Annotated in this window: 92 protein-coding genes and 1 tRNA gene (2 of these 93 running past the window's edge); 40 read left to right on the plus strand and 53 right to left on the minus strand. The window is 73.6% G+C overall.

Annotated elements, in window-relative coordinates; all coding sequences use genetic code 11:
- Positions 1 to 1,211, minus strand: partial view of a DUF308 domain-containing protein gene (locus WMF43_RS22825; RefSeq protein ID WP_437683239.1) — the 5' portion only. The gene continues 307 nt to the left of window position 1, outside the view; 1,211 of the gene's 1,518 nt are visible here — the first part of the coding sequence; its start codon is at positions 1,209 to 1,211; the stop codon falls past the left edge of the window.
- A 371-nt stretch (positions 1,212 to 1,582) separates the two neighbouring features.
- On the opposite strand from WMF43_RS22825, the gene WMF43_RS22830 reads away from it, so the two are divergent.
- Positions 1,583 to 2,272, plus strand: coding sequence for a hypothetical protein (locus tag WMF43_RS22830; protein WP_437683240.1), 690 nt, complete (start codon positions 1,583 to 1,585; stop codon positions 2,270 to 2,272).
- Between the two features lie 406 nt (positions 2,273 to 2,678).
- Complete coding sequence (locus WMF43_RS22835; RefSeq protein WP_437683241.1) at positions 2,679 to 3,071, plus strand: hypothetical protein; 393 nt, start codon at positions 2,679 to 2,681, stop codon at positions 3,069 to 3,071.
- Between the two features lie 153 nt (positions 3,072 to 3,224).
- Here the strand turns inward: WMF43_RS22835 and WMF43_RS22840 are convergent, their stop codons facing one another.
- Entirely contained in the window at positions 3,225 to 4,091 is an 867-nt protein-coding gene (locus tag WMF43_RS22840; protein ID WP_437683242.1) for a hypothetical protein, read from the minus strand.
- 358 nt (positions 4,092 to 4,449) lie between these two features.
- Between WMF43_RS22840 and WMF43_RS22845 the strand changes: the two genes are divergently transcribed.
- From WMF43_RS22845 to WMF43_RS22855, 3 genes are all read left to right on the plus strand, one after another.
- Entirely contained in the window at positions 4,450 to 4,692 is a 243-nt protein-coding gene (locus WMF43_RS22845; protein WP_437683243.1) for a hypothetical protein, read from the plus strand.
- A gap of 241 nt (positions 4,693 to 4,933) precedes the next feature.
- Complete coding sequence (locus tag WMF43_RS22850; protein WP_437683244.1) at positions 4,934 to 5,512, plus strand: Uma2 family endonuclease; 579 nt, start codon at positions 4,934 to 4,936, stop codon at positions 5,510 to 5,512.
- A gap of 177 nt (positions 5,513 to 5,689) precedes the next feature.
- Complete coding sequence (locus tag WMF43_RS22855) at positions 5,690 to 6,178, plus strand: type II toxin-antitoxin system RatA family toxin (protein ID WP_437683245.1); 489 nt, start codon at positions 5,690 to 5,692, stop codon at positions 6,176 to 6,178.
- A 35-nt stretch (positions 6,179 to 6,213) separates the two neighbouring features.
- On the opposite strand, the gene traA is transcribed toward WMF43_RS22855, so the two are convergent.
- Both traA and WMF43_RS22865 read right to left on the minus strand, forming a co-directional pair.
- Positions 6,214 to 7,503: an outer membrane exchange protein TraA family protein gene (gene traA / locus WMF43_RS22860; protein WP_437683246.1), complete on the minus strand. Its 1,290-nt coding sequence runs from the start codon at positions 7,501 to 7,503 to the stop codon at positions 6,214 to 6,216.
- A gap of 219 nt (positions 7,504 to 7,722) precedes the next feature.
- Positions 7,723 to 10,626 (minus strand): helix-turn-helix domain-containing protein, encoded by a 2,904-nt coding sequence (locus WMF43_RS22865; RefSeq protein ID WP_437683247.1) that lies wholly within the window; start codon positions 10,624 to 10,626, stop codon positions 7,723 to 7,725.
- Positions 10,627 to 10,790: 164 nt separating this feature from the next.
- On the opposite strand from WMF43_RS22865, the gene WMF43_RS22870 reads away from it, so the two are divergent.
- The gene (locus tag WMF43_RS22870) at positions 10,791 to 11,378 is read left to right on the plus strand and encodes a 2OG-Fe(II) oxygenase (protein WP_437683248.1); all 588 of its coding nucleotides are present in this window, start codon (positions 10,791 to 10,793) and stop codon (positions 11,376 to 11,378) included.
- A 2-nt stretch (positions 11,379 to 11,380) separates the two neighbouring features.
- On the opposite strand, the gene WMF43_RS22875 is transcribed toward WMF43_RS22870, so the two are convergent.
- Positions 11,381 to 12,256, minus strand: coding sequence for an NAD-dependent protein deacetylase (locus WMF43_RS22875; protein ID WP_437683249.1), 876 nt, complete (start codon positions 12,254 to 12,256; stop codon positions 11,381 to 11,383).
- Positions 12,257 to 12,476: 220 nt separating this feature from the next.
- On the opposite strand from WMF43_RS22875, the gene WMF43_RS22880 reads away from it, so the two are divergent.
- Positions 12,477 to 14,648, plus strand: coding sequence for an OmpA family protein (locus tag WMF43_RS22880; RefSeq protein ID WP_437683250.1), 2,172 nt, complete (start codon positions 12,477 to 12,479; stop codon positions 14,646 to 14,648).
- 54 nt (positions 14,649 to 14,702) lie between these two features.
- Here WMF43_RS22880 and WMF43_RS22885 read toward each other — a convergent pair whose 3' ends face one another.
- The 3 genes from WMF43_RS22885 to WMF43_RS22895 form a co-directional block, all read right to left on the minus strand.
- Entirely contained in the window at positions 14,703 to 15,905 is a 1,203-nt protein-coding gene (locus tag WMF43_RS22885; protein ID WP_437683251.1) for a hypothetical protein, read from the minus strand.
- 202 nt (positions 15,906 to 16,107) lie between these two features.
- Complete coding sequence (locus tag WMF43_RS22890) at positions 16,108 to 17,499, minus strand: OmpP1/FadL family transporter (protein WP_437683252.1); 1,392 nt, start codon at positions 17,497 to 17,499, stop codon at positions 16,108 to 16,110.
- Entirely contained in the window at positions 17,499 to 18,818 is a 1,320-nt protein-coding gene (locus WMF43_RS22895) for an OmpP1/FadL family transporter (protein WP_437683253.1), read from the minus strand. Before WMF43_RS22895 ends, WMF43_RS22890 begins: the two co-directional genes overlap by 1 nt.
- Before the next feature lie 50 nt (positions 18,819 to 18,868).
- Between WMF43_RS22895 and rlmN the strand changes: the two genes are divergently transcribed.
- The 3 genes from rlmN to tatC are packed head-to-tail and all read left to right on the plus strand — an operon-like array spanning position 18,869 to position 21,680.
- A complete protein-coding gene (rlmN, locus tag WMF43_RS22900; RefSeq protein WP_437683254.1) occupies positions 18,869 to 20,137 on the plus strand; it encodes a 23S rRNA (adenine(2503)-C(2))-methyltransferase RlmN in 1,269 nt (422 codons plus the stop codon).
- A gap of 44 nt (positions 20,138 to 20,181) precedes the next feature.
- Positions 20,182 to 20,793, plus strand: a complete 612-nt coding sequence (tatB, locus tag WMF43_RS22905) for a Sec-independent protein translocase protein TatB (RefSeq protein ID WP_437683255.1) — start codon at positions 20,182 to 20,184, stop codon at positions 20,791 to 20,793.
- Positions 20,790 to 21,680 carry a twin-arginine translocase subunit TatC gene (gene tatC, locus WMF43_RS22910; RefSeq protein ID WP_437683256.1) on the plus strand — a complete coding sequence of 297 codons (891 nt, stop codon included), beginning with the start codon at positions 20,790 to 20,792 and terminating at the stop codon, positions 21,678 to 21,680. The genes tatB and tatC overlap by 4 nt, the downstream gene beginning before the upstream one ends.
- Positions 21,681 to 21,892: 212 nt before the next feature.
- Here the strand turns inward: tatC and WMF43_RS22915 are convergent, their stop codons facing one another.
- The 5 genes from WMF43_RS22915 to WMF43_RS22935 all read right to left on the minus strand — a co-directional run bounded on the left by WMF43_RS22915 (position 21,893) and on the right by WMF43_RS22935 (position 25,368).
- Positions 21,893 to 22,834, minus strand: a complete 942-nt coding sequence (locus tag WMF43_RS22915; RefSeq protein WP_437683257.1) for a prolipoprotein diacylglyceryl transferase — start codon at positions 22,832 to 22,834, stop codon at positions 21,893 to 21,895.
- A gap of 1 nt (position 22,835) precedes the next feature.
- The gene (gene lspA, locus WMF43_RS22920) at positions 22,836 to 23,603 is read right to left on the minus strand and encodes a signal peptidase II (protein WP_437683258.1); all 768 of its coding nucleotides are present in this window, start codon (positions 23,601 to 23,603) and stop codon (positions 22,836 to 22,838) included.
- A gap of 130 nt (positions 23,604 to 23,733) precedes the next feature.
- Entirely contained in the window at positions 23,734 to 24,396 is a 663-nt protein-coding gene (gene lspA, locus WMF43_RS22925; protein WP_437683259.1) for a signal peptidase II, read from the minus strand.
- Positions 24,397 to 24,489: 93 nt separating this feature from the next.
- The gene (locus tag WMF43_RS22930; protein WP_437683260.1) at positions 24,490 to 24,984 is read right to left on the minus strand and encodes a DUF4398 domain-containing protein; all 495 of its coding nucleotides are present in this window, start codon (positions 24,982 to 24,984) and stop codon (positions 24,490 to 24,492) included.
- Positions 24,985 to 25,011: 27 nt separating this feature from the next.
- Positions 25,012 to 25,368: a DUF4398 domain-containing protein gene (locus tag WMF43_RS22935; RefSeq protein ID WP_437683261.1), complete on the minus strand. Its 357-nt coding sequence runs from the start codon at positions 25,366 to 25,368 to the stop codon at positions 25,012 to 25,014.
- A 496-nt stretch (positions 25,369 to 25,864) separates the two neighbouring features.
- Between WMF43_RS22935 and WMF43_RS22940 the strand changes: the two genes are divergently transcribed.
- Positions 25,865 to 28,258, plus strand: a complete 2,394-nt coding sequence (locus WMF43_RS22940; protein ID WP_437683262.1) for a DEAD/DEAH box helicase — start codon at positions 25,865 to 25,867, stop codon at positions 28,256 to 28,258.
- Positions 28,259 to 28,374: 116 nt separating this feature from the next.
- Here WMF43_RS22940 and WMF43_RS22945 read toward each other — a convergent pair whose 3' ends face one another.
- Positions 28,375 to 29,196 (minus strand): SDR family oxidoreductase, encoded by an 822-nt coding sequence (locus WMF43_RS22945; RefSeq protein ID WP_437683263.1) that lies wholly within the window; start codon positions 29,194 to 29,196, stop codon positions 28,375 to 28,377.
- A 330-nt stretch (positions 29,197 to 29,526) separates the two neighbouring features.
- On the opposite strand from WMF43_RS22945, the gene WMF43_RS22950 reads away from it, so the two are divergent.
- Both WMF43_RS22950 and WMF43_RS22955 read left to right on the plus strand, forming a co-directional pair.
- A complete protein-coding gene (locus WMF43_RS22950; RefSeq protein WP_437683264.1) occupies positions 29,527 to 31,212 on the plus strand; it encodes a serine/threonine-protein kinase in 1,686 nt (561 codons plus the stop codon).
- Positions 31,213 to 31,268: 56 nt separating this feature from the next.
- Positions 31,269 to 32,153, plus strand: a complete 885-nt coding sequence (locus WMF43_RS22955) for a class I SAM-dependent methyltransferase (protein ID WP_437683265.1) — start codon at positions 31,269 to 31,271, stop codon at positions 32,151 to 32,153.
- 130 nt (positions 32,154 to 32,283) lie between these two features.
- Here WMF43_RS22955 and WMF43_RS22960 read toward each other — a convergent pair whose 3' ends face one another.
- The gene (locus WMF43_RS22960) at positions 32,284 to 33,417 is read right to left on the minus strand and encodes a DUF1566 domain-containing protein (RefSeq protein WP_437683266.1); all 1,134 of its coding nucleotides are present in this window, start codon (positions 33,415 to 33,417) and stop codon (positions 32,284 to 32,286) included.
- A gap of 501 nt (positions 33,418 to 33,918) precedes the next feature.
- Between WMF43_RS22960 and WMF43_RS22965 the strand changes: the two genes are divergently transcribed.
- Positions 33,919 to 34,692 (plus strand): hypothetical protein, encoded by a 774-nt coding sequence (locus tag WMF43_RS22965; RefSeq protein WP_437683267.1) that lies wholly within the window; start codon positions 33,919 to 33,921, stop codon positions 34,690 to 34,692.
- Between the two features lie 79 nt (positions 34,693 to 34,771).
- Here the strand turns inward: WMF43_RS22965 and WMF43_RS22970 are convergent, their stop codons facing one another.
- Positions 34,772 to 36,076, minus strand: a complete 1,305-nt coding sequence (locus WMF43_RS22970) for a M57 family metalloprotease (protein WP_437684060.1) — start codon at positions 36,074 to 36,076, stop codon at positions 34,772 to 34,774.
- Positions 36,077 to 36,094: 18 nt separating this feature from the next.
- Between WMF43_RS22970 and WMF43_RS22975 the strand changes: the two genes are divergently transcribed.
- A complete protein-coding gene (locus WMF43_RS22975; RefSeq protein WP_437684291.1) occupies positions 36,095 to 36,406 on the plus strand; it encodes a hypothetical protein in 312 nt (103 codons plus the stop codon).
- 369 nt (positions 36,407 to 36,775) lie between these two features.
- Here the strand turns inward: WMF43_RS22975 and WMF43_RS22980 are convergent, their stop codons facing one another.
- The 3 genes from WMF43_RS22980 to WMF43_RS22990 all read right to left on the minus strand — a co-directional run bounded on the left by WMF43_RS22980 (position 36,776) and on the right by WMF43_RS22990 (position 40,534).
- On the minus strand, positions 36,776 to 38,464 hold the full coding sequence (locus WMF43_RS22980) for an acyl-CoA mutase large subunit family protein (RefSeq protein WP_437683268.1): 1,689 nt from the start codon (positions 38,462 to 38,464) through the stop codon (positions 36,776 to 36,778).
- 88 nt (positions 38,465 to 38,552) lie between these two features.
- Positions 38,553 to 40,187, minus strand: a complete 1,635-nt coding sequence (locus WMF43_RS22985) for a hypothetical protein (RefSeq protein ID WP_437683269.1) — start codon at positions 40,185 to 40,187, stop codon at positions 38,553 to 38,555.
- A 47-nt stretch (positions 40,188 to 40,234) separates the two neighbouring features.
- Positions 40,235 to 40,534 carry an FtsB family cell division protein gene (locus WMF43_RS22990; RefSeq protein ID WP_061625815.1) on the minus strand — a complete coding sequence of 100 codons (300 nt, stop codon included), beginning with the start codon at positions 40,532 to 40,534 and terminating at the stop codon, positions 40,235 to 40,237.
- A 288-nt stretch (positions 40,535 to 40,822) separates the two neighbouring features.
- On the opposite strand from WMF43_RS22990, the gene WMF43_RS22995 reads away from it, so the two are divergent.
- Positions 40,823 to 46,114 carry a protein kinase domain-containing protein gene (locus WMF43_RS22995; RefSeq protein ID WP_437683270.1) on the plus strand — a complete coding sequence of 1,764 codons (5,292 nt, stop codon included), beginning with the start codon at positions 40,823 to 40,825 and terminating at the stop codon, positions 46,112 to 46,114.
- A gap of 206 nt (positions 46,115 to 46,320) precedes the next feature.
- Here WMF43_RS22995 and WMF43_RS23000 read toward each other — a convergent pair whose 3' ends face one another.
- Together WMF43_RS23000 and WMF43_RS23005 are read right to left on the minus strand one after the other, a co-directional pair.
- The gene (locus WMF43_RS23000) at positions 46,321 to 47,214 is read right to left on the minus strand and encodes a hypothetical protein (protein WP_437683271.1); all 894 of its coding nucleotides are present in this window, start codon (positions 47,212 to 47,214) and stop codon (positions 46,321 to 46,323) included.
- Between the two features lie 81 nt (positions 47,215 to 47,295).
- Positions 47,296 to 47,436 carry a hypothetical protein gene (locus WMF43_RS23005; protein ID WP_437683272.1) on the minus strand — a complete coding sequence of 47 codons (141 nt, stop codon included), beginning with the start codon at positions 47,434 to 47,436 and terminating at the stop codon, positions 47,296 to 47,298.
- A gap of 10 nt (positions 47,437 to 47,446) precedes the next feature.
- Here WMF43_RS23005 and WMF43_RS23010 point away from each other — a divergent pair, with 10 nt between their 5' ends.
- From WMF43_RS23010 to WMF43_RS23020, 3 genes are all read left to right on the plus strand, one after another.
- Entirely contained in the window at positions 47,447 to 48,292 is an 846-nt protein-coding gene (locus tag WMF43_RS23010; protein ID WP_437683273.1) for a Fic family protein, read from the plus strand.
- A complete protein-coding gene (gene nth, locus WMF43_RS23015; protein WP_437684062.1) occupies positions 48,261 to 49,091 on the plus strand; it encodes an endonuclease III in 831 nt (276 codons plus the stop codon). The genes WMF43_RS23010 and nth overlap by 32 nt, the downstream gene beginning before the upstream one ends.
- A 138-nt stretch (positions 49,092 to 49,229) precedes the next feature.
- On the plus strand, positions 49,230 to 49,526 hold the full coding sequence (locus WMF43_RS23020; protein WP_437683274.1) for a hypothetical protein: 297 nt from the start codon (positions 49,230 to 49,232) through the stop codon (positions 49,524 to 49,526).
- Between the two features lie 118 nt (positions 49,527 to 49,644).
- Here the strand turns inward: WMF43_RS23020 and meaB are convergent, their stop codons facing one another.
- The 3 genes from meaB to WMF43_RS23035 all read right to left on the minus strand — a co-directional run bounded on the left by meaB (position 49,645) and on the right by WMF43_RS23035 (position 51,843).
- Entirely contained in the window at positions 49,645 to 50,706 is a 1,062-nt protein-coding gene (gene meaB, locus WMF43_RS23025) for a methylmalonyl Co-A mutase-associated GTPase MeaB (protein ID WP_437683275.1), read from the minus strand.
- A 62-nt stretch (positions 50,707 to 50,768) separates the two neighbouring features.
- Entirely contained in the window at positions 50,769 to 50,996 is a 228-nt protein-coding gene (locus WMF43_RS23030) for a hypothetical protein (protein WP_437683276.1), read from the minus strand.
- 49 nt (positions 50,997 to 51,045) lie between these two features.
- The gene (locus WMF43_RS23035; protein WP_437683277.1) at positions 51,046 to 51,843 is read right to left on the minus strand and encodes an arginyltransferase; all 798 of its coding nucleotides are present in this window, start codon (positions 51,841 to 51,843) and stop codon (positions 51,046 to 51,048) included.
- Positions 51,844 to 52,226: 383 nt separating this feature from the next.
- On the opposite strand from WMF43_RS23035, the gene yhbY reads away from it, so the two are divergent.
- Positions 52,227 to 52,532: a ribosome assembly RNA-binding protein YhbY gene (gene yhbY, locus WMF43_RS23040; protein ID WP_437683278.1), complete on the plus strand. Its 306-nt coding sequence runs from the start codon at positions 52,227 to 52,229 to the stop codon at positions 52,530 to 52,532.
- Positions 52,533 to 52,616: 84 nt separating this feature from the next.
- On the opposite strand, the gene WMF43_RS23045 is transcribed toward yhbY, so the two are convergent.
- From WMF43_RS23045 to WMF43_RS23065, 5 genes are all read right to left on the minus strand, one after another.
- On the minus strand, positions 52,617 to 56,462 hold the full coding sequence (locus tag WMF43_RS23045) for an FAD-dependent oxidoreductase (RefSeq protein ID WP_437683279.1): 3,846 nt from the start codon (positions 56,460 to 56,462) through the stop codon (positions 52,617 to 52,619).
- A 247-nt stretch (positions 56,463 to 56,709) separates the two neighbouring features.
- The gene (accC, locus tag WMF43_RS23050; RefSeq protein WP_437683280.1) at positions 56,710 to 58,056 is read right to left on the minus strand and encodes an acetyl-CoA carboxylase biotin carboxylase subunit; all 1,347 of its coding nucleotides are present in this window, start codon (positions 58,054 to 58,056) and stop codon (positions 56,710 to 56,712) included.
- 22 nt (positions 58,057 to 58,078) lie between these two features.
- Positions 58,079 to 58,609, minus strand: coding sequence for an acetyl-CoA carboxylase biotin carboxyl carrier protein (gene accB, locus WMF43_RS23055; RefSeq protein ID WP_437683281.1), 531 nt, complete (start codon positions 58,607 to 58,609; stop codon positions 58,079 to 58,081).
- 39 nt (positions 58,610 to 58,648) lie between these two features.
- A complete protein-coding gene (locus tag WMF43_RS23060) occupies positions 58,649 to 59,116 on the minus strand; it encodes a type II 3-dehydroquinate dehydratase (RefSeq protein ID WP_437684064.1) in 468 nt (155 codons plus the stop codon).
- Positions 59,113 to 59,460: a roadblock/LC7 domain-containing protein gene (locus WMF43_RS23065; RefSeq protein ID WP_234023930.1), complete on the minus strand. Its 348-nt coding sequence runs from the start codon at positions 59,458 to 59,460 to the stop codon at positions 59,113 to 59,115. The genes WMF43_RS23060 and WMF43_RS23065 overlap by 4 nt, the downstream gene beginning before the upstream one ends.
- Positions 59,461 to 59,970: 510 nt before the next feature.
- Here WMF43_RS23065 and WMF43_RS23070 point away from each other — a divergent pair.
- Complete coding sequence (locus WMF43_RS23070) at positions 59,971 to 61,866, plus strand: aconitase family protein (RefSeq protein ID WP_437683282.1); 1,896 nt, start codon at positions 59,971 to 59,973, stop codon at positions 61,864 to 61,866.
- On the opposite strand, the gene WMF43_RS23075 is transcribed toward WMF43_RS23070, so the two are convergent.
- Both WMF43_RS23075 and WMF43_RS23080 read right to left on the minus strand, forming a co-directional pair.
- Positions 61,867 to 63,957: a hypothetical protein gene (locus WMF43_RS23075; protein WP_437683283.1), complete on the minus strand. Its 2,091-nt coding sequence runs from the start codon at positions 63,955 to 63,957 to the stop codon at positions 61,867 to 61,869.
- A gap of 23 nt (positions 63,958 to 63,980) precedes the next feature.
- Positions 63,981 to 65,090, minus strand: a complete 1,110-nt coding sequence (locus WMF43_RS23080) for a hypothetical protein (RefSeq protein ID WP_437683284.1) — start codon at positions 65,088 to 65,090, stop codon at positions 63,981 to 63,983.
- 74 nt (positions 65,091 to 65,164) lie between these two features.
- Between WMF43_RS23080 and WMF43_RS23085 the strand changes: the two genes are divergently transcribed.
- Positions 65,165 to 66,694 (plus strand): sulfatase, encoded by a 1,530-nt coding sequence (locus tag WMF43_RS23085; protein ID WP_437683285.1) that lies wholly within the window; start codon positions 65,165 to 65,167, stop codon positions 66,692 to 66,694.
- On the opposite strand, the gene WMF43_RS23090 is transcribed toward WMF43_RS23085, so the two are convergent.
- From WMF43_RS23090 to WMF43_RS23100, 3 genes are read right to left on the minus strand one after another with little or no spacing between them, the layout of a single operon-like run.
- Positions 66,691 to 67,737 (minus strand): tetratricopeptide repeat protein, encoded by a 1,047-nt coding sequence (locus tag WMF43_RS23090; protein ID WP_437683286.1) that lies wholly within the window; start codon positions 67,735 to 67,737, stop codon positions 66,691 to 66,693. The two genes, WMF43_RS23085 and WMF43_RS23090, sit on opposite strands and share 4 nt — an antisense overlap.
- Complete coding sequence (locus WMF43_RS23095) at positions 67,734 to 68,144, minus strand: hypothetical protein (RefSeq protein ID WP_437683287.1); 411 nt, start codon at positions 68,142 to 68,144, stop codon at positions 67,734 to 67,736. The genes WMF43_RS23090 and WMF43_RS23095 overlap by 4 nt, the downstream gene beginning before the upstream one ends.
- Positions 68,141 to 68,815 carry a hypothetical protein gene (locus tag WMF43_RS23100; protein ID WP_437683288.1) on the minus strand — a complete coding sequence of 225 codons (675 nt, stop codon included), beginning with the start codon at positions 68,813 to 68,815 and terminating at the stop codon, positions 68,141 to 68,143. Before WMF43_RS23100 ends, WMF43_RS23095 begins: the two co-directional genes overlap by 4 nt.
- 242 nt (positions 68,816 to 69,057) lie before the next feature.
- On the opposite strand from WMF43_RS23100, the gene WMF43_RS23105 reads away from it, so the two are divergent.
- Positions 69,058 to 69,645, plus strand: a complete 588-nt coding sequence (locus tag WMF43_RS23105) for a hypothetical protein (protein ID WP_437683289.1) — start codon at positions 69,058 to 69,060, stop codon at positions 69,643 to 69,645.
- 91 nt (positions 69,646 to 69,736) lie between these two features.
- Here WMF43_RS23105 and WMF43_RS23110 read toward each other — a convergent pair whose 3' ends face one another.
- Positions 69,737 to 69,952: a hypothetical protein gene (locus WMF43_RS23110; protein WP_437683290.1), complete on the minus strand. Its 216-nt coding sequence runs from the start codon at positions 69,950 to 69,952 to the stop codon at positions 69,737 to 69,739.
- A 328-nt stretch (positions 69,953 to 70,280) separates the two neighbouring features.
- The gene (mutY, locus tag WMF43_RS23115; protein ID WP_437683291.1) at positions 70,281 to 71,486 is read right to left on the minus strand and encodes an A/G-specific adenine glycosylase; all 1,206 of its coding nucleotides are present in this window, start codon (positions 71,484 to 71,486) and stop codon (positions 70,281 to 70,283) included.
- A gap of 230 nt (positions 71,487 to 71,716) precedes the next feature.
- Here mutY and WMF43_RS23120 point away from each other — a divergent pair, with 230 nt between their 5' ends.
- The 4 genes from WMF43_RS23120 (at position 71,717) to WMF43_RS23135 (ending at position 74,930) form a co-directional block, all read left to right on the plus strand.
- Positions 71,717 to 72,397: a hypothetical protein gene (locus WMF43_RS23120; RefSeq protein WP_437683292.1), complete on the plus strand. Its 681-nt coding sequence runs from the start codon at positions 71,717 to 71,719 to the stop codon at positions 72,395 to 72,397.
- 242 nt (positions 72,398 to 72,639) lie between these two features.
- Positions 72,640 to 73,149, plus strand: coding sequence for a hypothetical protein (locus tag WMF43_RS23125; RefSeq protein WP_104981981.1), 510 nt, complete (start codon positions 72,640 to 72,642; stop codon positions 73,147 to 73,149).
- Positions 73,146 to 73,643, plus strand: coding sequence for a hypothetical protein (locus WMF43_RS23130; RefSeq protein WP_437683293.1), 498 nt, complete (start codon positions 73,146 to 73,148; stop codon positions 73,641 to 73,643). Before WMF43_RS23125 ends, WMF43_RS23130 begins: the two co-directional genes overlap by 4 nt.
- 147 nt (positions 73,644 to 73,790) lie before the next feature.
- Entirely contained in the window at positions 73,791 to 74,930 is a 1,140-nt protein-coding gene (locus WMF43_RS23135) for a phosphodiester glycosidase family protein (protein ID WP_437683294.1), read from the plus strand.
- Positions 74,931 to 75,039: 109 nt separating this feature from the next.
- On the opposite strand, the gene WMF43_RS23140 is transcribed toward WMF43_RS23135, so the two are convergent.
- Entirely contained in the window at positions 75,040 to 77,364 is a 2,325-nt protein-coding gene (locus WMF43_RS23140; protein ID WP_437683295.1) for an ATP-binding protein, read from the minus strand.
- Positions 77,365 to 77,368: 4 nt separating this feature from the next.
- Positions 77,369 to 79,843, minus strand: a complete 2,475-nt coding sequence (locus tag WMF43_RS23145) for a hypothetical protein (protein ID WP_437683296.1) — start codon at positions 79,841 to 79,843, stop codon at positions 77,369 to 77,371.
- Positions 79,844 to 80,112: 269 nt separating this feature from the next.
- Here WMF43_RS23145 and WMF43_RS23150 point away from each other — a divergent pair, with 269 nt between their 5' ends.
- Positions 80,113 to 81,594 (plus strand): serine/threonine-protein kinase, encoded by a 1,482-nt coding sequence (locus tag WMF43_RS23150; RefSeq protein WP_437683297.1) that lies wholly within the window; start codon positions 80,113 to 80,115, stop codon positions 81,592 to 81,594.
- A 23-nt stretch (positions 81,595 to 81,617) separates the two neighbouring features.
- Here the strand turns inward: WMF43_RS23150 and WMF43_RS23155 are convergent, their stop codons facing one another.
- The gene (locus WMF43_RS23155; RefSeq protein ID WP_437683298.1) at positions 81,618 to 82,697 is read right to left on the minus strand and encodes a hypothetical protein; all 1,080 of its coding nucleotides are present in this window, start codon (positions 82,695 to 82,697) and stop codon (positions 81,618 to 81,620) included.
- Between the two features lie 147 nt (positions 82,698 to 82,844).
- On the opposite strand from WMF43_RS23155, the gene WMF43_RS23160 reads away from it, so the two are divergent.
- Both WMF43_RS23160 and WMF43_RS23165 read left to right on the plus strand, forming a co-directional pair.
- Complete coding sequence (locus WMF43_RS23160; protein WP_437683299.1) at positions 82,845 to 84,179, plus strand: serine/threonine-protein kinase; 1,335 nt, start codon at positions 82,845 to 82,847, stop codon at positions 84,177 to 84,179.
- 305 nt (positions 84,180 to 84,484) lie between these two features.
- Positions 84,485 to 84,745 (plus strand): GlsB/YeaQ/YmgE family stress response membrane protein, encoded by a 261-nt coding sequence (locus WMF43_RS23165; RefSeq protein ID WP_437683300.1) that lies wholly within the window; start codon positions 84,485 to 84,487, stop codon positions 84,743 to 84,745.
- Here the strand turns inward: WMF43_RS23165 and WMF43_RS23170 are convergent.
- The 4 genes from WMF43_RS23170 to WMF43_RS23185 form a co-directional block, all read right to left on the minus strand.
- Positions 84,709 to 85,527, minus strand: coding sequence for a hypothetical protein (locus WMF43_RS23170; RefSeq protein WP_437683301.1), 819 nt, complete (start codon positions 85,525 to 85,527; stop codon positions 84,709 to 84,711). The two genes, WMF43_RS23165 and WMF43_RS23170, sit on opposite strands and share 37 nt — an antisense overlap.
- Positions 85,528 to 85,659: 132 nt before the next feature.
- Positions 85,660 to 87,213, minus strand: a complete 1,554-nt coding sequence (locus WMF43_RS23175) for a serine/threonine-protein kinase (RefSeq protein ID WP_437683302.1) — start codon at positions 87,211 to 87,213, stop codon at positions 85,660 to 85,662.
- A gap of 396 nt (positions 87,214 to 87,609) precedes the next feature.
- Positions 87,610 to 87,682, minus strand: a tRNA-Gly gene (locus tag WMF43_RS23180).
- Between the two features lie 129 nt (positions 87,683 to 87,811).
- Positions 87,812 to 88,354: a hypothetical protein gene (locus tag WMF43_RS23185; protein WP_437683303.1), complete on the minus strand. Its 543-nt coding sequence runs from the start codon at positions 88,352 to 88,354 to the stop codon at positions 87,812 to 87,814.
- A gap of 162 nt (positions 88,355 to 88,516) precedes the next feature.
- Here WMF43_RS23185 and WMF43_RS23190 point away from each other — a divergent pair, with 162 nt between their 5' ends.
- The gene (locus tag WMF43_RS23190; protein WP_437683304.1) at positions 88,517 to 88,828 is read left to right on the plus strand and encodes a hypothetical protein; all 312 of its coding nucleotides are present in this window, start codon (positions 88,517 to 88,519) and stop codon (positions 88,826 to 88,828) included.
- Positions 88,829 to 89,232: 404 nt separating this feature from the next.
- On the opposite strand, the gene WMF43_RS23195 is transcribed toward WMF43_RS23190, so the two are convergent.
- The 6 genes from WMF43_RS23195 to WMF43_RS23220 form a co-directional block, all read right to left on the minus strand.
- Positions 89,233 to 89,871 (minus strand): sterol desaturase family protein, encoded by a 639-nt coding sequence (locus WMF43_RS23195; RefSeq protein WP_437683305.1) that lies wholly within the window; start codon positions 89,869 to 89,871, stop codon positions 89,233 to 89,235.
- 66 nt (positions 89,872 to 89,937) lie between these two features.
- Positions 89,938 to 91,092, minus strand: a complete 1,155-nt coding sequence (locus WMF43_RS23200; RefSeq protein WP_437683306.1) for an iron-containing alcohol dehydrogenase — start codon at positions 91,090 to 91,092, stop codon at positions 89,938 to 89,940.
- Positions 91,089 to 92,450: a glutamine synthetase family protein gene (locus tag WMF43_RS23205; RefSeq protein ID WP_437683307.1), complete on the minus strand. Its 1,362-nt coding sequence runs from the start codon at positions 92,448 to 92,450 to the stop codon at positions 91,089 to 91,091. The genes WMF43_RS23200 and WMF43_RS23205 overlap by 4 nt, the downstream gene beginning before the upstream one ends.
- A gap of 105 nt (positions 92,451 to 92,555) precedes the next feature.
- Complete coding sequence (locus WMF43_RS23210; RefSeq protein ID WP_437683308.1) at positions 92,556 to 93,170, minus strand: hypothetical protein; 615 nt, start codon at positions 93,168 to 93,170, stop codon at positions 92,556 to 92,558.
- Positions 93,163 to 94,959 (minus strand): serine/threonine protein kinase, encoded by a 1,797-nt coding sequence (locus tag WMF43_RS23215; RefSeq protein WP_437683309.1) that lies wholly within the window; start codon positions 94,957 to 94,959, stop codon positions 93,163 to 93,165. The genes WMF43_RS23210 and WMF43_RS23215 overlap by 8 nt, the downstream gene beginning before the upstream one ends.
- A gap of 194 nt (positions 94,960 to 95,153) precedes the next feature.
- Positions 95,154 to 95,381 carry a hypothetical protein gene (locus WMF43_RS23220; protein ID WP_437683310.1) on the minus strand — a complete coding sequence of 76 codons (228 nt, stop codon included), beginning with the start codon at positions 95,379 to 95,381 and terminating at the stop codon, positions 95,154 to 95,156.
- Positions 95,382 to 96,655: 1,274 nt separating this feature from the next.
- On the opposite strand from WMF43_RS23220, the gene WMF43_RS23225 reads away from it, so the two are divergent.
- The 6 genes from WMF43_RS23225 to WMF43_RS23250 all read left to right on the plus strand — a co-directional run bounded on the left by WMF43_RS23225 (position 96,656) and on the right by WMF43_RS23250 (position 102,156).
- Entirely contained in the window at positions 96,656 to 96,907 is a 252-nt protein-coding gene (locus WMF43_RS23225; RefSeq protein WP_437683311.1) for a type II toxin-antitoxin system prevent-host-death family antitoxin, read from the plus strand.
- Complete coding sequence (locus WMF43_RS23230) at positions 96,904 to 97,299, plus strand: type II toxin-antitoxin system VapC family toxin (protein WP_437683312.1); 396 nt, start codon at positions 96,904 to 96,906, stop codon at positions 97,297 to 97,299. The genes WMF43_RS23225 and WMF43_RS23230 overlap by 4 nt, the downstream gene beginning before the upstream one ends.
- Positions 97,300 to 97,422: 123 nt before the next feature.
- On the plus strand, positions 97,423 to 98,358 hold the full coding sequence (locus WMF43_RS23235; RefSeq protein ID WP_437683313.1) for a tetratricopeptide repeat protein: 936 nt from the start codon (positions 97,423 to 97,425) through the stop codon (positions 98,356 to 98,358).
- Between the two features lie 99 nt (positions 98,359 to 98,457).
- Positions 98,458 to 99,642 (plus strand): alpha/beta hydrolase family esterase, encoded by a 1,185-nt coding sequence (locus WMF43_RS23240; protein WP_437683314.1) that lies wholly within the window; start codon positions 98,458 to 98,460, stop codon positions 99,640 to 99,642.
- Positions 99,643 to 99,816: 174 nt separating this feature from the next.
- Complete coding sequence (locus tag WMF43_RS23245) at positions 99,817 to 101,373, plus strand: hypothetical protein (protein ID WP_437683315.1); 1,557 nt, start codon at positions 99,817 to 99,819, stop codon at positions 101,371 to 101,373.
- Between the two features lie 45 nt (positions 101,374 to 101,418).
- Positions 101,419 to 102,156, plus strand: a complete 738-nt coding sequence (locus WMF43_RS23250) for an ABC transporter ATP-binding protein (protein WP_437683316.1) — start codon at positions 101,419 to 101,421, stop codon at positions 102,154 to 102,156.
- Positions 102,157 to 102,170: 14 nt separating this feature from the next.
- Here the strand turns inward: WMF43_RS23250 and WMF43_RS23255 are convergent, their stop codons facing one another.
- Positions 102,171 to 103,091: a lysophospholipid acyltransferase family protein gene (locus tag WMF43_RS23255; RefSeq protein ID WP_437683317.1), complete on the minus strand. Its 921-nt coding sequence runs from the start codon at positions 103,089 to 103,091 to the stop codon at positions 102,171 to 102,173.
- A gap of 205 nt (positions 103,092 to 103,296) precedes the next feature.
- On the opposite strand from WMF43_RS23255, the gene WMF43_RS23260 reads away from it, so the two are divergent.
- Entirely contained in the window at positions 103,297 to 103,935 is a 639-nt protein-coding gene (locus tag WMF43_RS23260) for a response regulator (RefSeq protein ID WP_437683318.1), read from the plus strand.
- Between the two features lie 22 nt (positions 103,936 to 103,957).
- Here WMF43_RS23260 and WMF43_RS23265 read toward each other — a convergent pair whose 3' ends face one another.
- Positions 103,958 to 104,230 carry a hypothetical protein gene (locus WMF43_RS23265; RefSeq protein ID WP_437683319.1) on the minus strand — a complete coding sequence of 91 codons (273 nt, stop codon included), beginning with the start codon at positions 104,228 to 104,230 and terminating at the stop codon, positions 103,958 to 103,960.
- Positions 104,231 to 104,380: 150 nt separating this feature from the next.
- Here WMF43_RS23265 and WMF43_RS23270 point away from each other — a divergent pair, with 150 nt between their 5' ends.
- Entirely contained in the window at positions 104,381 to 108,244 is a 3,864-nt protein-coding gene (locus tag WMF43_RS23270) for a serine/threonine-protein kinase (protein ID WP_437683320.1), read from the plus strand.
- A gap of 39 nt (positions 108,245 to 108,283) precedes the next feature.
- Here WMF43_RS23270 and WMF43_RS23275 read toward each other — a convergent pair whose 3' ends face one another.
- Positions 108,284 to 109,618 (minus strand): hypothetical protein, encoded by a 1,335-nt coding sequence (locus WMF43_RS23275; RefSeq protein ID WP_437683321.1) that lies wholly within the window; start codon positions 109,616 to 109,618, stop codon positions 108,284 to 108,286.
- Positions 109,619 to 110,318: 700 nt separating this feature from the next.
- Between WMF43_RS23275 and WMF43_RS23280 the strand changes: the two genes are divergently transcribed.
- Positions 110,319 to 110,624 carry a KGG domain-containing protein gene (locus WMF43_RS23280; RefSeq protein WP_437683322.1) on the plus strand — a complete coding sequence of 102 codons (306 nt, stop codon included), beginning with the start codon at positions 110,319 to 110,321 and terminating at the stop codon, positions 110,622 to 110,624.
- Between the two features lie 213 nt (positions 110,625 to 110,837).
- Here WMF43_RS23280 and WMF43_RS23285 read toward each other — a convergent pair whose 3' ends face one another.
- On the minus strand, positions 110,838 to 114,198 hold the 3' portion of the coding sequence (locus WMF43_RS23285) for a DEAD/DEAH box helicase (protein ID WP_437683323.1). It continues 1,604 nt past the right edge of the window; only the last 3,361 of its 4,965 coding nucleotides appear in the window; the start codon falls outside the window, past its right edge; it ends in the stop codon at positions 110,838 to 110,840.

The following is a 114,198-nucleotide window of genomic DNA, read 5'->3' on the forward strand; positions in this document are numbered from 1 at the left end:
ACGAGGCCGAGCAGGAGGCTCGCCACGCCGCGCACGAGCGAGAGGAGGCGTCGGACGGGCGGCTCGCGCGACGCGCGCGACGCGGCGAAGAGCGACAGGGAGCCGTCGAGCAGCGCGTACACAGCGAAGGCCGAGACGAGCAGCCGCCACCCCGCGGACGACCCCTGACCGACGGAGATCGTCAGCACGCCGGCGCCCACGGCGATCGCGAGGGCGCCCTGAGCGATGAGGATCCATCGGGAGCGCTCCGGCCGCGTCGGCTTCGGGAAGAGCGTCCTCGCCGCGGAGATCGCCGCGGCCACCGGGTTCTCCGGCGCCCGGGGCGCGCGGCCGGGCTCGGCGTCCGGGATCACGACGGGCATCTCGCGCTCGACGGCGCGACCGTCCTTCCACTCGAGATAGCGGACATGTCCGTCCGGAGAGATGCGAAGAAACGAGTTGAGAGGGCCGGCCCAGGAGCCGCTGTTGAAGTACCAGTCGCCGATACGACCTGCCTTGTGCGTGTGCCCGAGCACCGTCACGTCGTGCGCGCCCAGCTCGAGCTCTGCGCGGACCCCGACCACGTGTTCGCCGAGCCGATCCGGGCTCTGCGCCGGCGTCAGCGCCGAGCTGGGGCGCACCTCGCCCTTCGCCCCGCGGCGGTTCAGCGTCGCCTGGGCGCGCCTCCAGATCGTCAACATCGAGTCGCCGAATTGCTCGAGGACGTCCTCCACGCTCTCGCCGCTCCTGAGGAGCGGAGAGCCGTTCTCGTCCTCGAAGATGCCGGCGAAGATGGCGAGCATGCGGCCGAAGCCTGGGTCGTCCCCGGCGTTGAAGGGATCGGTCTCGTGCCCGTGGCAGAAGCGGAACCGCTTGCCCCCGAGCTCCCGGACGAACGGCGCGCGCATGCGGGCGAAGAAGGGGTGATGGAGGAAGTCCGTGCCGATGAAGTGCGCGAGGTCGACGTCGTGGTTGCCGGGCACGTAGGTGAGCCTCAGCGTGGCGAGCTGGTCGAGGAGCGCCCGCCGCTTCACGAGCAGCAGGCTGAGGTTCATCTGCCAGAGCTCGAAGAGGTCGCCGAGGATGAAGAGCTCGCCTCCCTCGCTGCCCACGTGGTCGAGAAACGCGCGCAGCTGCGGCGTCTTCTCGCCCGTCTCGAAGTTGTCGCGCACGCCGCCGTCACCGATGTGCAGATCGCTGATGACGAAGATGTCCCTGGATGCGCCATCCATCACGTGGCTCCCGGGTCGGGCGATCCCGCCGTGAGACGGCCGCGTCCCTCGCGCCGGATCTCACGCAAACCGTGTGCCGCGACGGCGCGCAGGGGAGCGAGCGCTGGCAGGGTACTCGCTCGCGGCTTGAAGCTCCGCGAGCTCCTTTGATCCAGGACGCGCCCGGCACCGCCGCGCAGGGGAAGCCGCCCGGGTCGAGCACGACGCCGCCGGGTGCGACCCGTGCGGGGTTCGCTGCCGTCGCGCTCATCCGCCGGACCCGACATGACGGGCAGAGACTACGTCCTTTGCATCTGAAGGAGCTGAGCGCCTCACAGGGCGAGCGGGAGCACGCCTGGACACTGCTGGCGTACGCTCCTAGGATCACGCACATGCCGACGAGCGAAGAGAAGAGCGCGCTGGCGATGAAAGCCATCTGGCCCGTCGAGATCGCGTCGGAGTACTTCGACGTGCCGGTCGACGAGGTGCGCGGCCGGACGGACGGCGCCGGAGCCGAGCTCGTCGACCGCTTCGAACTCGAGAAGCGGCTCCACCGGGAGGATCGCATCGGGCTCGACTGGCTCGCCATCTCGTTCGGCGTGCCGCGCGGCGCGCTCGAGCACGCGATGCGCACGCCGCCCACCTCCCACGGGCTCAGGCTCGCCCCTTTCCAGCTCGATGTGTACGGCTCCGGCGGTCGCTATTTGCTGCCGCGCCGCCTCGCCGAGGCGTGGGTGAAGGAGCTGCTGCCGAAGCACAAGACGTGGAGCTCGCTCGACAGCCGCGCCCGCGACCTCGCGGAGCGCCTCGACGGTGATGTCCGCGCATGCGCCGTCTCGACACGCTTCGGCGAGGTGCCGCCGGCCGTCGCTACCTGCCGCTGCATCGTGACCTGGGACGACGTCTCACGCGCGCACCAGGAGTACCTCGACAATCGCAAGAACATCTCCCTCGAGCCCGATCACGTGGGCTGGCACGCGATTGTCGACAAGAAGATCCCCCTCTCGGCGCTGTGGCGCAGCGATCTCGGCAACATGGAGCGTTACCTCGAGCAGCGGGGCTACTCGTGGAAGGCGGCTTGATCCAGGGGGCGACCGCGCGCAAGTGCTTCGATCTTCTCGAGAAGCAAGTCAGCGACTACTGGGGGCGGGCATCCCCTGGCCGCGAGGGCGATCGCTCATCACGTTCGTCGACAGCGCCCTCCGCGCCTTCGCTCCCGAGGTCTGGGGCGAGATCTACCCGAGCTTGTACCTGGAGCTCACGGAGCCTGCCGGCAGGTTCGAGCACTTCACGAAGGCTCCCCCTGGCCGTGAGGAGCACCTGGGCGCACTGCACGCCAAGGATCTGGAGAAGTTGCTCCGGGAGGGGCGCGCCTTGAGATCCCCCTCTCGGCGCTGTGGCGCAGCGATCTCGGCAACATGGAGCGTTACCTCGAGCAGCGGGGCTACTCGTGGAAGGCGGCTTGATCCAGGGGGCGACCGCGCGCAAGTGCTTCGATCTTCTCGAGAAGCAAGTCAGCGACTACTGGGGGCGGGCATCCCCTGGCCGCGAGGGCGATCGCTCATCACGTTCGTCGACAGCGCCCTCCGCGCCTTCGCTCCCGAGGTCTGGGGCGAGATCTACCCGAGCTTGTACCTGGAGCTCACGGAGCCTGCCGGCAGGTTCGAGCACTTCACGAAGGCTCCCCCTGGCCGTGAGGAGCACCTGGGCGCACTGCACGCCAAGGATCTGGAGAAGTTGCTCCGGGAGGGGCGCGCCTTGAAGTGCGACTGGTACGCCGATCTCGAGCAGTGGCGCGAGGACATCGGCGACCACTCCGAATGCGCCCCCGAGCTGTTCGACGTGTTCCTGAACAAAGACGTGCTCCAGAACCTCGACTGATCGCTCACCCCCTCGGCAGCGGCCCCGCTCCCAGGAATGGCTGGTCCCCGCATGGATCTCGCGTCCATCGAACGGGGCCCGAGCTCCTGCGCGAGAGGGCGCGTGAGGATTTCGACGACGCCCTTCATCGTCGCGTACGGCGCCGCGTCGTCCTTACGGCGCCGCGTCGTCCTCTTCGTCAGCTTCTTCCTCGGCTTCCTCTTCCTCGTCACTCGCCTCCTCCGCCTCTTCCTCCTCGGCGGCGGCGGTGCTCACGAGGCGCGACTGGAGCTTTGGCGTCGCGTCCTCGAACGCATCGCCGCGGAAGTAGTAGCCGATCTTCCGGAGATCCGCGTGGCGCCGGACCATGAGGGTCCAGAGCCGATCGCGCATCTTCTCGGCGTCGCCGCGCTGCTTCGACGCAGGGCGGCGGGCGCCGTCGGGGGTGAGGTTGTCGAGCAGCCACTCGCTCGCGGCTTGAAGCTCCGCGAACTCCTCCTCGGTGAAGGGGTGTTTACCGCGGAGCGCGCCCGCGTGCTCCGCGTAGAGGTGGGCCAGCGCCATCCCGTCGCTGGCCAGGTCGTACTTGCCGCTGCCGGCCCGGATCTCCGCGACGACGTCCCTCGGCAGGAGGCCGCGCCTCGCCAGGGTCTCCGCGAGCGAGAGCATCGGCTCGCGCAGCTCGGTCACGATCTTGAGCTTCGCGTCGATCTCGCGGGAGCTCGCCGGCCGGGCGGTGACGCGGGTCGCGGCGTAGACGAGCGCCCGGCCGAGGTCCGGCAGCGCGAGCACGTCATCGAGCGGCAGCTCGGGGAGCGCCTTCCGGACCCGCGCCGGGTCCGAGCAGACCGCCTCGATGCCCTGCTTCACGTTGGCGAAGGCGATCCGCACGTCGGCGCGACAGACCTCGATCTCGCGGTCCGGAAGTGCGAGGGCTTCGGGGGTGAAGCGCTCGTAACAAGCGCGGTAGGAGGGCTTTGCCTTGGGAGGCGACGAAGGCGCCTTCCCGGTGTCTTGTTTGTTGGTTCTGGCTTTGGCCATCCCGGGAACGTAGCTGCAGGCGAACGCAACCGTGGACCACACGGGCGTGGGATGTGTGCTCGGGGGGGCGCGGATCCGCGCGGAGAGGGCGAGGTGGCTTCGATCGGAGGCACAAGGGGTCGCCAGGATGGCGGAGTGCATGCACCTGGGGTCACCTAGTGTCACGCGAGGTCGCGTCCAGCGAGCACGTTGGGCACCCCCGAGCTCCTCCTCTTCCCGCTCGAAGTCGAGCTCGGGCGGCGCGTCGTGAGGCGAGAACGCCATGAACAGGATGCGCAGGCCGCCGGCCTCCAGCACGCGGGGCATGGCGAGATCCTGGGACCCGAGCTGCAGGCTCCCACCGCATCCACGTGGCCGGGTGCACGCGCAGCGCGCCGCGGTCGTCGCTCCGCGCGCGCACGACGAGATCGAGCCGGCGGCGCGCCCGCGCCGTGCCGCGCCGGGAAGGAACGCGGCGCTCGAACAGGAACTCACCCCTCGGCCTCATGGCTCCGTCCTGCCCGAGGACTTGCCGCCGCGTTACCTTTCCGTCGCCGAGGTCCACCTCTCGCTCTGGTGCGCGGTCCCGTGGATCAGCGAGCTCTACCAGGTGAAGCCATGAAGATGCACGACGGGTATCTCGCCTTGAAGTCATCCGGTGGAAATCGGAAGCTCAAAGCCCGTTCGCTGCTGGCCTGCGGAGACGAGGCCGCCCTGTTTCCGCGCGGCAGCAATCCCCGGCTCGCGAGCCGTTCGGGTCAGCCGCGTCGAGGGCGCCGGCGGCGCGGACATGCCGCACCAAGGGAGGCCGCATCCGGCTGCTCGTTTCGCGCGGCGGCGCCGCCGTGCCATACTGCGTGGCCATGGTGGCCCCGGCCCATCGCATTCACCACACGTACGCCGAGTACCTGGCCCTCGAGGCGTCCAGCAACGTCAAGCACGAGTACCTCGACGGCCAGATCTACGCGATGGCGGGCGGCACGCCCGAGCACGCCGCCCTCGCGGCGGCGGTCATCGGCCTCCTCTTTCCCGAGCTTCGCAGAGGTCGGTGTCGGGCTCACGACGCCGATCTCCGCGTGCGCGTGCCCGCCACCGGCCTCGCCACCTACCCCGACGTCACGGTCGTCTGCGGGCCGCTCCAGCGCGACGCCCAGGACGAGCAAGCCGTGACGAACCCCACGCTCATCGTCGAGGTGCTGAGCCGCAGCACGGAGGAGTACGACAGAGGCGATAAGTTCGAGCACTACAAACGCCTCGCCTCCTTGCGCCAGTACGTCCTCGTGTCGCACCGGGAACGCAGCGTGGAGGTCTGGACGCGAGGTATCGATGGTGGCTGGACGTCCGCCATCGCGCGCGAAGGGGACGCCGCGCACCTCGTGTCCATCGGCGTCTGGCTCGATGTCCGCGAGCTCTACGAGGCCGCCGCCGAGCCGGAGGTCTGAGATGGGACAGCGGACTCTGCCCACGTCCAGGGCTCCAGCTCACCTCCTCACTCCGCGGCGACTGCCTGGACGTCCTCGGCGATCCAGAGAGCCGGCTTCGGCTGCGTGGCGCCATCTGAACAGCCATCGCGGCGGGCTCTCGCCATCCCGATCCTCACGACCCTATCCTGCGCGCCCATGCCCACGATCCAGAGCACCGCCGAGATCGACGCCCCCGCCCGCGACCTCTTCGTGTTGTCTCAGGATTACGGTCTCCGGCTCGAGTGGGACCCGTTCGTCCGCGAGCTGCGCTACTGCGATGGCGCGGCCGAGCCCGCCGTCGGCGTGCGGGTGTGGGTGCGGGCGAAGAACGGGCTCGCCATGGTGGTCCGGTACATCACCGTGAATCCGCCAGAGCAGGTGGCCATCGCCCTGGTGGAGGGGCCGCCGGTCTTCCGCCAGTTCTCCGGCGCGTGGCTCTTCAAGGCGCTGGCGCCGCGGCGGACGCAGGTCACCTTCCGCTACCACTTCGCGGCGCGCCCGCGGATCCTCGCGCCGGTGCTGGAGCCGGTCATGAAGGCGGTGCTGCGGCGCGACATCGACGAGCGCCTCGCCGGGCTGAAGCGCAGCGCCGAGACGACGGACATCCTGCAGCGCATCCCGCGGCGCGACCCGATCACCGCCTGATCGGCGGGCGACCCGCGCCGCAGCTCAGCCACAGCTCAGCGAGAGGCTCTCCCCGTGGGCGCCCCCGACCGCGCGGACGATCGCAGCCGCCAGCGAGCGAGCGCGATCCCGAGACCCGCGAGCGCGAGGGCGACCCCGCCGTCGCGCTGGCCCGGCACGCCGGCCCGGAACACGCAGCCCCCCTGGTCGCCGTCCGCCGGGCCCGGCCCGGACGCCGGGCCTGCACCGCCCCCGCCGCCCGCGCCGGGCTCGGAGGGCGCGACGCAGGCGTGCGCCTCGGGGTCGCAGACATCGCCCTCTTTGCAGTCGGCGTCGCTCACGCACCCCACGCACTCCGGCGTCCCATCCACCTCGAGGCAGCGTGGCTTCCGTCCGTTGCAAGGGCTGCAGCTGGGCCCACAGAAGGCGTCGAGGGTGCACGGCGCGCACAGCGCGGCGCTGTTGCAGTAGGCGCCCGCAGCGCAGCCGTTGTTTCCAGCCAGGCCGACGAACGCGCGGCTGCACTGCGCGCAGGAGGCCTCGTCCGGCGTCGAGGCGCTGGCCGGCAAGGCCTGATGGAACGACGCCGGCTGGACGAGCGTGAAGCCGGACTCCGCGAGGCTCACGCTGCCGTTCTCGGTGGCGCCCAGCTCGAAATCCTCGAATTCACCGACCAGAACGGACAGCTCGAGCGCGGAATGCTCGGCGATCGCGACATAAAGGATCTCGATCGGATACAGCCCCTCCTGGGTGAACGTGACGGTGTTCGTCACGCGCCAGGTGGGTCTGCCGAGCGCCGTCGGCCGCACCACCACGGGATAGGAGGCTTGCTCGGCGTCGTAGATCACGAGGGCCACGGCGTCGTCGGCGTAGATGCCGAAGTGGAGCGGCTGATCGACGTGCTCGGGCGGCACGGCCAGGTAGCCGCGCAGGCGCATGCCGAACGGCGTGTTGGGGTCGTTCTCGACGAAGTCGCACCCCCCTGCCGGACAGCCGGCGACCGCGTCGCGAAAGTCGCCGAAGCTCAGCTGGGATCCGGCGTCGTAGTTGTTCGAGAGATCGAGCGGCGTGTCCACCACGAAGCTCACGAGGTCGGGCTGTCTATCATCGATGAACGTGTTGATCCCTTCGACGAGATCCTCTGTGTCCAAGTAGCCGAAGTCCTCCACGGCGTCGGACGACGCGTGGTACGCGCCGCACAAGCCGGAGCCCTCCGTCGTGGGGAGCGGCGCCACGGGGTCTCCGTCGATGACGACAGGCGCGGCGAGCGCGGAGCCCGGTGCTCCCAGCGCGAGCGAGAGGGCGATGATGGACGAGGTGGTGAGGGTGGAAGGTCGCCAAGACATGGACGCTCCGTACGAAGAAAGGAGTGCAGCCGACGCAACCGACGCGACCGATCGCGGAAGCTGCGCGGAGGCTGGTCGACATCACCTGATGGCGGCAGCGAAATGGTAAGCGAGCGCATCGCCTCCACGATGACGAAAGGCGGGCGAAGCACATTACCGCCCGCGCCGTTCGTCGGCGCACGGCGCGCGCCCGCGCAGCACGCAACGCGCTCTCGCCCGTCACTCGAGCAGCGCCAGCGCCTCCCGCGACGCCCCCGCCTCCGGGTGCTGCAGGCGCGCCCTCAGCGCCGCCGCCTCGGTGAGCAGCCTCCGCCCGCGCTGCGCATCCCCGCCACGCGCCGCGGCGACGCCCGCCCAGTGCAGCGCGTCCGCCCTCGCCCATGCGTCCTCGCCGGCCCACGCGACGGCCGACCCCGCGAGGGCCGCCGCGGCCGGCACATCCCGCCCGCCGTCGCCATCCCGCCCGCCGTCCGCCCCGCGCCCGCCGTCCGCCCCGAGACCGCCGTCCGCCCCGAGACCGCTGTCCGCGCCGCGACCGCCGTTCGCCCCGCGCTCGCCATCCGCGCCGCGCCCAAGCGCGCACCGCGCCGCGATCGTCGCGAGCCGCGCGCGGAACGGCCCGAACCCGCACGTCTCCGCGACGTGCATCCCCTCCTCCGCGCGCCGCCTCCCCTCGCCCATCCGCCCGCGCGCGAGCGCGATCCGCGCCGCGAGCTCGCTGCACCGGAGCGCCATCTCCACCTCGCCCGTCGCGGCCGCCCAGCGGCGCGCCTCGCCGAGGTGCTCCTCCGCCGCCGCGGCGTCGCTGTCCACGAGCGCGAGCCCGAGCAGCACGCGCGCGTGCGCCACGTGGCCCTCCCAGCCGCGCCGCCGGCACGCCTCGAGGTTCTTCAGCGTCGCCGCCCGCGCCTCCTCCCGCCGCCCTAGCGCGAGGTCGCGCTCCGCCTCCCAGAGCGCCCGGCGCGCGACCGGCTCGTCGCCCAGCCGCCGGACGCGCGCGAAGCGCTCGCCCGCCGCGTCGACCTCGCCGAGGTCGTGCAGCACCGCGCCGAGCAGCGCCGCGGCGCGCGCCGCGTGCGCCCGCTCCCCGCCGCGCTCGGCGATCTCCAGCGAGCGCTCGACGAGGCCGCGCGCCCTCCCGAGGTGGCCCCGCAGCCGCTCGGTGTACGCCAGCGTGCGCAGGCCCGTCGCGCGCTGCGCCGCGCCCGCGAGCTCCCCGGCGATCTCGTCGTGCGCCTCGTAACACACGCACGCGAACGCGAGGTCGCCGAGCGCGCCGGCGTAGAGCCCCGCCTCGTACGCGAGCGACGCGCGCAGCGGCGCGGGCAGCGAGGCCGGCATGCCCCGGGGATCGTCCCCGCCGGCGAACGCGCGCAGGATCCGGGCGCCGCGGGCCATGTCGCCGAGCTTGAGGCCGAGGTGCGCGAAGCCGCCGAGGCCGATCGCGTAGATGTCGTGCGCCTCGCGCGCGCGCCCGGCCGCGACGAGCTCCGCGATCACGGCCTCGTACGCGTCGAGCGCGCCGCGCTCCCGCGGCGCCCGGCGCGGCGCCTCGTCGAGGCGCGGCGGCGGGGCGCCGCTCCCCGCGGCGTGGATCCGGTCCGGCGGCACGCCGAGGAGCGACTTGAAGTGCTGCCGCACGAACGGGTGCGTCGAGTAGCAGCGGTCGCCCGGCCGCGCCGCGAACACGAGCCCGAGGCGCTCGAGCCGCGCGAGGCCACGCGCGAGCTCCGCGGCGCCCCACCCCGCCATGGCGCCCGCGATCTCGCCGCCGGCCCGGATCAGCTGGGAGAGCGCCTCCTCGCCCGCGCCGGCCGGGAACACGGAGAGGCGCGCGAGCAGGTCGCGCTCGCCCGCGGGCAGGGCGCGCGCGTACGCCGACAGCACCGCGCTCAGCCGGCGGGCGAGCGCGTCGTCGCGCTCGGCCTCGGCGAGGTGCGCCGCGCTCGCCGCGGAGAGCCGCCCCGCGTCGCCGCCGAGGAACGCGCCCACGTACGAGCCGAGCACCGCGACCGAGAGCGCGTGGCCGCCCGTGGTCTCGGCCAGCGCGCGCAGGGCGCCGTCGTCGCTGCGGATGCCCCAGCGCCGCATCAGCGCCGCGGCGTCGCCCTCGCAGAGCGACGCCGGCCTCACGGTGAGGACGCCGCCCTCGGCCCACGCCGCGAGATCCGCGAGCTCGAACCGCGACGTGACGAGCGCCCGCGCGCCGCCGAGCCCGGCGGCGACGGCGCAGAGCAGCCGCCGGAGGAGCGCGTCGTGCAGCTCGCCGTGCGCGCGCCCGGCGCCCCCCTCGGATTGAACGGCCTCGAGCCCGTCGAGCACGAGCAGGTGCGGCGGCCCTTGCCCGAGCGCGTCCCTCAGCCGCGCGAGCTGCTCGCCGGGCGGCGCCGGCCTCGGCGGGCTTGCGACCGCGGCGCCCGACGCGGATGCGGCGCCCGCGGCGGGCGCGAAGTACGCCGCTGCCTGGTCGAGGAACGCCTCGGTCCGCGGGTCGTCGTAGAAGCTCCAGACGAGCACCCCGCCGGGCCTGGGCGCGTCGCCGAGGCCCTGGAGGAAGCGCTCGGCGATCGCGGTCTTGCCCGCGCCGCCCACGCCGAGGAGCACGATCACCCGGGGATCCGGCGTCGAGGCGCCGGCCCACGCGGAGAGCCGCGCGAGGATGTCCGCGCGCCCGACGAAGTGCCGCGCGCGCTGGAGCGTGTGCGCGTGCAGGGGGCGCCACGCCGGGGCGGCCGTGCCCTGCGGCGCGCCGGGCGTGGCGGGCGGCGTCGTTCCGTCGGCTGCCCTGTCGGGCGCCTCTGCCGCCTCACTGGGCGCATGCGCCGGATCCGCCTCCGGCGTGTCCCCGGCGCCGTCGGCGAGCAGCTCCGCCTCGGGGATGCCCAGCTCGGCGCTGAGTCGCTCCAGGATGCGCCGCCGGGAAGGGCTCCGGACCGAGAAGCCGCCCTGCGGATCGTTGACGGCCCCCGACTCGTAGCGGCGGTAGGTCCGGACATCGACCCCGATCGACGCGGCGACCTGCTCCTGCGTGAGATCGAGCTCGATCCGCGCCCTCTGCAGGAGCGTGTGGTTGAACCGGACCGCTGGCGCCGCGCCGCGCCCCGCCCTGGGGACCTGTGCCATCGCTACGAGCGATCGATGATCGGCGATACCACGCGCCCCTGTCCACCCGCGTCCACCCCGCGCTGCGCGGCCTTGCCCGGCCTTGCGTGGCCTTACCCAGTCTTGCCCGGTCCTGCCCGGTCCCGCCCTTCCGGATCCGGTCCGCCCGGACGCACGCTCTCCGCATGATGCACACCGCAGCACGCGCCGAACGAACCGCCACCCCCGAACGGACCGCCTACGCCGAGGATCTCCGCATCTTCACGGTGTCGAACCTCCTGTCGCCCGAGGAGTGCGCGGGCTTCATCCGCCTCGCAGAGGAGCGAGGCTTCGAGCAGGCGCCGATCGGGGGGACCAGCGTCATCGACCTCGAGGTGCGCAACAACCGCCGCCTCCTCCTCGACGATCCCACCCTCGCGGCGCACCTCTGGGAGCGGCTCGCGCCGTGGACCCCGCGGAGCTGGGGCCAGCACCTCGCCGTCGGTCTGAACGAGCGCTTCCGCTGCTACCGCTACGGTGAAGGCGAGTACTTCAACTGGCACGGCGACGGGTCGTTCGTGCGATCGAGCGGCGAGCGGAGCCTGTTCACCGCGATGATCTACCTGAACGACGGCTTCGAGGGCGGCACGACCGATTTCTGGGGCAACCGGAGCATCACCCCGCGGCGCGGCATGGCGCTCGTGTTCGAGCACCGGCGGCTCCACCGGGGCGCCGCCGTGACGCGCGGGTGCAAGTACGTGCTCCGCACCGACGTGATGTACCGGCTCGGCTGACGCTACCGGACAGCGCCGGCGCAGAGCGCCTCGGCGAGGCGCGGCAGCACCTCGCCGGCTCGTGCCTCGATCTTCACGGCGCCGAGCTCCTCGCCGCGCGCCGGTCCCAGGTTGATCATCGCGATCGGGATGCCCCGCTGCGCGGCGCGCAGCACGAAGCGGTAGCCCGAGAAGACCGCCAGCGACGAGCCGACGACGAGGAGCACGTCCGCCGCGTCGACCAGGGCGAACGCCTCGTCCACGATCGGCCGCGGCACGTTCTCGCCGAAGAAGACGACGCGCGGCTTGAGCGGCCCGTCGCAGCGCAGGCACGCCGGCGCCTGGAAGCGGGCCACGTGCTCGGCGGGCAGGTCGGCGTCGCCGTCGGGGGCGAGGTCGGCCGCGAGGCGCAGCCAGCCGGGGTTCAGCGCGAGCAGCCGCGCCTGCAGGGCGGCGCGCGGCTCCACCGCGCCGCACGCGAGGCAGGCGACCTCGGAGAGCGCCCCGTGCAGCTCGATCACGCGGCGGCTGCCCGCGGCCTGGTGCAGGCCGTCGACGTTCTGCGTGATCAGGCCCTCCATCAGCCCGCCGCGCTCGATCCGCGCGAGGGCGCGGTGCGCAGGGTTGGGCTCGGCCCGGCAGAACCGCTCCCAGCCGATCACCGCGCGCGCCCAGTAGCGCTGCCGGATCTCGGCCGAGCGCGAGAACTCCCGCCCCTGGATCGGGTTCCGGGCGCGCCGCCGCGTCTCGGGCCCCCGGTAGTCCGGGATGCCGGACTCGGTGCTGCACCCCGCGCCCGTGAGGACCACGAGCCGCTTGCCACGCACGAGCGCGACGAGCGCGTCGATCGGCGGCTCAGGGTCGAGCGGCTCAGGGGGGAGCGCTTCGCCGGGCGGCATACGCCCGTTTGTGGCTCGTTTCTTCGGGCGTCGCCAGCCGCACGGCCCTCGCGGCCGGTGCGCCGGCCGCGGGCGGGGCTCCCCGGCTCCAGCCCCAGCCGGCGCGAGGCGACGGAATCCGGCTTCGGCCCACGCCCCCGCGCGCCAGGTGAGGCATCGTCGTCGCCGCGGCCGGCGCCGCCGGCCCCTTCTCCCACGCCTCCGACAGGAAAGCTCGTCCATGAAGCTCGCCTCCCTCGCGATCCTCCCGCTTGCCCTCAGCGCGTGCGCCGGGCCGCTGGCGAAAGGGCCGTCGCCCGATCTCCGCCTGCGGCACGTCGTCCTGTACCAGAACGGCCTCGGTTACTTCGAGCGCACCGGCGCCATGTCGGGCGAGCGGCTCACGCTCCGGTTCCGGGAGCGCGAGGTCGACGACGTGCTGAAGAGCATGGTGGTCGTCGAGCAGAACCTCGGGCCGAACGACACGCCCTCCACCGTGAGCGCGCTCCTACCGCGCTCCGGGCAGGCCAGCGGGCCCGAGGATCCCGCCGAGGTCGAGCTCGTCTTCTCGCCGGCCGCCAGGCGGCCCGTGTCGATCGCGTACGCGGTGCCGACCGCCGCCTGGAAGGCCACCTACCGGGTCATCCTGCCGGCCAAGGGGCAGAAGGAGAAGCGGGCGCTCCTCCAGGCGTGGGCGCTCATCAGCAACATCGGCGACGAGGACTGGAGCGAGGTCGACGTGACGCTCGCGACGGGCGCGCCGCTCTCCTACGTGTCGAACCTGCGCGCGCCGACGATGCTCGATCGGCCGGAGCTGAAGGGCGTCTACGACGGCGAGGGCGGCGCGAGCGCCCCCGTGCTCGCGGAGCGCTCGCCCGGGCTCGACGCCGACCGCGACGGCGTGCTCGACCACGACGACGCCTGCCCGCGCGAGCCCGGCTCGGAGAGCCCGTACCCCAACCAGCGCGGCTGCCCGAACGTGGTGCGCCTCGCCAGCAGCGAGATACAGATCCTGACCCAGGTGCCCTTCGACAAGGGCTCGGACGTCATCCCGCCGCGCGCGAGGCCGCTCCTCGAGGAGATCGCGCGCGCGCTCAAGAGCGTCCCGCACATCCGCACGTTCTATGTCGACGGGCACGCGTCGGCCGACGAGGCGGGCGCGGAGGATCTCGCGGCCCGGCGCGCCGCGGCCGTACGCGCGGCGCTCCTCCAGCTCGGGGTCTCGACCGAGCTCGTGACGCGCTCGAACGGCTCCAGGATGCCCCTCGCCGACGGCGGCACCGAGGACGTCCGGCAGCGCAACCGCCGCGTCTCGCTGAGCGCCGCGGAGGGCTGGCGGGCGCAGGCCCCCAGCCCGGAGCGCGGGGCGCCGGCCATCACGCCCGAGGCGATGGAGAAGGCGCCGGAGGGCGCCGCGAGCGTGGACGCCGTGGCCGGGGCCTTCCGGTACGCGATCGCGAACCCGGTGACGCTCCCGAAGAAGTCGTCGGCGCTGATCACGCTCATCAACCGCCCGGTGGCGGGCGAGGACGTCCTCCTCTTCCGCCCCGATCCCGCGGCGCCCGCGAGCGCGACCCACCCCTTCCGCGCCGCGCAGATCGAGAACAGGAGCGCGCTCGGGCTCCAGCCCGGATCCGTGTCGATCTTCTCGGGCGGGACGTTCGTGGGCGAGGGCGTGCTCACGCGCCTCTTGCCCGGAGAGAGCGCGACGATCCCGTACGCCATCGACAGCTCGACGGAGGTGCGCGCGACGAGCATGACCACGGAGGTGCCGGTGCGGATCGTGTCGCTGTCCCGCGGCGCGCTGCGCGTGGAGGATCGGTACCGGCGCGTGACGGTCTACGACGTGAGGCCCGGCCGGGACGTGCCGGAGACGTTGCTCCTCCGGCACGCGAGGGCGACGGGGTTCGAGCCGCAGGGCCTCCCCGGGTGCACGGACGCGACGCCGGACGCCTGCCTCGTCGAGAAGAAGCTCGCGCCCGGCGTCCCCCAGAAGGTCGCGGTCGAGGAGACGCGGCTGTCGCAGCGCGAGATCCCGCTCGTCGAGGCCGACAGCGAGCGGCTCTCGCTCTACCTGAAGGGCTCGAGCCTCCCGGCCGAGCTCCGCGCGAGGATGGACCGCGCGCTCGCGCTCCGGCGCGCGCTCGACGCGGCGAACGCCGAGCTCGACCCCCTGCGGCGGAGGCGCGCCGAGCTGATCGATCGCGCCGCCGAGCTGCGCGAGAGCCTGAGGACCATCGAGCGCACCCCGCAGGCCGGCAAGCTCCGCCAGACCCTGCTCGACCGGCTCGCCGACGTGGCCCGGCAGTCGGAGGAGATCGGCGCGAAGATCACCCAGCGCATCGAGGACGTGGCCATGGCGCGCGCCGAGCTCGACGAGACGCTCCGCGATCTGGTCATCGACGGTCGGTGAGCGCCGGCGGACGATCCGGGGGGATTTCGCGGCCGACGGGCAGCCCGCGCGCGCTCACGGGTCGGGCCGGGGGAGCGCGGCGTCGGCCGGCGCGACGCCCGCCGCCACCGCGGGGTACCCCTGGTCCTCGCGCGCGCCGGCCGCCTGCGTGACGAACAGCAGCGAGAACCCGGGGTGGACGACCACCGCGGGCGCGCGCGGGGCGAGCGGGGACGACGCGCCGAACACGGGCGCCGCGGCGCGCTGGAGCGGCCCGTCGTACCCCACCCGGGCGACCAGGCCGATCGCCGAGCGCCCCGCGCCGTCGCGGCCTGCGTAGTAGACGCGCAGGATCGGCCGGCCCGTGGCCGAGACGGCGAGCGCCGGGGCCGGGTCGGAGACCGCCGCGCTGTCGAACGGCTCGCCGTCGCCGTCCGGCGCGCCGGCGCCCGCGCCGGGACGCGGCGCCGGCGCGAGCGCGGCGCCGTCGCCGACGCGCTCCCAGACGACGCCGTCGTCGCTGCGCGCTTCGCCGATCGCGGACGCGCCCCCGTCGCCGGCGACCTCGTAGAACATCCGGAACGAGCCGTCGGGCAGATGGACCACGCCGGGGCTCCCCGGGATCGCGCCGCGCTCCCACCCGGCGCGGTCCGGCGCGAGCGGCGCCAGCACGGGCGCCGGCTCGCGCGCGAACGTGACGCCGTCGTCGGCGCTGCGCGCCAGCCCGACGCCGCCCGCCGCCGCGTAGTAGAGCCAGATCTCGCCGCCCACGCGCAGCGCCGACGGCGCCGCCACGGTGCCGCCCTCCCAGTCGAGCTCCGGCGCGAGGACCGTCGCCGCCGCGCGCGTGAACGAGCGGCCGTCCGCGGCGTCGTGGCGGACGATGGCGTTCGGCGGCGCGAGCGGATCCGGCGGCGCGTCCTCGGGGGCGCCTTCGGGGCGGAGCGTCGCGGCGAAGAACCCGGCGGCCGCGAGCGTCGACGGGTCGCCGTCGAGATCGACGACGGAGACGTCGCGCACGAAGTGGTCGTCATCGTCCATCACGTACGGCGCCACGCGGGCGCCGCCGAGCTCTGCCTGCGCGATCTCCCGGAACGGGCCGGCCCCGGCGTTCGGCAGGCTGCCCTCGTCGCCGTCCGAGGGCAACGTCGCGCAGGAGACGAGCGGCGAGGCGGCACAGGCAACGGCGAGCGCCCGGAGAAGCAGCGGCAGGAGCCGCTCGCGCCCCGGCCTACGGGCGGTGACCCTACGTGTGTCCCGACGTTTACAGATCTGCATGCAAAATGACCCTACGTGTGTCCCGACGTTTACAGATCTGCATGCAAAGTGACCCTACGTGTGTCCCGACGTTTACAGATCTGCATGCAAAGTGACCCTATCTAGGTCCCGACGTTTCCAGATCCGCATGCCGAGTGACACGGCGAGCGTTCCGGCGTGCACAGATCCCCATGCCCGATGACCCGGCGTGCGTCGCGACGCCTCAGAACGCCGCGGTCACCGTCGCGCCCAGGCTCACCATCGTCCCGCTCGCGCGGTAGTCGCCCACGAAATCGGCCGGATTGTCCTTCTCCACGACCACCTCCGGCAGCACGGACAGCTGCCCGTGGACGTCGATCCGGAGCGACCCCGGCAGCTCGTCCAGGGGGTGGTTCAGGACGGCGCCCGCGCCGAGGGACATCGTGTGCCGGTCCGCGTCGATGTAGTTCGTCGCGCCCCGCTGCGGCGGGACCGGCGAGCGCTCGTAGACGTAACCCGCGCGGAGCGGGACCTCGATCGCGCGCCGCTCCTCCTTCCGCCCGCCCTGCCCCGCCACCTCGCGCGGCCCCCCCGCCGCGAACGCGAGGTACTCGACGCCCAGCCTCGGCACGAGCCGGTCCTCGAACCGGAGCGGCACCACGGACGTCGGCCTTGGATCCTCGGGCAGATCGAGCGGCACCTCGGGGGGCGGCTCGGCCTCGAGGTGCGCCCGCGTCCTCGCCACGGGGCTCTCGTAGGCCGACCAGTCCACCCACGCGACGTCCAGGTTCACGCGCAGGCGCTCGATCCGCTGGAAGCTCACGCCCACGACGACCTGCTGCGGCAGGAACGCGTCGACCGTGCGCGACTCGAGCTCGTACAGGAGCGGCACCTCGATGCCCGCGAAGTCGACGATCCCCTTCAGCTGCGCGTCGATCGAGAGAGGGAGCTTCGCCTCCCCGCGGTAGGTGATCCCGACGAAGCCGAGCTCTCCGGCGCGCACCCGCGCGCCGAGCTGGGGGTAACGGATCGACGTGAGGTCGGCGTCCACCTCGTGGCGGAGCGCCGAGTCGTACGGGGACAACGCGTCGGCGCGGCCCGTGACCGAGAAGCGGCCCCGCGTCGACGCAAGGAAGGCGACGCCGCCGCCGATCTCCAGGTACGGCAGCGGCCGCACCGCGACGTTCGCGGCCAGGAACAGGATCGAGAGCCGGTCGTCGTAGAGCTCCCACCGCGGCGTCTCCTGGCGGATCGCCTTGATCCGCGACAGCCCGTCGTCCGGCAGGAACGTCGCCAGGCCGAACGCGAACGGCACGCCGAGCACCTCGCCCGGCGCGACCAGGCCGCCGGCGATCCCGTGGACGTCGCGCGCGCCGGTGTCGCGGCCGTTCGCGCGCAGGTGGTTCGACGCGTAGGAGTACCCGATCGAGAGGCCGAGGCCCGTCGCGCCGGCGAGGCCCGCCGGGTTGTAGTAGCCCGCCGAGAAATCGGTCGCGTCCGCGGCGAGCGCGCCGCCCATCGCGGCGCCCCGGGCGCCGAGCCCGTACGTGTCGGGCGCGTGCGCGCGCGCCCGGCGCGCGGCCAGGAGGCCGATCAGCAGGGCGGCGGCGGCGGCGGTGTAGAAAGGCCGGCGCATCAGAACGCCACCCCGAGCGTCGTCCCGCCCGCGACGAGGACGCCGCGCGTGTGCACGACCCCGCCGGCCGCGCCCGCCCCGGCGCCGCCGTCCTGCTTGTGGTGCGCGCGCGGCAGGAGCAGCTGCACCTCGGTGAACACGTCCAGCGTCAGCCGCGGCAGCGGCGCGGCGAGCGCGAGCCCGTAGCCGAGCGAGAGCCCGAGGCGGGCGTTGTCGTAGAGGTTCGAGGCGCCCGTCTGCTCGGGCGCCGGCGACGGCTCGAAGAAGGCGCCGCCGCGCACGTGCGCCGTGGCCCCGGGCCGCAGCGCGAGGCTGCGCTCCACGCCGGCGCGCGCCACGACGGTGTCCGAGTACCCCGGGTCCGCGGGCGCCGGCGCCGCGCACGAGCCGGCGAACGGCTCGCCCGTCTCGGGATCGACCTCGGGGCAGCGCACCGTCGCCTCGACGGGGCCGGGGTAGTCCGACCAGCGCTTGTACGTCGCGCCGACCGCCACCTTCCACGGGCCGCTCACGCGCGCCACCTCGAGCGCGATCTGCGCCGGATCGTACTGGGCGATCCCCGCGATGTGGAGCGGCGGCACGGTGAGGCCCCCGAGCTCGTCCGCGTGGATGACGACGTTGAAGCGCCCGACGAGCTCGCCGCGGAACGTGGCCCCGACGCGGTAGGCGCCGAGGTCGTAGCTCGCGCCGAGGACCGGCGCGTAGCTCGCGACGAGCGTGTCCTCGACGAGGGTGCCCACGCGGCCCGAGGCGTCGGTCGCCACCGCGACCGACCCGGACAGCGCCGCCAGCGCCGCGAAGCCGCCCCCCACCCGGACGCCGCGGCCGATCGAGGCGCCGAGCGCGGCCTGCACCGCGACCGACTGGGTGCGGTCCGCGATCGGGAACTGCGGCGTCTCCGGGTAGAGGATGCGCCCGCGGACCACCACGTCGAAGGGCGTGAAGAACCCGAGGCCGATCGTCACGCGGTCCTTGAGCGCGCCGCCGAACGGGACCGGCACCGCCGCGCCGATCACGCTGCCGCGCAGCGGCGCGTAGGAGAGCCGCCGTCCGCCGGCGCGGAGGTCGAAGATCGCGCCCGCGAGGCCCAGCGTCAGCCGGCGCTCGCGCGCGAGCGAGAGCAGCGCCGGGTTCGCGTAGACGGCCTCGTAGCCCTCCGCGACCGCGGCGCCCGTCGCGCCCATGGCGCTCGCGCGCGCGCCGAAGCCGAGCACGTCCTCCGGCGACGCGCGCGCGGCGCGCGCCGGCGCGAGGAGCGCCGCGAGCACCGCGGCGAGGGCAGCGACACCGCGCCGCGTCGAGCGGTCCGGGCGAAGCATGCGCGCGACCGTAGACTGGGCCGCGCTGGCGCGCTAGTCGGTACTCCCCCGTGGATCGCAGCACCGAAAGCACCTCGGACGAACGCCGCCCTCGCCTCGCGCTCCAGGCCGTGCTCCCGGCTGACCTCGCCGGCGCGTGCGGCATCGATCTCGCGGACGCGCGCCGCATCGTCTCGCTGGCGCACCGGCTCGGCGAGCTGCCCGCCCGCGCGCCCGCGACCGTCCGGCGCGCCGCGCTCGAGGCCGCGCGCGCGGCGGGCGAGATCCGGACGCTCGCGCTCGTCGAGCGGCGGGCGAGCGCCGAGGACCCGTTCGTGAAGTACGCCTTCGGCCTCGAGGACGGCGCCCTGGTGGAGTCGGTGCGCATCCCGCTCGAGCGGCCGGGCCGGTACTCGGCGTGCGTGAGCTCGCAGGTCGGCTGCGCGCTCGCCTGCGCCTTCTGCGCCACCGGCCGCATGGGCCTCACGCGCAACCTCGAGGCCTGGGAGATCGTCGAGCAGGTGCGGCTCATCCGCCGGGATCTCGGCGCTACGGCCGGCGGCGCGGCGCGCATCCACGGCGTGCTGTTCCAGGGCATGGGCGAGCCGCTCGCCAACGCCGACCGGGTCATCCAGGCGATCCGGGTGCTCTCGGAGCCGAGCGCGCAGGCGATCGACATGCGCAACATCACGGTCTGCACGGCGGGGCTGCCGTCCGGCATCCGGCGGCTCGCGGCCGAGGTCCCCGCGGTCCGGCTCGGCCTCTCGCTGGGCTCCGTGCGCCCCGGCAGCCGGCGAAAGCTCATGCCGATCGACGGCGCACACCCGCTCGACGAGGTGCTCGCCGCCGTGGGCGAGCACGCGCGCGCGACGGGCCACGCGCCCATGTGGGCCTACACGCTCCTCGCGGACCAGAACGACACGGACGAGGACGCCGCGTGCCTGGCCGCGCTCGCCCGCGGCTTCGCCGCGCAGCACGGGATCTCTCCTCGGCTCAGCCTGATCCCCTACAACGCCATCGGCGCGCCCGACGCTCCCCTGCCCTCGCCGCCCGGCGCCGGGGACGGCGGCGCCGCGGAAAAGGACAGCGGCGCGGGGGTGGATCCGTTCGTGCGATCGGCGCGGCTCGACGCGTTCCGCGCCGTCCTCTCCGCCGCCGGGGTCGGCTCGATCGTGCGCTACTCCGGCGGCGGCGACGTCGGCGCGGCCTGCGGGCAGCTCGCGCGGCCGCAGGCGGAGGGGCAACGGCCAGGCGGCCGCCGGGCGTCGCCCCGGGGCGGGGCGACGCCGCCGGCCGCTCTCGCCGGGCGCGAGGCCGATCCGCGGCCGCGGCCGGCGTGAGGGTCGCTATGGATCCCCGCCCCTGCGCGCGCTAGCTTGCGCTCGTGTTCGGCTTCAGCTTCGGCGAAATGGTGGTGCTCGTTATCGTCGGGCTCGTGATCGTGGGCCCGCGGCGGCTGCCCGCCATGATGCGGTCGGCGGGGAGCTGGATCGCCAAGCTGCGGCGGATGACGACCGAGCTCCGGTCGCAGAGCGGCATCGACGACCTCATCCGCCAGGAAGGCCTGGAGCGCGAGATCCGCGAGCTGCGCGCCCTGTCGCGCGTCAACGTGATCGAGACGCTGGTGAAGCCCGTGGTCGACGCCGCGTCCGTCGGCACGGTCGTCTCGGCCACGCCGCGCATCCGTCCGCCCGAGCCTGAGCCCGAGCCGATGGTGCAGCCGCTCCGCGAGCGCGAGTACCCCGTCCTCGGCTGCGACGCGTACGGCGCCGAGATCGAGGCCGAGGCGGACGGCGCGTCCAGGCCGGCGGACGCGAAGGACCCCACCGCGGAGACGGCGCCCGCGGTCGCGACGGAGGCCGCGGACGCGAAGGACCCCGCCCCCGCGACGGAGGCCGCGGTCGCGAAGGATTCGGCCGCGGCGGTGCCCGCGGTCACGGCAGAGCCGACGGCGGCGCCCCAGGGCGCGGCGGCTGCGAGCGGAGCGGCGTCATGAGCCAGGAGCAGGCGACGGCAGCAAAGAGCGGCGCCGCAGGGGCCGCGGGCAGCACCGGCGAGGCCGAGGAGGATCTCTCCGAGGACAAGCCGATGTCGTTCTGGGAGCACCTCGATGAGCTCCGCAAGCGGCTCGTCCGGAGCGTCCTGGTCTTCTTCGCGGCCTGCATGGTGGGCTGGGAGCTGCGCGAGAAGCTCCTGCACTTCCTGAGCATCCCGTACGTGCAGGCGTGGAAGGAGCAGAACCTCCCCGGCAATCCGTCGCTCCACTTCGGCGCGCCCGCGGCGGCGTTCGTCGCTTACTTCAAGCTGTCGATGATCGGCGGGGCCGCGCTGGCCTCGCCGTTCATCTTCTACCAGCTGTGGGCGTTCGTCGCGCCGGGCCTCTACGCCCGCGAGAAGCGTTACGTCATCCCCTTCGTCCTGTTCTCGACGCTCCTGTTCGTGGGCGGCGGCCTCTTCGGCTGGCGCGCGGCGTTCCCGATCTCGTTCGGCTACTTCCTCAGCATGGCCGGCACGGTCGAGGGCGGCGGGCTCACGATCACGCCGACGGTCATGATGGGCGACTACCTCGACTTCGTCGCCCAGCTCCTGCTCGGCTTCGGGATCATCTTCGAGATCCCGCTGATCGTGCTGTTCCTCTCGATCGCCGGCGTCATCAACTACCTCCAGCTCATCCTGTTCGGCCGCTGGTTCGTGTTCGTCGCGTTCGTCATCGCCGCCGTCCTGACGCCGCCGGACGTCACCAGCCAGCTCGTCATGGCCATCCCGATGTGCCTGCTCTACGTGCTCTCGATCGGCCTCGCCTACGTCTTCGGCAAGCCGCCGACCGACGCGCAGCGCGCCGCCTACAAGAAGCGCAAAGAGAAGGAAGTCTCCAAGGGCTGACGGCCCGCCGCGGCGGCTCGGGTGCCGGCGCGGCGGCCCGGGTGCCGGCGCAGCGCTCAAGCCGCAAGGCATCGCGCAGCGCTCAGGCCACAGGCACCGGCGCGGCGCTCAAGCCGCAGGCACCGGCGCGGCGCTCAAGCCGCAGGCACCGGCGCGGCGCTCAGGCCGCAGGCACCGGCGCGGCGCTCAGGCCGCAGGCACCGGCGCGGCGCTCAGGCCGCAGGCACCGGCGCGGCGGGCGGCGCCGGCTTCCGGCTCCGCGCCACGTGGATCGCGACCGCGACGCCGGCCACCGCGAGCCCGATGAGCTGCGACGTGGACAGGCCGAGGAGGCCGCCGCGATCGTCGGCGCGCACGAACTCGAGCGCGAAGCGCCCGAGCGCGTAGAGCCCCAGGAACGTGACGAAGACCTGCCCGTCGTAGCGCTTCCGCCCGTGCACGTAGAGCAGGCAGATCGCCGCGATCGCGAGCGACATCGCCGACTCGTAGATCTGCGTCGGGTGGACGGGGTGCGACGGCGCCCGCGCGCTCGCGAGCTCGTGCAGCTTGAACTGCGCCTCGCTGGCGGGGCTGTTCGGCGGGAAGGAGAGCCCGAACGGCCCGTCGGTGCGCAGGCCGAAGCAGCAGCCGGCGAGCAGGCAGCCCATGCGGCCGAACCCGAGGCCCAGCGGGACGGCGAAGCCCGCCATGTCCGCCGCCTTCCAGAACGGGAACCGGTCGCGCTTGAGCAGCCAGTACGCCGCCGCCGACGCGCCGATGAAGCCGCCGTAGTACGTGAGCCCCCCGGCCCAGAACTTCGCCCACGCGAAGCAGTCGCGCTCGGTCGGGTGGCAGACCCCCTTCGCGGCGTCCCAGACGCCGTGGTACCGCGGCGCGCAGAGCGCCTGCTCCACCTTCCAGTCGACCTGCGACGGATCCGTGCACAGGTGCACGTAATCCCAGAAGTATCCGTCGGCGACGACGTGGAGGAGCCGGCTGCCGACCACGCCCGCGAGCAGGCACGCGAGCCCGAGATCGACGATCACGTCCGGATCCTCGCCGATCCGGCGCGCCCACAGCGCGCCGACCGCGGTCGCGAAGAGGAAGCCGGCGAGCAGCAGCAGGAAGTAGGCAGGGAACGAGACGTCGAGCAGGCGAAACAGCTCGGGGCGCATGTCAGCCTGCGGAGGCCTTCGCCCCTGGCGCGCCGGAGGGCTTCTGCGGGAGCGCGGCGCGGCGCGGCGTGAACATGTCGATCGCCATGAGCCCGACGCCCACGACGATCGCGATGTCGGCGACGTTGAACGTCGGCCACACGAACGACGGGGTGAACCGGACCTGGATGAAGTCGACCACGTACCCGTAACGGATCCGGTCGACGAGGTTCCCGAGCGCGCCGCCGAGCACGAGCGGCAGCCCCCATCTGAGCGCGACCTGGGTCGGGTGGAGCTTCCGGTAGAGCGAGACGATGAAGACGATCGCGGCGAGCGAGATCAACAGGAAGAAGGGCCGGCGGACCGCCTCGCTCTCGTCGCCGAGGATCCCCCACGCCCCGCCGTGGTTCTTCGCGAAGATCATGTTCAGGTGATCCTTGATCACCTCGATCTTCCGCAGCCCGAACGGCCGCGCCCCTTCGGCGAGATCCGTGAGCGGCCGCGGCTCCAGCCGGTCCTTGGCCCACCACTTCGTGGCGAGGTCGAGGGCGAGCGTGACCGCGGAGACGGCGAGCAGGAACACGTACGATGGGCGATAGGCGGGCGCCGCCGGCGCGGCCACGTCGTCGTCTTTGCCCTCGTCCGGCGCGGCGCCGCGCGCGCCGCCCTCGCGCTCGCCCGCGGCCAGCGGCTCGCCGTCCGGTGACGGCTCGAGTGCGGAGCGCCCCAGCTCCGTGTCGGCACCTTTCGTCTCCACGGCAGGATCTCGCGGCGTCGCGTCTTCGGTCATGCGGAACGCGTTCCTCTACGACAAACCGAGCGCTCCCGCAAAGCCTTCCCTCCGCGAGCGCCGTCGCCCGCGCCCCCCGTGCGCCCGGCGCGCCGGCCAGGCGCGCGCCTCCCTTCCCCTAGGGCCGCGTTCACCCGTCTCCGGCACATGCGTCCGCCGAATCGCGCGCGTCGGGCGACGGCGCGCTGCGGGCCGAGGCGATCATGTCGATGGACATCAGGATGACCCCGGCGACGATCGCGATGTCGGCGACGTTGAACGTCGGCCAGTGGAGCTCCTGGCCGCCGCGGGTGAGGTACATGTCGATGAAGTCGATCACCCAGCCGTAGCGGATCCGATCGACCAGGTTGCCCATCGCGCCGCCGAGCGCGAGCGCGAGCCCCCATTTCATCGCGGTCTGGTCGCGGTGGAGGCGCCGGTAGATCGAGTAGATGAAGACGATCGCCGCGGCGGACACGAACAGGAAGAACGGCCGCCGCAGGCCGTCCGGGAGGCTGCGCAGGAAGCTCCAGGCGCCGCCGGGGTTCTGCGCGAAGATGAGATCCAGGTGGCCCGGGATGACCGTGAAGGTCTTCGCGCCCGCCCGCTTCGGATCGAACCCGGCGAGCCGCGCGTACGCCCACGCCTTCGTCGCCAGATCGGCGGCGCACGAGACGGACGCCACGACCGTGAGGAACACGAGAGAGGCCCGCTCGCCCCCGGGCACCTCGGCGGTCGGGCGCGCGGCGGGCGGCGCGTGAGGTCCCTGCGGCACGGGCGCCACGGGTGATGCGGGCGATGCGTCGGACGACATCTCCTCGCTTCTACGCGATGGTGTCGCGCGGAGCAAACGACCTCCGGCGCAGCGTCGCCGCGCGGTCCGTGCTCGGCGTCGCCGCGCGGCTCGTCACCGCCGGTCCAGGATCGCCGGCGGGTGCGCCGCGACGCCCCCGCGGTCCGGCGCCTTCCTTTCTCGGCCGCGCGGCGCCGCCGGTGGCCGGGGCGCCGGCTCGCCGGGCGGCCGCGGCGGGTCCGGCGCCGCGTCGCCCCGCCTGCTCAGCGCGATCTGGACCTCGCCGTACGCCTGCAGCGCCGCGCCGCGCAGCCGCTCCGCGGCCGCCGTGCTTCCGAGCGACTCGGCCAGCTGCGCCCTGCGCTCCGCGATGTAGGCGAGATCTCCCGCCTCGGCGGCGCCGAGGTCGCCGGTGAACGCGCGCTCGGCGCGATCGAGCGCCTCGCGGGCGCCGTGCAGATCGACGGGCGCGAGCTCCGCCGCGGCGCTCTGCCGGGCGCGCTCGTAGCTCTTCCTCGCGCGGAGGAGCTCCGCCGGCGGCGGCGCGCTCGCGCACCCCGCGAGCCCGCCGAGGAGCAAGATGGCCAGAATCCACCGATGGCTTCGCATGGTCCCGCGCCTCCTTCCGCGGGCCCGCTAGCGGAGCCCCTGCTGGTGGATGGCCTCGACCTCGTGGAGCGCCTCGCGCGCGAGCGCCTCGGCCCGCTCCTCGCGCGCGAACGCGAGCGCGAGCTCCGCGTCCGCCTGGGCGCGCATCACCATGAGCCGCGCTCGCTCCCGGGCGCCCTCGGCCGACAGCCGCTCCGCGCGCTGCAGCTGCTCCCGCGCCAGGCGGAGGTGGAGGTCCGCCCGCGGGATCATGTCGGCGCCGACCTCCTCGGCGGCGCGAATCGACGCCTGCGACGCGATGAGCCGCTCGTGGAAGGCGGGCGCGCGCGCGGCGCACCCCGCCGCCGACGCGCCGAGGAGCGTCAAGATCACGGTCTTTCTCATCTGCACACCTCGTGGCCTGCGCCGGGCGCGCGAGGCGCGCGGGGCAGGCGGGTCAAAGAGCGGATGGATGGCTCGACGCCGGATCTCCGTCGCCGGGCCGATCGAGCCTCAGGCAACCGGCACACCAGCGCCGCCCCCGGTCCGGCCGCGCCCTAGCCCGCCTGCGACGCGCACCGCCGGCCGTCCGTCAGCGCAGCAGCGATGGCCGGCGCGCCCCGCGCGCGCGGCGAAGGCCGTATCCGCGCTTCCCAGCGATTGCGCGGAAACGAGCCATTTGGTGCGTCGATCGGTGTGCGCGGCGGGCAGGCTCTCGGCGGCGCGCACGCGCCCCCGGGCGGCGGATCTCGTTCGCGGACACGCGAGGTCCCCTCGCCGCCGTACCCGGGGCGCGCCGCGCTGTACCCGGGGCGTGCCGCGCTCCGCTGCGCGGCGCTCGCCCATCGCGCGCCCGAACCGGTTGAGGCGGCACGGCACATCTGTTTAGTATGCGCTCGTCATGCCGTCGCCCCCCTGGAAGATCGAGACCGGCGTCGAGACGGTCATCGCGTCGTGGCTCGCCTCCGGCTACGTGCGCCCTTGTCTGACGGCCGATCGCGAGCTCCCGCCGGCCGAGGCGCGCACCAGCCCGATGCCCGAGGCCCTGTCGCCGGCGCTCCGCGGCGCGCTGGAGCGGCGCGGCATCACCCGGCTCTACGAGCACCAGGCGCGGGCGTTCGCGGCGGCGCGCTGGGGCGGCGCGGCGGAGGTGGACCGGGCCGGGCGGCACGTGGTGGTCGCGACGCCGACCGCGAGCGGCAAGAGCCTCTGCTTCCACCTCCCGGTGCTCGACGCGCTCGCCGAGGGCGCCGCCTCGGGCCAGGGCGGCAGCGCGATCTACCTCTACCCGACCAAGGCGCTCGCCCGGGACCAGGAGGCCGGCCTGCACGCGCTCATCCGCGAGGCGGGGCTCACGATCCCGGCCATCGTCTACGACGGGGACACGCCGGCCGACGCCCGGCGGGCCGCGCGCGAGCGCAGCCCCATCGTGATGACGAACCCCGACATGCTGCACGCCGGCATCCTGCCGCACCACGCGCACTGGGCGCGGACGTTCCAGCGCCTGCGCTACGTCGTGCTGGACGAGCTCCACACCTACCGCGGCGTCTTCGGGTCACACGTCGCCCACGTGATCGCCCGGCTGCGCCGCGTCGCCGCCTTCCACGGATCGAGCCCGACCTTCCTCTGCGCGACCGCGACGATCGGCAACCCCCGGGCGCACGCCGCCCGCCTGCTCGGCGTCCCCGACGACGAGATCGAGCTCATCGACCAGTCCGGGGCCCCGCGGGGGCCGCGGCGCTTCTTCCTCTACAACCCGCCCGTGGTGAACGCGGAGCTCGGCGTGCGCGCCAGCACCCTGAAGAGCGCGGTGCGCCTCGCCGGCGACCTCGCGCGCGCCCGCGTGCCGACGCTGGTGTTCGGCCAGTCGCGCAACTCGGTCGAGATCATGCTGAAGTACCTGCGCGAGGGCGTCGGCAAGGAGATCGGGGCGGAGGACGCGATCATGGCGTACCGCGGCGGCTACCTGCCCGAGACGCGCCGCCGGGTCGAGCGGGGGCTGCGCGAGGGCGAGATCCTCTGCGTGGTCGCCACGAACGCGCTCGAGCTCGGCATCGACATCGGCGAGCTCGACGCGGTGATCTGCGCCGGCTACCCCGGGTCGGTCGCCGAGACGTGGCAGCGCTTCGGCCGGGCGGGCCGGCGGGGCAAGACGAGCATCGCCGTCCTGTGCGCGCAGAGCTCGGCGCTGGATCAGTACCTCGCGAGGAACCCGGGTTACCTGCTCGAGCGCGCGGCCGAGTCGGCCCGGATCGATCCGCAGAACACCGAGATCCTGGTGCAGCACCTCAAGTGCGCGGCGTTCGAGCTGCCGTTCCTCAAGGGGGAGCCCTACGCGGCGATGCTGGCCGACGACACCCTGGCGGCGCTCCGGTTCCTCCAGGACAACGGCGTCGTGCACGAGTCGAACGATCGCTTTCACTGGGCGACCGACGCCTACCCGGCGAACCACGTGAGCCTGCGATCGGTGGGCTGGGACAACTTCGTCATCATCGACAAGGCCCTTGGCAAGACGCTCGCGGAGCTCGACTGGCGCGCCGCGCCGACGATGCTCCACGAACAGGCCATCTACCAGCACGACGGCGAGCAATACCAGGTCGAGCGGCTCGACTACGAGAACCACAAGGCCTTCGTGACCAAGGTCGTCCCCGACTACTTCACGACCGCGCTCACCCACCGCAAGGTGAGCATCCTCGACGAGGGCTCGACTGCCCCGCTCGGCCGCGCGCGGGCCTCCTTCGGCGAGGTGAGCATCGTCGAGAAGGTGGTGGGGTACAAGAAGATCAAGTTCTATACGCACGAGAACACGGGATACGGCGACGTGCGTTTGCCCGACATCCAGATGCACACCGCGTCTTTCTGGCTGACCGTGCCGGAGCCGCTCTGCGAGGAGCTCGGCCTCGGCCGCGCGACCGCCATCGACGGGCTGCGCGGCATCGCGCGGGCGCTGGAGACGGTCGCGACGCTCTCGCTGATGTGTGATCCGCGCGACATCGGCCAGACGCTCGAGGACGGGAGCGAGGCGCGGGCGCCCGACGCCGCGCCGGACGGCGAGGTGGCCGGGGTCTTCGATCCGACCCTGTTCTTGTTCGACAACGTGCCCGGCGGCGTCGGCCTCGCCGAGCGCATCTACGAGCAGCGGGAGGAGCTCCTGGCGCGGACGCGGCAGCTCATCGCCGGGTGCGGCTGCGATGAGGCCGGCTGTCCGCTGTGCGTCGGGGCCACCGAGTCCGTCGAGGGGCGCCGCAGGCGCGCCGCGCTCGGGCTCCTGGAGCTGGTGCTGCACCAGGCGTGAGCCAGGGCCCGGCGCTGTCCGGGCGTGTCATCCGGCTCGATCCGCTGCCCGGGCGTGTCGCCAGGCTCGACCCGGGAGCGGCGTCCCGAGTTCGACCGGCTGTCCCTGGGCCGAGGTCAACCTCGCTTCACGGCGAAGCCGGCGAACGCCTGCATCACGGGCATCAGCTCGATCCGGTTCACGTTGACGTGCTCCGGGAGCGTCGCGCACCAGACGACCGCCTCGGCCACGTCGTCGGCCGAGAGCGGCTTCACCCCCTGGTAGACGGCGGCGGCCCTGTCCCGGTCGCCCTTGAAGCGCACCAGCGAGAACTCCGTCTCGGCGAGGCCGGGCTCGATGTTGGTCACGCGCACCCGGCTGCCGAGCAGATCCGCGCGCAGGTTCAGCGAGAGCTGCGCCACGAACGCCTTGCACGCGCCGTAGACGTTGCTCCCCGGGTACGGCGTCTCGCCCGCCACCGAGCCGATGTTGATGATGTGCCCCCGGTCGCGCGCCACCATCCCGGGCACGATCGCCCGCGTGCAGTGGAGCAGCCCCTTGATGTTCGTGTCGACCATCTGCTCCCAGTCGTCGGGATCCGCCTCGTGCGCCGGCGACAGGCCGATCGCGCCGCCCGCGTTGTTCACGAGCACCGACACCTCGGAGAGCTCCGGCGGGAGCTCCGCGATCGCCCGGTCCACCGCGCCCCGGTCGCGGACGTCCAGCCGGAGCAGATGGACCGCCGCGGCCCGCGCGCGCCCGTCGTCGCCCGCCGATCCCGCGCCGCCGCCGGACGACAGCTCGGCCGCGAGCGCCTCCAGGCGCTCGTAACGGCGCGCCGCGAGGATCAGCCGGGCGCCCAGGCCAGCGAAGCGACGGGCGATCGCCGCGCCGAACCCGGCGGAAGCGCCGGTGATGAAGACGACCGGGGACGGATCAGAGAGAGCAGTACGCATCATGTCCTGAGCGGACTTGTATCAGACCCGCCCAGATCCAGCGACACCCTGCGCGCTCGACTGCACCGGTGCCCGTCCGACCGCAGCGCCGCCGTGGGTTCGCTCTGGACGTGCCGCGGCCGCAGCACGCGCTGGACGCAGGCCGGCAGACAGGGGACGACCGATGGAGCGATGGACACCACGAGTCGATTTCTGCACTCGGACGCGGCGGGTTCTGATGGACGAGGGCGGTCGGCCCTTTACCCCCCACCCGGTGCCCTTTAGAGTCGCCTCATCGTGGAGAGCGCGCCATCGAGGGGGGTTGTTCTGGGGCGTTACGCCGTTGGACCGCGGATGGCGCGCGGCGGGACGGGAGAGGTGTTTCGCGCGGTCGCGGTCGACCCGGATGGCGCGGAGGTCCCGGTCGCCATCAAGCGGATCGTCCCGATGCACGCCGGCAGCGACGATCTCCGGAAGCTCTTCCTCGCCGAGGCGAGCATGATGACGCGCCTCGTGCACCCCAACATCGATCAGGTGCTCGATTTCGGCATCGATGAGCAGGGCGACTTCTACGTCGTGCTCGAGCTCGTGTCCGGAACGGACCTCGGGCGGCTCTGCCGGTGGCTCTGGGCGCACGACGAGGTGGTCCCGGTGCCGGTCGCGCTCCACGTGGCGTCCGAGGTGCTCAAGGGGCTCGCGTACGCGCACGAGCGCTCGGCCGCCGAGGGGCGGCTCATGGTGCACCGCGACGTGAGCCCGGGGAACGTGCTCATCTCGACCGCCGGCGAGGTGAAGATCGTGGATTTCGGGGTGGCGATCGCCACGCGGGGCGAGGCGGGCGACGCTGCCCGGCGCGATCTGGTGGGCAAGCCGAGCTACATGCCGCCCGAGCAGTTCGACGGGGAGCAGGTCGACGCCCGCGCCGACCTGTTCGCGTTCGGGGTGGTGCTCTTCCAGATGCTCACCGGCTCGCGGCCGTTCTCCGGGACCAGCGCCACCACGCGGATGGCGGCGGCGCGCGAGGGGCAGCTGCAGCGGGCGAGCGAGCTGCGCCCCGAGGTGAGCCCGGCGCTCGAGGCGCTCCTCGCGCGCGCCCTAGCGCCCCGCCGGGAGGACCGCTTCCCCGACGCGCGCGCGATGCTCGAGGCCATCGAGGCGCTGCGCGAGGTGGGCCACGAGATCGGCGCCCCGGAGGAGCTCGCGGCGCTCGTGGCGTCGGCGCTGAAGGAGCCGCCCGAGTCGCGCCCGGCGGGCCCTCCCCCGTCGGATCTGCCCGACGACGACCTGGAAGGATGCGAGCTCACGCACGCCGGCGCGCCCGGCTCCTTCACGCTGCGCGTGACGAGGCGGACGGGCGGGCCTTCGCAGGCGCTCGACGGAGACGTCGGGCCGCTCGACGGAGACATCGGGCCGCTCGAACCGGCCAGCGCGGCGCTCCCCGAGCCGCCGAGCTCTCCCATGAGCGGCGGCTTCCACGCGGTCGCGCCGGCGTCGGGCGAGGAGGGCTCGCTCGATCCGCTCCTGGGCCCGGCCGCGAAGGTGGCGTCGGAGCGGCCGCGGGACGAGACCAGGCCGCCGCTGTCGACGTCCGGCGCCGTGATCCCTGTGGCCGGGGCGAAGCGACAGCGCCTGCTCGCGGCGGCGATCGCGTGCGCCGCGCTGGCGGGGATCGCCGTTGCGAGCGTGCGCGTCAGCCAGGGGCGGCTGAGCGGGGCGCACCCCGCGGCGGCGCTGCGCGCCTCTGCCGTGGTGCGGCCGGTGATCGGCGCCGCGGCGCGCGCGGCGATGTTGCCCTTGCAACGGTCCGCCCCCCCGGCGGGCGCTCCGCCCGCCCCGACCTGCGAGGGGGCGCTCCAGCTCGACGCGGGTGAGGCGTGGCTCGTCTCGGGCGGCCCGGCGGAGGTGCGGGCGCCGGGCCAGTACCGCTGGCCCTGCGGCAGCTTCACCCTGCGCGCGACGTCCGAGGTCGAGCCGACCCGCACCCGGCAGCTCTCGGTCACGGTGTCCGACGCCGTGCCCGCCGTCGTCCAGCTGCCCTGACCCGTTCGCCCGCCGGCTCGCTTGCGCCGCCGGGTCCGCTCGGGTAGCAGCGCTGCGTGCGACGCCCTCGAGCCCTCCTCTCCCTCGCCCTCTCCCTCGCTGCGCTCACCGGCTGCAGCGCCGCGCCGCCCGCGGCGCCGCCCGCGCCTCCCCCCGCCCCGGCCGCCCAGCCGGACGCGGCGCCGGCCGCCCCGGCGCCCCCCGCGGGCGGCGCGGGCAGCGCGGCGCCCGCGCAGGTCACCTCCGTCGAGGTGCCTGCCGCCCTCCGCGCCGTCGTCGAGGCCGCCGACCGGTCCGAGGCGGACCGCGCGCTCGACGCCGGCCGCAAACCTGCGGAGATGCTCGCCTTTTTCGGCATCCAGCCCGGCATGAAGGTCGCGGAGCTCGCGGCGGGGGGCGGCTACACGGCCGAGCTCCTGGCGAGGGCGGTGGCGCCGGGGGGCGTCGTGTACGGGCAGAACAACCGCTTCGTCCTCGAGCGCTTCGCCGAGAAGCCGTGGAGCGAGCGGCTCAAGAAGCCCGTGATGAAGGCGGTGGTCCGGGTCGACCGCGAGTTCGACGACCCCTTGCCGCCCGAGGCCCGCGACCTCGACGCGGTGTTCTTCGTCCTCTTCTACCACGACACGGTGTGGATGGAGACGGACCGCGCCGCGATGAACCGCGCGATCTTCCGCGCGCTGAAGCCCGGGGGCGTGTTCGCGCTCATCGATCACAGCGGGCGCGACGGGACGGGCGTCGGCGAGGTGAAGACGCTCCACCGCATCGAGGAGAAGGTGGTGCGCGAGGAGGTCGAGCGGGCCGGCTTCCGGCTCGCGGCCGAGGCGACGTTCCTCCGGGTGCCGGCGGACACGCGCGACTGGAACGCCTCGCCCATGGCGGCGGCCGACAAGCGCGGCACGAGCGACCGCTTCGTCCTGAAGTTCGTCAAGCCCGGGGGCTGAGCGACGCGGCGCGAGCCCGCGCGCGCCCTGGACGAGCGCGCGCGGGCGGCCTGCGCGCGCGCTCGTCCACGGCGCGCACGAGCAACGGCGCAGGTGCCGCCTGCCGGCGGCGCGCGCCGGGCGGAGAGGCTCACCTCGCGGGGGGGTCGGAGCGGACGCAGCGCACGAGCCGCGGATCGCGGACCGAGCCGCTCAGCGACGCGCCGTTCGAGAAATTGACCGTGATCGCCGCGTCCGCGCTGCCCAGGGCAGGCGTCGAGGACCAGAAGACGCCGGACGGCGCGCCCGAGAAGATCCCCTCGTCGAGCGCCGGCCCGGACCGCCGATCGTCGATGAGCGAGAGCAGCTCCTTGGCGTTGGGCAGCCGCCAGTCGTCCTTGCCGGCGAGCTCGAGCGCCTCGCAGCGCGCGAGCGCCTCGCTCCAGGCGTACCCGATGCCGGTGACGTTGCGCTGCCAGACGAGCCCGGTGGTGGTGTCGAGCACCCGCGGGTCGCCGTCGGCGGCCGACAGCTCGGGCGGCGCCATCACCTCGCCGGCGACGCACAGGGCCCGCGACATCTCCACATCGGTCTTCTCGCGATAGTAGACGTTCCCGTCGCTGGCCCGCACGCCCCAGGCGCGCTTCACGTCGTCGACCACGTCGCTCGCGGACCAGTAGAAGCCGCCCGGGAACGTGCTCGTGAAGATGTCCGGAAAGGCCGCGGAGTGGCCGAGATCCAGGATGGATACGAGCTCGCGCCGCGTCGGCAGGCGCCAGTCGGTGCGGCCCCCGCGCGCGTTCGTGGCGAGCGCCTTGCAGTGCACGTCGGCGCCCTCCAGGTTGTACGACACGTTCTCGGTGGCCTGTTCCCACACGAGCCCGGTCACCGAGTCCGCCACGACGTCGCCGTCGCGTTCTTCGTAGGAAGGGACGAGGATCTGGTAGTTCCCGTCCTGTCCGAAGAAGGGGTCTTCCGGGCCCGGGCACTCCGTCACCACGATCGTCCCGTTCGAGCAGCGCCTCGTCATCGAGTCCGGCCACGTCACCGGGACCGGCGGCGCGTTTCCTCCGTCGCCGCCGCCGCCGCCCAGGCCGCCGGCGCCGCCGCCGCCGTCGTTCGCCCCGCCGCCGCCGCTCCCGCTGCTGCTGCCGCTGGTCCCTCCCCCGGCGCCGCCGCCGATCTCGAAGGGATCTCCGACGCACCCGCCGAGCGCGGCGGACTCCGCGAGCAGCACGGCCATCAAGAAGGCGGCGGGAAGGGCGTAAGGGGTCTCGTTCGGCATGGGAAGGCGGCAGCGTCCTTAGAAGGAGCCGGGCGTGCAGCCTATCATTCGCCGGGGCGCGGGGGTCGATTTCCTCGCGGGCGCGCCGCGCCCCGCCGGTTTTTGCCGCGCCCCGCCCGCCACCGGTTCTCGCCAGCACGCCGCCCGCCGCGCGACGCAGGTCTCCGCCGCGCGACGCAGGTCGCCGCCACGCGACGCAGGTCTCCGCCGCGCGCCCGCCGCGCAACGCAGGTCTCCGCCACGCGACGCAGGTCTCCGCCGCGTGCCCGCCGCGCAACGCAGCTTTCCGCCGCTCGCGCGCGTGTTCCCGCGCAACGCAGCTTTCCGCCGCTCGCGCGCGTGTTCCCGCGCAACGCAGCTTTCCGCCGCTCGCGCGCGTGTTCCCGCACAACGCAGCTTTCCGCCGCTCGCGCGCGGGCGCCCCGCGGGCCCTCACCCGGGCCCCCGATGAAAATCGCAGCGACCATGAAATAAAAGCCGAGGCTGTGGCGAATACCGCGCATGGGTACACGCACCTCACTGTGGTTCGCGGTCGCGTTCGCGGGCAGCCTGCTCGTGGGTTGTGACGACGGCGGGACACGCTCGGCCGCGGAGCGGGTCGCCGGAGGGGCAGCCGCCTGCCTCCCGGGGAGCTCGATCGAGCGGGCCGAGACGAAGGTTTACACGTTCTACGGCGCCACCGGGGCGCAGAGCCGCGTCGAGCGCACGGTCCGGCCGGATGGGTCCGAGACGATGGCGAGCGAGACCCGGCCGACACGCGCGGGCAGCGACCCCGCGGCGGGCGCCGCGATCCCTTCGGGCGGCGTCCTCCGCGAGTACGCCGAGCTCGACGCCTCGGGTCGCCTCGTCTACGCGGACGTCTCGCTCAGCGACGCCTCCGGCGTGGTCCGGCGGATGATCCTCGATCCGCAGCACGGCGCCGCGCTGCTCCGCCGCGCCGGCGCCGCGCCGGGCTTCGTCCGGCTCCCGACCGGCGAGGCCCTCGCCTACGCGCCGGTGAGCGCGCTGGTGACGCCCGTCGCGGCGTGGATCGCGCGGCGGGCCGCCCAGGCGGCGCCGAGCGTCCGGATCTTCGACGAGGCCACCGCCTTCAGCCACGACGTCCTGAGCGACCAGCTCGTCGTTCAGGACGATCGTGAGACGTTCGTGGTGCTGGGTGACGCGGCCGTGTCGGCAGACCGCGAGTTCATCACGTCGCTCCCCCTCGGCGACGCGGCGACGACGAGGGCCGCCTGCGAGGAGGGCCAGAAGGGCGCCGCCTGGCGCTCCGGGTGAGCCCACCCGGGAGCGCCGTGGCTCCTGCGCCGCGGCCGGCGAGGGCCGGCCGCGGCGGCGAGCCGACGCGCCGCCGGCGTCAAGGGGCCGTGTAGTCGATATCGACCTTGTACGTGCTCTCCGAGTAGCCCTGCACCAGGATGTAGGCCTCGGACTCGCCGTCGGGGACCGTCACCTCGCACGTCTCGTCCGCGCCGTCGAGGAAAGGGCGGCAGTCGTAGGCGCCCAGCGTGGGCTCCGCGCCGAACCGCACGTAGAGATCGGGATCGCCGGTGCCGCTCATGACGGCGCGGAACGATGTCCCCGGAGCGACCGAGATCGGTCCGTGGGTCGCCGCGTGGCGCCGCCCGATCGTGCCCTCGAAGCTCGTCGACGTCTCGCCGCCGCCGGCGCCACCCTCGTGCCCCGGCGCGGCGTAGGTCACCTCGATGTTGTAGTTCGACGGCGTGTAGCCCTGCACCTTGATGAAGGCCCTCGTCGTGCCTTCGGGCACGTCGAGGGTGCACGTCTCGTTCGCGTCGCTGAGGTAGGGCCGGCAATCGAACGACCTCGCGGTCGGCGCGGAGTCGAACTTCACGAAGAGGTCGGGGTCGCCGGTGCCGGTCATGACCACCGTGAAGGTCGTCCCGGGCACGACCTCGAACCCGTCGGCGGGCCCCACCGCGTCGAACGCCCCTCGCGCGACACGGCCGCTGAAGTTCTCCGTGATCGGCTCCCCGCCGCCGCCGCCGCCGTCGCCGCCGCCGTCACCGCCGCCGCCGTCACCGCCGCCGCCGTCACCGCCGCCGTCGCCGCTGGCGGGACCGTAGAGCGACTGGACGCCCTCGATGTCGTCTTGCGTGAGGTTCAGCGTGCTGTCGCCGGTGCCGTTGCACTGGGGATAGTGCATGACGGACGCGCCGTCGTAGGGCGTGAGGGCGCGCCAGTTGTCGTCCTCGTAGCAAGTGCCGGCCTCAGGCCGGGTGTGCTCGTGCCGGAAGCTGAGGGTGTGGCCGAGCTCGTGGCGGAGGATGCCCGTCAGCGTGGGCCGGGTGCTGTTGAACGCCGTCCGGTCGATCAGCACGTTCCGCGTCGGGCGGGACTGGCCGGGGAAGAAGGCGCGCGCCAGGTACTGGCCGCCCGTGTTGACGGGGTTCACGTCGAACAGGACGTCGCCGTTGCTCGAGGTGCAGCTCGAGTCGGCGGACTCCACGTGGATGAAATCGACGTCGGTGACCTCCTCCCAGGCCTGCGTCGCCGCATCCATCGCGGCCACGACGGTCTCGTAGAGATCTCCGAATCTCGTGCTCACGCAGTAGGAGAGATCGCGCCGCTGCGCCGCCGTCCAGATAACGTCCCTCCCCCCTGACGTGTTGACTATCAGCGCACCGTCGCGCACATGCATCTCCCAGAACTCGCGCAGATGCTTGATATCTACGACCGGCGTATCCCCGTTCACAATATAGACGCCTGTGTCAGCCTCGCGGAAAACGGTCCGCTCGAAGTGCTCGAACCCCAGCTGATTGGTGCCGACTGCTTCGGTGTTGGCGTCGACGACGTCTGCCGAGCAACCAGCCGCAACAGCGGCAAAACCAGCGACCACCACGGCGAACTTACGGGTGACCACACTGCTCTCGTGCAGCTTTGCAGGATGCATTTGAAGCTCCTTTCGGGGGAGGCGAATCACGCTGTCCACGCGAACTCGATGGGACCCAAATGCCTTAACCCGATTTGACCCGCAGTCGGATAGCCAAATCTGACCGGCGTTCAGAAAAAGGGTTCCGGGTTGTAAAAAATTTCGAAGTGAGCGCACCGGTTTACTCTGTGGCGAGAAAATTCTTGCCACACGCGACACGGACAGATCGCCGCGGGCAGATACACTGGAAAATCACACCCCTTGAGTTCAGGCGACGCGCACTTGCACGCCGACAGGCATCGGGATCTTCCTGCCTGCGTTGCGAACCTGAAAGGCGCCGCGCGCACCTGCAACCGCGATGCGGTACGCCGGACGGCGCGCGGCGCGCGGGATCGAGCTAGGTGACCCGCGTTCAGGTGCTCGATCGAGCTGACCCGCGTTCAGATGCGCGGTCGAGCTGACCCGCGTTCAGATGGTGAGCGTTTCCTGGTGCTCGCCCCAGATGGCGCGCAGCACGTCGCTGATCTCGCCGACGGTGGCGCCGGCCTTCACGGCGTCGAGGATGGGCGGCATCAGGTTCGCCTCGCCGCGCGCCGCGGCGTCGACGCGCGCGAGCGCCTCCGATCGCGCGGGGCCCTCGTGCGCCGCGCGCCACGCGCGCGTGCGCGCGATCTGGTCGCGCTCCAGGGACGGATCGATGCGCGTGACCGGCACGGGCGGCGCGTCGGACACGAACTCGTTCTGCCCCACGACGACGCGGCGCTTCTCCTCGACGTCGAGCTGGTAGCGGTAGGCCGTCGCCTGGATCTCGCGCTGCACGTAGCCCTGCTCGATGGCCGCCACCATCCCGCCGAGGTCGTCGATGCGCCGGATGTAAGCGGACGCCGCGTCCTCGAGCCGCTTCGTGAGCGCCTCGACCGCGTAGCTGCCGCCGAGCGCGTCGACGAAGTCGGCGACGCCGGACTCGTGGGCGATCACCTGCTGGGTGCGCAGCGCCAGCGTCGCGGCCTCGGCCGTCGGCAGGCCGAGCGCCTCGTCGAAGCCGTTCGTGTGCAGCGACTGGCAGCCGCCGAGCACCGCGGCGAGCGCCTGCACCGTGACGCGCACGACGTTCACGAGCGGCTGCTGCGCCGCGAGCGTCATGCCCGCCGTCTGGCAGTGGAAGCGGAGCGCGCGCGCGCGCTCGGTCTTCGCCCCGAAGCGCTCGGCCATGATCGTGGACCACATCCGCCGCGCGGCGCGGAACTTCGCGACCTCCTCGAGGAAGTTGTTGTGGCCGTTGAAGAAGAACGAGAGCTGCGCGCCGAAGCCGTCCACGTCGAGCCCGGCGCGGACGGCGGTCTCGACGTACGCGATGCCGTCGGCGAGCGTGAACGCGATCTCCTGCGCCGCGTCGCACCCGGCCTCGCGCATGTGGTAGCCGCTGATCGAGATCGTGTTCCACTCCGGCACCTCGCGCTCGGCGAACGCGAAGACGTCGCGGATGAGCCGGAGCGACGGCGCCGGCGGGTAGATGTACGTCCCGCGCGCGACGTACTCCTTCAGGATGTCGTTCTGGATGGTGCCGCGGAGCTTCGCGCGCGGGACGCCCTGCTCCTCGGCCACGGCGATGTAGAGCGCGAGCAGGATCGCCGCCGTCGCGTTGATGGTCATCGAGGTCGAGATGCGGTCGAGCGGCAGCCCGCGGAGCAGCGCGCGCATGTCGTCCAGCGAGTCGATCGCGACGCCCACGCGGCCGACCTCGCCCTGCGCGCGCTCGTGATCCGAGTCGCGCCCCATCTGCGTCGGCAGGTCGAAGGCGACGGAGAGCCCGGTCTGGCCCTGGGAGAGCAGGTAGCGGTAGCGGGCGTTCGACTCGGCCGCCGTGCCGAACCCGGCGTACTGGCGCATCGTCCAGAGCCGCCCCCGGTACATGTTCGGCTGGACGCCGCGCGTGAACGGCGGCTGCCCCGGGAAGCCGAGGTCGCGCGCCGGATCGACGCCGAGCGCCTCGAGCGTCGCCGCGTCGTAGAGATCGTCGGCGTCGCGCCCGAGCTCGCCCGGGCCGCCGGCGAGCACGCCGGCGCGGGGCCGCGCCTTCTTCTTCGCCTCGGCGAGGCGCGCCTCGAAGCGGGCGCGCTCGTCGTCCCTCTGCTCGTGCTCGTCGTTGCGGCTCATCGCGGCGCTCAGACCTCGCTCTCCCCCCGGACCCCGGCTAGCTTGGCGGCTCGGCGGCTCGGCCGGTAGCGCGAACCGCCGCCCGCGGTCAGCCGCGCGAGGAGAGGATCCGGCTGAACGCCTCGCCGACGGCGCGCGCGAGCTCGACCATGCGCCGCGATCCGCTGGAGGTGTCGATGATCCGGTCGGCGACCAGGATCATCGCGGGCCGGCCGACGACCTGGACCGCGACGGCGGCCACGTCGAGGCTCGGGTTGACCATGACGTCGAGCAGCGGCGCGTGCGTGGGCGTGCCGGGGATCGGCCCCACGTAAAGGTGGGTCGCCACGGCGGTGGCGAGCACGCTCGGCTGGTCCATCGGGAGGGTGAGCTTGCGCAGGGCCTCCTGGTCGCCGAACTCCGCGTTGCACGCGAAGCCCCGGAACACCCCGCGGTGCGCGGCGAAGATCGCGACGCGCACGGCGAGCAGGCGCAACCCCCGCAGCGCCAGCCGGACGACGTCGTCGCGCGTGCGCGCGAGGTACAGCGCGTCGATCACGTCGCTCAGATCGACGAAGGGCTGCGGCGGCGGATCGTCGTCGAGGGAATCGGAGATCTCCGTCTCCGGCGGGGGGGGCAGGGCCGGGAGCCGCCCCGCGCGGCGGCTCGACGGCGGCCCACCGGCGTCGTGGCGCGCGGCGCCCCCGCGGCGGGACGAGGGGGGATCCGCGTCGGCGGCGCCCCGGCGCGACGTCGGCGCGAGCGCGGAGAGGGTGTCGCGCGGGAGCCGGCCGAGGCGCCGCGTCGAGGGGGCAGGCTCCCGCCCGCCGCTGTCGGGGGCGCCCTCCGGGCCGGGCGAGGTCTGCGGGAGGATCGCGGCGAGCAGCTTGAAGGCCGGGGAGATCTCCACGGGCGGCGGCGGGAAGGAGACGGCCGGAGGCTCGGCCTCGGGCTCACGCCGGGCCGCCGGACGGGCGGACGCGCGCCCGCCGGCGCGGCGGTCGGCGTCCGGCGGGCGACGGGCGCTCGCGGGGGACCCGCGCGCGCCGGGCGACGACTTGGCGTGCCGGAGCGGCAGGATCGGCTCCTCCTGGGAGGGGGGCGGGTCGGCGAGCAGGGCGGCGTGGCCGTTGGGCGCCGCCCCCCGGCGGCCGGACGGACCGCTCGGCGGCTCGTGCGGGGGCGGCTCGTCGAACGAGGGCACCGCGGCGCGCCGGATGAGCGGGATGGGCAGCTCGTAGGACGGCGGCGGCGGGATGGTCGACTGGGGCGCGCCGTGCGGGAACGCCGGGGTCGCCCGCCGCACGCGGGGCGGCGCCTGCTCGCGCTCGTCGAGATCGAGCGCGCGGATGGCCTCCTCGACGGCCGCGATCGGCGCGCGGAAGATGCGCACCGGCGCGCCGAGGTGGAAGCTGAACTCGTCGGCGACGTGGCGATCCAGCGGGTCGGCGGCCGCGACGTCGACCACGCCGGCGTCCATGCGGATCGGGACGGCGCCGAGGCGGCGGCACATCGCGCGCGGCAGGCGCGCGACGAGCTCGCGCGCGCCGACGACCTGCCGGAGCGCGAGGCCGCCGCGGCGCTCGAGCTCCTCCTCCAGGGCGCGCTCGGTGATGGCGGCGCGGTCGATGAGGGCGCGAGGGAACGAGATGCCCCGCAGCACCGCCACGAAGAGGGCGGCTTCGACCTCAGCCTTGGAGACGGCGCCAGCGGAGACGAGGAGGCGGCCCAGGTCTAGCGACACTCGCCGCACGATACCAGAAGGGCGCGGCCAGCGGAGACCCGGAGTGCTCAGCGGGAGAACTGAAACACCACCTCGCTCTGCCGCACGAGACCCAGGTTGTCGCGCGCGATCCGCTCCACCGCGGTGGGGTCGTCCCGGAGGCGCGCCACCTTGCCGCGGAGCGCCTCGATCTGCCGCCCGAGCTCGGCGTTCTCCTCCTCGACGTCGGCGAGCTCCCTCTCGAGCTCCCGCAAACGAGGGAGGCCCTGCGGCGAGAAGATCATGACCGGGGCGCCCACGACCGCGACGACCAGCACCGCGATGGGGAGCGTCCGCTCCAGGAACTGCGCTATGCGACGCACCGACATCCGCTCGCACATCGCCCGCGATCTTGTCAAATTTCCTCCAGGGTTCCTCGAACTCCGCGCTTCCACCCCACCCGCTCTCGGCGACAGGCGACGAGAGCGCGGGCGCCGCGCCGGCCGCCTCGGCGTCGCGCGCGGCGACGGGGAGCGCGGGGCGCGCGGCGCGGGAGGCGAGCGCCCGTCGGAGGTCGCATGGCGCCGCAAGCTTCGCTAGCATGGCGCACGCCCCGCCGACCGGCAGGCCCGCAGCGCGCGCGCACGCCGGCACGAGGGCTCGGCCCGAGGAGACCCATGTCCATTGATATCGTCCGAGGCGAGCTCGAGCGCCTCTTCTCGCTTGATGAAATGATGGCCCTGTCGTCCGACCTCCTCGGCATCAACCCGGCCGACATCGGCGGCAGCGCCTCCAAGGCCTCTTTCGCGCGCGCGCTCACCGACCGTTGCGTCGAGATCGACGCGGTCGAGGCGCTGCTCGATGCCGTCATCGCCACGCGCGCGGAGGTCGACGCGCGCGTCCGCGCCCTCGGCGCGCGGGGGCTCAGCCTGCCCGAGGAGCTCGCGGCCGGCGAGGTGTTCGGCGCCTACATCGTCACGAGAAAAATCGGCGAGGGGCCGCGGGGCCTCGTCTACGCGGCGACCCGCGACGGCGAGCCGCGGACGCTGAAGGTGCTCCGGCGCGAGCGGACGCGGGATGGGCGGGCGGCGCGCCGGTTCCTGACCCACGTCCGCCTGGCCGCGCAGGTGGCCCACGAGAACCTGGCGAGCGGCGTGGAGGCCGGGATCGAGGGCGGCCGGGCCTACGTGGCGTACACGCCCGTCGACGGGCAGCCCCTCTCGGCGCGCGTCGCGCGCTCCGGGCCGCTCCACATCAACGAGGCGAAGCCGCTGCTCCGCGGCGTGCTGAGCGGGCTCGCCGCGCTCCACGAGCGGCGCCTCGTCCACGGCGCGCTCAAGCTGGAGAACGTCCTCGTCGCGCGGGGCGAGGGCTCCGAGCCGCGCGCCGTCCTCATCGACATCGGCGGCGATCGGCTCGGCGCGGCGTGGGCCAGCCCGGAGCTCGTGAGGAGCGCGAGCCCCGAGCAGCTGCGCGGCGAGATCGCCGGCCCCGCGAGCGACCTCTACGCCTTCGGCGCGCTGCTCTTCGAGCTGCTCACCGGCAAGCCCGTGTTCTCGGGCGACGCCGCGGTCGACGTCGCCCTCGCGCACCTGACCCAGCCGCCGCCGGCGCCGAGCGCGATCGCGCCGCGCGGGTGGGCGGGCAAGGACGTCGACGAGCTGTGCGAGCGCCTGCTCGCGAAGTCGCCGGACGCGCGGCCGAGGGGGGCCCGCGCCGCGCTCGAGGCGATCGAGCCGCTCGGCAAGCCGCAGCAGCGCGGGGCGGCCTCGGCGGCCAGCGAGGCGCAGCTGAACGAGCTCGTCGACCGGCTCGTCGCCAGCCCGGCCGACGTGGACCTGGCGCTCGCCATCGAGGCGACCGTCGACCAGGGCGCCGATCCGGCCCGCGTCGCCGAGGCGCTCGCGGCGGCCGCCGAGCAGATCGAGGCGACCGGCGACGAGCGCGCAGCCGCCCCGGGCAAGAAGCTCCTGCTCTACCGGGCGGCCCGCATTTACGAGAAGGCGAAGCTCCACGACAAGGCGGAGGCCGTGTACGTGAGCCTGCTCGAGCTCGACCGGGACGACGACATCGCCTTCAGCGCGCTCGAGGAGCTCCGCAAGTCGCTCGGCAAGCACGAGGAGCTCGTGGAGATGCTCCTCCAGCGGAGCGAGCGGGCCGGGAGCGCGGGCGAGCGCGCCCGCGCGCTGAACGAGATCGGGCACCTCTACGTGCGGGAGCTCGACGACAAGGACCAGGGGGTGTTCGCCTTCGCCCAGGCGCTCGCCCAGGACCCCGAGCAGGACGCGTACGCCGTCGATCTGGAGCGCGCCGCCGGCAGCGACATGAAGATCTGGGCGGAGGCGCTCCAGATCCTGAGCCAGGCGAGCACCGACGAGGCGATGACCGCCGAGCCGAAGATCGCGCTCTTCAACCGGCTCGGGCCCTGGTACGCGGACAAGATCGCGCGGCCGGACCTCGGGATCCCGTGCTTCCAGTTCGTGCTCGGGCTCGATCCGGCGAACGGGAAGGCGCTCGAGGGCCTCGCGCAGGTCTACCGCCGCGCCCAGCAGTGGCAGGAGCTCAGCCAGGTGCTGCTCTCGCGCGCCGACCGGGCCGCGACGCCCGGAGAGGCGCGCGATCTGCGCGCCGCGTCGGCCGAGATCCTCGAGACCAAGCTGAGCGAGGGCGACCGCGCGCGCGACCTGTACGAGCAGATCTTCGCCGAGGACCCGGGGCACACGCGGGCGTGCGACGCGCTGCTCCGGATCTACCGGCGCGTCGAGGACCACGCCGGCTACGCCAGGATCCTCGAGCGGCGCGCCGAGGCCCTGCGGGGCGAGGAGCGGGTCGACACGATGTGCAAGCTCGCCGAGCTCTACGAGGACCGGCTCGGCGACCTGCACGAGGCGACGAGCCGCTACGAGGCGGCGCTCGAGATCGATCCGCAGAGCCTGACCGCGCTGCGCGGCCTCGATCGCATCTACAGCCGCACCGAGCGCTACAAGGAGCTGCTCCAGAACCTCGAGCGGCAGATCGAGCTGAGCGCGACGCCGCGCCAGAAGATCAACCTCTACGAGCGGCTCGCGGGCCTCCACGACGAGCAGTTCCTCGACCACGCGAGGGCGGCCGAGGCGCTGGAGGCCATCCTCAAGATCGACGGGGCCCACGAGGGCTCGCTCGCGGCGCTCGGGCGGCACTACCGCGCGCTCGAGCGGTGGGAGGACGTGGTGCAGCTCTACGAGCGGCAGCTCGGCATCGTGTCCGACGACAAGCGCCGCGAGGAGCTCTTGCTCGCGATGGGGCGCGTGCTGCTCGAGCAGATCGGCTCGCCCGAGCGCGCCCGCAAGGCCTACGAGCGGGTGCTCGCGATCGATCCGCACCACGCCGGGGCGCTCGAGTCGCTGGCGCACGTGCGGGCCGCGACGGGCGACGCGGCGGCGGCGCTCAGCGCGGTCGAGTCGCTCGCGCGGACGGCCAAGACCGCGGAGAGCAGGGCCGACCTCTGGATCCGCGCGGCGAAGATGCTGGAGGAGCGGGGCGACCGGGACGGCGCGATCGAGCGCTACAAGACGGCGCTCGACGCGCAGCCGACGAACGCGGTCGCGTCCTCGGCGCTGCGCGCGGCGTACCTCGCCCGGGGGGACGCGACGAGCGCCGTCGAGCTCATCTCGCGCGAGGCCGAGGTGGCGGAGGGCAACCGCGCCAAGGCCCGCCTCTACGGCGAGATGGCCCTCCTGCTCCGGGAGCGCCTGAAGGACGACGCGCGCGCCGCGGAGGCGGCCACGAGGGCGGTCGACCTCGACCCGACGAGCGTGCTGGGGCTCATGATCTCCGGCGATCTCGCGTTCGAGGCGGGCCGCTTCATCGAGGCGGCGAGGCACTACGAGTCGCTGGCGAACCGGGCCGACGCCTTGCCCCGGGAGCAGGGGCTCAAGGTGCTCTTCCGCTACGTGGACGCGCTCGGCAAGAGCGGATCGAGCGGCAAGGCGATCGGCACCGTGCAGACGCTGCTCGCGCTCGCGCCGGACGACCCGGCGGCGCTCTCGCGCGCCGCGAAGATCAACCTCGACGCGGGCAAGGCCCGCGAGGCCGCGGAGCTCTACGCGCGCCTCGCCGACGGCGCCGGCGCCCGCCTGCCGGACGCGGAGCGGGCGGAGGCCCTCCTCAGGCTCGGCGAGGCGCGGCTCGCGTCCGGCGACCCGGGCGGCGCGGTGGCCCCGCTGACCGAGGCCGCCGATCTCCTCCCCGAGTCCCCCGCCCCGCTCGCGCTCCTCTCCAGGGTGTTCGAGGCGAAGGGCGACTGGGAGGAGGTGGTGCGCCTCAAGCACCGGCGGCTCGACGTGGTGACCGGCGAGGAGCGGAGCGCCCTCCTGCTCGAGATCGGCGACCTCGTCGCGACGCACCTGAACGACCGGACGCGCGCCGCGAAGAGCTACGTGGCCGCGCTCGACGAGCGCCCGGACGACCGGCGGATCCTGACCAAGCTGATGCAGCTCTACAGCGAGGAGAAGGACTGGTCGAAGCTCGTCGACATCGTCCTCAAGCTCGCGGCCAAGATCGACGACAGCCGCCAGAAGGCGAAGTACCTGCACACCGCGGCGATCGTGAGCTGGCGGCAGCTCGCCGATCTCGACCGGGCGGCCCAGTTCTACGACCAGGTGATGGAGCTCGACCCGTCCCTCACCCGGGCGCTCGCGGAGGCGATCGAGCTCCGCGCCGAGAAGGGGGACTACGAGGACGTGGAGCGCCTGCTCAAGGTCGAGCTCGACCGGGCGACCGAGGAGAACGACACGGCGAAGATGCTGGAGATGTTCGACCGGCTCGGCGCCCTCTACAAGGACAAGCTCGGCTGGATGAGCGAGGCGATCGACGCCTACGAGGCGGCGCAGACGCTCGATCCGGACCACGAGGAGCGGAACGAGCTCCTGGCGAAGCTCTACGCGAGCAACCCGGCGGAGTACCTCGACAAGGCCGTGGCCGCGCAGGTCCCGATCCTGCGGCGCACCCCCTACAAGCCGGACGCGTACCGGCTGCTCCGGAAGCTGTACACGGAGACGAAGCGGGCCGACGCGGCGTTCTGCCTCTGCCAGGCGCTCGTTTGCCTGAGCGCCGCCGAGCCGGACGAGGAGCGGTTCTTCCGGCGCATGCGCCCGGACACGGCCGCGGCGGCGCAGCAGCCGCTCGACGAGGAGACGTGGGCGGCCGCGCTCGTCCACCCCGACGCGGATCCGCTGCTGACCGCCATCTTCGGCGTCATCGAGCCGGCCGTGCTGAGGAAGAACGGGCAGCCGCTGGAGGAGCTCGGCTACCAGCTCGCCTACCAGCTCGATCTCACGCGGCACCCCTACCCGATGTCGCAGACGCTCTATTACGCGGCGGGCGTCCTGGGCCTCGCGCCGCCGCTCACGTTCCAGAACCCGAACGACGGCGGCGGCGTCTCGTTCCTGCACGCGCACGTGCCCGCCATCGTGCTCGGCGCCGCGGCGCTCCAGATGGATCTGCCGACCCAGGCCGCCGCGTTCATCGCCGCCCGGCACCTCACCTATTACCGGCCGGGCATGTACATCCGCCACCTGGTGCCGACCGGCACCGGCCTGCGCGCCTGGCTGTTCGCCGGCATCAAGCTGATCTCGCCCACGTTCCCGATCGCGAAGGAGCTGGAAGGGCCGGTGATGGACAACCTGGCGGTCCTCGAGCCGACCATCGTCGGGCCGGCGCGCGACCAGCTGGCGAGCGTCGTGACCAAGCTCCTCCAGGCCGGCGCCATCGACCTGAAGCGCTGGGTGTCCGGCATCGACCTGACGGCGGATCGCGCCGGCTTCCTCCTCGCCAACGACCTCGAGCTGGCGCAGGAAATGATCAAGGCGGCCGATGACGCGAGCTCCGCTGTGCCCCAGAAAGAGCGCCTCAAGGAGCTCGTGCTCTACGCGGTCAGCGAGGAGTACTTCGCCGCGCGGCAGCGGCTCGGCATCAACATCGACAGCTGAGCCCTCGACCCGCGCGAGCCCGGCTCGCCCGGCGGGGGCGCCCGCCGCGGCGGCCGCATGGGCCCTCCGGCAGCGCGTGCTAGCTGGATCGGCACAGATCCAGCCGAGGGAGGTCGCTTTAATCCGACTTCCGCACCGGACTGGTTGACGGATAAATCGTCAAATTGCTAGGCTGCGGGCCGGCATTAGGCCCTTTGGATCGTATGTTAGCTCGCAGCAGCGCGCAGCGGGCAGCCTGAGCGATTGTGTGAAAGCACGCCCATGGCGGCAAAGAAGACCCGAAAAACTTCAAAAAAGGACCGGAAGAGAGCGACCAAGGCCACCGCGGCAAGCTCGAGGCGCGCAGCCTCGACCGCGCGGGCGCGAAAGGCGAAACCCGCCGCGCGCAAGCCGAAGCGCAAGGCTGCGGCCTCTCGTCCTGCTGCGCGACGCACCTCTGCCGTGAAGGCGGCCAAGCGGCGCAAGGCCACGGCGAAGCGGACGACCCGCAAACCGGCGGCCACGGCGCGGCGCAAGGCCACGGCGAAGCGCACGCCGGCCCGGGCAGCCCGCACGACCGCCAGGAAGAAATCGCCGGCAGCGAAGGCGAAGAAGGCGACACGCGCGGCCGCGAAGCGCGCCAGCGCGTCCAAGGCGAGGAAGTCGGCCGCGAGGACGAAGGCGAAGTCGGCGCGGTCGGCGCGCAGCGCGGCCAAGATCAGGACCACCAAGGCCAGGGCCAAGGCGCGGGTCGCGAAGGTCAAGGCGCGAGCGGCCAAGGCGCGGGCGACGAAGGCCAGGACGGCGAGGGCCAAGGCCACCAGGGCGAGGGCCACCAAGGCCGCAAGGGCCAGGGTCGCCAGGCCGAGGGCGGCGAAGCCGAGGGCGGCGAAGCCGAGGGCGGCGAAGCCGAGGGCGGCCGCCAGGCGAGCGCGGAGCGCGAAGACCACGAAGCCGAGGAGCGCGCGGTTCAAAGCGGCGAAGCCGAGGCTCACCAGGCGGAAGGTCGCCGCCCGCTCCGAGCGGGCTGTCGCGGCGCCGGTCAAATCGACGAAGCTCCGGAAGAAGCTGAGGGTCGACGACCAGCAGCCGAAGCTCACGGAGAAGAAGCTGCGGCTCAAGAGCGCAGAGCAGGAGGCCGCCGTCGAGGTCGAGCGCCCGCGCCGGACGAGCGACAAGCCCCAGCGCGCCAGCGACAGGCCTCAGCGCGCCAGCGACAGGCCCCAGCGCGCCAGCGACAGGCCCCAGCGCGCCAGCGACAGGCCCCAGCGTGCCAGCGACAGGCCCCAGCGCGCCAGCGACAGGCCCGTTGCCGAGAAGAAGCTCCTGCGGCCGGGCGCCAAGGTGAAGAGCGTGGGCCGCGAGGGGCGCGCCCCGCTCAGGGAGACGCCGCGAGTCGTCACGCTCCCCCTGCCGATGCTGCCCCCGCCGCGGCGGGCCACCATCGAAGAGCGCAGCGCGATCATCGAGCAGCGGCTGAACGCGCAGACGGAGGACTTCCGGCAGCGCTACATCGACAGCCTCGATATGTCGTGGATCTACCACGACAGCGCGCTTGAGGGCGTGGTCTACACGTTCGAGGAGCTGCGCGCGGCGCTCAGCGGCCCGGCGCCGCTCGTCACGGACTCCAGCCTTCAGCCAACGTACGATGACATCCGCCGTCACAAGGAGGCCATCGCGTACGTGCGCGAGCAGGGCGCGAACAAACGCGCGCCGATCACGCTCGACTGCGTGAAGAAGCTCTACCTCATCCTCCATCCCGAGGAGGGGGACATCAAGACGGTGAAATACCGCAAGGACATCCCCCAGCACCGGCTCTACTTCCACGAGTACGCCCCGCCGGACAAGATCGCCTACAAAGTGCGGCAGATCATCGATTGGCTGAACGACCCCGAGACGCGGAAGACGCGGAACGGCATCCGGATCGCGGCGCGCGCGCACTACGATCTGCTCCGGGTCTATCCGTTCCCGAACGACAGCGGCAAGGTCGCGCGGCTGTTCATGAACATGCTGCTGCTCCGCACCGGCCTGCCCCCGTCGATCATCCACTCGACCGAGCGGCAGCGGTACTACGAGGCGCTGAAGGGCTCGGCGACGACGGTGCTGCAGATGGTGCAGGAGTCGGTGGAGAACGCCCTCGCGAGCGTCGAGAAGCTCCTCGATGAGCATGAGACGCGGAAACGCGCCTTCGTCAGCTGAGCCAGCGATAACGCCCCGCCGCACCGCGCGGGGTGAGCCCCCTCTGCCCGCGCGCGCGCGGCGCAGCCCGCCGGCCGAGGGGGCCCCCCCGGCGCCGGCGCGCGCGCGGCGCAGCCCGCCGGCAGAGGCCACGTTCGCGCGGCTGCGCGCGCTGCACCCGGACGCCCACTGCGAGCTCGATCACCGCTCCCCCTTCGAGCTGCTGGTGGCGACGGTGCTGAGCGCCCAGACGACGGACGTGCTCGTCAACAAGGTGACGCCCCACCTGTTCGCCTCCTACCCCGACGCGCGGGCGCTCGCCGGCGCCGACCCCGGGGAGGTGAGCGCGCTGCTCAGGCGGCTCGGGATGGGCATGTTCAACCAGAAGGCCAAGAACATCGTGGGGCTCTCGCGCGATCTGGTCGACCGGCACGGCGGCGAGGTGCCGAGGACAATCGACGAGCTCGTCAGGCTGCCCGGGGTCGGTCGCAAGACGGCGAACGTGGTGCTCGGCGTCGCGTTCGGAGCGCCGGAGGGGGTCGTGGTGGACACCCACGTGCAGCGCCTGGCGCAGCGGCTCGGGTGGACGAAGAGCGAGAAGCCGGAGCAGATCGAGCGCGATCTGGGGGCCCTCTTTCCGCGGCGCGACTGGGACATGCTGTCCCATACGCTGGTCTTCCACGGCCGCCGGATCTGCTTCGCCAAGAAGCCCGCGTGCGGCGGCTGCGGGATCAACGACGTGTGTCCGAGCGCGTTCCGCGCCGAGAACGTGGGGCGAAAGCCGCCGCGAGCCCCGCGCCGGCGCGCGGCGCCGGCGTGAGCGACACGCCCCCTGCGCAAGCGGGGTGTCCTGGGGCGCAGGTGGGGAGCGCGTGTGCGCGGCGTGGCGCGTTGTCTGCGCGTCCCCCGCAGGCCGTTGTTCGCGCCGGCGCCCGGCGCGGCGAGGTACACTGGCGCGATGAAGGCCCTGCATCTGTGCTTCGCCCTCGCCTGCTCCCTCACCGCCGCGTGCGGCCCCTCCGAGGCTTCCCTCTGCGATGCCAAGTGTGACTGCGAGGGGGGGTGCAGCGATCACCAGTACGACGACTGCCTCAATCACTACGACGACAGGCTCGTCGACGCAGACCGCCGCGGCTGCCTCGACCGGTACGACGAGCTCCTCGCGTGCGAGGACGACACATGGGTTTGCGACGACCGGAAGTGGGACACGTCCTGTAAATACGAGCGCGAAGAGCTGGATCGGTGCATGCGCTGATACAGCGCCCCGGCGCCTGACGTGACGCCCCGGCGGGCTCAGACTCCGGCGGCTCAGGCGCCCCGACGGGCTCAGACCCCGGCGGCTGAGCCCCCGGCGGGCCCAGGCGCCGGCGGGCTCAAGCCCCGGCGCCCGGGGCGGCCGCACCGGCGCCCGCGCGGAACGCCTCCACGAGCCGCTCCGAGGCCGTGTAGGGGTCGACCTCGCGCCGCGAGACGGCGTGCACCGCCGCGTCGAGCGCGGGCCCGAGCGCGGCGACCGCCGCGTCGGTCAGCGCGTCGCGGAGCTGCACGTGCATCGCCTCGCGCAGGCGCTCCTCCTGGCGCGCCGCGCCCTCCTCCGTCCCGAGCAGCCACGCCCGGTGCCGCTCTAGCTGCTCCACGAGCGCCGCCACGCCCTCGTTGCGCGTCGCCACGGTCCGCGCGATCGCGGGCACCCACGGCCCCGCGGGCGGCTCGCCGCCCGGAGCCGGCGCCCCCGCGGCACGGGCGTGCAGCGCCGCGGCGCTGTGCCCTCGCGCCCGGCCGGTGGCCTTCGCCACCTCGCCGCCGAGCGCGATCATCAGCTCCAGATCGCGCACCGCCGCGTCTGCCCCGTCCCGATCGGCCTTGTTCACGGCGAAGACGTCGGCGCACTCCAGGATGCCCGCCTTGATCGCCTGCACCTCGTCGCCCATGCCCGGCGCCGCCACGACCAGGGTGGTGTGCGCCGCGCGCGTGATCTCGAGCTCGTCCTGCCCGACCCCGACCGTCTCCACCAGCACGACGTCGGCGCCCCAGGCGTCGAGCACCCGCGCGACGTCCACGGCCGAGCGCGACAGCCCGCCCAGCGCGCCCCGCGTCGCCAGCGACCGGATGAACACGTCGGGATCGCCGAAGTGCGCCTGCATGCGGATGCGATCGCCGAGGATGGCGCCGCCGGTGAACGGGCTCGTGGGATCGACGGCCACCACGGCGACCCGGCGGTCCTGCTTGCGGAAGACGCTGATCAGCCGGTCGGTGAGCGTGCTCTTGCCGGCCCCCGGGTTGCCCGTCACCCCGAGGATCCAGGCGCGGCCGGTGTGCGGGAAGAGATCCTTCAGGATCGCGGCGTGATCGCCGGCCCGATCGTCGACGAGCCGGCAAGCCCGCGCGGTTGCGCGCAGGTCGCGGGCGAGGACCTTCTCTGCGAGCGGATGCACGCGAGCGGTCTAGGCCCGGCGATGCGGGGACACAACCGGGGCACGGGGGATCCCGGCGCCGCCTACCCTGCCCCGCCGCTGCCGGCCGCGCCGCCGCTGCCGGTCGTGCCGCTCGCGGTCGAGCCGGCGTCGCCGGGCGGCGCTCCCCCTGCTCCGCCCTCTTCATCGGCCGGCGCGGCGCCGCCCGCCGCGTCCGCCCGGTCGACGATCGGGCGGGTCTCGCCGCACGCGGCGGCGAGCATGGCCGAGAGCGCTGCGCAGGCGGCGAAGGCGAAGGCGCGGTTCCCCATGGGCGCGTTGTGAAGCCGCGCGCGCACAAAATCCAGCCGCGAGCGCCCGTCAGGGCGGCGACGAGGGCGCGGGGCGGTCGAAGCGCTGCCAGCGGCCGTCGATGAGCCGCTCGTGCGGCATGTACTGGGCCTTGTAGACCAGCTTCGAGCACTTCTCGACGTAGAGGCCGAGGTAGAGGTACCGGAGGCCCCAGGTGCGGCACAACTCGAGCTGCTTCAGGATCGAGAAGACGCCGGGGCTCAGCGGCTCCAGCTCGGGATCGTAGAACGAGTAGACCGCCGACAGCGACTCCTGCCCGCGATCCACGACGGCGACCCCGACGAGGCGCCCCTCGACGCGGTAGCGCATCTCGAACGTCTCGCAGCAGCTGTCCACGAGGAACGCCTCGTAGCCGGCCGCGCCGAGCGGGCCGTCGTCGCGCATCAGCCCCCGACCATGCTTGTGCAGGTTGTACAGCGCGACCTTCTCCCGCGTGGTCACCGGCGGGCCGATCTCGACGTCGACCACCTGCTCGCCGCGGCGGAGAACCCGGCGCTGCGTGCGCCCGAGCACGAAATCGCGCACGAGGATCCGGATCGGCTCGCAGGCGCGGCACGAGGGGCACTGGGTCCGGTAGAGCAGCTTGCCGTGACGGCGGTTGCCCGCGGCGAGCCTGCGGTCGAACTCCGTGCGCGTGAGCGGCCGGATCGGCACGCGGAGCGGCATGCGCGCCTCGGCGTCGGGGAGGTACGGGCAGGGGCTGATCTCGTCGTGGACCGTGAGCTCGAGCGGGTCCGTCACCTCGTCCAGCCGAGGGAGCTCCACGTCCTGCGCCGCCATCGCCTCTCGCTCGCTCGATGAGCCCATATCGCCGCTGATCCGGCGCTCGACCCCCCGTCGAACCACCGGCCGCTAGATCCAGGGGATGCCTGTTGGGGAGCCACGTCAAGCAAAACCCCAAGCAGCTCCCGGCGCGGCGGGTGCGCACGCGCGCGCCGGATCACGGCGTCCACATCGCGTCGTATCTATCGTCCTGCTCGTCTTGCTCGTCTTGCTCGTCTTGCTCGTCCCGCGTTGATCAATCCGCCCGTCGCTTTATCCCACATACACTCACCTCGTCTGGATCTCGGGCGCTTCGCGTGCGCCCTTTTCCTCCTGCCCCGGGGCCGCTATGACGCCGCGCTCGCGCCGCGAGGCGGCGGTCCGTGCGGGGGCCGCCCGCGCCGGCGCCTCACGAAAGGCCGACCGCTTTGGATCTCACAGGCAAGCAGCGCCGACACCTCCGGGCGCTGGGGCATCACCTCGACCCGATCGTGCAGCTCGGCAAGGCGGGCTTGACCGAGGGCGTCGTCGCCGCGGTCGACGCCGCCCTGGAGCAGCACGAGCTCGTCAAGGTGCGGCTCGGCACCGAGTGCCCCGACGACCAGAACGACGTCGCCGACGCCCTCTCGGAGCAGCTCCGCGCCGAGGTCGCGCAGATCCTCGGCCGGACCGTCCTCCTGTACCGGCGGCACCCGAAGGAGCCGAAGATCAAGCTGCCCCCGCCGGGCGGCTGAGGGCCGCCGCCCGCGGGAGGCGCGGGAGGTGCGGGAGGTCGACACCGGGGAGCTCCGCGTCGCCGGAGCCCCCCGAGGCCGCCGTCAGACGTGCCGCAGCTCGGGGCGCTCGGCGAGCAGGTGATCGAGCCAGGCGTTCGACAGCTTCTCCTGCACCGTGTTGGCCCGGAGCCGCGCGGCGAGGTTCTTGAAGTCGACGTGGTCGATCGGCTGATCCTGGTTGAAGCACGAGAAGACCAGCGTCTCCTTGCCCGTCGCCGGATCGACGTGCCGCTGGAGGCACTGCGCGCAGACCTCCTTCAGCATGCACTGCATCGGCGAGTTGATGCTCGCGATGCCCACGTGCTTCGGATCGAGGTGCGGCGCCAGCACGCCGTGCCGCGCCTCGCGCACGGCGTTCATCATCTTGTCCGAGCCGATCGCGATGATGCGCCGGACCTCCGACAGGCTCGAGAGCTCGCCGCCGAGCTGCCGCTCCGCGTAGGCCCTCATCGCCTGCACGATGTTGCCGCGGAAGTGCCGGTCCGTCGGGCGCCGCGGGGCGATCTCCGCGCCGCTGTCGGTGCACCAGATGACCTGATCGGTGGCCACCTCGATGTCGTCCTGCTTGAAGAGATCCTCGCCGCGCCGGTAGCCGGCGAAGTAGATCACGCGGTCGCCGCGCGCCTTGAGCGCCTTCGCGATCGAGAAGAGCACGGCGTTGCCGAGCCCGCCGCCGGCGAGCAGCACCGTCTCCTGCTCGGGGATCTCCGTCGGCGTGCCGGTCGGCCCCATGACGACGACCGTCTCGCCGGGGCGCAGCGCCGCGAGCAGCCGCGAGGACGCGCCCATCTCGAGCGCGATGAGCGAGAGCAGCCCCTTCTCCTTGTCGACCCACGCGCCGGTGAGCGCGAGCCCCTCCATCGCGAGCCGCGTCCCCTTGATCACCGGCGAGCTCACCTCGTAGTTCTGCAGCCGGTAGAACTGCCCCGGCTCGAACTTCCGCGCGGCCGCGGGAGCGCGCACGACCACCTCGACGATCGTCGGGGTCAGCCGCTCGACGCGCTCGACCACCGCGACGAAGTCGTGGTCGAGGCGGGCGAACAGGTCGCGCCGCCGCGCGTCGCGCGCCGCCTGCGGCTCCTCGTCGAGCCGCGCGAGGTCGTGGCGGAACAGCGCGACGACGTACGGGTACGCGTCCTTGGCGCTCGCCATCGCCTTCACGACGCTGCCCGCGTAGTGGGGGTGGTTGTCGCCGTAGAAGCTCACCGCGTGCTCGCCGTCGTTGAAGCTCGTGAAGAAGCCCTCCCGCGGGTAGGCCAGCTCCACCTTGAGCTTGCCGTCCTCGTCGACGTAGGCGCGGTGCGGCTGGAAGAACTGCCGCCACTTGTCGAACGCGAACGTGCCCGGGCGCTCCTTCTCGTACGTGACGTTCGGGCTCGTGCCGGCCGCCACGCACACGGTGCGCGCGGGGATCGAGACCATCTCGCCCGCGCTCCGCCACTTGCCGTCCGCGAGCTCCTGGCGCTCGAACACGAGCGAGGAGACGCACCCGCGCTCGTCGAGCACGGCCTCGACCGGGGCGAGGTTCTCGACGTACCGGATCCCCTCCTCGAGCGACTTCGCGACCTCCTCGTGGTTCAGCCGGTAGGCCGGCGAGTCGATGAGCCGCTTCCTGTAGACCAGCGAGACGCCGCCCCAGGAGTCGATGAGCCCCTGGAACCGCGGCGGCCGCCCCTCGCGCGCGGCGCGCGCGCGCTCGTCGCGGATCGCCTCGGCGTGGCGCCGCTGCTCGACCAGGAACTCCCGCTCCTCCTCGTCGAACATCGCGAGGACGGAGCTCTCGCCGCGCTCGGCGATCAGCGCGTCGATGCGGTCGGCCGTCTTCTCGACCTGCACGACGTAGTACGCCGCGAGCTCCGTCGCGGTGTCGATCGCCGTGAGGCCGCCGCCGATCACCACCGCCGGCAGGCGCACCTGGAGGTTCGCGAGCGCCGAGCGCTTGTAGGCGCCGGTCAGCTGGAGCGCCATCAGGAAGTCGGAGGCCTTGCGGATGCCGCGCGCGAGGTTGTTCTTGAGCGGGATGATCGTGGGCCGCCCCGCGCCCGCCGCGATCGCGACGTGGTGGAACCCGACCCGGAAGGCGTCCTCGAGATCGATCGTGCCGCCGAACCGCACGCCGCCGTAGATCCGGAGCAGGCGCTGCCGGGCGAGCGTGACGTAGAGGACGGTGAGGAAGTTCTTGTCCCACCGCACCGTGATCCCGTACTCGCTCACGCCGCCGAAGCCGAGGAGGACGCGCTCGTCGAGCTCCGTGTAGAGCTTCTTGAAGTCGCGCACGGGCCGCGGCGGGCGGGTCTCGTCGCCCGTGAGCTCGACCGGCAAGGGCTCGATCTTCAGCCCGTCGATCGCCGCGCACGCGAAGCCCTCGCGCGTGAGGTGGTGCGCCAGCGTGTAGCCGGCCGGGCCGAGCCCGACGACGAGCACGTTCTTGCCGTTGTACGGGCGCGCGTGCGGCCGCAGCACGTCGAGCGGGTTCCACCGCGTGAGGAAGCCGTAGATCTCGAGGCCCCACGGCAGCGACAGCACGTCCGTGAGCACCGCCGTCTCGACCTGCGGGATGTCCACCGGATCCTGCTTCTGGAAGACGCACGCCTTCATGCAGTCGTTGCAGATGCGGTGCCCCGTGCCCGGCGTCATCGGGTTGTCGACGCAGACGAGCGCGAGCGCGGCGATCGCGTCGCCCCGGCCCCGCATGGAGTGCATCTCGCTGATCTTCTCGTTGAGCGGGCAGCCCTGGAGCTCGACGCCGAGCGGGTTCGACTTGATCGCCCCGGTCTTGTCGCGCAGGCCCTTCGAGCACGAGTCCTTGTCGCGATCGTGGCAGATGAGGCAGTAGTCGACCTGGCTCTCGACCTCGCGCGGGCCGGCGCGGCGGTCGGTCAGCGCGAAGCCGTCGCGCTCGCGCCGGTCGTGCGACGGGCCGACGAGGAGCTCCGCGGAGCCGCCGCTGCCGTTCGCGCCCTTCCGGTGGAGCTGCACGAGCTCCTGGTAGTCGAGCGTGCGCGGCGCCTTCAGCGTCGGCCAGCGCCGCGCCGGGTCGTGCTCGTCCGCGCGCCGCACCGTGAGCCACGCCTCGACCGCGTCGAGCGCGAGCGCCGCGACCGCGGCGTCCTCGGCCTCGGTCGGCTCCGCGCCCGCCACGGCCACAGCGCCCGCGACGCGCTCGGCGAGCGCCGGATCCTCCCGCAGCGCAGCGCGCACCTTCGCCGCCCGGCCGCGGAGCTCGTCCGTCCACTGGGCGCCGCCGGCCTTGGCCGCCTTGCGCGCGATGTCGTCGACCTCGACCAGCGCGAGCGTCGCGCGCGCGACCGCGAGCTCCTCCTCGTCGGAGCCGCTGTCGAGCGCGCCCGCCGGCGCCCCCATGGCCGCGAGCGCCCGCCGCGCCGCGTGCGCCGCCTCGACGGGCGTGCCCTGCCAGCCCTTGCCGGCGTTCGCCTTGAACAGGCGCTTCTTCGAGAACTCGCCCTTGAAGCGCCAGAGGTCGCTCCGCGCGAGCGTCGCGTCGATCTGCGCCTGCGCCTCCCGCTCGACGCGGAAGAGCATGGCGACGAAGCGCGCGACGTGCGGCGCGGCCGCGAGCAGCGCCTCGGAGATCTGCTCCGGGGTGAGGGAGGGCCGGCCCGCGTCGCCGCTCCCGGCGGCCCCGGCCCCGAAGGCCGCCGCCTGCTCCGCTCGCACGAAGGCCCGGTACGCGTCGAAGCGCGCGTGGGCGCCCTCGTCCGACGCGCGGAAATAGGCCTCGAAGCGCTCGGTCAGCTCGGCGAGCTTCGCAGGATCAAAGAGATCGGCGTACCCGAAGCCAGGGATCCCGAGCTCGAGCTCGGAGGCGTCGGAGGTGGCCTGGACCCACGAAGAGAAGTCAACCTGAACACCAGCGTTCGCTTCCATACCCGCGACAAATGCTTTCTATTTCAAGGGGTTTGCTCGCCCAGCTTCACGAGCGGCGAAAGGTAGCACCGGACCGTATCCCCGACCTGTTTCTGGACCAACATTCGAGGGCCTCCGGCGCGCCTTTGACGCAGCGCTCCACGGGCCTGCGCCACGCCCGCGGGAGCGGGCGATGCGCGCGGGGCGAACGCCGTCGCTGGGCGTGGCGGCGCGGCGGCGCGGCGGCGCGGGCGCCGGAGCGCCGCGGTCAGAAGCCCTGCGAGACGACGCGCTCGATGGTGTGGGTCGAGATGTTGCCCGCGATGACGTCGGGATCGCGCAGCAGCGCCTGGTGCAGCGGGATGTTCGTGCGGATGCCGCCGATGATGAACTCGTCGAGCGCGCACCGCAGCCGGGCGATCGCCTCGGCGCGGTTGGCGCCGTGCGCGATCACCTTCGCGACGAGCGAGTCGTAGGAGCTCGGCACGCGGAAGCCGCCGTACACGCCGGAGTCGACGCGGATGCCGACGCCGCCGGGGGAGTGGTACTCGGTGATGAGCCCCGGCCACGGCACGAACGAGCGCGGATCCTCGGCGTTGACGCGGCACTCGATGGCGTGGCCGCGGAAGCTCCACGGGCGCGTGTCCGGCAGCGACAGGCGCTCGCCGGCGGCGGCGAGGATCTGCTGCGCGACCAGATCGACGCCGGTGACCATCTCCGTCACCGGGTGCTCGACCTGCACGCGCGTGTTCATCTCCATGAAGTAGAGCTCGCCGCGCTCATCCATCAGGAACTCGAGCGTGCCGAGCCCCGTGTAGCCGGTCTCGAGGATCGCGGCGCGGATGATGTCGCCCATCTTCGCGCGCTTGTCGTTGTCCATCGCGGGGCTCGGCGACTCCTCCATGACCTTCTGGTGCCGGCGCTGGAGCGAGCACTCGCGCTCGCCGAGCGTCCACACGCCGCCGTGCTGATCCGCGAGCACCTGGAACTCGATGTGGCGCGGCGCCTCGACGTAGCGCTCGAGGTAGACGTCCGGGTTCTTGAAGCCGGTCAGGGCCTCCTGCGTCGCGATCTCGAACGAGCGCTGCACCTCGCCGGGGCCCCGGACGATGCGCATGCCCCTGCCGCCGCCGCCGCCGGAGGCCTTCAGGATCACCGGGTAGCCGACGCGCTCGGCCTGCTCGGCCGCCTCCGCCGGGCTCTTGAGCACGCCGGTGCCGCTGAGCATCGGGATGCCGAAGCGCTTCGCGACCGCGCGCGCGGACACCTTGTCGCCCCAGGTCCGCATCGCCTCCGCGGTCGGCCCGATGAAGGTGAGCCGGCACTTCTTGCAGAGCTCGGCGAACTTCGCGTTCTCCGAGAGGAACCCGTAGCCCGGGTGGATCGCGTCGGCGCCCGTGACCTCGGCGGCCGCGATGATCTGCGGGACGTTGAGGTAGCTCTTCGCCGCCTCGGCCGGGCCGACGCACACGGCCTCGTCGGCGAACCGGACGTGCAGCGCCGCGGAGTCCGCCTCGGAGTGGATCGCCACCGTGCGGATGCCGAGCAGGCGGCAGGCGCGGATGACGCGCATCGCGATCTCGCCGCGATTGGCGATGAGGATCTTCTGGAACACGGCTCCCTCGTCCCGGGCAGCGCTAGCTGCTCCGCACCTTGAAGAGACGCTGGCCGAACTCGACCGGCTTGCCGTTGTCGACGAGGATCTCGACGATCGTGCCGGTGCAGTCCGCCTCGATCTCGTTCATCAGCTTCATCGCCTCGATGATGCAGAGCGCCTGACCCACGCGGATCGCGCTGCCGACCTCGACGAAGGGCGGCGCGTCCGGCGACGGAGACCGGTAGAACGTGCCGACGAACGGGGAGGTCACGAACGTGACCGCGTCGTCGTTCGCCGCGGCGGGCGCCGCAGCGGGGGCCGCGGCCGCCGGCGCCGGCGCAGCGGCTTGCGCCGGTGCGGGGGCGGGCGGCGCGGCCGGCGCGCTCTGGAAGTGGAAAGCGGCGGGCGCGAGCTGCGGCGCCGCGCCGAGCGGCGAGGCGCCCCCGCGCGTGAGGCGGATGCGAACGTGTTCGTCCTCGAACTCGAAGTCGCTCACGTTGCGCTTCTCTAGGAGGCGCACCAGCGCCCGCAGCTGCTTCAGGTTGATGTTCATGGAAGGACGTTCGGCCATCGATGTTTGCCGCCTTTCAACCAGAGTGACGGCGCATGTTCAACCTCTTTCGTCGAGGCGCGTCTTCTCCAGATGCCCGAGCAGGCCGAGCAACCCGAGCACGTACGAGCTCGGACCGAAGCCGGCGACGCGCGCCATGCAGGCCGGCGCGATGCGGGAGCGGCGGCGGAACGGCTCGCGGGCGTCCGGGTTGGAGATGTGCACCTCGACGGTGGGGATCGCGCCCGCGCGGATGGCGTCGTAAAGCGCGATCGACGTGTGCGTGTAGGCGCCGGCGTTGAGGAGGATGCCGTGGAAGCCGCGATCGCCGGCGTGGCTGATCGCGGTCACGAGCTCCCCCTCGCAGTTCGACTGCATGCACGACACGGAGGCGCCGTGGGCCTGAGCGGCCTCCTCGACGGCGCGGTGGATGTCATCCAGCGTGGCCGTGCCGTAGATCGCCGGCTCGCGCTTGCCCAGGCGATCCAGGTTCGGGCCCGAGATGACCGAGATCCTGAAGCCGCTCAGGCGAGCTCCTTCAGCAGCACCGGGACGCGGGTGCGCAGGAGGTAGCGGGCCTTGCCGATGTTCGCGTCGGGCGTCATCGAGAAGGCGACGAAGTACGAGTCGTTCACGACGCGGATCAGCGTCGTCACCTTCTCCGCCTGGATCGCGATCTCGGCGGCCCCGCCCGCATCGAGCATCTCGGAGGCGCGCTGGATCGACTTCAACACGACGCTGAACTCCGCGCCGATCGTGTTGATGTCGAACGGAGCGCCCGGCTTGGAGTAGCTATCGACCGCGATCCCCTCGAAATCCATGAGAAGGGTCGCAATGCCACCCTCGGTGTTCTCGACAACTTCCTTCAGCACGGCCTGGAACATGCGCCGAGACTACCCAAGCGGGGGACGAACGGGAAAACAAACCTGGATGCCCGCGCGCAAGCCTCGCGGAACCAAGCGGAACCAAACGGAACCAAGCGGAACGACGCGGGACCACGCGAACACGTGGAAGCACGCGGAGTGCGGAAGCGGACCGGCCCGCGCCGCCCGCGCCGGGCAAGACCGGAAAGGTTGTGAGGTGCGCCGAGCGGCGCGACGGGCTCGGGGCGCTTTGCCTCTTGCATCCTGGCTCCAGCCGGGCGATTCCCGCCCCAGGGGCCCCGCTCCAAAGCACGCCTTGACCCTTGTCCCGGCGAGCGGCTAACGTGCGGCCGTTCTTTCGCCCCGCGGCGAGGCCGGGGGCGGACCCCGCCAGCAGATCTCGCCGGCGGGACGGCGTCAACGTGGTCCGGGGGCGGCGCGCGCCGCCCCATCCAGATCATCAAAAACAAGGACGATCCAACATCTATGCGTGCGCGAGCCGGGGATCCCCCCCGCACGATGCCCCAGAAGATCCTCGCCGGGCGGGCGACGGATCCTCAGCTTCGCGGTGACCTGGTGCAGGTCAAGGTGGACCAGGTGATCCTCTCCAGGGCGCCGTCGCGCGCGCTGGCCGAGGCCATCGCCACGGGCATGAAGAAGACGCCGGTCGAGGTCGCCGTCGCCTACGACGGCACCTGCGTGGCCGACGCGAGCTCGCTCGCGGACATCGACGAGGGCAGCCCGCACTCGGTTTCGCCCGAGTTTCCGACGTACAACATCCCCATCGCGCGGCCGGGGATCGGGTTCCCGGCGCCGGTGCACCTCGAGCGCTTCGCGGCGCCGGCGCGGCTCGCCCTCACGGACGACCCGCGCCTCGCCACGGTCGGCGGCATCGGCATGCTGTCGCTCGTCGTCTCCCCGAGCCAGCTCGGGCAGGCGCTGGCGACGGGGTCGGTCTGGCTCAGGCCGCCGCGCAGCGTGCAGATCCACCTCTCGGGCCGGGTGCGGCCGTTCGTGTGCGCGCGCGACGTGGCGCTCGAGCTGCTCCGCAGGAACCTCGACGAGGTCGTGCGGCGCATCGAGGGCGAGCACCACGCGCCGGTGATCCTCGAGTTCGCCGGGCCGAGCGCGCGGCTGCTCTCGGTCGGCGACCGCGCGGTGCTCTGCGGCATCGCGCCGCAGGTGGGCGCGGCGGCGGCGCTGTTCGTGAGCGACGAGAAGACCGAGGTCTTCCTCCGCGATCAGCGCCGGTCGAAGGCCCACCGCGCGCTCGTGCCGGACCCGGGCGCGCCGTGCGAGGAGGTCGTCTCGATCGACCTCGGCACCGTCGATCCCCTGCTCATGGACGAGCAGGGCGCGGTGCGGCCGGTGCGCGACCTCGCCGGCAAGCCGGTCGCGCAGGTCGTGCTGGGGGGCGACTCCGGCGTCACGCTGCGCGACATGCTCGCGGCGGCGCTGCTGCTCAAGTCGAAGCGGGTGCCCTCGCGGCTCGATCTGCTCGTCGCGCCGCCGTCGCGGCAGGTGCTCGAGGTGCTCGCGCAGTCGGGCGCGCTGGTCGACCTCGTGGCGACGGGCGCCCGCATCATCGAGCCGGATCGGCGCGTCGTGAGCTCGGAGATCTACCCGCCGCCGCCCGGCGCCGTGTCGCTGCGCACGGCCGATCCGGAGCCGCGCATCGCCGGCGCGCCGTCGTTCGTCGTGGCCTCGGCCGAGACGCTGGCCTACGCGGTCGCCACCGGCGTCGTGGGCGATCCGCGGTCGTTCAAGCGGCCGGTGCGGGTGACCGTGCCGCGGGCGCTGCCGACCGACGACGTGCTGATCCTCCGCGACAAGAAGGGGGAGCAGGTGAGCACCAAGAAGCCGCCCTCGGCGCCGCCGGCGGTGCCGTGGAAGGGGCCGCTGACGCTCGACGTGCTCGCGGGGGTGCCGAAGGTGAACGGGCACGCGGCCGTCGGGCTGCGCGGCGAGAAGGCGCCCGCGCCGGCGCCGGGCGACGCGGGGGCGCCGGCCGCGGGCGAGAAGGCGCCGGCGGCGCCGGCGGCGCCGGCCGAGGGCAAGGCGGCGGGCGGCGTGGCGCTCGTGCTGTCGACGCTCGACGAGGTGCGCGCGGTCGTCGAGCGCGCGACCGACCTCTCGGCGGTGCGCGCGGTGGTCGCGCCGTTCGTCCCGAGCACGGCGGTGTCGGCGTTCGCGAGCGAGGGGATCGCCACGTTCCTCGTCGGCGCGGAGGCGCTCGGGAGCATCAAGGAGCAGAAGAGCGTCGAGCTCCCCGCCCCCGCGCAGTGGGGCGACCGCGTCGCCGCGGTGTTCGGGGAAGAGCGCGTCGAGGTGGCCTGGCTCGCGACGGGCCTGGAGCGGAGCTGGACACACGCGGGCACCGCGCGGCAGCCCGCCGCGAGCAAGCCGGCGCGGTGATCAGGGCGCCGCGCGCACGGGGGAGAGCGGCGCGAGCAGCTTGATCTCGTTCGTGATGTCCCGGAAGCGGATCTGCTGCTCGCTGATCTGCATCTCGAGGACGATGACGCGCTTCGTGATCTCGTCGAGGCGCGCCGACGCCTTCGCGAGCCGGTCGGTGAGGTCGCGGCGGAGCGCGTCGGCGGTCCGGTTCTTCTCGATGGCCCGGAGGTTCTGCCGGAGCTCGTCGCTCTGCTGGTGGAGGCGCTGCGCCTCCGCGATCAGCTTGTCGCGCTCGTCGATCGCGGGGCGCAGCTTGCCGCGCACGTCCCAGGCCTGCGCGAGCTTCTGCGCGACGGCCGCGTCGGCGCGCGGATCCTTGAGGTAAGCGCTCACCGCGTCGTCGGCCAGCTGGCTGAGCCAGTCGTACTGCTGCCGGAACACCCGCCGCTCGTCCACGGTGAGCACCGCCGTCCCCCGGCGGGGCACGTCGACCGGCACGAGCGCGCTGCCGGTGCCGAGGTTGTCCTCCGTGCCCTTCGGCGGATCGTGCAGGCGCGTCCCGTTGAGGCGGGGGTGCTTCACGAGCGTCCTCGCGGCGAGGTCGCCGCCGTTGCGGACGGCGTACTTCGTGCGCATGACCCAGTCGCGCTCGAGCTCGAGCGCGCCGCCCTCGATCTTCGCGAGGCGGGCGCCCTCCGCGCTCTCCTCGCGCGTCATGTCGACCGCGAGGCCCCGCTCCAGCGCGAACGGCACCGTCGTCGTGGCCCCCGGCGGCAGCGGCTCGACCATGCCCTGGCCGAGGAACGCGCCGTTCTCGAAGACCGCGATCGGGCCGCGCTCGAGCAGGCCCTTCGTGTCGTTCGTGAAGCGCGCGACCCGGAACGGGTGCGCGCTCGACGCGGGCACGCCGCCGTCGGGCGCGAACAGGAAGATCGACTCGCCGGGGACCTGCTTCGCGAGGAGCAGGACCATCGTCGCGCTCTTGTCGGGGATGTCGACCGGGAACGGGATGTCGTAGCGCGTCGTGCCCGCCTCCATCGCGACCGCGGCGAGGGCGCTCATGTTGCGCGGCGGCGACGGGTTCATCGCCTTGTTGTCCATGGGCATCGGCTCGCGGGCGGGCATCGCGTCCCGCCGCGCCCCCGCGTGCGCCCCGCCGGCGCGCGCCGCGCTGGAGGCGCTCATCCTGGCGGCGGGCTTCGCCGGGGCCTTGGCAACCTCGGCCCGATCTTTCAGCGCCGCGACACCTGCGCCGCCTTCCTCGAACTCGTACCCGTACCCGTCGGCCGCCTCGGCGGGCGGCGGCGGCGCCCCCGGCGCGAAGGTCGGGGCCGGCGCGGGCGGCGGCGGCGGCGGCGGCGCGGCCTCGGCGGCCAGCGTGGTCTCGCTCGTCGGCACGGACGCGATCACCTCGCCCTGGTCGCTGACGACGGGGCGCGGCGGGATCGCCGCCTGATCGAGCGTCGCCTGGAACGCGAGCGGCGCGCCCGCCACGAGCGACAGCTTCACCGCCTTCCAGTCCTCGCCCGAGAGGTTCTGCACGATGCCCCACGCCTGCAGGTGCGCCTGCTTCGCCGGCGCGCGGGCGCCTTCGCCCGGGGCCCCGGCCGCCCCCATCACGAGCCGGTACGAGGGCCGCCACACCGGCGTCTCGGCCACGTAGCCGACCACGAGGTCGTGCTCGCGCCCGTCGAGCGTGAGCTTCACCTTCTCGAGCTCGTCCGCGTCCTTTTTCTTCGCGCCCTCGCCCTTCGGCGGCGGCGCGGCGGGCTTCACCTCGGGCCCCGGCTCCGGCGTCGGCTCGTCGCCCTCGCGCCCGTCGTCGACCTCGACCGGGAACGACGCGCTCCGGACGCTGCTGCCGCCGGCCTCGATGACCGCGAGCGTCGCGAGGAAGTCGCCGACCTTCTCCTTGCGCACCCGGAAGGTCACCTGCTCGGCGTCGATGAGCCCCCGACGCTCGAAGTACGCGACGCCGTTCCGGTAGATGACCACCCGCCGCAGCGCGAGCCCCGAGGCGTCCACATCGGGGCCGCGCGCGCATCCGGCGAGCAGCGTGAGGGCGAGGAGCAGGCGGGAGCCCGCCCGCGCGACGTCGAACCGTCTCATGGTGTCCGTGGGTCTCTCTTGGGTCAGCTGTCGGAGGGCGCCGTCGAGGCGCGGCGCCAGTCGGGCGGCAGGTCGAGAAAGCCCTCGTTGCAGAGGAACTCGTAGAGCCCCTCGCAGACCTCGCCGCAGATCATGCTGAAGAGGTGGGGGTCGGTGATGAAGAGGATCGTCTCGTCGCGCTCGGAGCCCGCCGTGTCGGCGAGCTGGGCGACGAGCTCGTCCTCGGCGAAGCCGACGAGCGTCACCATGAGGTGGCGCTCGAACGCGGCGCGGAAGCGGGGGAACGCGTCGCTCGTCACCTTGTACGCGAACGCCCTGCCCTCGAACGTGCGGGCGTCCCGCACGACGCGCGCCGCGATGTCGCCGAGGCTCGGGGCGAGCCGCACGCTGAAGAAATCGACGAGCACGGTGTGCACCACCGAGACGATCCGCCGAAGCTCGCTCGACCGGCGCGCCAGGAAGGCGTCCTGCAGGTCCTTCGTGAGCTTCGCGAGCAGCTCGAACGACTGCCCCCGCACCTCCTCGGAGGCGAACTCGAAGCCGTCGAGCTCGGACTCGATCCGGTTCTTGTAGCGGGTCAGCACGTAGAAGAGCGCCTGCTCGCCGTGGTGGATGACCTTGGCCGCGCCGTCGCGGCCCTGCGTCTTCTCGTGGAGCTCGGACTGGAAGAAGAGGCGGGCGAGGTTCTTGTGGATCTTCTTGAGCCGCCGCTCGACGAGCAGCGAGACGCCGTCCTCGCGGATCACCCGCTCGAGCAGCGTGGCGAGGGTCTTCTCGTGCGCGCTCTGGATCGCCTCGCGGCTCTTCGCGCCGCGCTCGGCCGGGCTCGCCGAGGCCTGGATCACCTTGAGCTGCGCGACGACCTGCGCGGTGACCGCGTCGAGCTCGGGGTTCGTCGCGAGGTCGGCGCGGTAGTGGACGATGCGCGCCTGCATCTGCTCCTCGAGCAGGCCGAGCGCCATCTCGGTGATGTGGTCCTTCAGCGCCTGGCTGACGTGCTCGCCGACGCGTCGCGGCGCGTCGGGCGGGAGCGACCTCGGCTGCTCCGGCGCCGCCAGCTCTCCCGGCCTCGTTGCAGGGTGCGGCCGGCCCGCGGGCGGCAGCGGCGGCGGTTTCCGGGGACCTGGCGCCATGAGCGGAGCATAGCGGAAGTCGCCCGCGGTGTGCGGCTTTGGCGGAGCGGCGCGAGTCGGAGTAAGACGCGGGCATGCACACGGTCGCATCGCGTACGAACGCCTGGGAGCCTGGAGGACCACGGGCGAGCACCTCGGCCCCGCCGCCGCCGTCGCCGTCGTCGTCGTCCTGCCCGCGCCCGCACGGGAAGGGCGCGGGCAGGGCTCGCCGGCACCTCCCGGGGGCGCTCGCGCTCGCGCTCGCCTGCACCGCGCCGGGCTGTTCGCGCGAAGGCGACGGCCAGCCGCCGCCCGCGCGCGCGCCGGAGCCGAGCGGCCGGCAGGAGGCCCCCGCGGCGACCGGGCCGCAGGCGGCCGGCGGCGGCAGCGCCGCGCCGGCCGCCGCCGCCGCGAAGGAGGGCGGCGCCGCGGGCGCGCCGGCCGGGCGGCGCGCGAAGACGAACGTCCTCGTGGTCTCGATCGACAGCCTGCGCGCGGACATGCCGTGGAACGGCTACCCCCGCGACATCGCGCCGACGCTTACGGCCTTCGAGAAGAACGCGGTCAGCTACACCCGGCACTACGCCATCTCCTCGTACACCTCGATGAGCGTCGGCGGCTTCCTCGCCGGCCGGTACCCGAGCGAGGTCGATCGCAGCGGCTACTTCTTCGGCAACTACCCCGACAGCGTGCTCATGTTCCCGGAGCTCTTGCAGAAGGCCGGGGTGCGGACGATGACGGCGCACGCGCACTTCTACTTCGATCAGAAGGCGGGCTTCCGGCAGGGCTTCGACGTGTACGAGATCGTGCCGGGGCTCTCGGCCGACAACACGACCGACCGCAACGTCACGAGCCCCGGGCACCTCGAGCTCGCGATGAAGATGCTCTCGGACAAGGCGAACACCTCGGGCACCTTCTTCGCCTACTTCCACTTCCTCGATCCCCACGACGTGTACATGACGCACGAGGGGATCGAGCCGTTCGGCAAGAAGGCCCGCGACAAGTACGACGGCGAGGTGAAGTTCACCGACATGCACGTCGGCAAGCTGCTCGAGTTCGTGGCGCAGCAGCCGTGGGGCAAGGACACGGCGATCATCGTGACCGCGGACCACGGCGAGGCGTTCGGCGAGCACAAGATGTTCCGCCACGGCTTCGAGGTGTGGGACGTGCTCGCGCACGTGCCGCTGATGATCCAGGCGCCCGGGATCACCCCGCGCCGGATCGACGAGCCGCGCAGCTCGATCGACCTCGCGCCGACGATCCTGGAGCTGACCGGCGCCCCGGCCGAGCCGTCCTTCCCGGGCAAGAGCCTCGTGCCCGAGCTCTACGGCGCCCCGGCCGAGCCGCGCGACGTCGTCGTCGACCTGCCGCGCACGAGCGACAACGACCGGCGGCGCGCGCTCGTCCACGGGCGCCACAAGCTCATCGCCTACGGCGACGACGACGCCTTCGACCTCTTCGACGTCGTCGCGGACCCGGGGGAGACGAAGGACCTCAAGCGGGAGCAGCCGGCCGTCTTCGAGGAGATGAAGGCGCTCTACAAGGAGCGCTCCGCGGCCATCAAGGACGTGTGCCCGAAGAACACGGCGAAGCTGAAGGGGAAGAAGAAGAACAAGAAGTGCTAACGCGCGGGCGCGGAGGCGGTGATCGTCAGCGCGTCCTCCTCGCCCGCGTCGGCCGCGGCGCGCGCCACGAGGCGGGCGCCGCCGCACTCGAGGTGGAGCACGACGGGCGCCACCACCTCGCGGCCGCACGACGGATCGGCCGAGACGTGGTCCTGGAAGACGGCGCGCGCGAGCTCGACCGCGAGCGAGATCCCGCCGATGCGGCCCGACGGGTCGTCCGGGGCGACCTCGCGGGCCGAGCGCGCCTCCTCGAGGCGCGTGAAGAGCTCGGGCCCGCGGATGGCCACCTCGATCGGGCGGCCCGCCGCGTCCTCGAGGATCGCGATCTCGATCTGCGCCGCGCGGGGCGCGGCCTCGCCCTCGGCCTTCACGGTGAACGGGAGCTCGATCCGCTTCGCGCAGACGAGCGCGCCGGGGCCCGCGCGCTCGTCGACCGGCGCCGGCGCCGGCGCGCACGTCGGCGCGGGCAACGTCAGGCTGAACGGGACGACCACCTCCGCCGGGGCCTGCGCGAGGGGTCGACCCCAGGCCTCGCCGTCCAGGAACCGACGCAGCCAGGCGGTGAGCTCCTCGCGCACCCGCTCGCGCTCCGCGCGCTCCTTCGCGAGCCGCGCCTCGGTCTCCTGGGCGGCGCGCGAGAGCAGATCGCCGGTGTTGCGGGCGCGGATGAGCTGGCCGAGCCGGAACCTCGCGTCCGCGCTGAACGCGCCGCGCGGCAGCGCCGCGAGGTACGCCGTGAGGCCCGCGGCGCTCCCGCGCTTGCTGGCGTAGTAGACCGGCTCGGCCCGCGCGAGGTACACGCGCACCTCGCCGGCGAACGCCCCGTCCGGGTAACGCGCCAGGTAAGCCGACGCCGCGGCGAGCCGCTCGTCGAGCGTCCTCGACACGCGGGTCGCCCGGTACGCCGCATAGTCGCCGTGGCTCGCCAGGAGGGGCCTCGACGAGGCGCACCCGGCGAGCGCCGCGGCGAGCGCCGCGCACGCGAGCGCGCGCGCGGCCCGCGCGAGGCCTCGGTGGGAAGGGGCTGCGCGGCGCGCGCTCACGGGGCCTCGTCGAGTGGGCAGAAATTGCACTCCGTGGGGGTGGAGGCGCCCTCGTCCGCCACGTAGCCGCGGTACTCGTCGCAGCTCGCCTCCATCAACCTGTGCAGGCACACCTCACCGTCATGGACCAGCGGGTAGCAACCGGACGGAAACTCCGGCGCGGTCGTGAAGCTGCAGGCGGCGTCGCAGGCGCGCGTGCCGAGGCCGCACTCCGCGCACCGCGCGCAGTCCCACTGCGCCTTGAACGAGAAGAACTTGCGCGCATCGAGCTCCTCGACCGGCTGGCCGCAGCTACCGATGTCGCCAGCGACCGGGGCGATGCACGCGAGGAGCAGCAGCGCCGAGAGGCCCGCGGCCTGCCCCGTCCGGCGGCGCGCGCCGCGGCGATCGCGCGTCGGGGCGCTCATGGCAGAAGCTCGTAGTCGATCATGAGCCCGAGCTGCGCGGAGACGATGGGATAGACGGTGTAGGACGCCTCGTAGGTCGCCGCGCCGTAGAAGAGGTTGCCGACGATCTCGCCCGAGAGCGCGACGCCCGCGAGCAGATAGTACCCGAGCCCCACGGCGAGCTCGCCTCCGACGTTCACGTCGGGCTCGACCAGGATCGACGCGCCGAGCCGCCCGTAGCCGAGCGCGCGATCGAGGCCGCGGTACGCGATGAAGTAGCTCGGCGCGACCGCCTCCTGCGGGACGCCGCCGAGGGCGATCGACAGGCGCAGCGCGCCCCCGTGCTGAACGCCGTCCGCCGGCCCCAGCGAGAACGCGGCGCCGAGGTCGAGGTAGCCCGCGGTGAGCGAGAGCGACTCCGCGGTCCCGCCGAGCTGCGTCTGCAGGCGGTAGGGGTTGTTGAACCGGAGCCCCGTCCCGAGCGCCGCCGTCGCCACGACGCGCGCCGCCGCCCCGGGTGGCCGCGCGAGCTCGCGGTACACCTCGAGCGCCGCGCCCTCGCCCTCGTCGTCGCGCGGCGCCTCCGCGGCCGGCGCGGCGGGCCCTGCGAGAGGAGCGGCCGCGGCAGAGCGCGCCGAGGACGCCCCGAGCAGAACGGCGGCGAGCGCAAGCCCGGTCCGGAAATCCAGCATCGCCCCGAGCCTTCTACCCCGAGGTGGCGCCCGCCGGCACGCTCAATTGCGCCCCGCGGGTCGAGCTGGCCCGCGCCTCCGGCGCGACCCGCGCCGCGCGGCCCGACCCGCGCCGCGCGGCCCGGCGGGACGCCGCTGCGGGATCGCCGCGCTCGCCGCGCTCCACCCCCGGCGGCGTGCTCCCGACCTTCGCGCATCCGCCCGCTTCACCTGCGGACCGGACCCTGCATGGTGAGACCGCCGTGAGCAATTCGAGCACCCGAGGCAGGCAGAGCACCGCCCACCACCCGCCGGCGCGCCACGCGCCGCGCCCGAGCCCGTCGCAGCGCCGCGAACGAGGAGAGCAGAGCGACCCGGGATGGGCGCGAAACGACGCCGGAGCGCTCGGACGCGGCGCACGCGCCGCGCGCGCCGCGCCGCCGATCAACACGACCGAGCTGGATGATCCCTTCGCGGCCGACCTGCAGGACACCGAGGCGTCGCCTCCCCTCCGCGGCAAGGTGACCCCGCGGAGCGAGCTCAGCGACGTGGTCCCGACGCTCGACGACGAGGTCCGGGGCTACCATCACCACCCGAACGACGCCGGCAGCACCGGGTTCGAGACGAACCCCGACGCCGCCGACGCCGCCGCCGATCTGGCGAGCGATCTCGGGGCGGAGTTCCTCGAGGGCGCGACCCGCGGCCAGGATCTCAGCGACGTGGTGATGTCGCACGACGACGACGACGGCGACCTCCCCTACCTGCTGGAAGATGAGGAGGTGGAGTCCGCGGAGCCGGAGTCCGACGCGGAGGACGAGGAGCCCGTCACGCAGCGCGTGCGGCGGCACTAGGACCGCGGCGGGCGCGCGCCGCGGCCGCCGCGGCTGCCTCGGTGACGCGGGGCGCTCCGCCGGGCAGGCAGCCGGAGCGCGGCCGGCCCGGTCAGGCCTGACCGAGCACGGGGAGCTCCGCGACCACCTCTCCGTCGATTCGGATGAAGGCCAGCAGGCCTTCGTCCTCGTAGGCCAGCACGTCGAGCACGACCCGCTCGCACAGCGGCAGCACGTACAGCGCGCCGTCGTCCGCCATCACGGTCATGGAACGCACAGGTGGGCTCGCCGTGGGCAGCGTCTCCGTGGTCCGTCGTCGCGCATCCATGTCGCTGAGCTCCCAGGCTTGAGTCGAGCTCCGGCCGCCGCCGGAGCCTCGAGGCTAGAGGGCCTGCCCGCCACCTCACCAAGCGTCTTCCGTGCCACGGCCCCCGCGCCGCTGCGTCAGGACCGGCTTCGTCCCACGGCGACATATACGTTTCGCCCTGGCCCGCGCCCCTGCGTCGCCGCGGCCCGTCGGCGCGCCGCGGCGTTCCCCGCCCGCAGCGGAGCGGGGCGGAGCATGGACGCCGCGCGATCGCGATCCGCGCCGCTCCGGCCGCGCCTTTCGCGAGGCGCGCGCCCGCCCGCCCGCGCGTTCACCGCCGTCGGCGCGTTCACCGCCGCCGGCGCGCGGCGGGCGGCGCCGACGCCGCGGACAGGACCTTTCGCGCGAGCTTGGAAACGCCGATATCCAGCACGCCCGGATCGAGCCACGCCGCCTTCTCGTAGGGGGCGGCAAGCTTTGCCCGGCAGCGCCACGGGGCCGCCACCTCGGCGCGCGCCACGGTCACGTCGAGCTTCCGGTGCGTGAGGATGTGGCGCACGCGGCCGACCTCGCGGAGCGGCGCGTCAGGTTCGACGCCCGCCTGCTCGAGGAGCGCGCGGGCGTCCGCGAGCGCCTTCGCCTCGACCATGGGCGGCTCCCAGAGGCCGCCGAACAGGCCGCCGTCGGCGCGCCGGACGAAGAGCACGCGGTCGCCCGACCGCACCACCGCGGCGACCATCGCGACCGCGGGGACGTCGCGCTTCGGGGAGATCACGGGCAGCTCCGCCTCGCGCCCGGCGGCGCGCGCGTCGCAGGAGCCGAGGACCGGGCACGCCTCGCACCGCGGGTTCCGGGGCGTGCACACCGTCGCGCCGAGCTCCATGAGCGCCTGGTTGAAGCGTCCTGGTTGGACGCTGCCCGCCGCGGCGCGCACGAGGCGCTCCGCGGTCGACCAGAGCTTGCGCGTGCCCGCGGCGCTGCGGATGTCGTCGTCGATGCCCTCGATGCGGGAGAGCACGCGCGCGACGTTGCCGTCGACGAGCGGCACCGGCTGCTCGTACGCGATGCTCGCGATCGCGCCCGCGGTGTACGCGCCGACGCCGGGCAGGGCGCGGAGCGCGGCGACGTCGCGCGGGAGCGCGCCATCGTGGCGCGCGGCGACCTCGCGCGCGGCCAGGTGGAGCACGCGGGCGCGGCGGTAGTAGCCGAGGCCGCTCCAGAGCGAGAGCACGTCGTCGATCTCGGCGGCGGCGAGGGCGAAGACCGTCGGGTACCGGGCGAGGAACCGCTCGTAGTACGGGATCACCGTCTCGACGCGCGTCTGCTGGAGCATCACCTCGCTCAGCCAGATCGCGTACGGGTCGCGCGTCCTTCGCCACGGCAGGTCGCGCGCCGCGCGGTCGAACCACGCGGCGAGCGCGGCCGCGACGTCGCGATCGCGCTCGCTCGCGTCGGGCGCCGCCGGAGGAGCCAGCGCTCGGTCCTGCTCCGCGGCGCGTCGCCGAGGGGCGCGCTTCTGCCCGGCGCCCGCGGGCGATCGAGGCGCGGTGCTCACGCGCGAAAGGCCCGCTCCGTGCCCGCCTGCGCGCCGCTGCGCTCAGAAAACTCTTCCATCGCGCGGGACTCTAGCGCAAGAGCGCGAGCGCGGTGTCGTCCCGGCGCCCCTGCCCCACCCTGCTGTTCCCGCGGGCCGCGCGCCTCGGCGCCGCCCTTCCATTCCCGCGGGCCGCGCATCTCTCCACCGCCCTTCCATTCCCGCGGGCCGCGCGTCTCTCCACCGCCCTGTTGCTCGGCCTCTTCGCGCTGGGCTGCCGCGACGAGCCGCGCCCCTGGGAGGGCAAGCCCGGCCCAGCGGTCGTGCTCTCGGCGGCGCCCCCGCGCCCGGTGGTCACGGCCGGGACCGGCGGCGTGCCGGACGCCGACGCGGGGTCGGCCGAGGGCGACGCCGGCGCCCTCGGGGATCCGGATCTGCCGGTGCTGCCCGTGCGCGTCGGCGGCCCCTGGGTGCGTTGTTACGGCAACTTCCGGCTCTCCGGCGACCCGGTGAAGGACGTGACCCGCCTCGCGCTGCTCTGCGGTCCGGAGAACGGCATGCGGCGGCTCTCGCCCAAGCCGATCGAGGGCCAGGTGGCCGAGGGCGGGGCGATCGTCACGGAGAAGCTGCAGGCGGTCCGGGGCGCGTGTTACCGCGTGTTCGCCGTGGCCGGCCCGGGGATCATCAACCTCGACGTCGCCGTGCGGAGCAGCCGCGGCGCCATGATCGCGAGCGACGGCAGCGAGGACCCGTGGCCGATCGTCCAGCCGGATCGCCCCTTCTGCCCGCTCGAGGACGACGAGGCCGCGGTCGAGATCAGCGCGCGGCGCGGGGCGGGCCGGTTCGCGGCCGAGGTGTGGATCCTGAAGTCGTACAAACGGTCGCCGGAGGATGACGTTTACGAGGACATGGACTCCTACGAGGAGCTCTGAGCGGCGCCGTCCGGACGGACACATCGAGCAGGGTCGTCCGGGACCGTCCTGGTCGCCGCGGTTTCCGCCGCGCCAGGCGCGGCGCGGCCGACGGGCGGGCTCGCTCGCTCGCGGGACGCGCGCGAAAGGCTCCCCATCGGCATCGAAATCCGGCAGATCCATGGACTATGGTGCGACGCCGGCATCCTGCCCGAACCCCCGCATTGACGTGGCCGTCCCGTCCCGCTAGGGGAGCCCGAGCCATGGCCGACGACACCGACCCGCCCCGCGACGACGAAGGGGACAAGGTGGAAGGCGAAGGCGAGAAGAAGCGCCTCTTCGAGCGCGCCATCCCGGAGATCTTCAAGCGCGTGGTGGAGCGCGCGGTCGAGAGCGGCATCGACAAGCTCAGCGAGGGGCCGGAGAACCTCCGGCACTTCGTGGGCGATCTCAAGCTGCCCAAAGAGGTCCTTCACTACCTCTACACGCAGATTGACGAGACCAAGAACGGTCTCTACCGGGTCGTCGCCAAGGAGATCCGGGACGTGCTCGAGCACACGCAGTTCGCGGACGAGATCACGAAGGTGCTGACGAAGCTCTCGTTCGAGATCAAGACCGAGATCCGCTTCGTCCCGAACGAGGCGGCCAAGAGAGACGACAGCCAGGACGAGCCGAGGTCCTCCGGCCTGCCAAAGCCGGAGGTGAACGCCCAGGTGACCGTCAAGGACCGAAGCAAAGAGACCGGGCGAGACCGGCGCCGCGAGGAGAAGTGACGACGAAGAAGCTTAGGACGGGCGGCGAAGTCGACGCGTGGTGCACCAAGTGCCGCCTCGATCTGACCCATCGGATCATCGCGATGGTGGGCGACGTGGTGAAGAAGGTCGAGTGCAAGACCTGCATGTCGCACCACCTCTACCGTCAGCCGAAGAGCGAGCGGGAGAGCCGCGCCGCCGCGCGCGCGGCGGGCGCGTCCGCGCGGAGCAGCGAGCCCAGGGCGACGTCGTCGTCGCCGCGCGCGGGCGGCGCGGAGCGGCTCACCGCCGCCCAGCGCGCCGAGCGCGACCAGACGCTGGCGTGGGAGCGCGCGATCGCGGGGCAGCCCTCGGGGGCGTTCAAGCCGTACCGCATCACGCACACCTTCGGCGAGGGTGAGCTCATCCACCACAGCAAGTTCGGCGACGGCGTGGTCGCGAAGGTCATCGACCGGGGCAAGATCGAGATCCTGTTCAAGGACGGCCCGCGGACGATGGCGCACGGCCAGCCGTAGCGCCCGGCCGAGGCGGGCGCGACAGGCCCGGAACTTGGGGCTGCTCGCGCGATCGGGTACCCTCGGCGCGCCGTGGACAAGCCTTCGTCATCCCACGCCAGCGGGCCGCCGCGCCGTCCGCGCTCCCGTGCTCGCCTGCCCGAGCGTGTGTTGCGCTCCGCCGCGATCTGCGCGATCGCGGTCGAGTCGCTCTGGTACGGCATCCACGAGGTGCCCGGCTTCGGTCCGGCGCTCGCGGACGGGGTCCGGGCCGTGGTCGGCCCTGCCCCGGTCGCGTGGGCCGAGGACGTGGCCTACGGCGTCGCGGATCGCCTGAACCAGGCCCGCTACCGCAACGCGGCGCCGAAGACGTTCTGGGAGCCCGCGCCCGCCGCCGGGCCGGCGATGGCGCCGGGCGACGAGCCGCTGGAGGAGTCGGTCTCGGCGCCCATGCGGTTCGAGCCGCCGTTCGCCCGGGTCGCGGCCACGGGCGACGGCGTCTGGGTGCCGATCGACGACGCCGTCCGGCCGGGCGACGCTCCGGTGCTCTGGAAGAGCGTCGTGCACCCCGACCCGAGGCGCGCGTTCGCCGCGGTCGCCGTGGTGGCGATCGATCTCGGTCGCGTCGACCTCCGGCTCGTCGCGGGCACGAAGGAGCCGTTCTCGCCGGACATCCCCGACGAGCGCCGCCCCGGCCTCGTCCCCGAGGCCCACGCGGCTTCGCTCATCGCCGCCTTCAACGGCGGCTTCAAGGCGATGCACGGCCACTACGGGATGAAGCTCGACGGCGACACGTTCCTGCCGCCGCGCAACGGCGCCTGCACGATCGCGCTGTACCGGAGCGGCGCCGTGCGCATCGGCACCTGGCGCGATCTCCGCGGCGAGGAGCCGCGCATGTCCGGCTACCGCCAGACGCCGCCGTGCCTGGTCGAGCAGGGCGAGCTGCACGAGGCGCTCTACGACTCGAACCGCGACTGGGGCGCGACCGTGAGCGGCGAGACGGTGATCCGGCGCTCGGCGCTCGGCCTCGACGCCACGGGCAAGCTGCTCTTCTACGGCCTCGGCGAGGCGGTCACCGCGCGGACCCTGGCCCAGGGGATGAAGGCCGCCGGCGCGCACGACGTGGCGGAGCTCGACGTGAACCACGCGTACCCGCGCTTCCTGCTGTACGCGCGCGGCGCGGACGCCGCGCCTCGCGCCGCGTCCGCGCTGATCCCGGACGTGCAGTTCAAGCCCGAGGAGTACGTCGTCGAGCCGTCGCCGCGCGACTTCTTCTATCTGCTGCGCAGGAGCGGCTCCAGGTCCTAGGCGATCCTCGACGCGAGGCGCGGCTCGCGCCGCCTCCTCGATCCTCGGCCCATCCAAGGCAGCTGAGCGCCGGCGGGGGGCTGTGCGCGGCGGCGCGCCCCCCTCGGCTTCACCGCCGGTCGAGCATGTCCCGCACCCGCTGCGCCAGCGCCTCGGGCGTGAACGGCTTCTGCAGCATCACGGTCTCGCGCTCCGGATCAACCCCCGCGAGCACGTCGTCCGCGTACCCCGACATGTACAGCACGCGCGCCCGCGGCTGGATCGCGAGCGCCCGCTCCGCGAGCTCGCGCCCGTTCATCCCCGGCATCACGAGATCCGTGAGCAGCAGGTCGATCGCCTCGACGCCGTCGTGCGCGAGCGCGCCCAGCGCCTCCTCGCCGCTCGCCGCCGAGAGCACGCCGTACCCGCGCCGCTCGAGCACCTCGACGATCAGCTTGCGGACCGCGTCGTCGTCCTCGACGACGAGCACCGTCTCGTCCCCCCCCGCCGGCGACGGCCGCGCCCGCGCCGGCGCCACCTCGGAGCGATCCTCGACGCGCGGCAGGTAGACCCGGAACGTCGTGCCGCGGCCGATCTCGCTCTCGACCTCGATGTGGCCGCCGCTCTGGCTCACGATGCCGTAGACCGTCGCGAGCCCCAGCCCCGTCCCCTTGCCGCCCGCCTTGGTCGTGAAGAACGGCTCGAACAGGTGCGAGAGCGTGTCCTGATCCATCCCGCTGCCGCTGTCGCTCACCGCGAGCACGACGTACGGCCCCACCGAGGCGGGCGCGGCGTCCGGCTCCGCCGGCGTGAGCGACCTCGCCGCGGCGCTCCCGCCGGGCTCCCCGAGCGAGGTCTCGACGACGAGCCTGCCGCCCCGGGGCATCGCGTCCCGCGCGTTCACGACCAGGTTCAGCAGCACCTGCTCCAGCTGGCTCCGGTCGACCTTGATCGAGCCGAGCTCGCGGCCGACGTTCGTCCGCAGGTCGATGTCCTCGCCGATGAGGCGCTGGAGCATCGACTGCATGTCGAGCACCACCGCATTGATGTCGAGCACCTCGCGCTGCAGCACCTTCCGCCGGCTCATCGCGAGCAGCTGCCGCGTGAGCGCCGAGGCGCGCTCCCCGGCCTTCGTGATCTGGAGCGCGTCGCGCCGGATCGGGCTGTCAGGGCCGAGCCGGCGCAGGAGGAGCTCGCCGTAGCCGAGCATCACCATGAGCATGTTGTTGAAATCGTGCGCGATGCCGCCGGCCAGCCGCCCGAGCGCCTCCATCTTCTGCGACTCGCGCGAGCGCTCGTCGCGATGCCGGAGCGCCTCCTCGGTGCGCCGGCGCTCGGTGATGTCGCGGACGAGGACGAGGGAGTGGCCGTCGCCGAACGGCCCCATGCGCGCCTCGACGTGGCGCTCTCCATCAGGGGCCGGGAGGGCGTACTCGAACGAGGCCGCGGAGCCCGCCTCGCGCGCCTCCCGGAGCGCGCGCTCGAGCCGCTCCGCGACCTCGCCGGGGAGCACCTCCGCCATGCGTTTGCCCAGGAACGACTCCGGCGGGGTGCAGAGCTCGGTGCCCCGCGGCGCGCTGTAGTCGATGATCGTGAGCTCGGCGTCGAGGCGGAAGCAGAGGTCCGGGATGGCGCGGAAGAGCGCGCGGAGCTCGCCCGCGGCCCGCGCGCCCTCCTGCTCGGCGCGGCGCCGCGCGACGGCCTGCCCGATCTGGCTGCCCACGGACGAGAGGACACGCAGCAGCGCCTCGTCGGCGCGGCGCGGCGCGGCGCACCTCAGCTCGAGCACCCCGACGCTCCGGCCGGCGCCCCGGATCGGGACGGCGCACGCTGCGCGCCACGCGCCCGGATCGCGCGGGGCCTCGGCGGCGGCGCCGCCCGCGTCGGCGCGGAGCACCGCGACGCCGCTCCGCAAGGCCTCGCCGACGAGCTCGGGCGCGTCGGCGAGCGGCGCCGCGCGACGGAGCGACGCCGCGATCGCCTCCTCATCGAGGTGCGCCGCCGCACGGACCGCGACGCAGCGGAGCGCCTCGGGCGCGCCCGGCGCCGCGGCCGCGGCAGGCGCGGCCGGCTCCGACGTCTCGTCCGCGGCGGGCGCGGCCGGCTCCGACGTCTCGTCCGCGGCGCTGGCCTCCGGCTCGGTGAACCAGAGCGCCGCGACGTCCCAGCCGAGGTGCTCGACCAGCGCGGCGAGCACGCGCGGGGCGGCCTCCGCGAGCGAGCTCGCCTCGGACAGCGCGCTCGCCGTCGCGAGCTGCGCGTCGAGCAGGGCGCGGAGCTCGCGCAGCGACGCGTCGCCCCGCGGCGCCGGCGCGGCCTCTCGCGCGACGCCGTCCCGCGCGACCTCCGCGCCGTCCGCGGCCTCTCGCGCGGCGCCGACCGGCGCTGCCGCGGCGTGGCACGCCCCCTCGGGATCGAGGCCGACGTGTGGCGCGTGAACCCGCGGAGCCTCCATGCGCTCAGCCGCCGATCTTCTCCGCCGCGCCGGTCTCCAGGTGGATCGCCCAGCACGGCACCCCGTTCCCCGGCTCGCCGCCGGGTGGACCCGCGCTGACCTCGACGCGCGCCGGCGCGACCGCCCGGACGTAGAGGCGCTGCCCGACGGCGCCCTGCCCGAGCGTGCAGACCGCGCGGCGCACGCGCGGATCGTCGGCGGCGACCTCGCCCTCGTCCTCGGCGGGCATGAACAGGATCTCGACCTGGGGCTTCAGGCAGGCGCCCGCCTCGCGCCACGCGTCGTAGTCGACGGACGGATCCAGGACGTCGGCGAGCTGCCCGTGGCGGGCCCGCCCGACGCGGTAGCGGAACGCGTCGCGCTTCTCCGCGCGGAGCGTGGCCCCGATCCGGTCGTACCGCAGCGACAGCGCGCCGAGCGCGGTCGCCATCTTCACGGTGGGCGCGCCGAGGTTCGCCTTGTCGGGCTCCTTGAAGCGGTGCACCTGCACGCCCGCGGGCAACGCGCCGGAGAGCAGCTCCGCGAAGCGAGGGCTCATCGCGAGGCGACCGCCGAGCAGGATCCGGAGCCCCACGTAGGGATCCGGCTCGCGCCCGATCTTGGCCACCGCGCCGCCGAGGTGCTGCGTGAACACGGTAGCCGCTTCCCGGAACCACGCCTCGAGCGCGCCGCCGAGCGCCCCGCGATCGACGGAGAGCGGCATGAAGACGGGCGCCCCGTCGAGCCCGAGCAGCGCGATCCCCTCCTCGACCGGCGCGGTCGGCCCCTGCTCGAGCAGCGGGCGGACCACGTCCTTGAGCGCCCAGGTGTTGGCGCGCGCCTCGGGCGACGGCGCGAAGAGCTCGTCCGCGCCGCCCAGCGCGTCCTCCTCGGGCGGGCGCTCGAACGGGATCCGGCGCTCGCGCATCGCGGCCTGGCTGGCCGCGTAGACGCGGTACGCGAGCCGGTGCAGGAGCCGCTCGCCGCCGAGCCACGGGATCGACGTGGGATCGAGGTACTCGACCACGCGCTCCAGCCCCTGCTCCGCCTCGTGCGCCTTCGCGCTCCGGAAGATCCCGAAGGTGATGCCCATCTCGCTGGCCCCGGCGTCGATGGCGCAGAACGGGACGGCGCCGTCCCGCGGCTGGATGCCGAACGTGCGGAACGCCTGGACGGCGTAGGCGATCGCGGACGGGCCCGCGTCGACGACCTGGAGGACGTCGAGATCGTGGTACTCGCAGAAGCCCGCAGGCAGGCTCCGGAAGAGGCCGCGCCGGAAGGCGACGAGCACGCTGGCGCGGCGCTCGGGCGACCACCCGGCCGGCATCGTGATCGCGTAGCGCGTGTAGAGGCCGCGCGAGCGCTGGTTCAGGTGCAGGCCGACGTAGTAGGCGTAGAGCTCGATCGGATCGAACGGGTCGTGCGCGCCGATCCCCTCCTCGTCGATGATGGGCGGCGCCGGCCTCTTCAGCGCCTCGGCCGTGTCGGGATCACTCCTGCCCCGGAGCCGGAACGGCTCGCCGCGCTCGGTCCGCTCGCGCAGCAGCGTGAGCGCCGGGAGCGACGCCGCGGCGCGGGCGTGCTGGTCGGGCCCCGGCCGGAGGCGCATGTCGCGCGCGGCGTGCCCGACGAGCACGTCCCCCCAGCGCGTCATCGGCAGGATCACCCGATCGCGCCAGGCCTTCGTGGTCCGGCCGAGCGCCTCGAACGCGATCTCGCTCGGGTTCTCGTTGTCCGCCGACACCCGGAGCGGCGCGTCGGACCCGATCCGGACGAACTCCGCGACGCCGCGTTCGCCGCGGACGGCGACGACCGTCGACGCGGCCCCGACGTCCACGGCGACCCAGTCGCTGCGCACGTCGAGCCGCGGGTCGCGCCGCTTCACCTCGGGCGGGATCGGGTCCTTGTCGGTCTTGCCGGTGCGGCGGTGGAGCCCGACCACGCGGCCCTGCCGGAGGATGGCGATCGCCGTGGCGCCGAGGAAACGCGCGCCCGTCCACAGGCCCTGCGCGGGGTCGACCAGCGTCGCCCCCTTCACCGGGTCGAGGTTCGCCACGACCTTGGGGAAGAAGTCCGCGACGTGCTCCGCCGAGGCCACCGCGTCGAAGCGCTCGACCTTGATCGGCGGCGAGTAGTAGTTCTGGAGCCCCTCCCCGTAGATGCGCGGGCTGACCTGGATCAGCTTCAGGTAGGGGATCGGGCACGTCTGCTCGTCGAGCCGGAACTCCTGGTAGAGCTCCGCCGGGGCGATCGCGTTCTCCATCTCGGGCGCGATGCGGGGCACGCTCGCGCTCATCTCCGTGCCGAAGTAGAGGAACTTCGTGCCCGCGCGCCCCGTGAAGGCGGCGATCCTGACCTCGTTGAACGTCGCCTGCGCGACGATGAGCGGCGGCAGCGCGATCACGTAGTCCAGCACCACCGTCGTGAGCCACGGCTGGTCGAACAGGCGCGACTCCCAACGCATCACGAGCGTCGGGTACTCGCGTCCTTCCAGCGACACGACCTTCTCGGCTTCGCGAACCAGGGCGCCATCGACCGATAGCTCGTAAACCGGCATACGTGGGCGACGTTATCACGAACATCCCCCGCGCCAGCGCGCCGGAGCGCGGCGATGCGCCGGAGCGGGTCTCCCACGGCCGGCGCCGCCGCGCCGCCGCGCCGCCGCGCCGACGCGCCGGCCGCGACGCGCCGCGCGACGGCGTAGGCTGCGCTCGGGCGGCCGTGCTAGTCTGGTCGCGTGATTCGCTTCTCCGAACCGGAAATGCTGTCATGAGCCCGTTGATCGGCGAGATCATCGACGGCAAGTACCGGATCGTCCGGCTGCTCGGGCAGGGGGGGATGGGCGCGGTCTTCGAGGGCGAGAACGTGCGCATCCGGCGCCGCGTCGCCATCAAGCTGCTGCACGCGACCATCTCGAGCCAGGCCGAGTCGGTCGCGCGCTTCGAGCGCGAGGCGCAGGCCGCGGCGCGGATCGGCTCCGACCACATCTGCGAGGTGCTCGACCTCGGCCTCTTGCCGGACGGCACGCGCTACATGGTGATGGAGTACCTCGACGGCGAGACCCTCGGGGCCAAGCTCCAGCGCTCCGGGCGGCTCGGCCCCGAGGTCACCGTCCCGGTCATGGTCCAGGTGCTCGAGGCGCTCGGCGCCGCGCACGCGGCCGGGATCATCCACCGCGACCTCAAGCCCGACAACATCTTCGTCATCCCCACGAAGGCCGGGCTCAGCAACTTCGTGAAGGTGCTCGACTTCGGCGTCTCGAAGTTCTCGCAGCTCGCCGGCGGGGAGATGAGCATGACGCGCACCGGCGCCGTCGTCGGGACGCCGTACTACATGTCGCCCGAGCAGGCGCGCGGCTCGAACCCGGTCGACCAGCGGACCGACATCTACGCCATGGGCGTGGTCCTTTACCAGGCGACCACCGGCCAGGTGCCGTTCGACGCGGCGACCTTCAACGAGCTGCTCTTCAAGATCGTCCTCGAGGCGGCGCCCACGCCCCAGCAGCTCGTGCCCGACCTCGACGCCGAGTTCTCCGGGATCATCCAGAAGGCGATGGCGCGCGAGCCGGGGGCGCGCTTCCAGAGCTGCGCCGAGTTCAAGAGCGCGCTGCTCGCGTGGGCCGCGGCGCGGCCCAGCCTGGCCCTGCTGAACACGGGGCGGACCTCGTTTCACCGGCTGTCGCTGCCGTCCTCGCCCGACGCGACCGCGACGCCGGCCACCAGCGCCACCACCCCGTGGGTGAACCAGACCGGCCCCACGGCCCCGGGGCTGAGCAACACGCCGCAGCTGACCGCGAACTCGTGGGGCGCGGCGTCCGGCGTGACGGGCCGCGCGACGCGCCCGCCGTCCAAGGCGCCGCTGTTCGTGGCGCTCGCCGCGGGGGGGACCCTGCTCGGCACGGGGCTCGCCGTCTGGCTCGCCTTCGGCTCGAGCGGGACGACGGGCTCGGCGACCGCGGACACGAGCGCCGTCACCACGACCGCGACGGAGCCGCCGCCCCCGCCCGAGCCGACCCGATCGCCCGAGCCGATCGTCAGCGCGACCGCGACGGAGCCGCCGCCGCCGCCCACCGCCGAGCCCAGCGCCAGCGCCGCGCCGGCGGCCTCCTCGGCGATCGCGAAGCCCCCGCCCCCGGTGCAGAAGCCGCCCCAGCAGACGAGGACCCCGCCCGTCGTCAAGCCGCCGCCGGTCGTGCCGACGGCGCCGCAAAAGCCGCAGAAGCCCGGGGTTCCAGGCGATTTCGGGTACTGAGCGCGCCCCGCTCAGCCCCCGGCTCAGAACGCGCCGCGCACCCCGAGCCCGGTCGGGGTCACGTACGGGGCGATCCACGCCGCGTTCGGCCGCTCCGGTTTCGACGTCAGCTCGATCACGATCAATGTGGCGCCGCCGACCAGGAGCGCGCCGCCGGCGACGAGGCCGAGCGCGGCCGTCGTCCGCTGCGACGCCGCCTTGCTGTCGAGCCGCTCGATCTGGCGCTCGACCTCGGGGGTGCAGGTCGCGCCCTGACCGCCCGGCGCCTCGCAGCCGCGGGAGGCGCTCAGATCGTTCGCGTCCTGCTGCGTCGCGCTCCCCATCCCGAGGAACACCGAGCCGATCACGACGCCGCCGACGCCGAGCGCCGCGGCCCCGATTCCCGCGCCCAGCAGCGCGACGTTCGTCTTGCGCTCTCCCGCGCCGGGCGGGGCCTCGGGAGGAAAGCCGACCTGCCCGTTATTCCCGGCGCCCTGGCCCGCCCCCGGTCCGTCCGGCGGCGGGACCACGGCCGGGCCTTCCGGGATCGGGATCTTCAGCTCTTTCCGCTCGCCGTCCGCGACGGTGACCGCCTGCTCGATCGGGCCGAGGCCCGGCGGGGTCGCGGTGATCACGTGGTTGCCGGGATCGATCGGGCGGTGCACGCCGACCAGCGCGTCCGCGACGGGCTGGCCGTCCAGCTTCACGCTGATCGTCCGGCCAGCGGCGCCCTCGAGGACGATGCGCAGGGAGGCGATCCTGGGCTCGACGGCGGTGAGCTCCTCCCTCGCCTCCAGCTGGGCCCTCTTGAACGCGGACGGCGCCGCGGGCGGAAGCTCCTCGCGGGCGATCTTCAGGTACGTCTCCCTCGCCGCGACGAGCCGGCCGAGCCGCGCCTGCGCGCGCGCGATCACGAGGAGGTGCGTCGGCGCGTGCACCAGCGCCTCGGCGCGGTTCAATAGATCGATCGCCTCGTCGTAGCGGCCGGCCGTGAACGCCTCGGCGCCCTGCGTGGCCAGCGATCGCGCCGCCGCCCGATCCTGGTCCGACTGGGCATGCACCTCGCCCGTCGGGAGCACCAGGAGCAGCGCCGCAGCGAACGGAACCCATCGTCTCAAGAGCACTCAGGCCTCCTCGCGGGCCACGCTATCACAGGCCGTCATCAGCGGAAGAAATCAGCCGCCGCGGCGCGCGCCGGCCGCTCCGTCCGCGCGCCGCTGTGAAACGTCCGCACAGCGCGGTGGCACTCATTCTGCTGCGTGGGACGCGCCATGGACTGCCTCCGCTCCTCCGCGCCCCTCGACGCGGGGCTCCCGTCCTCGGAGCGATTCCTCCGGGGACGCTTGCTCGGGGGTCGGTACCTCATCGAGCAGCTGATCGGCGCCGGCGCGATGGGGCGCGTCTACCGCGCGCGGCACGTCGGCCTCGGGCGCACCTGCGCGGTGAAGATCATCCGCGAGCGCGCCGCCTCGCCCGCGCGCGGCGCGGGCTGCCGGGCGAGCCTCCGGGTCTGCACGACGCGCCTCGCCGCGCCGCCGCGCCGCGCGGGCCAAGGCCGAAAGGGATCGAGCGGCGCCGAGCAGCGGCCGCGCACCGGCGCGCGATCGCGCTCCGGCGGCGCCGCGCCGGGCGACGCGGTGCTCCGGTTCCACGTCGAGGCGCTGGCGACGGGCCGGCTCGATCACCCGAACATCGTGCGGGTCCTCGACTTCGGGTGCGAGCCGGCGCCCGTGCTCGCCGCGCGCGGCGCGGACGCCCGCGCCGGCGATCTCGAGGCGGAGCCTCCGAGCCTCTGGTACCTGGTCACGGAGCACCTCGACGGCGAGGATCTCATCGAGCTCCTGAACGCCGAGCCGATCCTGCCGGCGGAGCGCATCGTCGCGATCATGCGCCAGCTGTGCGCCGCGCTGCAGCACGCGCACGAGGCGGGCGTCGTCCACCGCGACGTGAAGCCCGAGAACATCCGCCTGGTGCCGCGCCTCGGTGACGACGGGGAGATGGTCGAGCTGGTGAAGCTCCTCGACTTCGGCACCGCGAAGCTGCTCCACGACGACCCGTCCGGCGCGCTCGCGGGCGCGCACCGGCTCGCCGCGCTCGACGAGGACGGCGGCAGGCTCGTCATCGGGACCCCTGCGTACATGAGCCCGGAGCAGGCCGCCGGGCAGGCCGTGGACGCGCGGAGCGACCTCTACGCGTGCGGCGTGCTGCTCTTCGAGATGGCGACCGGACGGCTCCCGTTCGAGCGCCCGACGGCGGTCGCGCTCGCCGCGGCGCACATCGAGTGCCCGCCGCCCCGGCCGAGCGCGCTGAACGCGGCGATCGATCCCGATCTGGAGGCGCTGATCCTGCAATGCCTGCAGAAGAACCCGGCCGAGCGCCCGCAGAGCGCGCGCGCGTTGCGCGAGGCGCTCGCCCACGTCGCCCTCCGGCGGGCGCGGGACGCCGCGAGCGACCACGTCCCGAGGAGCCCCGCGCCGCCGCCGCGCGAGGCGGGATCGGCGGACGACCTCGCGACCACGCGGACCGCGTACACCTCGACGTGGGTGGGGCACCGCCGCCCGGCGCGCGCCGGCACCGCGGGCCACGATCCCTTCCTCGGATCCTGACCGCAGGCCGATTTCAGGCGCCGCGCGCCCGGGCATGCGGGCCGGCGGCCCCGGGCAGCGCGCCGGGCGCGAGCGTTCCGGGAGCGACGAGGCGCAAAGGAGCCGAGCGGCGACGAGCGCCCGGGCGCGCGCGGTGTTCCTTCCGCGCTCACTCGGCGCCCTGCGCGCTCGGAGGGAGCGCATCGGGGCCGGCACGTCGTCTGCAATCGTCATCGCGCAATCGCCCGTCTGCGCGTTGGACCGTCTACGCGTCGGACCCCGGGGGGGCCGCCCCTCGGCGTGACCCGTGTCGAGAGGAGCGAACCATGTCCGTGCTGCTGTGGATCCTGTTTGGGCTCATCGTCGGCGTCATCGCCAAGCTGCTGACCCCCGGGCGCGACCCGGGAGGCTTCGTGGTGACGACGCTGCTGGGCGTCGCCGGCGCCTTGCTCGGCGGCTTCATCGGCCGGGCCCTCGGCCTCTACCCGTCGTACCAGTCGAGCGGGGGCTTCTTCATGTCCATCCTGGGCGCCGTCGTGCTCCTCGCCCTCTACAACGCGACGCTCGGCCGCCGCGCGAGGCCCTGATCGACGGCGGGAAGACCGCGCAGCCGAGGGGAGACACGCGGCCCGAGCAGCGCGGCGGCGGGGACCACGCGGGCCGGCGCGGCGCGCCGATCCAGGCGGAAGTCGAGCGCGACGTCCGGCGGCAGCGGCCGGATCGCGCCCGCGCCGTAGCAGCGGCGGTACACGAGGTCGCCCGGGCGCGCCCCGCGTCCGCCGAGCTGGTGGCTCCACCACCGCGAGTAGACCGTCGGCCGCCCGGGCTCGATGGAGAGCAGATCGGCGCGATCGAGCCGCACCTCCCGGTGGTAGCCGCTCTCGGCGACCCCGCGGTCGGCGCTCAGGCTCCCGTCCTCCCCCACGCTGAAGACGATCCTGAACCCCTCGACGTCGCCCTTTCCGTACGCGAGCTGCTGGAGCCCCGCGCCGACGAACAGCGCGTGGGTGTACACGAGGTCCACGGCGAGCGCGGGCAGGACCGCCCAGGTGAGCCAGTTGTTGCCCCAGGGACGCTCCTCCGAGAAGAAGGCGTAGTACCCGACGGAGACCTTGCCGGGCTCGCCCGGCGAGCTGCGGTAATAAAGGACGTCGCCGAGCTCCCCCGCGCTCGCGACCGTCGATCCGACGCAGATGGGCTGTCGCTCGATGGCCGCGCCGATCTCGCTCCGCTGCCCGGGCTGCTCGCGCGCACCGGCCGGAGGGCACGAGAGCGCGCTCCCCGGGGTGGAGCGCGCGAGGAGCGGGAAGAGAGGGACGACCGGCGCGGCGAGCGCCAGGGCACGGCCAAGAGCACGGCGGGCGGACATCGGAGGCGGCGACGCTAGCGGGCTCGTCGGGTCCCTCGCCACCGCAGACGACCGTTCGCGTCCGGCGCGTCACGCGAGCGCCGCGCAATGGAGCTCTCCCGGGGATCCCGCGATCTCCGCGCTCGCGCGGCGTCACCCCGGCGGCGCGCGGCTCGCCGGCGCAGCGCCGCCGCCGAGCGCGCCGATCGCCCTGCCCGCGAGCGCCCCCGCGGCGAACGTGACCGCGGCGATCACGAGCCAGGGCACGATCCCGGCGCGCCGCGGCGCGCGTGTGTCCCGCCAGCACGGCGTCGCGGCGCGCCTCGCCTCGCTGCGATCGCCGCGCGCTTCGTCCTCCACCGCCGGGCTCGCTCCTGCGCCCGGCTCTTCCGGCCGCGGCGCGCTCTCGCCGCGGTCCACCGAGGAGCGAGCCCCGGCCGCCCGCCGCGCGTCGGTCCGCGCCGCGCGCGGCCCGCCGGATCGCAGGCCGCCGCGCGCGAGCAGCGACCGGTGCCGCTCGCGGCCGCTCGTGACGACCTCGCGCACGAGCCCCGCGAGCTCCTGGCCCGCGAGCAGGCCGCGCTCGCTCGAGCTCGGTCCGTCGCGCCCGCCCGGCGCCCGGCGCAGGGCGACGAGCACCTCCGCGAGCGCCTCTTCCATCTGCGCTGCGCTCTCGAAGCGGCGGTCGGGATCGCGCGCGAGCGCGCGCCGCAGCGCCTCCTCGAGCAGCGCCGGGCACGCCGGGCGGAGCGGCGTGATCGCGGGCACCTCGCCGGAGAGCACCGCGCGCATCGTCGCCCCGTCGTCCCTCCGGTGGAACAGCCGCCGCCCGGTCAGGAGCTCGAACAGGATCACGCCGACCGCGAAGAGATCCGCCCGCGCGTCGATCGCGTCCCCGCGCAGCTGCTCCGGCGCGACATAACCGAGCTTGCCCTTCACGGTGCCGGCACCGGTCGACACGGCCGCCCCCGCGCAGGGAGGCAGCGGGCCGAGCGGGTCAGGCTCGTCCATCCCGCTCGTCGCCGTCATCTTCGCGACGCCGAAGTCGATGAGCTTGATCTCGCCGTCGACCGAGAGCAGCACGTTCTGCGGGCTCACGTCGCGGTGCACGAGGCCGACGGGCTTCCCGCGGTCGTCGCGGAGCCCGTGCGCGTGCCCGAGCGCCCGCAGCACGCCCAGGCCGATCTCGAGCGCCCCTTCGAGCGGGAACGGCCGCCCCTCGGCGCCATAGGCGCGCGCGGCCGCGGCGAGGTCGCAGCCCCGGACATACTCGACCACGAGGTGGTGCCGCCCCTCGTGGAAGACGAAGTCGTGGAACCGGATCACGTTCGGGTGCTGGAGCCTCGCGCTGATCCAGGCCTCGCAGAGGAACATCCGCACGATCGACGGATCTCGCCGCGCCTCCGGGCGGAGCCGCTTCACGACCACCGGGTGGGCGATACCTGCCGGGCCGCGCCGGCATGCGAGGAACAGCTCGGCCATCCCGCCGGCCGACAGGCGCGCCAGCAGCGCGTAGCCGCCGTCGCCCATCGGGAGGTCCAGCCCTCCGGCGCTGCACGGCGGCTCCGGCGCGCTCCCCTCGCGCAGCCGCGGCGAGCCGAGGGCGCGGACCGAGGACGGCCGCCGCGCCATCCACTGCCGGAGCCGCCCCGCCCCGGCCAGCCCCACGTGCTGCCCGCGCCGCCACATCCGACCTCGGCTATTCACGCGGTGTGCCACGGAGAGGGCCGCGGCACCGTCACCTCCGAGCAACACGCGTCGCGCGCTCCGTGCGTGGATCCCGCCGGATGAGAGCGCATGTCGGGAGCCGCGCAGGAGCGCCGCATCCGCCGAAAATGCGGAAACCGGATCGCCCCCCTCGCCCCGCCACCGAGCACACCTCGAGCAGAGGCACACGCAGGATCGGCGACGTCGACCCGCCCGCGGCGGAACGCGGGTCAGGTGATGCAGGGAATGCCGCGCCGAGCCTCCGCGTGCAGGCCGGCAGCGTCCGAGCTCAGCGCAGCAGCTGTCGCAGCGACGACGACAGCAGTCACCCCTCGGCGCAGAGGCAGTCCAACAGCAGGAGGACCGCCAGCGCAGGAGGGTGCCGGCGATCCTCGGAGCGGGACACGGGATTCGAACCCGCGACCCTCAGCTTGGGAAGCTGATGCTCTACCAACTGAGCTAGTCCCGCTTGAGGTGGAGGAGCTTCTACCGAATCCCTCGCCGCAGGGCAACCCCCTTCGCCACGAACCTCGTGATCTTTATGGAGGGCCGCTCGAGAGGGCGCGGGCCGCGGCGCCGCGACGCGCGCGGCCGCCCCTCAGCGGCGCGCGCGGAGCGAGGGCACGCCGAGCAGGGCGGGTCGCGGCGCGCGCGTGCGGATCATGCTGTCAAACTCGCCGGTCGCCGCCCCGATCGCGTCGGCGACCTCGGGGGCGCCGGCGTCCGGCGGGATCCACGGCAGCTGATGGAGCGCCGGCCTGTCGGCCGGCACCCAGCGCAGGCTCCGCGTCACGAGCACGACCGGGTGGTCGTTCGCCACGAGCTCGCTCGCGAGACGAACGCCGCCGAGCGGCGCCGGCGGCAGGTCCAGGCAGACGAGGAACGCCTCGAACTGCTCGGTCGCCGCGGCGAGCAGGGCGTCGTCGATCGACGAGGCGTCCACGATCTCGACGTTGGCCACCGCCTCCTCGACCGCGCGGGCGAGCGCATCACACGTGGTCGCGCGGGCGTCGTGCGCGAGGAGGATCCGGCTGCGGCGCACAGGGCGCGGCCCGGGGCGGCGCGGCTCGACGACCTCGACCCCCTCGGAGGCCGGCGTCGCGCGTTCTCGATCTGCACGGCGTGCACTTCGAGCGGTCATGAACTCCCCTTCCCCAGTCACACCAGCGCGACCGGGACCCAGGCTAACACCCCTTGAGCTCAAACTGATCACCCTTTATATGAGGACGCGCATCTTTCCCAGCACGCCGCACCGCGGCATGCCGACACGTTTTACGGAAACATCTACGAAGGACGGTCCTGAATGAGTCGGTTTCTCATCTCCACTCGTTGCGAGTGCCAGGCAGCCCTCTCAGCCACCCTGGACGAGCACCGGCACGTCACCGCCGGGTGGGCTGCCCGAGGTCGTTCGGCCACCGCGGAGGCCGGCAAGGAGATCGCGCCGGCGCACAGCATCAATGCCCACCTCGACCGGTTCGACGTGGCGTGGCTGTGCCCGTACTGCGGACGCAACACGCTCCGGACCTTCTACGCGGGCGCGATGCGGCCGCTGTCTGCATCGGAAGCGGCCGCCGCGGCGGCGCTCGCCGCGAGCGGCGCCGCCCCGTCGCCGTGAGCTGCCCGCTGCGCCTCGGGCCCCGGAGGCCGCGTGTCAAGCCGTCCTTCCGTCCACGCGCCCGGCGGGCCCTGCGCGCCTGATCCTGGGCGGGCGCCGCGCGCTCGCTGACGTGCGCGCGCACTCCGACGACGCGCGCTCCCCGACGACGCGCTCGCGCGTCGTCGGGGAGCGCGCGCGTCGAGCCGATCTCCTCCAAAACCCCTCGCCTCCTCGATCGCGAACGATCCCTTCGCCTCCTCCACGGGAAGCGGCCGCGGCCCAGCGCCGAAGAGCTCCGCCGCGTCGGACGCGCGAGCGCCCGGACGCGACCGACTCACGGGCTCCCCAACCCGCGGCGCCGACGAACCATTCCCACGTTGCTGGCGATCACCGGCGATCCCGGGCGCGCGCCGATCTCCCGGTCAGCTGCCTTTTCCTGGCTGCGAGCTGCCCATCGTCCCGAAGACCCAGTCCCAGAGCGGAGAGGACACGCCCCACCGCGCGTGTTCCCCCGTGTGGTGATGGACCATGTGATGGCGCTTGATCCACTTCCCCCAGCGAGAGCTCATGCGGAAGTGGTGAATGGCATAGTGCGTGCCGTCGTAGACGAGGTAGCCGAGGCCGAAGCCGACAAACAGCGGATCCGCTGGAACGGGGCCGAAGACGACGCGAAACATCGTGTAGAACACGACGCCGAGGGGGATGCTGGCGCCGAGCGGCATCACCAGCCGATCGGCGTCCTGGGGAAAGTCGTGGTGCACCCCGTGGAGGACGAAGTGCATCCGGCGCTGCCACAGGCGCGGCCCGACGTAGTGGAACACGTACCGATGCAGGACGTACTCGGCGAGCGTCCACAGGAAGGCGCCCGCCAGCACGAGGCCGATCCCGGCGAGCAGGCCGACGCCGTGGCGGGCGGCGCGGACGCAAAGATACCCGTAAACCGGGATCCAGAAGACGAACGGCGTGAGCGGGTGGATCCGCGAAAACCGCTCGATGAGCGGCGTCTCGAACATCTGGCACGTCGCGGGACGGGCGGCTCGCTCGCTGGGGGTGACGGTCATCGTGCACCCCTGCTACCTCATTTATCCATCGTCGACCAGAGGTAGGCTGGCCCCCAACGACCGCGTCTATCCCGCGAAGGAAGCGTCGTAGAGGCGGCGGAGATCCTCGCGCGAGCACGGGCGGGGGTTGCTCGTATGACAGGCGTCCTGGGCGGCGAGATCGGCCAGCGCGTCGAGTTTGTCGCGCGCGACGCCGGCCTTCTCGAGGCCGGCCGCGAGCCCGATGCGCGCGCGCAGGCCGCGGATCGCGTCCGCGCACGCGGCGGCGTCCTCGGCCGCGCCGAGGAGGGCCGCGACGCGGGCGAGGCGCGGCGTCGCCGCGGCGACGTTGAACTCGACGACCGGCGGCAGGCACAGGGCGTTGGCGAGGCCGTGGTGCAGCCCACACTCGCTGGAGAGCGGGTGGGCGAGCGAGTGGCACGCGCCGAGCCCCTTCTGGAAGGCGACGGCGCCCATCATCGCGGCCTTCATCATGGCGCCGCGCGCCTCGAGATCGTCGCCGTGTGTGACCGCCCGCTCCAGGTTCGCGGCGGCGAGGCGGATCCCTTCCAGCGCGATGCCGTCGGCCATCGGGTGATCGCCCTTCGAGACGTACGCCTCGATACAGTGCGTGAGCGCGTCGAAGCCGGTCGCGGCCGTGAGGAAGGCGGGCATCGACCGCGTCATCTCCGGGTCGAGCAGCGCGGCGTTCGCGAGCAGGTACGGCGAGAAGATCACCGTCTTGCGGTGGTTCACGTCGAGCGTCACGACGCCCGAGCGCCCGACCTCGCTGCCGGTGCCGGCGGTCGTCGGGATCGCGAGCATCGGCGGGACGTTGGGCGTGATGAAACGATCGCCGCCCGTGGCGTCGTCGTAGTCGACGAGCGGCCGGTCGTGGTGCACGCCGAGGCGGACGAGCTTGCCGACGTCGAGCGGCGAGCCGCCCCCGAGGGCGACGACGAGATCGGCGCCGGCCGCGCGGAACGCGGCGACGCCGTCGTGCACGTTCTTCTCGACCGGGTTGCCGAGCACGTCGTCGAAGACGGCGACCTCGACGCCGGCCTGCCGCAGCGACGCGGCGACCGGCTCGAGCAGCCCCGAGCGGACGACGCCCTTGTCCGTGACGACGAGCGCCCTCGACGCCCCGAGCCGGCGCGCCTCGGCGCCTGTCTGCCCGACGACGCCGGCGCCGAAGAGGATGCGAGTAGGAAAGCTCCAAACCGTGAACTGGCTCATGATCACACCGCCTCGAAGTAGCGCTTCAGCTCCCAATCCGTGACCGCGCGCTCGTACTGCCGCACTTCCCAGTCGCGCGTGCGGACATAGTGATCGACGAACTTCTCGCCGAGGATCTCGCGGGCGGCGCGGCTGCCCTCGAGCAGCCGGGTCGCCTCGGCGAGCGTGCGCGGCAGGGCGCGGCGCGAGTCCCCGGCGGTGGAGGCGTCGCCCGCGGCCTGCGGGGGCGGCTCGATCCCGTTCTCGATGCCGTGGAGCCCCGCGCCGAGGCAGGCCGCCATGGCGATGTACGGGTTGATGTCCGCGGCCGTCTGCCGGTACTCGACCCGCGCGCCCGGCGTGCCGAGGCCGATGAGGCGGATCGCGGCCGTGCGGTTCTCGACGCCCCAGCTCGCGGTGAGCGGCGCCCAGACGCCGGGCACGTACCGCTTGTAGGTGTTGATCGTCGGCGAGTAGAGCGCCGTGAGCTCCGGCATGAGGGCGATCTGGCCGCCCACGTAGTGGCGCAGCGCGGCCGGGAGCCGGTCGGGCGACGACGCGTCCTGGAAGACGTTCTTGCCGTCCTTCCAGAGGCTCTGGTGCAGGTGGCCGCTCGATCCGGGGAGGTCCGCGTTCCACTTCGCCATGAAGGTCACCGCGAGGCCGTGCTCGAAGGCGATCTGCTTCATGGCGGTCTTGAAGAGCGCGGCCTTGTCCGCGGCGCGGAGCACGTCGTCGTAGCGGATCGCCGCCTCGTACACGCCCGGGCCGGTCTCGGTGTGCAGGCCCTCGATCTCGACGTCGAACGCGCGCATGCCGTCGAGGATGGCCGCCATGAGCTTCTTGTTCTGGCCCTCGCGGACCCACGAGTAGCCGAACATTCCGGGGCTCAGCGGCGTGAGGCCGGCGAAGCGCTTCTCGTGGAGCGAGCGCGGCGTCTCCTCGAAGAGGAAGAACTCGAACTCGCACGAGAACTTCGCGGAGAAGCCCATGCGCTCCCCCTTCTCGATGACGCTCCGGAGGAGCGAGCGCGGACAGGCGGGGTGCGGGCCGCCTTGCTCGTCGCGGAAGTCCGCGAGGATCGCGGCGGTGTTCGGCTCCCACGGGATGTCGCGCAGGGTGCTCGGGTCGAGGACCGCGTGCGCGTCCGGGTAGCCGCTGTGCCAGCCGGTGACCTTGGCGTTGTCGTAGAGGACGTCGGCGATGTCCCAGCCGAAGATGACGTCGCAGAAGCCGAAGCCGCTCTGGAGGGCGCTCTTCAGCTTCTCCAGCGAGACGTACTTGCCGCGGAGGATGCCGTCGATGTCAAAGCCGCCGATCTTGGCGCGGGTGATGCCCCGGGCTTCCAGACCGGAGAGGAGCTTCTCGGAGGTCGAGGCGGTCATGGGCCGCGACGATACAGGGGACGCGGGCGGAAGGGAAAGGCCAGGAGCGAACCGCGCCGGGGGCGCGCCCGCCGCGGCTCGCGGCGACGCGGCCGGCGCGGCGGCTCACTTCACGCGGACGCTCTCGATCGGGTAGCGCTCGGCGAGCGGCACGAGCACGCGCTCGACGAGCTCGCGGACGCGCGTGTAACGCTGGTGGTTCGTCGCGGCCGGATTGCGCTTCGAGTCGACCACGCCGATGCGGATGTCGAGCGTGCGCGCGTCCTCGACGCCGCCCGTGACGAACGCGTCCGGGTGCACCTTGTCGAGCGCGACGTTGAGCTCGGCCGTGTCGGGGACCGCGCCGGCGAAGCTCACCTCCAGCGCCTCGCCGAGGCCGTTCAGCACCGCGTTCAGGTTCTCCACCGGGAACGGCTGGCGCGCGAGCCACGCGACGACCTCGCGCCGCGCGCCGCGGAGCGCCACGCTGGCGACGAGCGCGATCGCGATCGGCAGGAACACGAGGGCGCCGAGCGGGCGCACGACCGACGGCCCCGCGTCCTTGCCCATCGCCGCGAGGAACGCGAGCAGGAAGAGGGCCGTGGCGAGCGCCACGAGCGGCGGGTCGGTGAGCACGCCGAAGCGCGAGGTCGACGCGTTCATGACCCGCGTGAAGCGGGCCGACACGCTCTCGGCCGCGCGCTGCTCCGCGAGCGCCCTTGCAGAGGTCAGGTCAGGCATCGCCGGGATCTCCGAGCATGCGCCAGAAGAACAGCCCGACGCCGAGGAGGAGCAGGGCGCCGGCGACCCAGAACGAGCGCACCGGTCCGAAGCTCAGGACCTGGCCCGAGCTCTTCATGATGAGGTCGGCCACCGTGATCACACACGCGAACACGATGCAGGCCACCGGCAGCGCGAGCTGCTGCAGCAGGGTCGGCCCCGCGCGCGGGCTCGGCGGCGCCGGGGCGCGCGGCCGCGGGTCCGCCGGGCGCGACGTGGGCCGGTACCTGGACGCCGGCGTCTCCGAGAGCGGGCGCAGCGCCGCCGGCGGCGGGGGCGTGCGCGGCGGCATGCGCGGCGAGGCGCCGAGCGCCGCCTCCAGCGGCAGCATGGTGTCGATCCCGATCCCGCCGCCGCGCGCGCGTGCGCTCGGGGGGGTGCTCTCCATCCCGCCGGCGCGGGGGAGCCCGCCCACGACGGGGGTCGTCTCCGCGAGGCCCATGCCGCCGGCCCGGCCGCGCGTGCTCCCGGGAGCGCCCTCCGCGCCGGCCGCGCCCGCCGGGGTCCAGCCGCGCGCGCTCGGCGGCGGCCCTTCGGGCAGGTCCATCTCGAGCCCCGCCGAATCCGAGGGCGGCGGCGGGCGCACGCTGTTCCCCGCGCCGTCCCGGCGGTTTCCCCGCTGCGCGCGGAGCGAGGCCGGGGCCACGTCGAGGTCGATCTCGAGCGACCCGGCGTTCGTCGGCGTCTCCAGCCAGACCTGCCCCGATCGCTTGATCGGCAGGGCCGCGCGCGTCGACGACGGCGGGGGCGGCGGCGGCGGCGCGTAGGCGTCGTCGTGCGTGGCGGCGCGCGGGCCGAAGGTGGGCGGGAGCCCCATCACCGCCTCCAGCTCCGACCAGAAGGTCTCGATGTCGCGCGTGCGGTCGCGCGGGCTCACCGCGAGCGCGCGCTCGAACACCGCGTCGACCTCCGGCGGGACGTTGGCCCCCTCGGTCCGGGGCGTCGGCCGCCGGTTCACGTCGAGCGCCGTCCCCATCATCGCCTGCGCCTCGCCCTCGATGACCTGCCGTCCGACCAGCGCCTCGACCATGGTGAGCGCAAGACCCCACACGTCGGTCCAGGTTCCCGTCTGCCCGAACCGCTTCGGCGCCCACTGCTCCGGGGCGCCGTACGCCGGGGAGAAGGCGTTCAGCGGGTCGCCGTTGGTCACCCGGCCGACCGCCTGCTCGGCCAGCGTCTTGGCCTGGGCGATGCCGTAGTCGAGGATCTTGAGGCGTTCCGTCCCCTCCTGGGTCGTGATGAAGATGTTCTCGGGCTTGAGGTCGCGGTGGATGATCGACACCGTGCCGTTCGGGCTCGGGAAGCGGTGCGCCCGCGCGATCGCCTGCGCGATCGGGCGCATCATCTTCATCAGCTTGTGGAGCGGGATCGGCGGCTCCCCGTTCTGCCGCCGCCGGTCGATGACCCGGTCGAGCGACTCGCCTTCCAGCCACTCGAGCGCCAGGAAGGGGACGAACTCTCCTTTCTTGAGGTGGAGGACGTCGACGTGGAGCGGCCGGACGACCTCGGGGATGGAGGCCGAGAGCCGGAAGAGCAGCTGGGCCTCCTCGCGGAACTTCCCGAGGAACAGCTGGCGCTCGCGCGGCGTCCGGGCCTCGGAGACCTTCAGGCACTTCAGGGCGACGGGCGCGCGGAACCCGGCGTGGATCGCCCGGTACACCACGCCGAACCCACCCTCCGCGACCACCTGCTCGACGTGGAAATTACCCGCCTGCGTGGTCCCGACGATGCCGAAGACGTCGTCCGCCATGCTCCCTGAGCCATAGCGCACGGGGGCGCGAGACCGAAGGGCGAAACCGAATTTTCCTGATCGATCGTCCCCGTCCCCTGCCGGGATGCACCGGGGTGACCAGAGGGGCGAGGAGGAGGGAGGCGGCGAAGGGAGCGGGGTCAGCTGGTGCGGGGCGCGCTGCAGGGGAGCGAGCGGCGCGTTGTCCCGGCGCTTCAGCTCCGGAGGTGCGAGGAGGCGTCGCGGTGGGCCTTGTCCTCCTCCTGGAGGATCGTGAAGACCAGGCCGGCGCCGATGATCGGCAGCAACCAGACGAGCTGCGCTTGCCAGACCTTCTGCTTCGGCTCGTAGAGCCGGCTGCGGAAGACGCGGACGGTGACGTAAATCTGGAAGGCAAGGAGGGCGGCGATGGCGGTGCCGACGAGGATGTCGAAGGGCGTCATGGGATGGTGGGCCCAGCCTAGCCACGAAGGGGGTTCCCGCAAGCAGCCGGCGGACGACGGCAAGGTCCCGTCCCCGGCGGGAGGCGCGGCGGCGGGGAAGGCGGCGAGGCGGGCGGCGTGGGGGCTGCGGCGGCGCGCGGGTCTACGGCGGCGTGTGGTCCTGGGCGAGCTGAAGCGCCTCCGCTCGACGTCGATCGGCCTCTTCGCCAGCGTCGACGCTGGCGATCGACATGAACGAGGACGCCATCAGCGAGTCTAGCGTCGACGCTGGCGATCGACATGATCGAGGACGCCATCACCGAGGTCGAGAAGATCCTGGGCATCCTGGTCTCCATGACGCCGCGCAGTCGGCGACCGCCCGCGCCTGACCTCCGGCCGGGCCTGGCCCTGCCCGAGACGCCGGCCGCGCGCTGCGCGAGCGCCGCGGGTTGCGGGGCTTGCAAGCGCCGAGCTCCGGTGAGCGCCTCCGGAGGGTGCCTTGGCGCAGCGAGCTCACCTGGAGCGCCGCCGGGCGTCACCTCGAAGTAAGGCGTCTTGCCTACGCGCTGCCCAGCGGCGGCTTGAAGTAAGACATCTTACTCAAATCGCCACCCGGCGGCATCTCGTCGCATCTCAACTTGCGCCGCTCGCCTCCTGGCGGCGGATCGAAGTAAGACACCTTACGTCAATTGCCGCCCAGCGCCGCCTCGTCGCATTCCAATTCGCGCCGATCGCCTCCCGGCGGCATCTCGGAGTAAGAGAGCTTACTTCAAACCGCCACCCAGCGCCGCCTCGCCGCATTCCAATTCGCGCTGATCGCCTCCCGGCGGCACCTTGGAGTAAGAAGGCTTACTTCAGAGTACCGACCGGTGGCGCCTCGCCGCACGCTAACGTGTGCCGAACACCTCCGGGCGACACCTTGAAGTATGACATCTTACTTTTGATGGCCGCCGGATGCGCTTCCCCGCATTCTGTACTCCGTCATGAGCATCGCGAGCGTCTCCGCCTCGATGCGGATAGCGCCTCCCCCTGCCACTTGATGTGGAGTTCCTCAGAGCTGCTCGGCCCTCTCGGGGCGTCAGGCGCCGAGGGCCCGAGGTGCGAATGCGAAGGATGTCGGGTTGCTCCTGCCTCCACCCGCGGTCGCGCCAAGCCCGTCCGGACTCGACTATCGGGTTCCGTCACGCGAGGGGCCTCGGCCAGGGCTCGTGCGCGAGCGGCCATGGGGACATCTCCCCCGCGGCCCCCCGCCCGCTCCGTCTGGCCGCATCCGGAGAATGGACCTTCGACGCCCGATGGCCCATCTTACGGGGGTGCAAGCATTGAAGCTCCACGTCGTCGTGGACGACGCCATTGTCCGCGCCCTGCCCGCCCTCTCGCCGCTCCGCGGGCAGCGGATCGAGCTCATCGCGCTCGGCGAGGCGCAGCCGCCGATTCGGGTCGCACCCGTCGCGGGCGGGTTGCTCGGGCAGATCAACATGAAAGACGACTTCGACGCACCACTCCCCGACGACATCCGGCGCGCGTTCGAGGGAGAAGAAGCTTGAAGTGGCTGCTCGACACGCACGTCGCAATCTGGTTTGCCTCCGATCCTGGACGCTTGCGGCGGGAGGTCGTCGACGCAGTCCAGGATCCCGGAGCGCAGATACTGATCTCGGTCGCTTCCTGGTGGGAGCTCGCGATCAAGCACGCCATCGGGCGGCTGGAAGGCAGCCTGCCGCCGGAGCAGCTCCGGGCGTGGTGGCTCGACTATCCGACGGTCCGGAAGCTGGCCATCGAAGCGGCGCACGTCTGGACGGCGGCTGCGTATCCGCTGCACCATCGCGATCCGTTCGATCGAATGCTGCTGGCGCAAGCTCAGCTGGAGGACGCAACGCTCATCACTTCGGATGAGGCGCTGCGTGTGTACCAGACGCCCATCCTCTGGGCGCGCCCGTGAGCGGGCGTCGCAGTCGCCTGCGACGTGACTGGCCCTGAGGGCAGCACCCTCCCGGGCGCTTGACAGCCGCAGAGCCGCCGGGGTCTGCTACTGCACGCAGCGGCGCGCGCGGTGAGGTGCTTCATGGAGTCGCCGGTCTCCGAGCTGATGGCGCCGGTGCTGCCGGTGGGAGCGGAGCAGATCACGGCGGATCTGCTGCTCGCGGCGATGTGGTCGAGGTTGAGCGAGGCGGCGAAGGCCGCGGCCTGCGCGCTGACGGTGCTCCGCCGGCCTGCTCCGAGGCCGGTGATCGATGCGCTGGGCAGCGCGGAGGCGACGGGGGAGCTGATGCGGGCCGGTGTGCTCATACGGTTCCGCGAGCAAGCGATGGGGGACGAAGCGCTCGCCCTGACGGAGTCGGACCAAAGTCGTGCGGTCGCGCTCCATGAGAAAGGAAAGCTCCTACGAGCGCAGGGCAAATACAGGGAAGCGGAGACGCTATTTCGGCAGTCGCTCACGCTTCATGAAAAGGCGGTAGGCACCGAGGATTCCAATTACGGAGGTTTGCTGCAAGGGCTGGCGATCGTGCTGCGAGCACAGGGTAAGAGCGGGGAAGCGGAGGTGCTTCTGCGGCAGTCGCTCGCGCTTTACGAAAGGGCACTGGGTGTGGAACATCACCTGCTCTGTCTGATACTCACCGAGCTTGCGGCAGCGCTCTCCGAGCAGGGTCGCCCTCCTGCCCCCGCCGGGCATGCCGTCGCGACGTCCCGCGGGCGCATGGTATGGTCCGGTGGAGGGACCCCGTGCGTGCCTAACAAGCTCAACGTGAACGTGGCTGATGACCACCAGCTGGCCGTCACTCTTCCGGAGGACTTCCCTCCGGGGCCGGCCGAGGGGATCGTCCTCGCCGTGGCGTCCGTGACGCCCGAGGAGCGCAGGCTGGCGCGGGTGCTCGGGTCGCTCTCCAGCGCGGCCCCCTCCTCGGTCGAGGGAGACCCGGTCGCCGACGCACTCGCCGAGCTTCGCGACGAGCGGGCCCGGCGCTTCGATGCGAGCGAGGAGCCCGAGAGAGAGACGTAACCACGGAACACCGCAAATCGCGGCGGACCTGCGGGAACGTCGTACTAGAGTGCCCGCGTGCCTCGACCTCGACCCGAGAGCCACCCGCGACGCACCTCGGTGCCGGCCCCCCCCCGCCCCCGGCGCGGCCGAGCCCTGCTCGCCGCCGCGCTCGCCGGCGCCGCGCTCGGGATCGCCGCCGCGTGCTCCACGCCCTCCTCGAGCGTCGACGGCGGCGACCTGCTCGGCGTCTTCGAGCGCGACGCCGGCGCCGACGCCGCCGCGGCCGACGGCGGCGCCGCCCGCGCGACCGCCGACGCGCGCGACGCCGGCCGCACCCCGGCCTCGCAGCCGACGAAACCGCCGAAGGCGCCCGAGGCGCGCCCCCCCAGCGAGGGGAGCTGCGTCGCCGAGCAGGGACAACCGAGGCGCGAGCTCCGCAAGACGCTGGGCAGACCGCCCTGCCGCGGCGCCCGCGTGCTCGAGGCGCGCGACGCCGACGGGTCGCCCCGCTACGCCTGCGTGATCGCGCCGAGCGGCGTGGAGACGCGCGCGCCGCTGCCGCTCCTCGTCTTCTTCCACGGCGACGGCAAGAACCCGACCGCCGTCGACAAGGAGACCGGCCTGCGCAAGCTCGGCGCCACGTGGAACCTCACCGGCGACCCGGCGCACGCGGGCTTCATCGTGCTCGCCCCCCAGGGCCGCGCCTTCAAGACCCCGAGCCAGACCGAGCGCGAGCGCGGCACGAAGACGTACACCGCGGTCGCGCCGTTCGACGCCGAGTACACCGGCGAGGGCAACGTCGACGTCGCCACCGTCGACGCCTTCATCGACCAGCTGCTCGAGCAGAAGCTCGTCGACCGGCGGCGCATCTACGCCGTCGGCTCCTCCTACGGCGGCCACATGGCCGCGACCTACGCGATGGTGCGCGCCGACCGCGTCGCCGCGTTCGCCACGTTCGGCAGCGACGCCCCGCAGGCCGACTGGGCGTGCCCGGGCCCGCCGCCGCCCGCGATGGTGATCTACCGCGCCTGCGACGACGTGTTCCCGTGTGAGTCGGTCGAGCGGTGGCTGCGCGCGCGCGACGCGCTCTCCGCACAGACGTCGTTCCTGCGCCTCGACGAGGCCGGCAGGGACGAGCCCCACTGCGCGCTCAGGAACCGCTGCTCCGCGAAGAAAGGCGCCCTGAACCACGCGCGCTGGCCGAAGTCGCGCGAGGACGATCTGCTCCGCTTCTTCGCTGGGCACACATTGGCCGTCCCGACGGACCCCGCCAGCACGGCTGAGGCCGCCCACGCACGCTGACGCCATCAACACACGCTGACGCTGCTCCCCGCACGCTGACGCCCGCGCGCCGCCGCCGCGGCGCACCTGAACAACCGCGTGGCGGCGTTGAGCGGACCGGCCGTCTTGGCGTAGTGTTGCTCCCCGATGTCTGCTCAGGCCCAGCCCGTTCTTCTGACCCCCTTGCCCGTCGGCATGTCCATCCCCGCTGGCACGCTCCGCGCCGAGATGGAGGCGCGCCGCGCGACCGGTCGCCGCTTCGACGTCCGCGAGGCCATCGGCCTGGCGGTGCCGCTCTGCACGCAGCTCCACGCGCTCCACGCGCAGGGGCGGACCCTGTTCGTGCACCCCTCGTCCCTCGGGTACGGCGCGGGCGGCGCCCTCCAGGTCATCGAGGAGCTCGCGCACAACCCCCCTGCCCTGCCGCGCGACCGCGCCTGCCTCGCGCCCGAGGAGCGCAAGGGCGGCGAGGGCGACGCGCGCGCGAGCGTCTTCGCGGTCGGGGCCATCCTCTACGAGCTGCTCACGAACAGCAGCGTCGGCCCCGGCATGCGGCGGCCGGCGGACGTGGTCCCCGACCTGCCGCCCGCCCTCGAGACCGTGCTCGGCAAGTCGCTCGTCGCCGACCCCAAGCACCGCCCGTCGGATCTCGCCGCCCTCGCGCAGGCGCTCTATCAAATCGTCCCGAGCGCCTCGGAGCAGCCGCCCAGCGCCGACGCCTCGCACCTCGACGGCGACGACGAGTTCGAGGTCGACATCAACCTCTCGATGATGCCCCCGACCGGTCACGCCGAGGAGCCCCGCGTCCCGTCCGCGCCGTCGCTCCCGAAGATCCAGGCCGTCTCCGGGGACGGGCCGTTCGCGGTCGCGATCCCGGTGAACCAGCCGAACCGCATGCCCGGCAACGACCCGACCCGCAAGCTCGCGGATCTCAAGGCCGCGCTCGAGTCCGACCCGCGCCCGCGATACGTCGTCATCAAGGACGGCATGGACCACGGGCCGTTCTCGTCCGTGGAGCTGCTCCAGCAGATCGCGTCCGGCTCCTTCACGGGCGATCAGGTGCTGCGCGACACGTTCTCCGCGGAGGAGCGCGCGATCCAGGACTGGGAGGAGTTCGCCCCGTTCGCCGAGCAGGCGAAGCTGAACCGCGACATCGTGCAGGAGAAGCGCGCGCTCGAGGCCGTGGTCACGGCCGAGAAGCAGGGCACCCAGTACAAGGCGCTGATCGGGATGGCGCTGATGGGCGTCATCCTCGCCGCGGGCGCGGGCTGGTGGTACCGCGAGCGCGCGAACAAGCAGCGGGAGCTCGCCGTACAGGGCGCGACCGACCGCGTCGCGATCGAGGTCGACGCCGGCCTGGAGGGGCAGAAGGGGGCGGCGCGCGCCGGCGGGGCGCGGCCGAGCGGCGGCGGCAGCTTCCCGACCCTCGGCGGCGGCATGAGCTGCGAGGCGGCGCAGGCGCGCTACGTCGAGGAGTACAAGCTCGGCAACAACGGGCCGGCGGACCTCACGGCCGGCGCCTACGGCAACGTGCTGAACCGCGGCACGTACCTGAACGCGTGCAACGTCCCGTCGAGCATGTCCGTGAACGTCTGCGCCGCGGTGCAGAACGGCCGCGCCGTCGGCGTCACCGTCACGACGAGCCCGTCGAACCCGACCGTCTCGGGGTGCATCTCCTCGCAGATCCGCCAGATGTCGTTCCCGTCCCACCCGCGGCTCGACGTGGCCCGGACGACGTTCTCCGCCAACTGACGGTTGCGCGCGCGCCCCGCCCCGCGCCACCGTAGGCGCGACGCGATGATCCGGATCGAGCAGCTGACGAAGAGCTTCGGGGGGCTTCCCGTCCTCCGGGGCGTCGATCTCGAGGTCCCCGCCGGGTGCCTCTACGGGCTCATCGGCCCGGGCGCCTCGGGCAAGAGCGTGCTGCTCAAGACGATCACCGGCCTCGTGCGGCCAGAGCGCGGGCGCGTGCTCGTCGACGGCAAGGACGTGCACGCGCTCAGCGAGATCGAGCTCCAGCAGTTCCGCCTCAAGTTCGGGATGCTGTTCCAGAACAACGCGCTGTTCGACTACATGACCGTGGGCGAGAACATCGCGTTCCCCCTGCGGCGGCTCTACGATCTCAGCGAGGACGAGATCGAGGAGCGCGTGGCGGAGCGGCTCCGGGTGGTGTCGCTGTCGGGCTTCGAGGACCGGATGCCGGCCGGGCTGTCCGGCGGCCAGAAGAAGCGCGTCGGCGTCGCGCGCGCCACCATCGCGCGCGGCGAGATCGTCCTCTACGACGAGCCGGCGGCCGGCCTCGATCCGGTGACGTCGCAGCGCATCTTCGAGCTGCTCCGCGCCGAGCAGCGGGCGATGAACGCGACCGTGGTGATGGTCTCGAGCGACCTCGACCGCCTCCTCACGGTCACCGACCGGGTCGGGATGCTCTACCGCGGCCGGCTCATCTTCGACGGCACCACCGCCGAGGCGAAGGCGAGCGACGACCCCCGCGTCCGGCAGTTCGTCCACGGGCTCACCGAAGGGCCCCTGTAGCGCCTAGCGCTCCCCTAGCGCTCCTCCGCAGGCCCGACCGGGCCCTCCCCCGTGAAGTGGAACCACTGCGTCGGGTGGGCGCGGACGAAGCGCTCCATCGCGCCCATCATCTCGGCGGCCGCCCGGTCGCGCTCCGCCTCGGTGGGGCGGCGCGGGAGCCAGATCGGCGGCGACACGACCGCCTCGTAGTCGAGGAAGCCCAGGCGATGCGTGAACACCGGCAGGATCGGCGCGCCGCTCAGCGCGGCGAGCGCGAGCGGGCCCTCGGGGGCGCGCCAGCGGGCCCCGAGGAAGGTGACCTCGCGGCAGCGCATCCCGGGCGGCACGCGGTCGATCTGCATGGCGACGACGCCGCCGCGCCTCAGGTGGCCGAGGAGGGGCAGCGCGTCGAGGGGCCCGTCGCCGACGTGCACCACCTGGACGCCGGCGCGCTGCCGCGCCTCGTCCTGGATGGCCCGCGCCTCGGCGTCCCGCTCCCGCTGCATCGCGAGCACGACGCCCTCCGGGTGCACCACGCCGAGCACCTGGCCCGCGACGTCCCAGCCGCCCGTGTGCGCCGTGGCGACGAGGACCCCTCGACCGGCCGCGGCGGCCGCGCGGTAGTGCTCGACGCCCCGCGAGCGCCTCGTCAGGGTGTAGCCGCGGCCGCTCGCGAGCAGGAGCGCCTCGGTGATACAGCTCCCGTAGGCGGCGAACACCGCGGCGGTGTCGAGCGCGTCGACGACGCGGGAGCGCGGCCCGCGGATGCGGCGCAGGTTCCGAGCGACGCGGCGGCGCGTCTCCGGGAGCGCGGCCGCGAAGATCGCGCCGAACACCGGCGGGCTGTGGCGCACCCAGGGCTCCGGCCCGCGCGCGACGCCGGCGATGAGGGCGCGCCGCCAGAAGGCCGAGTCGTGTCGGAGGGTGGAGAGGAGAGCTCCTTTCAGGCGGGGCATGAGGCAGCCTATCTAGCGCAAACGAAACGGCCGAGGGAGCGGCGCCCGCCGGCCGCCTCTCGCGCTCGTCCGAGGCGCTCCGGCGAGGAGCAAACGCGGGCCTGGACGAAAACACCGCGTCACCAGGCGGATCCTTACCGAGGAAGCAGGTTCATGGGACACGAAGCCTTTTGTTACAAGGCCCCTGGGCAAGGGGGGTTTCATCATGGATGTTCTGCTCGTCGATGATCAGCACGTCGTGAGAGAGGCGCTGGCGTACGCCCTCGCGGCGCAGGCGGGGGTGGGCGCGGTCGTGCAGGCGGGGAGCGGGCGAGAGGCGCTGCGCGCGCAGGAGCTGCACCGCTGCCACGTGGCGGTGCTCGAGCCCTCCCTCGCGGACCGCAGCGGCACCGAGCTCATCCGGGAGCTCAAGGCCATCGCCGAGCTCCGCGTCGTCGTGCTCTCGATGCACCGGGACGAGTTCCGCGTGGCGGAGGCGATGCGCGCCGGGGCGGACGGGTACCTGTCGAAGCAGAGCCGGCTGGCCGACGTCGTGGAGGCGCTGCGCACCGTGGTCCGCGGGCGCACGGCGGTGTCGCCGGACGTGAGCGCCGCGATGGTGCGCGCGCTCCAGCGGCGCGACGCGGCCGCCCGGGGGGACATGGTGGCCGCCCTGAGCGACCGCGAGCGGCAGGTGCTCCGCCTGCTCGCGATGGGCTGCTCGGCCAAGGAGGCGGCCGTGCGGCTGTCGATCAGCGTGAAGACCGTCGAGACCCACCGGGCGCGCCTCTGCGCGAAGGTGGCGACGCACAGCGTGGCCGACCTCACCCGGCTGGCCGTCCGCTCGGGCCTCGTCGAGGCCTAGAGCGGCGGTCACCCGCCGCAGCTCACGCCGCGGCGATCGCCGACCGCGGAGCGGGCCTGAGCGCCGGCAACGTCTGTCCGATCAACGCCGAGCCGATCGCGAACCCGGAGAGTGTGAGTCTCATGCGGAGCACATCCACCATCCCCTGACGGTGGAGCACGGTCAGCGCGCTGCGGACGTCTCTGCGGCGGACACGGAGCTTTTCGACCAGCGTGTCGAGGGTCTCGGCGCGCCGCTCGGCGTGGGCAAGGGCGAGCGCCTGCAGGAGAGTTGCGGCTAGAATTTTCTTGTCCATGAGAGCACCCTAGGAACCTCGGCGGAATCTATCCAATTTTCGGTGACGATTTCCGTGTGTGGGGAGTCGCCTGACGCCGCCCGCGCGCGCGCACCTGGGCGCCAACCCGCCGCCGGACAGACCGCGAGACGGGGTATGCTGGGGTCGCCCATGCGCGCTGGAGAGATCGTCGGCGACAGATTCGAGATCCAGTGTCTCGCGGGCTCCGGGGGCATGGGGGACGTCTACCGGGCGCGCGATCGCTGGAGCGGCGAGGTGGTCGCGGTGAAGATCCTGCGGCGCACCGGGGAGGCGGAGGCCGGCCGCTTCGCGCGCGAGGTGAAGGCGCTCTCGGCGCTGCAGAATCCAGGGATCGTGCGTTACATCGCCGACGGGGTGACGGGCGCGCACGAGATGTACCTGGCCATGGAGTGGCTCTCGGGCGAGACGCTCTCCCACCGCCTCGCCCGGGCTGAGCTCACCATCGCCGAGAGCGTCACGGTGGGCGTGCGCATCGCCGCGGCGCTCGGCGTCGTCCACCGGGAGGGCATCGTCCACCGCGACCTGAAGCCGAGCAACGTGTTCCTCGCGGGCGGGTCCGTGGAGGGCGTGACGCTGATCGATTTCGGGATCGCGCGGGTCGCGAGCGGCGAGCCGCGGCTCACCGCGACGGGCGCGATGCTGGGCACCCCGGGCTACATGGCGCCGGAGCAGGCGCGCGGCGAGCCCGACATCGACGCGCGCGCGGACATCTTCTCCCTCGGCTGCGTGCTCTTCAAATGCTTCACCGGGCGCGCGCCGTTCCAGGGGCTCGACCCGCTCTCCGTGGCGCTCAAGATCGTGCTCACGGAGCCGCCGCGGCTCCGGGAGCTCCGGGCGGAGCTCCCCCCCGAGCTCGACGCGCTCATCGCCGCGATGCTCTCGAAATCCCGAGACCAGCGCCCGCGCGACGGCGACGCGGTCGCGGCGGCGCTCGCCGGGCTCGGCGAGGGCATGCTCGAGTGGCCCACCGCCTCGTCCAGCGGCCCCCGGTCGCGCGAGCTCACGAGCAGCGAGCGGAAGGTCGTGAGCCTGATCCTGGCGCGCGACGCGGTCGTCGAGGGGGCTGAGGCGCCCCCGGCCGAGGAGCGCGACCGGCGGACGCGGGCGCTCGGCGCGGTGGCGGAGCGCTACCGGGGGCAGCTCGAGATCCTCGCCGACCAGTCGCCGGTGATCGTGCTCTCCAGCGCCGGGGCGCCGACCGATCTCGCGGCGCAGGCGGCGCGCTGCGCGCTCTCCCTGCGCGCGGTGCTCGGGGGAGCGCCGGTCGCGCTCGTCTCGGGGCGGGCGGAGCTGTCTCCGCGGGCGCCCGTCGGCGAGCTGATCGACCGCGCGGTCCTCTTCCTCGCGGCGGATCGCGCGCCCGCCGGGGAGGCCTCGGTCCACATCGACGAGGTGACGGCGGGCCTCCTCGGCAGCCGGTTCGACGTCGCGTCCGACGGCGCCGGGCGGCTGCTGCGCGGGGAGCGGGACGATCTCGACGCGCCGCCGCTCCTGCTCGGCAAGCCGACGGCGTGCGTGGGCCGCGAGCGGGAGATCGCGCTGCTCGAGACGGCGTTCGCCCAGTGCGCCGAGGAGCCGCTGGCCAGCGCGGCGCTCGTCCTCGGGCCGACCGGCTCGGGCAAGTCGCGGCTGCGCCACGAGCTGCTCCAGCGCCTGCGCGCCCGCGGCGAGGGGGCGCAGATCTGGATCGGGCGCGGCGATCCGATGCGCGCCGGCTCCGCGTTCGGGGTGCTCGCGCAGGCGCTGCGGCGCGCGATCGGCCTCGCCGACGACGAGCCGCTCGCGGCGCGGCGGCAGAAGATCCGGGCGCGCGTCGGGCCGCGCGGCGACGGCCCCCGGATCGCCGCGTTCCTCGGGGAGATCGTGGGCGCGCCGTTCCCGGACGAGGAGGACGTGCAGCTCCGCGCCGCGCGGCGGAGCCCGGTGCTCATGAACGACCAGATCCGCGCCGCCTGGGAGGACTTCCTCCGGGCGGAGTGCGCGCGCGGGCCCGTGGTCCTGGTGCTCGAGGACCTCCAGTGGGGCGACCTGCCCACCGTGACGCTCGTGGACGGCGCGCTGCGCAACCTGCGGGAGCTGCCCGTCTTCGTGCTGGCGCTCGGGCGGATGGAGGTGCGCGAGGTCTTCGGCGATCTCTGGGCGAACCGCGGCGCGCTGGAGGTGCGCCTCACGGGGCTGACGCGCCGGGCGAGCGAGCGGCTCGTGCGGCAGGCGCTCGGCCAGGCCGCGGGCGACGCGCTGGTGCAGGCGCTCGTCGACCGCGCCGACGGCAACGCGTTCTACCTGGAGGAGCAGATCCGCGCCGCGGCGGAGGGCAAGGGCGCGGGCGTGCCCGAGACGGTGCTCGTGATGGTGCAGGCGCGGCTCGAGGCGCTGGATCTGGAGGTGCGGCGCGCCCTGCGGGCGGCGAGCGTCTTCGGCGAGACGTTCTGGCAGGGCGGCGTGGCGGCGCTGCTCGGCGGCGCGGAGGTGGCGCGCGCGCTCGACGTGCTCGAGCGGCGCGAGCTCATCGTGCGCGGCAGGGGGGAGAGCCGCGCCGGCGAGATCGAGTACACCTTCCGGCACGCGCTCATCCGGGAGGCGGCCTACGGGATGCTCACGAAGGGCGACCGGGAGCTCGGGCACTTCCTCGCGGGCGAGTGGCTGGAGCGCGCGGGCGAGGACGACGCGGCGCTGCTCGCGGAGCACTTCGAGCGCGGCGGCGATCCGCCGCGGGCCGCGGGCTTCTACCAGCGCGCCGCCGCGCAGGCGCTGCGGGGCAACGACCTCGTCGCCACGCTCGACCGCGCCGAGCGCGGCGTCCGCTGCGGCGCCGCGGGCGAGCTCCTCGGGGCGCTGCGCCTCGTGCAGGCCGAGGCCCACGTCTGGCGCGGCGAGTTCTCGCTCGGCGAGCAGCGCGGCGTCGAGGCGGCGGAGCACCTCCGCCCCGGCTCCGCCGCGTGGTTCTGCGCGGTCCAGCTGGCCGCGGTCGCGGCGGGCAAGCTGGGGAACTTCGATCGCGTCGCGCGCTGGGCCGCGATCGCGAGCGGCGAGCCGCCCGGCGAGGGCGCCGGGAGCGCGCGGCTCGTCTGCCTGGCCGAGTGCGCCGGCATGGCCGCCTTCGGCGGCGACTACGCGGCGGCGGGCGCGCTGATCGACGAGCTGAGCGGCGCGATGGGCGATCAGCGCGCGCCGGACCCGGAGCTCGTGGGGCGGCTGTGTTACGCGCGGTCGGTGCGCTTCCTGGCGAGCGGCGATCTCGGCGCGTGCCTCGACGCGACGGAGGCGTCGCTCGCGGCGTTCGAGCGCGCGGGCGACCGCCGCAACGCGTGCGTCGCGCGGAGCAACCTCGGCTTCTTCTACGCGGAGCTCGGCGCCTTCGAGCGCGCCGAGGAGGTGCTGCGCGCCGCGATGGCCGAGGCGGAGCGCATGGGGCTGCACGATCCCGCGATGCTCGCCCTCGCGAACCTCGGCCACGTGCTCGTCCACCGCGGCCAGCTCGCGGAGGCCAGGCGGGCCCTGCGGCAGGCGGTCGAGGAGGAGGAGCGGCACGGCGACCCGCGCGCCGTGGGCACGTCGCGGACCTACCTCGCCGAGGCGGCGCTCGTCTCCGGCGATCTCGAGGCGGCCGAGCGCGAGGCGCGCGCCGCCGCCGCCGCGCTCGAGGGCGTCCCGCCGCTGCGCGCCGCGGCGCTCGCGGTGGCGTCCCAGGCGCTGCTCGGCGCCGGGCGCGCCGGCGAGGCGCTCGCCGCGGCGGAGGAGGCGATGTCGCTCCTCGCGTCGCTGGGCGCGGTCGAGGAGGGCGAGTCCCTCGTCCACCTCGCCTACGCCGAGTCGCTGGCCGCGAACGGCAGGGCGGCCGAGGCGCGGGCGGCGATCGCCGAGGCGCGCGAGCGGCTGCTCAGCCGCGCCGCCAAGGCGGGCGCGCCGGCCTTCCGCGAGCGCTTCCTCTCCCGCCGCGAGAACACGCGGACGCTGGCGCTCGCCGAGCAGTGGGCCGGCGCGCTCGGGTGACGCTGGGCCGGCGCGCTGCGGTGACGCGCCGAGGGAGGCCTACAGCTTGCCCCGGGTGTGGGCGCGCTGGAGCGTCAGCCGGGGGGGACCGGCGGAGATCTCGAACGCCTCCGGGCGGCCGTCCGGCGCGAGCGCGCCGGTGAGGCGCATCGTGCGGAACGAGACCGTGACGGCGCCCGACGCGTCGCGGGCATAACGCACCTCGGTGGGCTTGGTCGGGTCCATGCCCGGCTCGTACTCCTGCTGTCGGATGTCGAAGGGGCCTTTGTCCTTCAGGAGGCGCGCGAGCTCCGAGGCGATGGAGACCGGCGACGACAGCCCTGATTTGCCCGCCGCGGCGAACGAGCCCTGGACCCTCTTGCCCTCGACGTCTCCCGCGTACTCGTACTGGGAGCCCGCCTTTTGCGACAGCTCCATCCGGTAGTTCGCCTTGCCGCCCGCCATCTCGATCCAGAGGCCGCCCTTGATCCGCCCCTGGGCGTCGAGGAGCACGTTGGAGGCCTTGTCCTCGATCTCCAGGGTCCTCGGATCTCTCGGCAAGAGGGAGGTCGAGCGCGAGAACCAGCGCCGCTGGCCGCCCGGCTCCTTGATCAATTCGTTGGTCTCGAATCCGATAGGCATCTTGTCTGCGCGCAGGATCAGCGTCTCGGTGTACTCGGGCGCCGGCAGCGCGTCCTTCGCCTCGAGCGAGTCGAAGATCCCCTTGGCGAGCCGCTCGAAGGTGCCGATATAACCGAGCTCGTCGTGCAGGCAGGCGACGGGGTGCGACTTGTCCGCGTGCATCGCGATCTTGAGCAGGCCGGCCGCCTTCCCGCCCTCGGTCGGGGCGAAATAGAGGGCTTGAAGGAACACGGCCGGGCTGTCGCGGTGCACGCTGATCTCCCAAGGGACGATGCGCGCGATCTCCACCTTGCCCGGGTCCAGGAGCTCCACGAACTGCCGTATCACCTCGCCCGAGTCGAGCATCGTGTTGTAAACGAAGCACTCGACATGGCTCTCGGTGCCGATGGGAATGGCGAGCGAGACGAGCTTCTCCTTCTCGACGATCTTCGGCGCCTCGGCCGCGAGCGCGCGCGCCGACCAGGCCCCGGCGCGGATCTCTCGGGCGGGCAGCTCCCCGGCCTCGCGGGAGAGCGCCTTGTCCAGATCGAAGGGCTCCTGCTGCGCCGGCGCGGCGCCCTGCGCGGGCTCCTTCGCGGGCGCCGCGCCGGTCGCCCCGCTGCAGCCCGCGAGCAGCGCGAGCGGCAGCGCGGCGAGGCCCGGCCAGCGGAGCCTCCCCGAAGAACGGCTGTGCGGGCGGCGGCGGGAGCTGGTCGTGTTCGGTGCGGAGGCCAGGCCGTCGTCGAGCCCAGCCCCCGGAATCGGAAGCGCCATCGTGAGATTCTCCTGCGGCATCACGCCGCCGCCCAGGAGCACCCTCATCGCGCTCCAATGCCCAGAGGCCTGATGCGCTGCAACGAGACGGCACCGGAACCGCAATGTCAAGACGCGACGCGCCAGCTCCACGTCGCCGAGCGACCGCGGAGCCAGGAGCTCCCGCAAGGATCGTCACCGCACGAGCACAAATTCACAGCTCGACAGGAAAACGGCGCTGATGTGATGAGGCCTGGCCGTGAGCCGCCGGCGCGGCGCCACCTCTCGGACCTTGGCTCCTCAGGCCATTCCGTAGTGAGCCCGCCGTGAAACCTGATGTGCCGTGCAGAAACGAGTCTCTCGCCGGCTCAAAGAGCCTGCGCGCGGGTCGCGATGAGAATTTCAACAAGAAACACACACCGTAGTTCACGTCCGGGTCCGCCCTGGCTGAGCTCGCCGCAGTTGAGGCGGGTCACCACGGGCGCACGCACAGTGAGGCAGTTTGCCGCATCGATGTCTCTACACGAACGTCGCGATGACGGGATGGTCATCAATTGTCCGCGGTCCTTCACTCGTCGGACTCCTCCGAGCTCTCCCGTCTGGCACCCGCGTTGCACGGCTGCCCGGCGTTGCCGGCGGCGCCGGCGCGGTGTGGCTAAGCAGCAGGTAGTCACGTTCGTAGGTGACGTTCACCTTGCAAACAATCGTTGAGGAGTAGATCATGGGACAGAGCAGCGAGAGCAAGCGGGGCTTCGCGGCGATGAACGCGGAGCAGCAGCGCCAGATCGCGAGCCAGGGCGGCAAGGCGGCCCACGAGAAGGGCACGGCGCACGAGTTCACGTCGGAAGAGGCGCGCGCAGCCGGTCGCAAGGGTGGCGAGGCGGTCAGCCAGAACCGCGAGCATATGGCCCAGATCGGCCGCAAGGGCGCCGAGGCACGAAGCCACAGCGCCGCGAACGGGAGCCGCAGCAGAAGCCGCGTCCGTGAGCAACATGGGAGGGTCGACGAGCAAACCCAGGGGAGCTGATCCGTCGGGATCGCGGCGCTCGGTCGCCGAAGCGCCGCAGCAACGAGGAAGAGCCGCCAAGGCACCACGCAGGGAGCCCCTGCCTGATGCCTCGGCGGTTCTTTTGATTTGACATTCTCCGAAGATGGGGTGTGGCTCGGACGCGCGTCCTGAGGTCATCGAAGCGCGGGACGAGAGGAGAGAGGTTCGACGCGTCGAGCGATCGCTGGCCCCCTACCCTTCCTCGAACAGCGCGTCGTCGTCGTCGTCCAGCGCGAGATCGCCGTCGTCGTCCGGCGCGCCGTCATCCTCTGCCGCTGCGCTCTCGGTCGCGCGCGCCGGCGCCATCCGCCATCCGCCGGCCGCCGGGGCGGCGGCCGGAAAGGAGCGCAGCCCGGGCGGCGGCGTGAAGCCCTCGACGTCCTCGAGCGCATTGAGCGGCCCGTCGAGGCCTGCGGCTGCCGCGCGCCGGGCCCAGTCGGGCGCGTTCCCGCCGGGCAGCGCGCGCGGGCGCCACGGGGCGCGCTCGGGCGTCGGGGCGCGCTTGAGGTAGCCGTGTGCGCCGGACGTGAAGCCGGCGTCGGCCAGCGCGCGGGCCAGCGGCGAGCTGTGCGCCGGCTCGCCGTCGATCGTGGCCACGAGCACCGCGCGCCGGCGCCCCTCGGTGACGAGCGCGGCGAGCGCCGACGCGATGGCGCGGATCGCGTCGCCCCGCTCCGGCTCGGCCTCGGGCAGGAACGTGGTGAGGCTCCGCTCGGTGCGGCCCATCCACGCGAGCAGCCTGCCGTCATGCAGGATCACGAGCGCGCCCGCGGCCCGCTGCGGGCGGACCGGGCCGCGGACGGCGCCCTCGGGAGCGCCGTCGCCGCGCTGCGGGAGCTCGGGCCACCGGACGGCGGCGCCCCAGGGGTTGGCCGGGTCCGTGGCGGCGAGGACGAGCGTGCGCGGATCGTCCGACGGCTCGCGGCAGGCGCGGAGGCGATCGTCGGCCCCGGGCACCGCGAACTGCGCGGCGCCGAGGCCCGCGACGAAGTAGCCGCGCCGCGCCTGGCCCGCCTCCTCCATCGCGCGGAGCACGTCGTACACGGCCGAGAACCCGCCGGCGAGGCCCTCCACCGCCGCGGCCTCGCGCGTGAGCACGCCGTGGCGCTCGAGCAGCGCGCGGGCGAGCGCCGCGCGGCGCTCGGTCTCGCCGGGCGCGCGCGGGCTGTCGTCGGCGCCGGGCCCGCGCGCGTCGGCGCCGTCGCCGGGCGCGCGCGAGCCGTCGCCGGGCGCGCGCGCGTCCGGTGAGCCTCCCGGGGGCGCGAGGAGCGACCAGCGCCCCTCGCTGCCCGGCGGGCCGACGCGGCGCGCGCGGAACGCGGGCGTCCCCCGGCCCGCGGTGGGGCGATCGCGATCGCGCCGCCGGCCGCTCGTCCGCGATTCGCGGCCGAGCGCGCGCAGCGGGGCGAGCGTGTCGTTCGTGACCTCGCCGGCCCACACGAGATCCCAGATCGCCGCGAGCAGATCGGCGCCGAACGCGCCCGTCTCCCGCGAGAGATCGGAGAAGAACAGGGCGCCGCGGCGCGCGAGCGCGGCGCGGATGCGCTCGGCGAGCGCCCCCTCCGCGCGGCTGGGCGGCGGGACGAGGTAGGGGTACGCCTCGGCGAGGTAGAGCGCGACGCGGCCGTCGCCGTCGCCGACCGGATCGACGCCGCGCCAGAGGACCTCGCCGGCCGCGCAGAGGGCGTCGAGATCGCCGGGGCGGTAGCCCTCGACCCGGGCGGGCAGGATCTCGGACTCCAGCGCGGAGGCCGGGAGGGGCGCTCCCTGGAGCTGCTCGATCGCGGCGAGCAGCCCGTCGAGGCCGCGCCGGCGGCGATGCAGGCCGTGCCAGTCGGCGAGGAAGCGGGCGTAGGCCTCGGGCGGGACCGGCTCGACCTCGGCGCGGAGCCGGGCGAGGGAGCGGCGCTTCAGCGAGCGCAGGACCTCGGCGTCGCAGTACTCGAGGCCGCGGCCGCCGGGCAGGAACTCGCCCTCGACGACGCGGCCCCGGTCCGCGAGCCGCGCGAGCGCCGAGAACACCGGCGCCGGGCCGAGGCCGAAGCGGCGGGCCACGTCCTCCGCGCGGAAGGGGCCGTGGGTGCGCGCGTAGCGGGCGACGAGCTCGCCGAGCGGATCGGCGGCGGGCTCGAGGAACGCGATCGGCAGGCCGGGCGGCGGCACCACGCCGAGGGCGTCGCGCAGGCGGCCGGCGTCCTCGGCGGCCGCGAGGCGGCGCTCGCCGGCGAGGTGGATCTCGACGGCGCGCCGGTCGCGGACGAGCGCGTCGATCCAGGCGGCGGCGCGCTCCCGGGCGGCGTCGGGCGGCGCGTCGGGCCCCTCGGCGCGCCGGGCGATCTCGTCGCGCGTGAGATCGCCGAGCGAGAGCAGGAGATCGTGCAGGTGGTCCTCGTGCTTGAGCGGCGCGCGGCCGTCGAGCCGCTGGAGCGACGCCTCGAGCGCGGCCACCGCGTCCGCGTCGAACAGCTCGCGCAGCTCGGCCTCGCCGAGCAGCTCGCGCAGGCGGGCGTGATCGATGGCGAGCACCTGCGCCCGGCGCTCGGCGAGCGGGAGGTCGCCCTCGTAGATGAAGTTGCCGGCGTAGGCGAAGAGCAGCGTGGCGGCGAACGGCGAGGGCGCGCGCACGTCGACCGTGACGACGTGGACCTTGCGGGCGGCGATCTGCCGGAGGAGCTCCTCGAGCGCCGTGAGGTCGAAGACGTCGCGCAGGCACTCGCGGTAGGTCTCGAGCAGGATGGGAAAGGACCCGTAGCGCGACGCGACGGCGAGCAGGTCGGCGGCGCGCTTGCGCTGGGCCCAGAGCGGCGAGCGCTTGCCGGGGAACTTGCGGGGCAGGAGGAGCGCCCGGCCGGCGCACTCGCGGAAGCGCGAGGCGAAGAGCGCGGTGTCGCCGAGGCCGCGGACGAGCAGGTCTTCCACCTCGTCGGCCTGGGGCAGGAGCTGCTTCGCGTCGGGGGGCGACTCGGACTCGGGCAGCCGCAGCACGACGCCGTCGTCGGTCCACACGGTGTCGACGGCGAGGCCGAGCTCGAGGCGGCACTTCTCGGCGATGCAGGTCGACAGCGGGGCGTGCACGCGGCCGCCGAACGGGGAGAGGATGCAGATGCGGTAGTCGCCGACCTCGTCGACGAAGCGCTCGAAGACGATGGCGCGGTCGCTCGGGACCTCGCCGGTGGCGGCCGCCTGGTCGCGCACGTAGCGGACGAGGTTCCTGGCCGCGCGCGCGTCGAGGCCGTGCTCGTCGGCGAGGGCGCGCTCGGCCTCGTCGTCCGGCGCGGCGGCGAGCCGTCGGGCGAGCGCGCCGATGGACGTGCCGAGCTCGGCGTTGCGCCCGGCCTGGTCGCCGCGCCAGAAGGGCATCTTGCCGGGCTCGCCGGGCGCGGGGACGACGAGGACCCGGTCGTGGGTGATGTCGGTGATGCGCCACGAGGAGGCGCCGAGGAGGAAGACCTCGCCTTCGCGGGCCTCGAAGACCATCTCTTCGTCGAGCTCGCCGACGCGCCGGCCGGGGCGCGAGGCGTCGCCGCCGGTGTCGAGGAAGACGCCGTAGAGG

The organism is Sorangium sp. So ce131, from assembly GCF_051519095.1.
In the GTDB taxonomy this organism is placed as follows: Bacteria; Myxococcota_A; Polyangia; order Polyangiales; family Polyangiaceae; genus Sorangium.

Bases quoted from the DNA above. Each gene is read 5' to 3' on its own strand.
- WMF43_RS23035 (WP_437683277.1), bottom strand. From the start codon at position 51,843: ATGGGCTCATCGAGCGAGCGAGAGGCGATGGCGGCGCAGGACGTGGAG.
- WMF43_RS22960 (WP_437683266.1), bottom strand. From the start codon at position 33,417: ATGCCGAACGAGACCCCTTACGCCCTTCCCGCCGCCTTCTTGATGGCC.
- WMF43_RS22870 (WP_437683248.1), top strand. From the start codon at position 10,791: ATGATGCACACCGCAGCACGCGCCGAACGAACCGCCACCCCCGAACGG.
- nth (WP_437684062.1), top strand. From the start codon at position 48,261: ATGAGACGCGGAAACGCGCCTTCGTCAGCTGAGCCAGCGATAACGCCC.
- WMF43_RS22935 (WP_437683261.1), bottom strand. From the start codon at position 25,368: ATGAGAAAGACCGTGATCTTGACGCTCCTCGGCGCGTCGGCGGCGGGG.
- WMF43_RS23150 (WP_437683297.1), top strand. From the start codon at position 80,113: ATGAGCCCGTTGATCGGCGAGATCATCGACGGCAAGTACCGGATCGTC.
- WMF43_RS23095 (WP_437683287.1), bottom strand. From the start codon at position 68,144: ATGAGCGCCCCGACGCGCGATCGCCGCGGCGCGCGCCGCCGGACGGGG.
- WMF43_RS23100 (WP_437683288.1), bottom strand. From the start codon at position 68,815: ATGCTGGATTTCCGGACCGGGCTTGCGCTCGCCGCCGTTCTGCTCGGG.
- WMF43_RS23085 (WP_437683285.1), top strand. From the start codon at position 65,165: ATGCACACGGTCGCATCGCGTACGAACGCCTGGGAGCCTGGAGGACCA.
- WMF43_RS22975 (WP_437684291.1), top strand. From the start codon at position 36,095: ATGCTTGATATCTACGACCGGCGTATCCCCGTTCACAATATAGACGCC.
- WMF43_RS22865 (WP_437683247.1), bottom strand. From the start codon at position 10,626: ATGGCACAGGTCCCCAGGGCGGGGCGCGGCGCGGCGCCAGCGGTCCGG.
- WMF43_RS22885 (WP_437683251.1), bottom strand. From the start codon at position 15,905: ATGCAGATCTGTAAACGTCGGGACACACGTAGGGTCACCGCCCGTAGG.
- WMF43_RS23185 (WP_437683303.1), bottom strand. From the start codon at position 88,354: ATGACCGCTCGAAGTGCACGCCGTGCAGATCGAGAACGCGCGACGCCG.
- WMF43_RS23275 (WP_437683321.1), bottom strand. From the start codon at position 109,618: ATGGCGCTTCCGATTCCGGGGGCTGGGCTCGACGACGGCCTGGCCTCC.
- accB (WP_437683281.1), bottom strand. From the start codon at position 58,609: ATGGCCGAACGTCCTTCCATGAACATCAACCTGAAGCAGCTGCGGGCG.
- WMF43_RS22890 (WP_437683252.1), bottom strand. From the start codon at position 17,499: ATGCGCCGGCCTTTCTACACCGCCGCCGCCGCCGCCCTGCTGATCGGC.
- WMF43_RS22940 (WP_437683262.1), top strand. From the start codon at position 25,865: ATGCCGTCGCCCCCCTGGAAGATCGAGACCGGCGTCGAGACGGTCATC.
- WMF43_RS22895 (WP_437683253.1), bottom strand. From the start codon at position 18,818: ATGCTTCGCCCGGACCGCTCGACGCGGCGCGGTGTCGCTGCCCTCGCC.
- WMF43_RS23170 (WP_437683301.1), bottom strand. From the start codon at position 85,527: ATGTCCGCCCGCCGTGCTCTTGGCCGTGCCCTGGCGCTCGCCGCGCCG.
- WMF43_RS23140 (WP_437683295.1), bottom strand. From the start codon at position 77,364: ATGGAGGCTCCGCGGGTTCACGCGCCACACGTCGGCCTCGATCCCGAG.
- WMF43_RS23080 (WP_437683284.1), bottom strand. From the start codon at position 65,090: ATGGCGCCAGGTCCCCGGAAACCGCCGCCGCTGCCGCCCGCGGGCCGG.
- WMF43_RS22855 (WP_437683245.1), top strand. From the start codon at position 5,690: ATGCCCACGATCCAGAGCACCGCCGAGATCGACGCCCCCGCCCGCGAC.
- WMF43_RS23265 (WP_437683319.1), bottom strand. From the start codon at position 104,230: ATGGACAAGAAAATTCTAGCCGCAACTCTCCTGCAGGCGCTCGCCCTT.
- WMF43_RS23210 (WP_437683308.1), bottom strand. From the start codon at position 93,170: ATGCCTGACCTGACCTCTGCAAGGGCGCTCGCGGAGCAGCGCGCGGCC.
- WMF43_RS23070 (WP_437683282.1), top strand. From the start codon at position 59,971: ATGCCCCAGAAGATCCTCGCCGGGCGGGCGACGGATCCTCAGCTTCGC.
- WMF43_RS23235 (WP_437683313.1), top strand. From the start codon at position 97,423: ATGGAGTCGCCGGTCTCCGAGCTGATGGCGCCGGTGCTGCCGGTGGGA.
- WMF43_RS23110 (WP_437683290.1), bottom strand. From the start codon at position 69,952: ATGGATGCGCGACGACGGACCACGGAGACGCTGCCCACGGCGAGCCCA.
- WMF43_RS22950 (WP_437683264.1), top strand. From the start codon at position 29,527: ATGGCGCGCGGCGGGACGGGAGAGGTGTTTCGCGCGGTCGCGGTCGAC.
- WMF43_RS23220 (WP_437683310.1), bottom strand. From the start codon at position 95,381: ATGACGCCCTTCGACATCCTCGTCGGCACCGCCATCGCCGCCCTCCTT.
- WMF43_RS22880 (WP_437683250.1), top strand. From the start codon at position 12,477: ATGAAGCTCGCCTCCCTCGCGATCCTCCCGCTTGCCCTCAGCGCGTGC.
- WMF43_RS22995 (WP_437683270.1), top strand. From the start codon at position 40,823: ATGTCCATTGATATCGTCCGAGGCGAGCTCGAGCGCCTCTTCTCGCTT.
- WMF43_RS23260 (WP_437683318.1), top strand. From the start codon at position 103,297: ATGGATGTTCTGCTCGTCGATGATCAGCACGTCGTGAGAGAGGCGCTG.
- WMF43_RS22875 (WP_437683249.1), bottom strand. From the start codon at position 12,256: ATGCCGCCCGGCGAAGCGCTCCCCCCTGAGCCGCTCGACCCTGAGCCG.
- WMF43_RS23030 (WP_437683276.1), bottom strand. From the start codon at position 50,996: ATGGGGAACCGCGCCTTCGCCTTCGCCGCCTGCGCAGCGCTCTCGGCC.
- WMF43_RS23165 (WP_437683300.1), top strand. From the start codon at position 84,485: ATGTCCGTGCTGCTGTGGATCCTGTTTGGGCTCATCGTCGGCGTCATC.
- WMF43_RS23215 (WP_437683309.1), bottom strand. From the start codon at position 94,959: ATGGCGGACGACGTCTTCGGCATCGTCGGGACCACGCAGGCGGGTAAT.
- WMF43_RS22915 (WP_437683257.1), bottom strand. From the start codon at position 22,834: ATGCGCCCCGAGCTGTTTCGCCTGCTCGACGTCTCGTTCCCTGCCTAC.
- lspA (WP_437683258.1), bottom strand. From the start codon at position 23,603: ATGACCGAAGACGCGACGCCGCGAGATCCTGCCGTGGAGACGAAAGGT.
- WMF43_RS23020 (WP_437683274.1), top strand. From the start codon at position 49,230: ATGAAGGCCCTGCATCTGTGCTTCGCCCTCGCCTGCTCCCTCACCGCC.
- WMF43_RS23190 (WP_437683304.1), top strand. From the start codon at position 88,517: ATGAGTCGGTTTCTCATCTCCACTCGTTGCGAGTGCCAGGCAGCCCTC.
- WMF43_RS23245 (WP_437683315.1), top strand. From the start codon at position 99,817: ATGTCCATCCCCGCTGGCACGCTCCGCGCCGAGATGGAGGCGCGCCGC.
- WMF43_RS23255 (WP_437683317.1), bottom strand. From the start codon at position 103,091: ATGCCCCGCCTGAAAGGAGCTCTCCTCTCCACCCTCCGACACGACTCG.
- WMF43_RS23225 (WP_437683311.1), top strand. From the start codon at position 96,656: ATGGCCCATCTTACGGGGGTGCAAGCATTGAAGCTCCACGTCGTCGTG.
- WMF43_RS22840 (WP_437683242.1), bottom strand. From the start codon at position 4,091: ATGGCCAAAGCCAGAACCAACAAACAAGACACCGGGAAGGCGCCTTCG.
- WMF43_RS22965 (WP_437683267.1), top strand. From the start codon at position 33,919: ATGGGTACACGCACCTCACTGTGGTTCGCGGTCGCGTTCGCGGGCAGC.
- WMF43_RS23270 (WP_437683320.1), top strand. From the start codon at position 104,381: ATGCGCGCTGGAGAGATCGTCGGCGACAGATTCGAGATCCAGTGTCTC.
- WMF43_RS22970 (WP_437684060.1), bottom strand. From the start codon at position 36,076: ATGCATGTGCGCGACGGTGCGCTGATAGTCAACACGTCAGGGGGGAGG.
- WMF43_RS23125 (WP_104981981.1), top strand. From the start codon at position 72,640: ATGGCCGACGACACCGACCCGCCCCGCGACGACGAAGGGGACAAGGTG.
- WMF43_RS23045 (WP_437683279.1), bottom strand. From the start codon at position 56,462: ATGGAAGCGAACGCTGGTGTTCAGGTTGACTTCTCTTCGTGGGTCCAG.
- WMF43_RS23280 (WP_437683322.1), top strand. From the start codon at position 110,319: ATGGGACAGAGCAGCGAGAGCAAGCGGGGCTTCGCGGCGATGAACGCG.
- WMF43_RS22980 (WP_437683268.1), bottom strand. From the start codon at position 38,464: ATGAGCCGCAACGACGAGCACGAGCAGAGGGACGACGAGCGCGCCCGC.
- WMF43_RS22930 (WP_437683260.1), bottom strand. From the start codon at position 24,984: ATGCGAAGCCATCGGTGGATTCTGGCCATCTTGCTCCTCGGCGGGCTC.
- WMF43_RS23250 (WP_437683316.1), top strand. From the start codon at position 101,419: ATGATCCGGATCGAGCAGCTGACGAAGAGCTTCGGGGGGCTTCCCGTC.
- WMF43_RS22850 (WP_437683244.1), top strand. From the start codon at position 4,934: ATGGTGGCCCCGGCCCATCGCATTCACCACACGTACGCCGAGTACCTG.
- WMF43_RS22990 (WP_061625815.1), bottom strand. From the start codon at position 40,534: ATGTCGGTGCGTCGCATAGCGCAGTTCCTGGAGCGGACGCTCCCCATC.
- tatC (WP_437683256.1), top strand. From the start codon at position 20,790: ATGAGCCAGGAGCAGGCGACGGCAGCAAAGAGCGGCGCCGCAGGGGCC.
- WMF43_RS23205 (WP_437683307.1), bottom strand. From the start codon at position 92,450: ATGACCGCCTCGACCTCCGAGAAGCTCCTCTCCGGTCTGGAAGCCCGG.
- lspA (WP_437683259.1), bottom strand. From the start codon at position 24,396: ATGTCGTCCGACGCATCGCCCGCATCACCCGTGGCGCCCGTGCCGCAG.
- WMF43_RS22830 (WP_437683240.1), top strand. From the start codon at position 1,583: ATGCCGACGAGCGAAGAGAAGAGCGCGCTGGCGATGAAAGCCATCTGG.
- WMF43_RS22945 (WP_437683263.1), bottom strand. From the start codon at position 29,196: ATGATGCGTACTGCTCTCTCTGATCCGTCCCCGGTCGTCTTCATCACC.
- WMF43_RS23075 (WP_437683283.1), bottom strand. From the start codon at position 63,957: ATGAGACGGTTCGACGTCGCGCGGGCGGGCTCCCGCCTGCTCCTCGCC.
- WMF43_RS23195 (WP_437683305.1), bottom strand. From the start codon at position 89,871: ATGACCGTCACCCCCAGCGAGCGAGCCGCCCGTCCCGCGACGTGCCAG.
- traA (WP_437683246.1), bottom strand. From the start codon at position 7,503: ATGTCTTGGCGACCTTCCACCCTCACCACCTCGTCCATCATCGCCCTC.
- WMF43_RS23160 (WP_437683299.1), top strand. From the start codon at position 82,845: ATGGACTGCCTCCGCTCCTCCGCGCCCCTCGACGCGGGGCTCCCGTCC.